Below are 115,343 nucleotides of genomic sequence, written 5' to 3'. Positions count from 1 at the left end.
CACCGCGGAAGCCGTCGAGGATGAGCAGCAGCAGAATCGGCACAACCCATGCGATCAATGGGGTCTGTACGCCGACGACCTGTGCGATCGCCTCGGCCTGGGCCCGCTTGTCGCCGTCACCGGCGGTCAGGTTGCCGGCGGTGGTGATCGGCACGGCCATGGCGCCGAAGGCGACCGGGGCGGTGTTCGCGACCAGCACCGCGAGCGCGGCGCGCAGCGGCGGCAGACCGAGCGCCACCAGCATCACACCGGTGATCGCGACGGGCGCGCCGAATCCGGCGAGCGCCTCGAGCAGGCCGCCGAAGCAGAAAGCGATCAGCACAGCCTGGATGCGCATGTCGCCTCGACCGACGCTCGAGAAGATGCGTCGCAGGTCGTCGCTGCGCCCGCTGAGCACGGTGACCTCGTAGAACCAGATCGCCGTGATGACGATCCACATGATCGGGAACAGGCCGAAGACCGCTCCCTGGGTCGCTGCGGCGAAGGTGAGCCCGACCGACATCTTCATACCGAAGATGGCGACGAGCATCGCCGTCAGCAGCGCCCCGAGACCGGAGCGCAGAGCGCTGATCTTGAACCCTCCCAACAGCACGAAGAACACCACGAGTGGGATGAGTGAGACGAGAGCAGTGAGCGGAAGGCTGCCGCCGATGAGGCTTGACTCCAGATTGGGAGTGAAGCCATCGCTAAGCAGGACCGCGGTGTCTGAGGGCGACATGGTCGTGATTCTCTCCTTCGAGAAGTCGGACGTTAGAGACGCAGATGCGTCGTTCGGGCAGATTATCTGGCGTGGTCAGACCACGTCAAGTCGTGAAATACGGTTAGTGTCTCAGGAACGGGTCAGGCCGCTGCCGTGTGGGCCTCGGTCAGCTGGTAGTAGCCCGTGATGTGGTCGGTCACCAGGCGCGTCGCCGCCTCGTGGTCGCCGCGACGAAACGCCTCGAGGATGCCGGTGTGCTCGGCGTGCAGCGTGCGTGCGGTGGTCGGCCAGTCTGGCAGCTGTCTTGCGCGGTCGAGTGTGTGGTCGGCGATTGCCGTGCGCATGCCGTCCATGAGCGTGGAGATGAGCGGATTGGCCGCAGCGTCTGCGAGCGCGGCGTGAAAGCTGGCGTCCAGCGCCAGATACTGCTCGACGGGAAGGTCGGGGTCGGCCATGCGATCGAGCAGACGCTGGGCGACCTCCCAGTCGGTGTAATCGGGGTCGGCGTGGCCTGCGACCCAAGACTCGAGCAGCAGACGGGTGTGTACGACGTCTTCGAATCGCACACTGCGTGAGCTGAGCTGCATTCCGAGCGCGAGTGCGAGAGCCTGCTGCGGCTCGGCGATCACGATGGTGCCGGAGTTCGGGCCTGAGCCCGTCGCAGAGGTGAGCGTGCCGAGTGCCTCGAGAATGCGCAGCCCTTCTCGAACCGTGCTGCGTGAGACCCCGAGCTGCTCGGCGAGCTGGCGTTCTCCGGGCAGACGATCGCCGACCGCGAGCGTACCCGCAGCAAGCTGGTCTCTGACCCAGGACATCACCGTCTCATGTGCTCTCATAGCGAGATGAGGATACCCTACATTGCCGCGTTTCCGCGAAAGTGGTGGCATGGACTCCAGCGGCGCCCGCTCGTCGAAAGTGTGGTCAGACCACAGTGTCGACGCCTGTTCCCGGGCACAGCCGCCAGCTGATTCTGTCAGTCGCAGCGAACGGAGGCACTCCATGCGAGTGGGAATTTTCGGAACGTGTCTGGTCGACACGCTCTATCCAGATGTGATCAGGGCGACGGCTCGTCTGATCACAAGACTCGGCCACGAGGCGGTGTTCCCGGAGGGACAGACCTGCTGCGGCCAGATGCACATCAACACGGGCTACCAGAAAGACTCTCTGCCGCTGGTGCAGAACTACGTCGACGTCTTCGGCGACTCGTCGATCGACGCCGTGGTGCTGCCGAGCGGCTCGTGCACAGGGTCGGTGCGACACCAGCATCCGATGATCGCCGGAAAGTTCGGCGACGAGGCGCTGAGCCGAGAGGTCTCGTCGGTCAATGACAAGACGTACGACCTCGCCGAGTTCATCGTCGACGTGCTCGGTCTCACCGACGTCGGAGCCTACTTTCCGCACACTGTGACCTACCATCCCACCTGCCACTCGCTGCGCATGATCCAGGTGGGCTCGCGCCCGTACCGACTGCTGCAGAACGTCGAGGGCCTTGAGCTGCGCGAGCTGCCCTTCGCAAAGGAGTGCTGCGGCTTCGGCGGCACCTTCGCCGTCAAGAACGCCGCGACCTCGACCGCGATGGTCGAAGACAAGGTCAAGCACATCGAAGAGACCGGCGCAGAGTACTGCGCCGCCGGGGACGCCTCGTGCCTGACGAACATCGGCGGAGCCATGTCGCGCCTGCAGCTGGGGACGAAGACGATCCACCTCGCGCAGATCCTGGCCTCGACGCATGCCGACGCCGATCGCTCGATCACGTTGCTCGGCGAGGAGGTGGCCGCATGACCACGTTCCTCGGCATGCCGGCGGTTCCGCCGGTCGCCCCGGCAGGGGTCGGCAACCTGCGCGGCACAGAGAAGTTCCAGCAGGCAGCGGTGCACGAGCTCGCCAATGAGCAGCTGCGCCGCAACCTGAACTTCGCCACGCACAAGATCCGCGACAAGCGTCAGCACGTCGTCGACGAGATGCCCGACTGGCAGCGTCTGCGTGAGGCCGGTTCGCGCATCAAGCGCGAGGTGCTCGCCAACCTGCCCGATCTGCTCGAGCAGCTGGAAGAGAAGGTGACCGAACACGGCGGCCAGGTGCACTGGGCTCGTGACGCCGCAGAGGCGAACGAGATCGTGCGCGGCATCGTCGCCGATCACGGCGCGAAGGAGGTGCTCAAGATCAAGTCGATGGCCACGCAGGAGATCGGCCTGAACGAGTATCTCGAAGAGCACGGCATCCATGCTCAAGAGACCGACCTGGCCGAACTCATCGTCCAGCTCGGGCACGACAAGCCCTCGCACATTCTGGTGCCGGCCATCCATCGCAACCGCAGCGAGGTGCGCGACATCTTTCTCAAAGAGATGCCGGGCGTCGACCCCGAGCTCGACGACAACCCCGCCCATCTGGCTGAGGCGAGCCGTCGCTTTCTGCGAGAGAAGTTCCTGACCTCGAAGATCGCGATCTCGGGTGCGAACTTCGGCATCGCCGAGACCGGAACGCTCTCGATCTTCGAGTCGGAGGGCAACGGGCGTATGAACCTGACCCTGCCCGACACACTGGTCACCGTCATGGGCATCGAGAAGCTGCTGCCTCGTTTCAACGACCTCGAGGTCTTCACCCAGCTGCTGCCGCGCTCGTCCACCGGCGAGCGCATGAATCCCTACACCTCACTGTGGACCGGCGTCACCCCCGGTGACGGCCCGCAGGAGTTCCACCTCGTGCTGCTCGACAACGGCCGCACCCACGCTCTCGCCGACGGCATGGGACGCGAGGCGCTCAAGTGCATTCGCTGCTCGGCATGCCTGAACGTCTGCCCTGTCTACGAACACGCCGGCGGACACGCCTATGGATCGACCTACCCGGGCCCGATCGGAGCCATTCTCTCGCCGCTGCTGACGGGCATGGAGGACTCACACGACCCCAACAGCTCGCTGCCCTACGCGTCGAGCCTGTGCGGGGCCTGCTACGAGGTCTGCCCGGTCAAGATCGACATCCCGTCGATCCTCGTCGAACTGCGCGACCAGAAGGTCAACACCGTCGGCTCCGGGCTCGAGAAGCCGATGCTGAAGACCGTGGCGTCGGCCATGAGCTCCGGCAAACGCTGGCATGCGGCGCAGAAGGCGGCCAGCATCGGCGGCCGCATCGTGGCTGGCCCTGACAAGAAGATCACGAAGCTGCCCGGGCTCTTGGGCGGCTGGACGGACGCCCGCGACTTTCCGGCGCCGGCGAAGCACTCGGCTCGCGAGTGGTTCAAGACCGCGGATGCCAAACGTGAGCTGGCGGCCGAGCAGGCGCGTTCCAGCGCCGTGCAGGCCGATCTGACGCAGCGCCCGGGCAACCAGGACGCCCAGCGAGACGCCGATTGGGAGCGCAGGCCCATGCCCGCAGGCTTTGGGAGCCCCGCGGCGCCGTCTGAGCAGTCCGAAGAACGAAGCAGCACGCAGGGGAGCACAAAGTGAGCACCGCACGCGAAGACATCCTGGATCGCATTAAAGACGCGCTGCGGATCGCGCCGCCGGTGGTCGAGCCCGTGGTGCGCGACTACGACGCCGAGATCGAGCTGCCCGACGCCGAACGCATCGATCTGCTGATCGATCGGCTCGAAGACTACAAGGCCGAGGTGCGGCGCGCCACGCCGAGCACCATCGGGGCAGAGGTCGCCTCGGCCCTCGCCTCTGTGCAGGCGAGCCGCGTCGGCATCCCGCCGGCACTGGATCGCAGCTGGCTGGGAGACTACGCGGGCGAGGTGCAGGTCGACGACGCGTCGATTCCTGCCGCATCACTCGACAGCCTCGATGCCATCGTCACCGGAGCGGCCGTGGCCTGCTCGATCAGCGGCACGATCTTTCTCGACGGCAGCGGCACCCAGGGCCGCCGCGCCCTGACGCTGGTGCCCGATGTGCACGTGTGTGTGGTGCAGGATGCAGAGATCGTCGTCGACATGCCGGCGGCGATTCGGCGGCTGGTGCCGGAACGGCCGATCACGATGATCGCCGGGCCCTCTGCGACCTCGGACATCGAGCTGCAGCGCGTCGAAGGCGTGCACGGCCCGCGCACCCTGATCGTGGTGATCGTCTCGGCCGAGTGACTCGCCCAGACTGAGCAAACCCAGACCCCGGTTGGCCGTGTGCCGACCGGGGTCTGCTACGCTTTCGACGAAGACACGGGGTGCTCCGAGATCTGGAGCTGAGATGAGACCCGCTGAACCTGATCTCGTTCACACGAGCGGAGGGATGTCACACGATGGAATCGACGCGCGTCGAATCCGACACCGCAGTCGTCGTCAGCGACGTGGCCTATACGCCTGAGGGCGCAGCGGCGCCGGTGCTCGAAGAACTGCGCCTGAGCATCCAGACCGGCGAGCACGTCGCCGTGATCGGTCGTTCCGGCTGCGGCAAGACCACCGCCCTGTCGGTGATCGCCGGGCTGCTCACACCAGACGCAGGCACGGTCCGGGTGCTCGATCACTCCGATCCGGCCGAACGAGTGCGCAGCTGCGCACTCATGCCTCAGGGCGACTCCCTGCTGCCGTGGCTCTCCCTGGTCGACAACGTCGCGATGCCGCTGCGCAATCGCGGCGTCTCCAGGTCAGCCGCACGCGAGCAGGTGCGTCCACTGGTCGAGCAGTGGGGGCTCGGCTCGGTCGCGCACCGCCGCCCGCATGAGCTGAGCGGCGGCATGCGACAGCGTGCTGCTCTGCTGCGCGCCCTCGCCGCCGACAAACCCGTCCTGCTCGCCGACGAGCCACTGGGAGCCCTCGATGCGATCACCCGTGCCGACGGTCAGACCTGGCTGCGCGAGCGGCTGCGCGATCGACAGACCACGCTCGTGCTGGTCACCCATGACGTTGATGAAGCCCTGCTGCTGGCTGATCGGGTGCTCGTGCTGGCCGGACGGCCTGCGCGCGTGACCGCTGAGAGTCGCGGCTGGTTCGGCGATCCTCGCTCGCGCACCGAGCTGCTCGCAGACGTCGATCTGGCCGCTGCGCGCACCGGTCTGCTGACCGCGCTGTCCGCAGAGGGGGCGATGCGGCGATGAACACGCGCAACGCACAGAGCCGCCTGCACCGGGTGCTGCCGCCGGCCACTGCGGTCGTGATCGTGCTGGCCGTGTGGTGGGGCGCCACCACGTGGCTCGGAGTGCCGAAATACCTCGTTCCGGCCCCGCAGGACGTCATCGTGGCGCTCGGCCGCTACTGGGGCACGCTGTGGTCGGCCACTCTCGTGACCGGCAGTGAGACTGTGCTCGGCCTGCTGGTCGGCGTTCTCGCCGCCGGCGTCATCTCGGTCACGGTCTTCGCGGTGAAGCCGCTGCGCAGCGCTCTCGAACCCCTGCTGATCGGCACGCAGACAGTGCCGGTCATGGTCTTCGCCCCGATTCTCACGATCGCGCTCGGCTACGGCATCGCGTCGAAGGTGGTGATCGTCGCGCTGCTCTGCTTCTTTCCGGTGACTGTCAGCCTGCTGTCGGGCCTGCAGAGCGTCGACCCGCGACTGATCGACACGATGCGCACGCTGTGGGCAAGCCCGAGCGCGCTTTTCTGGCGCGTGCGGATGCCATTCGCACTGCCGCAGGGCTTCGCCGGGCTGCGCATCTCGGTGACCTTCGCTCCCGTGGCCGCAGTCTTCGGCGAGTACGCCGGATCGAGCAATGGTCTGGGCTATCACCTGATCCAGGCGATTCCCAGACTGCGCACCGACTTCGTCTTCGCCGAGGTCGTGCTGCTCACCGCCATGACGGCCGCCCTGTACCTGCTGACGCTGCTCGCCGAACGCCTGGTGTGCGGCTGGCAGCGTGACAGCCTGCGCTGAGCCCCGACCTCGGGCGACGTCGGCGACCACGCCGATCGAACGGCGCACCGCCCCCCCCCGGCTGTCACACCCAGAATCCCGGTCCCGATGCCACCTCACGGCACCGATAACTTCCCGGCACAGACAACTTCCCAGAACCGATACCACTTCCACGAACCGATACCACAGAGAAGACGAAGGAGAGACAATGATCACCTCACAGACCGCGTCCCAGAGGCGGGCGCATGCACGCATCCGCCGATCGATGGGCATGGGGCTCGTCGCCGGAGCCGCCGCGTTCAGCCTGGCGCTGAGCGGATGCTCGAGCCAGCAGCAGGATTCGGCCGCCTCAGACGGCCTCGACCCGGTGAGCGTGCTGCTCGACTGGACGCCGAACCCCGACCACGTGTCGCTCTACACGGCGCAGCACACCGGCGCGTACGAGCAGGCCGGGGTCAAGGTGGACTTCACCACGCCGAGCGGCACCGCAGACGCCGCGAAGATGGTCAGCCTCGGTCAGACCGATCTGGCGATCTCGTACGAGCCCGACACCCTGATCGCCGAGGGGGAGGGGCTCGACGTCATCTCGGTGGGAGCGCTCGTTCCGACCAGCCTCAACTCGGTGATGACCTGGGAGGGATCGGGAATCAACGGGCCGCAGGATCTCGCCGGCAAGAAGGTCGGCACGTCAGGGCTCGCCTCGCAGGAGACGACGATGAACTACATCGCCAAGAAGCACGGCGTCGACCCGTCGACGATCACCTACGTGAACCTGTCACAGGGGCTCAACCAGCCGCTCATCGATCATCAGGTCGATGCGACCATCGGCGCATACCCGAACATCGAGGGCGTCGAGCTCGCCGAGCACGGCAGCTTTCCGTCGTGGTCGAACACCGAGCTCGGGCTGCCCGACTACGACGAGCTCGTCGTGATCGCCCAACGTTCGCGTCTGCAGAGCGACTCGGCCTACGCCGAGCGCGTGCGCAAGTTCCTGGCCGGCACGGCGAAGGGCCAGGAGGCGGCAGAGGCGAGCACCGACACTGCGGTCGAGGCTCTGACCGGACCGACCGACGGCGCCTACGAACCCGATGTGCTGCGCCGGATGGTCGAGCGCACGGTGCCGCTGCTGAAGAACGACGGAGGCTTCGGTCATCAGCCGGAAGACGACTGGGCCGCGTACGCCGCCTGGATGCACGAGAACGGTCTGCTCGAGAACGAGTACGACGGCCGTCAGGGACTGACCAACGAGTACCTGCCCGGCAGGTGATCGAGGCTCCGCAGTGAGAACGGGCTGCGGAGACACCGAACGGTGAAGTTCTGGCGTCTCCGCAGCCCTTCGTCTGCGCGGCGGCCTCAGCCGCGGGCTGCGTCGATGATCAGATGACGCCCTGTGCGATCATGGCATCGGCCACGAGCTGGAAGCCGTGGATGTTCGCGCCGCGCACGTAGTCGCCCGGGTGACCGTACTCTTCGGCGGTGCGACGCACCGAGCGGTGCAGCCGGGTCATGATCTGCTCGAGACGCTCCTCGGTGTATTCGAACGTCCACGAGTCGCGCGAGGCGTTCTGCTGCATCTCGAGTGCCGAGGTGGCGACGCCGCCGGCGTTGGCCGCCTTGCCCGGGCCGAAGAGCACACCGGTCTTCTGGAACGTGCGCACCGCGTCTGGAGTGCAGGGCATGTTCGCGCCCTCGGCGACAGCCCGGACGCCGTTGCGCACCAGGGTCTCGGCATTCTCGGCGTTCAGCTCGTTCTGGGTGGCGCAGGGCAGAGCCACGTCGATGCCGTCGACATCGGCGATGTCCCACACCGAACCGCTGTCTCGGTACTCGGCGCGGCCGCCGCGGCGTTCGACGTAGTCGCGCACGCGACCGCGCTCGACCTCTTTGATCTCGCGCAGCAGCTCGAAGTCGATGCCGTCGGGGTCGTGGACTGCTCCCTGGGAATCGGAGGCGCCGATGACCGTGCCGCCGAGCTGCTGCACCTTCTGAATGGCGTAGAGCGCGACGTTGCCTGATCCCGAGACGATGACTTTTGCGCCGTCGAAGCCCTGCTGGCGAGTCTCGAGCATCTCACGGGCGAAGATGACGGCACCGTAACCGGTCGCCTCGGTGCGGGCACGCGAACCGCCCCAGCCGATGCCCTTGCCGGTGATGACACCCGACTCGAACTTGTTGCGCAGACGTTTGTACTGCCCGAAGAGGTAGCCGATCTCACGGGCGCCGACACCGATGTCGCCGGCTGGCACGTCGACGTACTCGCCGATGTGGCGCTGCAGCTCGGTCATGAACGACTGGCAGAAGCGCATGACCTCACGGTCGCTCTTGCCCTTCGGATCGAAGTCGGAACCGCCTTTGCCGCCGCCGATGGGCAGACCGGTGAGCGCGTTCTTGAAGATCTGCTCGAAGCCGAGGAACTTCACCGTGCCGAGCAGCACGCTGGGATGAAAGCGCAGACCGCCCTTGTACGGGCCGAGGGCGCTGTTGAACTGCACACGGAATCCGCGATTGATGTGCACGTGATTGCGATCGTCCGTCCAGGGAACACGGAAGATGATCTGACGCTCGGGCTCGCACACGCGTTCGAGGATCGCCGACTCGGCGTATTCCGGGTGACGTTCGAGCACCGGCTCCAGCGACTCGAACACCTCGTGTACCGCCTGGTGGAACTCTCGTTCGCCAGGATTCCGAGTGAGCACGGTCTGGTACACCGAATCGATGAACTCAGCTGCTTTGGACATTCATGAACCTCTCTGCAGGGCTGCTCGGGGGCCCGTTCGAAGCGCCCACCGGGGGCACACACGGCGGCGTGCGCACCGCGCTCAGTCTACAAAAGACGATGCGGGCCAGACCATGGCGACGCCATCATCCGACCCGCATCCTGATGCGAACCCACTCTGTCGATCAGTAGATCGCGTCGATCTTCGCCTTGTCGCGAACCGCTCCCTTGTCAGCTGACGTCGCCAATGCGCCGTAGACCTTGAGGGCGGTCGAGATCTCACGCTTGCGATCTTTCGGGTGGTATCCGTTGCCCTCTTCGAGGGCGGCGCGGCGCTCGGCGAGCACCTCGTCAGAGACGTTCAGTTCGATCCTGCGATTCGGGATGTCGATGGTGATCGTGTCTCCGCTCTCGACGAGCGAGATCAGGCCGCCGGATGCCGCCTCGGGGGAGACATGGCCGATCGAAAGCCCCGAGGTGCCGCCGGAGAAGCGGCCGTCGGTGATCAGCGCGCACTTCTTGCCCAGGCCACGACCCTTCAGGAACGACGTCGGGTACAGCATCTCCTGCATGCCCGGGCCGCCCTTGGGCCCCTCATAGCGAACGACGACGACGTCGCCGGCCTTGACCTGCTTGTTCAGGATGACGTTCACTGCGTCTTCCTGCGACTCGACGACGACGGCCGGTCCGCTGAACGTCAGGATCGATTCGTCGACGCCGGCGGTCTTCACGACGCAGCCGTCCTCGGCAAGATTGCCGTAGAGCACGGCCAGGCCGCCGTCTTTCGAATAGGCGTGGGCGACGTCGTGGATGCAGCCGTCCTCGGCGTCGAGATCGAGCGTCTCCCAGCGTTCTGACTGCGAGAACGCCTTGGCGCTGCGTTTGCAGCCCGGAGCCGCGTGGAACAGCTCGAAGGCCTCGTCGGTCGCCTTGCCGCCGCGCAGATCCCAGTCGTCCAGGTACGAGCTGAGCGTCGGGTGGTGCACTGAGTGCACGTTCTCGTTCAGCAGGCCGCCACGGTGCAGCTCGCCGAGAATGGCGGGAATGCCGCCTGCGCGGTGCACGTCTTCGACGAGGTAGCTCCCGTTCGGCGCCACTTTGCACAGGCAGGGCACATGGTGCGAGAGGTCGTTGATGTCGTGCATCGTGTAGTCGACGCCTGCCTCCTGAGCCGCTGCGAGCAGGTGCAGAATCGTGTTGGTCGAGCCGCCCATGGCGATGTCCATGGCCATGGCGTTCTGGAACGCCTCACGTGTGGCGATCGAACGGGGCAGCACACTGTCGTCTTCGTCGTCGTAGAACCGGTGGCACAGCTCGACCACGAGCGAGCCTGCGTTCTCGAAGAGCGCGCGCCTGGCCGTGTGCGTGGCGAGAGTGGTTCCGTTTCCGGGCAGCGACAGACCGAGCGCCTCGGTCAGGCAGTTCATGGAGTTGGCCGTGAACATGCCCGAGCACGATCCGCACGTCGGGCAGGCGCTGGCCTCGAGTCGCAGCAGGTTCTCGTCTGACAGGTTGGGGTCGGCCGTGCCTGACATCACCGAGATGAGCTCGACGCGCTTCTTCACGGTGCCGTCGACGAGAACTGCCGTGCCGCCCTCCATCGGGCCGCCTGAGACGAAGACGGTCGGGATGTTCAGCCGAAGCGCGGCCAGCAGCATGCCGGGAGTGATCTTGTCGCAGTTCGAGATGCAGACCAGCGCGTCGGCCTGGTGGGCGTTGACCATGTACTCGACGGAGTCGGCGATCAGGTCGCGGCTGGGCAGCGAGTAGAGCATGCCCGAGTGGCCCATGGCGATGCCGTCGTCGACCGCGATGGTGTTGAACTCGCGGGGAATGCCGCCGGCGGCGCTGATCGCCTCTGAGACGACTCGCCCGACGGGAGCGAGGTGGGTGTGTCCGGGAACGAACTCGGTGAAGCTGTTCGCGACTGCGATGATCGGCTTGCCGAAATCTGATCCGTCGACGCCGGCGGCGCGCAGAAGGGCGCGAGCGCCGGCCATGTTTCTGCCGTGGGTGACGGTGCGTGAGCGTAGATTGGCCATCTGCCCACAATACCCGCCCTCTCGGCTCACGTCATGTGAGGTCGCCCTGTATTTGTCCCGGCCGGGTTTGGAGCTTTCCTGCTGCCCGACTCGACGACCACGCAGTGGGAGGGTTGGCTAGAGTTAAAACATGAGAACAGTGGGCTCCCGCATCATCGCAGGCATCGTCATCGTGGGCGTGGGGCTGGTGCTGCTCGCCCACGTGGTGATCCCGGACTTTCAGATGGGCAGCATATTTCGTCTGATCATCGGCATCGCCGTGATCGCCTTGGGCGTCTCGACGCTGGTGTCGTCCTGGTCGAATCTCTGGTGGGCGCTGGCGCTCGTCGTCGTCGGCACCGCACTGATCCTCGACAACTTCGGTCTGCTGCCGTTCAGCCCATGGGCACTGATCGCACCGGCCGCTGTGATCGCGCTGGGCCTCAGTGTGCTGACGAGACGTCGCCCGAAGGCGGCGGCGAGCACGTCTTCGGCAGACCATTCGGCTCCGAGCTCGCCAGCCGAGGCGTCTGCCGCAGAGGGGCGCCGATTCGGCGCACGTGAGGGCGACGCCGCCCTTGACCAGAACGTGACGGCGGTGCTGGGCAGCTCCGAGGTGCGCAGCACGGCACACGGCTTTCGCAGCGCGTCGATGACTGCCGTGCTCGGCTCGTCGACGCTTGATCTGACCCGTGCCGTGCTGGCACCGGAGGTTCGCATCGAGGTGCTCGCGTTGATGGGCGGCGTCGAGATTCGCATTCCGGACGGCGCCCGGGTGCGGGTCGAGGCGACGGCTCTGCTCGGAGGCGTCGAAGACCGGTCGGTCTTCACCGCGTCGGCTGCCGATCCGTCCGTCGCGTCTATGGCTCCGGTCGTGGTCATCGGCGGGCAGATCATGCTGGGCGGCCTCGAGGTTCGCAACTGATGCGCAGCACGCACGAGCCGGGCGCGCCTGGCCCGACTTCAGCAGGCGCGTCGACGGCCGGGCTGACGCTGCTGCGCCGTTGTGCGACGGTGCTCGGCATGCTCGTCGCCGTTCTGGTCTCGCTGCTGCTCGTGGTGGTGCTGAGCTTCGTCACCACGCCGATTCCCGGCGCGCTGCTGATCCGGTCGTCGTTCAACGCGGGAGGCGTGCAGGGCAACGAGGCGCTCGGTGCCTACGCACCGGCCGACGTGCGACGTGACGCCGATCTCGCCTACACCTCGAGCGGTCGCGCCGACGAACGGCTTGACGTGTACCGCCGTGCGGACGCGACCGAACCGGCAAGCACTATCATCTGGGTGCACGGCGGCGGCTGGGTCGGAGGCGACAAGTCGCAGGGCGAGAACTACTCGCGCATTCTTGCGGCGAGCGGAGCGACCGTCGTGCAGATCAACTACACGCTCTCGCCAGAGGCACGATTCCCGACTGCGGTGCAGCAGCTCGACGCAGCCACCAGCTACCTGCTCGATCGCGCCGACGATCTCGGCATCGCGGCCGACCGTCTTTTCTATGCGGGAGACTCTGCCGGATCGCAGGTCGTGGCGACCTATCTCGCCGCTCTCGAAAGCCCCGACGAGGCCTCGCTGCTCGGCCTGCAGCCGCAGGTTCAGCCGAAACAGGTTCGTGGGGCGGTGCTCTTCTGCGGGGCCTATGACGTCGGCGCCGTGCAGGCGACCGGTCCGTTCGCCTCATTTCTGAACACAGTGATGTGGGCCTACAGCGGCGTCCGCGACTGGCAGAGTGCCGAGATGCTTCGCCAGGGCTCTCCCATAGACGCAGTGACGGCAGACTTTCCGCCGACGTTCGTCAGCGCAGGCAACGGCGACCCCTTGGAGTCACAGTCGCGGGCATTCGCCGCGCATCTGCAGCAGCTCGGAGTGCCGGTGGTCACGCAGTTCTACGACACCGATCACGAACCGCCGCTGCCGCACGAGTATCAGGTGCTGTTCTCGCAGTACCCCGAGGCGATCGCTGCGACGCGCGCGGCCGTGGCCTTCGTCGGGGCACACGGGGGAGGGGACGTCGACGTCGACCGTGTGCCGGTGCTCGCTGCTGCGCGATGACGTCGGGTGCAAGTAACATGAGTTCGTCACTCCATAGTCGCCAATGACGTCGACTGGGATCACCCACACACGTCAGGAGCTCGATGTCCCCCTCTGATCACCACCAGCGACGTCAATTCGCCGTCGGCCGTCAGGCGCAGAACTCGCAGACATCGAACATGCTCGGCTACCTGATCTTCGCCAGCAGGTGGCTGCAGGCTCCGCTCTACATCGGTCTCATCGTGGCGCAGCTGATCTACGTGATCGTGTTCTGGGTCGATCTGTTCCACCTGCTCGCCGACGTCTTCACCGACTGGGGCAAGCTCGATGAGACCACCATCATGCTGACCGTGCTGGGACTCATCGACGTGGTCATGATCGCGAATCTGCTGATCATGGTCATCATCGGCGGATATGAGACGTTCGTCTCGAAGATCAACGTCGACGGCCACCAGGACGAGCCCGACTGGCTGTCGCATGTGAACGCGAACATCCTCAAGGTCAAGCTGGCCATCTCGATCATCAGCATCTCGTCGATCCATCTGCTGAAGACCTTCATCGAAGTCGGCGATCTCGGCGCAGAGCATGCGCACAACGTGACCGGCGAGAGCTACACGACCACCGGTGTGATGTGGCAGGTGTTCATCCATCTCACCTTCATTCTCTCGGCGGTCGCCCTCGCCTGGATCGAACGCATCCAGCGCCCCGAGCACCACGGCGAGACCGCATCCGGCGCACTCGCGCTGCCGGGGCATCCGTCTGCACCCGATGCCGTGCACCCGGTTGAGCAGGTGGCCTCGGCCGCGCCGTCAGAGCCGGCAGCGACGCACACCGGCAAGCCGCGTGACCACTGATGCACGAAAGTCGGTCAGCGGCTGACGAGCGACGGCACCCCGGAGCAGTGCGCGAGGCTCTGCCCGTCGCTGCCGGCCCCAGCCGGCTGTCGCGCGCAGGGCTGGCTCTCTCGGTGGCGCGCACCGTGCTGCTGGCCGTCGGCGTGGTCGCCTTGGGCAGAACGCTTGCGACGGCCTTCGGACCTGACGGCACGGCGGCCGCGGCACACCTGTTCCTGGTGACGGCCGTCGCGTTCGCCGGCGTCGTGATCGTGCAGTTTCTCGGCGAGGCCGCTCAGGACGCAGCCGAGCGGCAGCTGCAGACCCAAGTGCGCGAGAGCCTTCTCAGACGGCTGGGCGGCCCGGCCGACGCCGACGATCGGCTGCCCGCCGAGGGAGACTTCGCCGATCTCGCCACCGCTGACGCCGCGAAGTACGCGACCTACCGGGCCGAGTTCCACGGCAGCATTCTCGCCGCGCTGCTCTCGCCCGTGATCGTGCTCGTGGTCATCGCACTGGCCGTCGACCCGGTGCTGGCCGGATGCCTCGCGGCTCTGGTCGTGCTCGTCACTGCAGCGGTGGGCGCCTTTCAGCGTGTCACCCGAAAGTCGATGGGCGGTTGGCGGCGGCGCGAGGCCTCGCTGGCCGTGACGTTTCTGCAGGGGCTCCAGGGGCTGCGCACGCTGGCGCTGTTCGGCGCCGGCGACCGGTATCTGCAGCGTCTGGCTCGCAGCGCGGAGCAGCAGCGCACCGAGGTCATGCGGCTGCTGGCGGTCAACCAGCTGCTGATTCTCGTGCTCGACGGGCTGTTCTATGCGGGCGTGCTCGCCGGTTCGGCTCTGCTGGCCGTGTGGCGGCTGCGCAGTGGTGCCATCGACGTGACAGAGGCCGCGGTCGTCGTGCTGCTGGCGGTCGTGATGAGTGCGCCTCTCGACGTGGTCGGCAAGTTCTTCTATCTGCGTGCGCAGGGTCAGGGCGCCGAAGGCCGGCTGGCGCGCGTGATCGGCGTGGGCGGCGGTGACTCACGACACGAGACGGCACGACGCGCACCCACGGCTCCGTCAGACGGCAGCCTGCTGCGCATCGAGCAGGGCACACTCGTGACGCCAGACGGGCGCGAGCTTGCGCAGGGTCTGCAGGTCGACATCCGTCGCGGCGACCGACGGGCGATCATGGGCCCCAGCGGCGTCGGCAAGTCGACACTGCTCGGCGTGATCGCTGGTCGTCGCGAGCTCGGAGGCGGCACACTGGAACGACTTCCCGGGCTGCGCACCGTCGAGGTCGTGCAGAACCCGGTGATTCTCTCTGGCACAGTGCGTGAGAACCTCGCGCTCGGTGTGGGGGCAGAGGCCAACCAGAGTGCGACGGGCGACGATTCGTCGGATGCCGTGGACGATGCCGCCTGCTGGCGCGCGCTTGAGCTGGCCGGGCTGAGCACGACGATCGGCGAACGACTCGGAGGTCTGGATGCGGCCCTTGGGGAGCGCGGAACGGGGCTCTCCGGTGGCCAGCGCCAGCGGCTCGCGGTTGCGCGCGCTCTGATGCAGCCCGTGGACGTGCTGCTGCTCGACGAGCCGACCAGCGGCCTCGACCGCCAGACCGGCGAGCGTCTGGTCGACACGCTCGCCGACCTGCCCGAACACATGGCCGTCGTCTGCGTCACACATGATCCTGCGGCGTTCGCCCGCCGTATGACCACGTCTCGCCTCACGACGGACGGTCTGCACGATGAGAGGTCACGATGACGAGCACGACGCAGGCGAGCACGGCAGACACGCTGCGACAGCTGCTGCCGATGACGAAGGGGTTTCGGGGCAGTCTGGCCGGTTCGTTCGCATTGCGTCTGGTCTCGCAGGCCACGGGAATCGCAGCGGTCGTCGCCGGGGTGCTGCTGGTGGCGGCGAGTGCCCGCGGCCAGGTCTCGGTCTGGACCGTGGGGCTGGTGCTGATCGGCCTCGCTCTGGTGAAGGGCCTGACTCGATATGGCGAGCAGTATCTCGGGCATCGCGTCGCGTTCATTCTGCTGGCGCGCCTGCGCGTGCGCTTCTTCGCCAGCCTGCTGCCGCAGGCTCCGGCAGTCACGTCGCGCAGCGGCAGCGGCGACCTGCTCTCGCGCGCAGGCCGTGATATCGATCGGCTCGAGGTGTTCTTCGCGCACACCATCGTGCCGGCGGTGAGCGCGGTGATCGTCAGCGTCGGTGTGGTGTTCGCGCAGTGGCTTCTGACCGGGTGGCCGACGGCGGTCGTCGTTGCGGTCGGTCTGCTGCTCGCCTTCGGCTGCGCCGGGCTGGGACTGCGCGGCGAGGCGCAGACCGCGTCAGAGGGTGCCCGACTCGACGGCCAGAGTGCACAGTTCGCCGCCGAGACGATGCATGCGCTGCCCGATCTGCGCGGCCTGCACGCGATCGATCGTCGGCTCGGCCGCTGGCACCAGCTGAACCGCAGGCACGCTGACATCATGCGTGCGGAGCAGCGGCTCGGTCGCACCAGACGAGCGCTGGTCACTCTGGTCTGGCTGCTCACAGTGCTGGCCTCGGTGCTCGTCTCCACTGCCGACTCGCATGGCGGAGGGCTGCTGCAGGAGCCGCTGGGCGCGGCGCTTGCGGGGGCCGCACTCGCGTTCTCCGCGTTCGCCGCGCCGGAGTCAGTGGTCGGATTCGTCAATGAGTGGCGTGCTGTGCAGGCGGCAGCGCTTCGTGTGCAGGCGACGATCACGCGCGAACCCGAGGTGACGTTTGCCGCTGAGGAGACTCCCGAGTCATCGGCTGCAGCCGACGACTCGGGCGATCGGGGAGCGGCAGCGGTGATCGGCCCGCTGGTCTACCGTCACGACGCTGTCGGCGGCGCTCACGGGCCGCAGCTGCGCGTGCCGGAGCCGATCAGCGTCGAGGCGGGCTCGCACGTGCTCGTCGAGGGCTCGAGCGGCAGCGGCAAGTCGACGCTGGTGGATCTGCTCGCACGTGTGCACGATCCGGATTCCGGCTCGGTGCAGATCGCCGGTCGCGATCTTCGGGAGCTGAGCCGTGCCGAACTCGTGCGCACCGTGGCTGTGGTCGATCAGTCGACGTTTCTCTTCGACGCGAGCATCGCCGAGAATCTGCGCATCGCACGGCCTGACGCCAGCGACGACGACCTGCGTGAGGTGTGCGCGACCGTCGGCCTCGGGGCGTTCGTCGACAGTCAGCGCCAGGGCATCCGCACGCGGCTCGGTCGCGGTCGCGGGTGCGTCGGGCTCTCGGGAGGTCAGGCGCAGCGGCTGGGTCTGGCACGCGCCCTGCTGGCTGAGACGCCGATGCTGCTCGCCGACGAGGTCACCTCTCAGCTCGATGCGCGCACGGCCGATGACATTCGCCGCGTGGTGCTCGATCCTGCTTCGGGACGCACCGTGCTCTGGGTCTCGCACCGTGACGATGCGTGGAACGGACCGGTCGTCGCGGTCGGTGAGACCGGTGTCGTGCGGCTGGTCGCAGCCGATGATCGCTGACGACCGGAGCGGCTGCCCCTACTCGGTGACGAGGATGTTGCCGGCGGCAGGCAGACCGAGATCGAGCGGCTGGCCGTTCATCACCAGACGAATCGTGCCGGCAGCGGGGATGCGCTCTCGAACAGTGATGGTGCTGTCGAGGGTCAGACCGATGTCGGTGAGATAGCGCAGCAGCTCTGGGTTCTCGTCCGAGACACGGCGTACGTGCACGGTGTGCCCTTCCGGCACCTCGCTGAGCGGGTGGGCGTCGAGAGTCGGAATGCTGCCGTCGGCTCGCGGTATCGGATCGCCGTGCGGGTCGCGGGTGGGAAAGTTCAGACGGGAGTCGAGCCGCTCGATCATGCGCGGGCTCACCGCGTGCTCCAGAACCTCGGCCTCTTCGTGCACTTCGTCCCAGTCATAGCCGAGATACGACACCAAGAAGGTCTCGAGGATGCGATGGCTGCGCACGAGGTTCACCGCCGCCGATTCTCCGGCCGGGGTGAGCGTGATGTTGCCGTAGCGTTCGTGCACGACATAGCCCTGATCGGTCAGCCGACGCACTCCCTCTGAGACGGTCGAACGTGTGAGGCCCATGCGCTCTGCCAGCTGGCCGGTGGTGATGGGATCGCCCGACCACTCGGCGAACTGCCAGATCTCTTTCAGATAGTCCTGGTTCGTCTGCGAGAGGGCTGTGCGCGGGTCTGACATGGTTTCGATTGTACGTGCCGTTCATCTCGGTTCATGGGTGATCCCTCAGGTGGTTCACCTGGTGGGGCATAATTGACCCGTGACTGAGCAGCAGAGGCAAGACGACATTCCGAGACCGTGGCTCGACCTGTATCCCGATGACGTGCCGAGCGAAGTCGGCACCCTCGAACACCGGTCGATCGTCGATCTGGTCGATCAGACATGTGCCCGTTTCGGTGATCGCAAGGCGTTCACCAACATGGGGCAGACGCTCACGTTCCGTGAGGTCAAACAGCTCTCAGACGACTTCGCCGCCTATCTTCAGGTCTCTCTGGGGCTGCAGCCCGGTGACCACATCGTGCTGCAGATGCCGAACCTGCTGCAGTACCCGGTCGCACTCTTCGGCGCCATAAAAGCGGGCCTCGTCGTGGTCAACGCGAACCCCCTCTATACCGCTCCCGAGACCAAGGCGGTCATTCTGCAGTCGCGAGCGCGTGCCATCGTCGTGCTCGAGATGTTCGCAGACAAGATCGCCGAGATTCTGCCCGACACCACCCTGCAGAACGTGATCATCACCCGGCCGGCAGACCTCTGGCGCAGTCCGGCCAGACGTGTGCTGACGAACGTCGGCATGAGGCTCAAGGGCATGGTGCCGAAGTATCGCCTGCCCGGAGCCGTCGACTTTCGTGACGCCATCGCGCATGGGGCAGACCTGCGTCTGCAGCCCGTCTCGGTCGGACTCGACGACGTAGCACTGCTGCAGTTCACCGGCGGAACGACGGGCACGCCGAAGGGCGCCATGCTCACGCACCGCAACCTGCTGGCCGACTCCCAGGCCATGCGGCACTGGATGCGCGTGATCCTGGACGAGGGCGCCGAGAACGTTCTCGCAGCGCTGCCGCTCTACCACGTGTTCTGCATGACGGTGAACTGCCTGTGCTTCTTCGCCTATGGTCTGCACAACGTGCTCGTGACCAATCCTCGCGAGATCTCTCCGCTCGCCAAGACGATCGTGAGAGAGCGAACCTCGGTGATCATCCTGGTCTCGACGCTCGCTCAGGCGCTCCTCGAGAACCCGCGGTTCCTGAAAGCCGACTTCGACTTTCTCAAACTGACGGTGGCCGGCGGCATGGCGCTGCGCGAGTCGACGGCGAACGAGTGGCAGAACGTCACCCAACGACCCATGCTCGAGGGGTATGGGCTCACCGAGGCCTCACCCGTGGTGAGCGTGAACCCGACGTGGCTGCCGCCGATCATCGGCACCGTGGGCATTCCGCTGCCGTCGACCGAGATCAAAGTGCTCGACGACCACGGTCGTGTCGCGTCGTTCGAAGAGCCCGGAGACCTCTATGTGCGCGGCCCCCAGGTGATGAAGGGGTATTGGGAGCGCGAGGACGAGACAGCCGAGGTGCTCGACGCCGACGGATGGCTGGCCACGGGCGACGTGGCCGTGCTGCACGACAACGGCTACTTCTCGATCGTCGATCGTCGGAAGGACATGATCTCGGTGTCCGGGTTCAACGTCTACCCGAACGAAGTCGAGGCGGTGCTGAGCGATCACCCACGCATCAAGACCGCCGGAGTGATCGGCGTGCCTGACGAACACTCCGGAGAGGTGGTCAAAGCTTTCGTCGTGCCGGCTGACCCAGAACTGACCGAACAGGAGGTGCGGCAGTACGCCCGCCGCTATCTCACCGGATACAAGCGCCCGCGCTACATCGAATTCCGCGACGAGCTTCCGCTGTCCAACGTCGGCAAGGTCATTCGCCGCGAGCTGCGCGATTGAGCGCGCCAACGGGGGAGACGCTGGTCGTCATTCCCACATACAACGAACGAGAGTCGCTGCCTGGAGTGCTGGAGCGGCTGTTCAAGACGCTCCCCGAGGTTTCAGTCCTCGTGGTCGACGACGGATCCCCAGACGGCACGGGCCTGCTCGCCGACCGGCTGCGGGAGCGGCATCCGTCGCTGTCAGTGCTGCACCGTGACCAGAAGCACGGCCTCGGACCTGCCTATATCGCGGGCTTCGAGTGGGGCGAGGCCCACGGGTTTCGCTATCTGGTCGAGATGGACGCCGACGGATCGCACCTGCCTGAGCAGCTGCCGCATCTGCTCGCAGCAGCGGGTGAGAATCGGCTTGTGCTCGGATCTCGATGGGTGCGCGGCGGCACGATCGTGAACTGGCCGTGGTACCGCAGCTCGCTGTCGCATGCGGCCAGCATCTACTCCCGACTGATGCTCGGCCTCGGCCAGCGTGACGTGACCTCAGGATATCGGGTCATTCCCGTCACTGCGCTGCGAGCGCTTCGGCTCGACGAAGCGGCCAGTCATGGGTACTGCTTTCAGATCGACGTGCTGCGGCGCGCCGTGGCAGCGGGGCTCGATGTGACCGAGGTGCCGATCACCTTCGTCGAACGTGAGAACGGCCGCTCGAAGATGGATCTCTCGATCATCGTCGAAGCTGTGCTGCGGGTGACCGCTTGGGGCATGCAGCGGATGCTGCCGACACGCCGCTGAGAGTTGCAGATTCCGCTTGCGCTGGTGCATTCATGTGGATACTGTTGTAGATACAACCACTGATGTGCGGACGAACGCCCGACATCTCAATGAAGGAGCAGACATCATGACCCAATCCGCAATCGCAGGCTTCACCTCGGGCACGTGGCAGATCGACCCCACACACAGCAGCATCGGCTTCAGCGTGCGTCATCTCGTCACGAAGTTCCGCGGCAGCTTCACCGACTTCTCCGCAACTCTCACCACGGGCGACGACGTGCTCGATTCGACCGTGAGCGCCGATATCAAGGCCGCGAGCATTTCGACCGGCAACCCCGACCGCGACGTGCACATGCACGCGCCTGACTTCTTCGACGTCGAGAACCACCCCGAGCTCACGTTCCGTTCGACTGCGGTGCGGTACGACGGCGATGACCTGGTGGTCACCGGAGACCTCACGCTGCGCGGAGTCACGAAGAGCGTCGACTTCCAGGTCGAGGTCGGGGGCATCACGACGAGCCCGTACGGCCAGACCGTTCTGGGCATCGAAGCCGACACGACGATCAAGCGCGAGGAGTTCGGACTGGAGTGGAACAGCGCCCTTGAGACCGGCGGCGTGCTGCTGGGCAGCGATGTGAAGATTCACATCGAGGCCGAGTTCGTGCTCGACCAGCAGTGATCGTCTGCCGCCGGCCGCGCTGAGCCGGTGACAGACCACGACGGCCACGGGAGATCCTGAGATCGATCCCCGTGGCCGTCGCCGTGTCTGCAGTCTGAGGCTGACGCGGCAGCGTGGTGCGCGGCTTCACGAAGAGTTCACGGAATGGCCGTTCGAACCCCGGGCGAGCTGTGGGGCACGTTCTGTGGGTGCGATAGTCTGGAGGGGCACCGACGCACAACGAACAGATGGAGATCTCATGCCCGACGGACTGCTCATCACTGGTGTGGGGGAGACCTCTGGAAAGTCGCTGGTCACCATCGGGCTGCTGCGCCAGGCTGCTGCTCGGTACGCTCGTATCGGCTTTCTGCGGCCGATCACGTCTGCTGACAAACCGACCGAGTCGCGCATCGTCCAGCTGGCCGAACAGCTGCTTCCCGAAGGCGCTCTGACCGCTGTCTCGGTCATGACCGCGGCGCATGCCGAAGAGCTGGTGGCCGACGATCGCACAGACGAGCTCATCGCCGAATGCCTCGGTGCCTTCGAGAGGCTCGCCGCCGAAGTCGACTTCGTCATCATCGAGGGCACCAACGCCATCACCGTGCCCGTGCACGGTGAGCCAGACGTGAACGTCGCTCTCGCGCGGCACCTCGACGTGCCGCTGCTTGCGGTCGTCGACGGCTTCGGCCGCAGCGCCGCTCGTGTCGCCGCCGCGGTCTCGCTCACACGGCAGCGACTTCGCCAGGCGCGTTCCACCCTGATGTGCATCGTGGTCAACCGCGTCTCACCTGAGGTCATCGACGAGGCCCGCACGCTGATTCCCTCGGGGTCGCTCGGGCGTCCCGTCTACCTGCTGCCCTATGTCGAGAGCCTCTCGTGGCCGAGCGTCGAAGAGACGGCAGAAGCCATCGAGGCGCTGCGCATCGGCACCAATGGCGACGCCGATCATCTGGTGCGTCGCATCACCGTGGCGGCTATGGAGGCCGAGCACGCGCTCTCCGTCATCGGTTCGGGAGCGCTCGTTGTCGTGCCCGGTGACCGCGTCGAGCTCATCGAAGCGGTGCTCCAGGCCGCCCTCGCCCCAGAGGCCGTGATCATCAGCGGCGACTTCGACATCTCAGAGCGCCTGCAGCGCGTCGTCGCCGCGGGCAGCATCCCCGTCTACTGCAAACGCGCCGACACCTTCGCCGTCGCACAGGCCGCCAGCCGGGTTCGCGGCGAGATCGGTGCAGGCAACCCGACCCGCACTCGGCAGGCGCTGAAGACTTGGGACGAGCACGCCGACGGCGCCGAGATCCTCTCGCGTTTCGAGTTGTCACTGCGCGACGTGACCACCCCCGAGCGCTTCGCCTACGAGCTCGCCCGTCGAGCCCGTGCGGCTCACGCTCGAATCGTGCTTCCCGAGGGAGGCGACCCTCGCATCCTCACGGCAGCTGCAGAGATCGCGAAGCAGGGTCTCGTCGATCTCGTGCTCTTGGGCGACCCCGACGAGGTGGCGAAGCTGGCGCGTCTGCACGGGGTGAGTCTCGATGGCATCGAGATCATCGACATCGATCAGTCTCCGCTGCTCGACGAATTCGCACAGACCTACCAGCAGCTGCGCGCCCACAAAGGCGTGACGCTCGAACAGGCGGCACAGCAAGTCCGCGACCCCAGCTTCTTCGGCACTCTGCTGGTGCACTCGGGGCGGGCCGACGGAATGGTCTCGGGCGCGATGCACACGACCGCCGACACGATCCGTCCCGCCTTCCAGATCATCAAGACCCGGCCCGGCGTCCGCGAGGTCTCGTCAGTGTTCCTCATGTGCCTGCCCGATCGGGTGCTAGTCTATGGCGACTGCGCCGTGATTCCGAACCCGACGCCCCAAGAGCTCGCCGGCATCGCCGTGGCCAGCGCCCAGACGGCGGCCGCCTTCGGCATCGAACCTCGGGTGGCGATGCTGTCGTACTCGACCGGAACCTCAGGACACGGCTCATCGGTCGACGCTGTGCGCGAGGCCACCGAGCTGGCTCGCGCGGCCGCACCCGAACTGCCGATTGAAGGGCCGATCCAGTACGACGCCGCCAGCAACCTGAAGATCGCGGCTGGCAAACTGCCCGACTCGCCGGTCGCCGGGCGCGCGACGGTCTACGTGTTCCCCGATCTGAACACGGGCAACAACACGTACAAAGCGGTGCAGCAGTCGAGCGGCGCGATCGCCATCGGGCCGGTGCTGCAGGGGCTGCGCAGGCCCGTCAACGATCTGTCCCGCGGCTGCACCGTCGATGACGTGGTCAACACCATTCTGGTGACGGCCGTACAGGCGGGGGCCACGAAAGCCGCCGAGACGCAGAAAGAGGACAACGCATGAGCATGCTGCTGGTGAACGCGGGTTCGTCGAGCCTGAAGCTGAGCGTCGCCGATCAGGACGAAGTCGTCTACAACCGCACGGTTGCGACGCCGCCGGCCGAGATCACCGACGAAGCGTGGGCCGAGCTGATCGCCGACTTCTCTTCGGTGAGCGGCGATATCGAGGTTGTCGTGCATCGCGTGGTGCACGGAGGTCGTCTCTTCGGTGAGGCCGCGATCGTCGACGACAAGGTGATGGCCGGCATCGAAGAGCTCACCGATCTGGCGCCGCTGCACCAGCCGCCGTCGGTGGCGACTCTTGAACGGCTGCGTGCGCTGCTGCCGGAGGCGACGCAGATCGCCTGTTTCGACACTGCGTTCCACGCCAGAATGCCCGCCGAGGCCTATACCTACGCGATTCCTCGTGAGTGGCGCGAGGGTCTCGGCGTGCGCCGGTTCGGCTTCCACGGTCTTGCACACGAGTACAACGTGCGCGAAGCTGCACGCATTCTCGATCAGGATCTCTCCGAGCTGCACATCGTCAGCGCGCACTTGGGCTCGGGTGCCTCCCTGACGGCGGTGCGCGACGGGCACAGCGTCGACACCACCATGGGCTTCACTCCGCTGGAGGGTCTGGTCATGTCGACCCGTTCCGGCACGATCGACCCAGCGGTGTCGGCATGGCTCGTGGCGAACACCGGCCTGAGCGTTCGCGAGGTCATCTCGCGGCTTGAACGCCAGTCTGGTCTGCTCGGCCTCGCCGGTGACACGCACATGGGCAACATCGTGAACCGTGCGCATGCCGCCGAGCCTTCGGCACAGCTCGCGCTGGCCGTCTGGGCGCATCGTGCGGCAGGCATGATCGGGCAGATGACGATCGCTGCTGGTGGGCTCGACGCGCTCGTGTTCAGCGGCGGCATCGGCGAGAACTCGCCGGCTGCACGCGCACTCGTGCTCGAACGTCTGCGCCCGCTCGGCGTTCGCTTCGACGAGCGGCTCAACCGCCGCAACGAGATGAACAGCCAGATTCAGACCGAAGGCTCGTCGGCCGCGATCATCCTGGTCAAGACTCGCGAGGACGTGACGATGATCCGGCAGGCCGAGGCCCTCCTGTGGCAGCGCGATCACTGATCGCCTGCTGCGCGTAGCGCAGATAGGCCTCGGTGTTTCGCTCGCGATGAGCTCGGATGAAGGCCTCGACCTCGTCGGGAGAGGTCTTCTTCTCGAGCATCTGCAGCAGGTGTTCGTGCTCTTCGACCAACCCGTCGACACGCCCGGGCAGCAGGCCGAAGACGGCGCCTTTGACGGCGGCGGCCTTCGCCCAGCCCTCGTTGAGCGTCTGCATGAGGTATCGGTTGGGGCAGTCGCGGTAGAGCACGCGGTGAAAGAGCGTGCTGAACCGGTTGGCCTCGGCGAAGCGTGACGCCTTGAGCGCCTCGATCAGATGGCGGTTGTAGAAGCGGGCCTCGTCGATGGTCTGCTGCCGGATGTGCGGAACGGTCTGTGCGACGGCAGCGCCTTCGAGCACCGAGAGCGTCGACATCATGTGCCGGTATTCCTGCGGCCGGAAGTCGGTCACCTGCGCACCGACGTTGTGAGCGAATGTGACCAGGCCCTCTGACTCGAGCAGCCGGATCGCCTCGCGAACCGGAACCGGAGACATCTTGAGCTCACGAGCCAGCTGTGAGATGACGAGACGCTGGCCTGACTGCAGTCTGCCTGCGGCGATCGATCGCTTGATGGCGTCGCGCGCCTGCAACGCCTTGCTGTTCGTCTGCTGCTCGGTCATCGTGTTCTCCCTCAGGATCCCGCGTCAGTCGCAGTCCTCGATGACTGCCGTGATCATAATAGGACAGTCCCGAGGAAATGCCCGTCGGCAGGCCGCAGACCCACGGAATCACCGGCCCCGACCAGAGCGGCCCACGTCGGCCTGACAGGCGCACGTCGTCGGCTGCGGGTACAATCTCTGCCGTGCACCCCCCAATCGACTTCGGCAACGCGTCTGCCCGCGATCTGCCCCCGGCCTACCCGCGCCGTGCGGCACGAGGCACCGCGAGTCGGCTGCGCGCCTGGCAGGCTGAGGCTCTTGAGCGGTACTTCGCCGAACAGCCCAGAGACTTTCTCGCCGCAGCGACCCCTGGAGCGGGCAAGACCACTTTCGCACTGCAGCTGGCTGCAGGACTGCTCGATCAGGGGACCGTCGATCGTGTGCTGGTCGTCGCGCCCACCGAGCATCTGAAGCGACAATGGGCCGAGGCCGCAGAGCGAGCGCTCATTCGCCTCGACCCGAACTTCCGCAACGCCGATCGCGTCTTCGGCTCGCACTACGTGGGCGTGACGGCAACCTATGCACAGGTCGCCGCCAACGTCGAGGTGCACAAGGCGCTCGCCGAGGCGAAGCGCACCCTGGTGATTCTCGACGAGGTTCATCACGGCGGTGACGCACTGAGCTGGGGCGACGCCATTCGCGAGGCCTACGCGCACGCCACACGGCGTGTCTGTCTGACTGGTACGCCGTTCCGCTCTGACGAAGCGCAGATACCCTTCGTCACCTACGAGCCGCAGCCCGACGGCTCGAAGATCTCACGCGCCGACTACACCTACGGCTACGGCCGTGCCCTGCACGACGGCGTGGTGCGCCCGGTGATCTTCCTGACCTACGCCGGCAACATGCGCTGGCGCTCCCGCAGCGGTGACGAGATGAGCGCCGATCTGGGCGCACCGGCGACCAAAGACATCATCGCCCAGGCCTGGCGCACGGCGCTCGACCCGCGCAGCGACTGGATCGGCTCGGTGCTGCGTGCGGCGGATGCTCGGCTCACGCAGGTGCGTCGGGGAGTGCCCGACGCCGGCGGGCTCGTGATCGCGACCGACCAGACGCAGGCTCGGGCCTACGCCGGCATCCTCAAACAGATCACGGGGGAGTCGGCGACCATCGTGCTGAGCGACGAAGACGGCGCCAGCGATCGCATCGAAGAGTTCTCGGCAGGACAGCAGCGCTGGATGGTCGCCGTGCGCATGGTGTCGGAAGGCGTGGACGTGCCTCGGCTGGCGGTCGGCGTCTACGCGACGAGTGCGAGTACGCCGCTCTTCTTCGCCCAGGTCGTCGGGCGATTCGTGCGAGCTCGCAAACGAGGCGAGACGGCCACCATCTTTCTGCCCAGCGTGCCCGGTCTGGTGGGGCTGGCACACGAGCTCGAGGTCGAGCGCGACCATGTTTTGGGGGGTCCGAAAGACCGGGACGACGACGGTCTCGAAGACTCGCTGCTCGAACAGGCGAACCAACGCGAGGCCGCATCCGACGATCTGCTCGACGGCGTCGACTTCGAGCCGCTCGAGGCCCAGGCCGCCTTCGACCGAGTGCTCTTCGAAGGTGACGAGTTCGGGTCGGGCGCCGAAGCCGACAGCTTGGAGGAACAGGACTTCCTCGGTTTCCCCGGCCTGCTCGAACCCGACCAGGTGCGCTCGCTGCTGCGGTCTCACCAAGACGAGATCACGAAACGCAAACAGCGCAGGGCGGCGGCGACGCCCGAGACCGAGGCCGCGTCGAACGAGCCGCTCTTCAAACAGCTGAAGGCCAAGCGAGCCGAACTGCACCAGGCGGTCTCGGTCTGGGCGCAGATCAGCGGCGAGTCGCACAGCAGCATTCACTCCAGGCTGCGGCGCATCAGCGGTGGCCCTGCGGTGCCGCAGGCAGATCTCGGGCAGCTGCAGAAGAGGCTGCAGACCGTTCGCGGCTGGATGCACCGCGGACGTCGCTGACGCGCAGCGCCGCTCTTCGCCATCCTGGCGCCGAACGTCGTGTCAGCACGGCGCAGAAGCACTCGATTCGAGCTGTGACAACGTCGATTCGTCTCGATTCGACACAGGTTAGGGTCGTCTACTTTGCACTTGTATACAAGCCGGAGTAACGTCTCCAACAGGTGTCGCCGACAGGTGTCGGAGACCGAAATTTCACTGGAGTGAAGAGGAACGCACATGACCGATACATTGGCCGTGCTGCAGAGCGACCCCACGGCACTGGCGCTGGCGCGCTGGCAGTTCGGGCTGACGACTCTGTACCACTACCTGTTCGTGCCGCTGACGATCGGGCTGATGCTCATCGTCGCGATTATTCAGACCGCTTGGGTGCGCACCGGCAAGGTGAAGTACCTGCAGCTGACGAAGCTCTTCGGCAAGATCTTCCTGATCAACTTCGCCATGGGCGTGGTGACGGGCATCGTCCAGGAGTTCCAGTTCGGGCTGAACTGGTCGGAGTACTCGCGCTTCGTCGGAGACATCTTCGGCGCCCCGCTGGCCATGGAGGGGCTCTTCGCCTTCTTCTTGGAGGCCACGTTCATCGGCGTCTGGATCTTCGGCTGGAACAAGGTGTCGAAGGGCGTGCACCTCGCTTCGGCGTGGCTGACGTCGATCGCGACCATCCTCTCGGCCTACTTCATCATCGCCGCCAACTCGTTCATGCAGAACCCGGTCGGCTACGAACTGAATCCGAACCGAGGGCGCGCAGAGCTGACCGACATCGGCCAGGTGCTCACGAACCCGGTTGCGGTTTCGGCGTTTCCGCACGCGATCACGGGCGCAGTCGTGTTCGCCGGCGCAGTGATCGTAGCCGTGAGCGCCTATCACCTGCGGCGCAATCAGCATGTCGAGACGATGCGCACCGGCCTCAAGATCGGTGCCTGGTCGGTGCTCGCGGGCTTCGCGGGCGTCTTCCTGAGCGGCGACCAGCTCGGCCTGGCCATGGTGCACACCCAGCCCATGAAGATGGCGGCTGCCGAAGCGATGTTCGAGACGAGCACTGGCGCAGACGCCTCATTCTCCGTCTTCACCCTCGGCACGCCCGACGGCCACAGCGAGCTCTTCTCTCTGCGCATTCCCTATCTGCTGTCGTTCCTCTCGACGCACACGTTCAACGGCACTGTCGAGGGGCTGACCGATCTGCAGGCGAAGTACACCCAGCAGTTCTGCACGGATGCGCTGAACCCTGCACTGACGTGCCCGACTGATGGGTCGTTCATGCCGGTGCTCTGGATCACCTACTGGAGCTTCCGCTGGATGATCGGTCTGGGAGCGTTCAGCGCGCTGATCGCTCTGGTCGCGCTGTGGATCACCCGCAAGAAGAGCCGCATCACGGTGCCCGACTGGTTCTGGCGTGTCGCCATCTGGGCCGCTCCGGTGCCTCTGCTCGCCAACCTCGTCGGCTGGGTCTTCACCGAGATGGGTCGACAGCCCTGGATCGTGTTCGGCCTGATGACCACCGAACGTGCGGTCTCGCCGAACGTGCCGGCGTGGTCGGTCGGCCTGTCGCTGGCCTTGTTCACCTTGGTCTACGGGGCACTGGCAGTCGTTGAGTTCAAACTCATCAAGAAGGCGGCTCAGGCCGGTCCGCCAGAGTTCGACGCAGACCACAGCGGAGATGAGACCGCAGAGGTCGATCCCCACAAACTGGCGATCACGTACTAGTAATGGAGATTTGATCAAATGACTCTCGAAATTCTCTGGTTCTTCATCGTCGGGGTGCTGTTCGTCGGCTACTTCGTGCTCGACGGCTTCGACTTCGGCGTGGGCATGTCGCTGCCCTTCCTCGGCAAGAACGACACCGAGCGCCGGCAGATCATCAACACGATCGGCCCGGTCTGGGATCTCAACGAGACCTGGGTGATCGTGGCTGGCGCCTGCCTGTTCGCCGCCTTCCCCGAGTGGTACTCCACTCTCTTCAGCGGTGCCTACCTGGCACTGGTGCTGATTCTGATCGCGTTGATCTTCCGAGGCGTCTCGTTCGAGTACCGCCACCAGGGCCACCACGAGAACTGGAGCAAGTGGTTCGACTGGTTCATCGTGATCGGCTCTGCCGTTCCCGCCCTGCTGTGGGGTGTGGCGGTGGCCAACATCGTCAACGGTCTGCCGATTCTGAAGGTCGAGCACTCGTTCGTCTATCAGGGCACACTGCTGACGCTGCTCAACCCGTACGCACTGCTGGGCGGTCTGACCACGCTGCTGCTGTTCTTCACGCACGGAGTGCAGTTCGTCGGCCTGAAGACCGACGGCAAGGTCAAGGCACGCGCCCATCGGCTGGGCCGCTCACTCGGCCTGATCACCATCGTCATCGCGGCGCTCTTCCTGCTGTGGACCAACATCGCGCACTTCTCGCCGCTGGTGCTCGTGCTCTCGCTGCTCGCCGCTGTGACGCTGATCATCAGCTACTGGTGCAACTGGATCGAGCGTGACGGCCTCGGCTTCACCTTCACCGCTCTGACCGTCGTCTTCGCGGTGCTGGCGCTGTGGATGGTGCTGTTCACGAGCTACCCCGAGCACATGGTGATGCCGAGCACCTACGGTCTCGAGAACAGCCTGACGCTCACGAACGCCTCGAGCTCGACGAACACACTGTCGTTCATGACCTGGGTGGCGGCATTCGCTCTGCCGGTCGTGCTGCTTTACCAGGGCTGGACCTACTGGGTGTTCCGCAAGCGCGTTCGCCGCGTCGACATCGAGCAGGCGGCCGTGGCGCACTGACACCCCAGCTGCCGGAACGAACCGCTCCAATCGTCTGCACGACTACACTGTTGTGGCAGGCGAGGGGAGCGGTTCTTCCGTCTGCAGGACGCAGCCACCTGGGGCGTGGGGCTGCGCAGAGATCTTCGAACACGAGGTGAACCATCAAACCCATCGACCCCCGGCTGCTGCGCCGGGCAACGGCCGCCCGAGGCTACCTGCTCGTCAGCGGGCTCATCGGTCTGCTGCAGATCGCCTGCATTCTGGTCTTCTCATGGGCGGTGGCACAATGCGTGGCCGGTGCGCTCATGCAGCATCTGACCTGGAACGAGAGTCTGCACCTGGTCGCACTCGCCGCGGCCGCCCAGGCGATTCGTGCCCTGCTGGCATACGCGTGGAACGTCTCCTCAGAGTTCGCCGCGGCAAAGGTCAAAGCCCAGCTGCGTGAGCAGATGGCTGAACGGTTCGCGGCACTGGGCCCCGCCTGGCTCGCCAGCCGCTCCGCTCCGCAGCTCACGACCGTCTATGGGCGTGGTCTGGATGCGCTCGACGGCTACTTCTCGAAGTTCCTTCCGCAGCTGGTGCTCACGGTCATCTCCGTGCCGGTCTTCCTGTTCGTGCTCTGGCGTGAAGACCTGCCGTCTGCGATCACAGTGGGCGTCACCCTCCCGCTGATCCCGATCTTCATGATCCTGATCGGCTGGTACACCCAGCGGGTGCAGAACTCCGAATGGGAGGCCTCACGAACACTCTCCGGTCACTTCGTCGACGTCGTCACCGGTCTCTCCACGCTCAAAGTCTTCGGGCGGCAGTGGCACCAGCGTGACGTGATCTCGACCGTGACCGACCACTACCGCCAGCGCACCATGCGCGTGCTGGGCATCTCGTTCATGTCGGGCTTCGTGCTGGAGCTCGCGTCGACCCTGGCGGTCGCACTCGTCGCCGTGTCGATCGGCACACGTCTCATCGGCGGCGAGATCGATCTCTACACCGGTCTCTTCGTCCTGCTGATCGCACCAGAGGCCTTTTCTCCGCTTCGCCTCGTGGGCTCGCATTACCACGCGGCCACCGAGGGCATCTCGGCCGCCGACGACGCGCTGAGCGTGCTCGACGAGCCAGATTCTCGGCCTGGGGCGCACCCGGCCACCCCGATCCGCAGCGCCAGGCGCGACGCGACCACGGCATCCGCAGAGTCACCGTCGAGCCGCAGACCCGCAGACCTGCGACTCGAAGACATCTGCGTCTCGCGAGGCGACGTCGAGCTGCAGCCGGTCACGCTGCGCGCCGAGGCAGGCCGGCTCACCGTGGTCAGCGGTCCGTCGGGAGCCGGTAAGAGCAGCATCTTCGCGGCGCTGCTCGGCTTCGCGCCGGCGACGGGTCAGGTGATCTGGCAGGGCGAACGCATCGACCTCGAACGAGACGCGCCGCTGCGGCCCTTCATCGCCTGGAGCGGACAGCGCACTGATCTCTTTCCGGGAACGATCGCGAGCAACATCGCCCTCGGGCTCAACTCGGGCGACCACGTCGATGCCGATCTGCTGCGGCGCTGCCTGAGGCTGGCCGGCGCGGGTCGGCTCGATCTCGACCAGGTGATCGACCCTGTCGGCGGAGGCATCTCGGGCGGGCAGGCCCAACGCGTCTGCATCGCGCGCGCCTACTACCGCGCCTTCTCGCACGACTGCCGCATCGTCCTGCTCGACGAGCCCACGAGCGCCGTCGACGAGCAGACCGAACGCGAGATGATCGCCGGTATGCGCACCATGGCGCAAGACGGGCGCGTGGTCGTCGTCATCAGTCATCGTCCGCGTGTCATCGCTGCGGCGGATGCTCGGGTGTCGATCGCCGCGCAGCCGACGGGCCGCGCAGGCGGTGCGGTGGCGAGCGCATCCTCGGCGTCGCGTGACGAAAGAGACGGAGTGGTCGCATGAATCGTGGCAGGACTCTGCTGCCGGCACCCGGCGTCGACGAGCGGCTTGCCAGACTCGCCACCCCAGACCCGAAGCGTTTCTGGGCAGGTGTACTGTTCGGCGTGCTGAGCGCCGCGGCCGCCATCGGGCTGACCTGGGCCAGCGCCTACCTCATCTCGGCGAGTGCGCTGCGCCCGCCCATCCTCACGCTGATGGCGATCATCGTGAGTGTTCGGGTCTTCGCGCTGGGACGCGCATCGTTCCGTTACATCGAACGTCTGCTCAGCCACGACGCCGCGTTCCGCATGCTCGGGCGACTGCGTGTCGGTGTGTTCGAGCGACTCATACCGGGTGCGCCTGCGAACCTCTCGCATCTAGGCCGGGGCGATCTGATGAGCCGCTTCGTGTCGGACATCGACGATCTGCAGGATCTTCCCCTGCGCGTCTGGCAGCCGCTGCTCACTTCGCTGCTGGTGAGTGCCGTCACGACCGCGCTGCTCGCACTGATCTCTCCGATGGCGGGTCTCGTGCTCGCGCTGAGCCTGATCGGCGCCGCGGTGTTGGGCGGCGTGCTGCCTGAGCGGGCGACCTCGGCTCGCACCCGAGACGCGGCGCCGGTGCGTGCCGCGCAGAACGAGCACATGCTGCGCATGCTCGAGTCGATGGACGTGCTGACGGCCTACGACGCGCTCCCGCAGGCTCAACGCGAGGCTCAGAGTCTGGCGCGGCGGCAGTCGGTGATCGACCGCTCGCGTGCCGCCACACAGGGGCTCGTCGATCTGTGCCTGACCGGATTCACCGGCATCGCTGTGATCGGCGCGATCTGGGCAGGCGGCACCGATCTGCAGGCCGGAGCCTTTCCCGGCAGCTGGCTGGCGGTGCTGGTGCTGGTGCCGATGACGATCTTCGACGTCTTCTCCCAGGTTCCGACCGCCATGACGGCGATCGAGAAGGTGCGTGTCGCCTCGCACCGCATCGGTGCGGTCATCGACGACGGCAGACGGCTCAACGGCGGGGCCGACGATGCCGGTTCCGGCGCGGGTGCAGACGGGGATGCCGGAGCCGAGCCCGCACCGCAGGCAGACGAGCGAGCATCCGCATTCGCGTCACTGCAGCTGCGAGACGTCAGCATCGGCTGGCCGGGAGCCCCGATCATCGCCCAGGGCATCGACCTCGACCTGAGGCCTGGCCGCCGTGTGCTCATCACCGGTGCGAGCGGTGCAGGCAAGAGCACGCTCGCTGCCACACTGGTGCGCTTTCTCGACCATCGCTCCGGAGGGTATGCGATCGATGCGCAAGACGTGCGCGACCTCGGCGGCGACCGCGTCCGTCGCGTCGTCGGTCTCTGCGAGCAGCGACCGCACCTGTTCGCGTCGACGGTGCGCGCCAACCTGCTGCTGGCGCAGCCCGAAGCCGAAGACGACCTGTTGCTCGCGGTTCTGCGCCGTGTGGGACTCAATGATCTGATCGAGTCACGCGAGGGTCTCGACACGGTGGTCGGAGAGAACGGACAGCTGCTGTCGGGCGGGCAGGTGCAGCGCCTCGCATTGGCACGGGCTCTGCTCGCAGAGTTCCCGGTGATCGTCTTCGACGAGCCCACGGCCAACGTCGACCCGGAGCTCGCAGACGAGCTGCTCGTCGATCTGCTCGCCATCGCTGGAACGCACGGCAGCACGAGAGACGGTCAGGCTCCCGCGGTCGTGCTGATGAGTCACGATCGGGTTCCCTCGGCGCTGGTCGACGAACATCTGCATCTGGCCGACGGGCGGCTCACGCGGGTCGACGCGGTCGAACAGGCGTGATCGAGTAACCTTGAGGCGGTCTGCCTCGTTTCCGACAGACCAGCGCGATCCATGAGAACAGGTGAAGAAGAGTTGAGCGACGAGACGGCAGAACAGCCAGAGTACGACTTTCGCAGACTGCAGCAGAAGTGGCAGCCCATCTGGGCCGAGCAGCGGCTGTTCGACGCCGAACGGGCGGTGACCGAGCACCCCGATCGACCGCGCAAGTACGTGCTCGACATGTTCCCCTACCCGTCGGGCGATCTGCACATGGGCCATGCCGAGGCGTTCTGCTACGGCGACATCGCGGCGCGCTACTGGCGTCACCGCGGCTACAGCGTGCTGCATCCGATCGGCTGGGACTCGTTCGGCCTGCCCGCCGAAGACGCTGCGATCAAACGCGGCATCAATCCGCGCACCTGGACCTACGACAACATTGCGCAGCAGAAGCGCAGCTTCGAGACCTACGCGCCGAGCTTCGACTGGTCGCGTGAGCTGCACACCTCCGACCCGGAGTACTACCGCTGGAACCAGTGGCTCTTTCTGCAGATGTACGAGCGCGGGCTGGCGTATCGCAAAGACTCCTGGGTCAACTGGGACCCGGTCGACCAGACCGTGCTGGCCAACGAGCAGGTGCTCGCCGACGGCACCAGCGAACGCAGCGGCACCATGGTCGAGAAGAAGAAGCTCACGCAGTGGTATCTGAAGATCACTGACTACGCCGATCGGCTTCTCGACGACCTTGATCGACTCGAGGGTCACTGGCCGGCCAAGGTGCTGCAGATGCAGCGCAACTGGATCGGACGCTCGTACGGTGCAGACATCGACTTCCGCATCGAGGGCCGCGAACAGCCGGTCACCGTGTTCAGCACACGGCCAGACACGCTCTATGGGGCCACCTTCATGGTGGTCGCGCCGGAGAGCGATCTCGCAGCGGAGCTCGTCTCGGCCGCCAGCCCCGAAGCACGAATGCGTTTTCAGGACTACCTCGAGCGCACCCAGCACGCCACGGAGATCGAACGGCAGGCATCTGACAGGCCGAAGACCGGCGTGTTCCTGGAACGCTATGCGGTGAACCCGGTCAACGGCGAACGTCTGCCCGTCTGGGCTGCCGACTACGTGTTGGCCGACTACGGTCATGGCGCCGTGATGGCCGTGCCCGCGCATGATCAGCGTGACCTCGACTTCGCTCGCGCGTACGATCTGCCGGTGCGGGTGGTGGTGAGCAGCGACGATGATGACCCCGCCGAGAGCGGTGTGGCCGTCACCGGCGACGGAGTGCTGACCAACTCGGGCCCGCTCGACGGCCTGCACAAGGACGAGGCGATCGCACAGGTCATCGAGAAGCTCGAAGCCGACGGCACCGGTCACGGCACGAAGACCTACCGGCTGCGCGACTGGCTGATCTCTCGCCAGCGCTACTGGGGCACGCCGATTCCCGTGCTGCACGCCGAAGACGGTTCGCTGGTGCCCGTGCCCGAGTCTCAGCTGCCCATCGAGCTGCCCGACACCGAGGGTCTCGACCTCAAGCCCAAGGGCACGTCGCCACTGGGCGCCGCCACCGACTGGGTGCACACGACGCTGCCCGGCACCGACGAGCCTGCGCTGCGCGACCCGGACACGATGGACACCTTCGTCGACAGCTCGTGGTACTACCTGCGCTTTCTCAGCGCGAACGATGCGACGCAGCCTTTCGACCCCGAACAGGCCCGCCAGTGGGCGCCGATCGACATCTATGTGGGCGGCGTCGAGCATGCGATCCTGCATCTGCTCTACTCACGGTTCATCACCAAGGTGCTGCACGACATGGGCTGGGTCGACTTCGACGAGCCCTTCACCTCGCTGATCAACCAGGGCATGGTGCTGCTCGACGGCTCGAAGATGTCGAAGTCGAAGGGCAACCTCGTCGAGTTCGCCTCCGAGCTGCGTGACCACGGCGCCGACGCGCTCCGTGTGACGCTCGCCTTCGCCGGGCCGGTCGAAGACGACATCGACTGGGCAGACGTCTCAGTGCAGGGCTCGGCGAAGTTCCTCGCTCGTGCCTGGCGCGTCGCTCGTGACGTGAGCAGCGCATCCGCCGCAGACGCCGCGGCTCTCAGCGACGGCGACCTGACTCTGCGGCAGGCCACGCACCATCTGCTGGCAGATGCGCCCGACCTGATCGAGGCGACGAAGTACAACGTGGTCGTGGCGCGTCTGATGGAGCTGGTGAACCTCGCCCGCAAGACGATCGATCGACCGCAGGGGCGTGGAGCCGCCGATCCCGCTGTGCGCGAGGCCGCTGAGGTGCTCGCACGTGTGCTCGACCTGTTCGCGCCCTATCTGGCCGCCGAGATGTGGCAGATGCTCGGGCATGAGGATGCCGTGGCTTTGTCGGTCTGGCCTGTGGCCGATCCGTCTCTGCTGGTTCGCCAGGAGGTCACGGCGGTCGTGCAGGTCAACGGCAAGGTGCGCGCCCGTCTTCAGGTCTCGCCCGAGATCGCTGAGAGCGAGCTGCAGGAGCTCGCGCTGGCGAACGAGCACGTGCAGGAGCTGGTGGGCGACCGCAGCATCCGCCGTGTGATCGTGCGCGCGCCGAAGCTGGTCAACATCGTGGTCGGCTGAGTCCCCGCCGTCTGACGGCGACGTGCCCCGGTCGGGCGGCGGAGTGATCTCACCCGCTGCCCACCGGGGCACGCCTGTGTGCACAGGCGGTGTCGGTCGTCCAACCTGTGCACAGCGGTGCCCAAGGCGGTGCGGGCAGATGGGCGATCGACCACAGTCGAGGCATGCCAGCTCCAGAGCATCCCACGACGTCGACCCGTTTTCTGCACGCTCGAGCCCTGATTCTGCTCGCCGTGCTCGCCTTGGTCGTCTGCGTGCTGCTCTCGGCCTGTCAGGGCTCGAGGCATTCGGTCGTCGAAGCCGGTCAGGACACAGCGTCTGACGGGGGAGACCTCAACGCTGCCTCGGGTGCGCCAGGCGAAGCGAATCGCACGCCGGGCGGTGACGACGGCGTGCACGTGCATGTCACCGGCGCAGTGCGTGCCCCGGGTCTGCATCGGCTCGATCCAGGGCTGCGCATCGCCGATGCCATCGAGAAGGCCGGCGGGTTCGCCGACGATGCCGACGTCGAGACGCTGAATCTCGCCCGTGTGCTGGTCGACGGCGAGCAGCTCGTCATCCCGCGTCGCGGCGAAGAGGCTCCTGCCGCATCGGCACCGAGCGGGTCCGCATCCGGATCGGCCGGCGCAGCATCCGGTGCGACCGCCGGCGGTGCTGGCAGCCAGATCAATCTGAACTCCGCGACGGCCGATCAGCTGCAGACGCTGCCTGGCGTTGGGCCCAGCACCGCGCAGAAGATCATCGACTCGCGGGCAGCCGAAGGCCCGTTCAGGTCGGTTGACGACCTGACCCGAGTGTCGGGCATCGGTGAGAAGACGCTGGAGAAGCTGCGCTCACGGGTGACCGTATGAGGGGCAGGAGGCGTTCGCTGCTGGCCTCACCGCAGCTGATCGAATGGCGGCAGCTGAGCGAGGTGCGGGGTGAACGCCCCAGATGGCGCGCTGGGACGGCGCTGCTGGCAGTGCTCGGCGGGTGGATGCTCGCGTTGAGCCAGGGAGCCGGGGAGCCAGCCGCGCGCAGCGAGCTGCGGCGCAGTCTCGAACTCTTCGATCCAGACTGGGCAGAGCAGATGCGGGCTGCGTTCGGCCGCATTCTCGCAGACCTTGGCGGGCTGCTGCCGCTGAGCCCCGAGGTCACCGGCCTGATCGGAGGCGTCTCAGTCGGCGTGGTCGACGGGCTGCCCGACACGACGGACGCGAACATGCTCGCCACCGGCCTCGCCCACATCACTGCGGTCAGCGGGTCGAATGTGGCGGTGCTCGTCGGCATGGTGCAGGGGCTGCTCGGGCTCATGCACACACCGAGACTCTGGCGCGGCGTGGGCGAGCTGGCCGGCATCTGGGGGTTCGTGCTGCTGGTGGGCGGGGAGGTCACCGTGCTGCGAGCGGCGGCCATGCTCACACTGGTCACGCTGCTGCGCCCGTGGAGCGGCGGCCGCGGCGTGGTCGGCATCTGCGTCGCCGTTGTGATCCTGCTGCTCTGGGAGCCGCAGCTTGCCGGCAGCGTCGCGTTCGGGCTGTCGGTGACGGCGACAGCTGGCCTGATGCTGTTCAGCGGACCGGTCGCCCGCTGGCTGTGTCGATGGATGCCCGAGGCGATCGCGAATCTGCTGGCGCCCAGTACGGCCGCACTGATGGCGTGTCAGCCGCTGCTCCTGCTGATCGACGGGCAGCCCGCGTCCGGTCACCAGCTGGCTGCGAATCTGCTGGCTCTGCCCGCAGTGCCTGCGGTGACGGTGCTCGGCGTGCTCAGCTGCCTCACAGCAGCGTGGGCACCGTGGCTCGCCGTCGTCTTCGCGATGCTTGCGGCTCCCGGCGGGTGGTGGATCGGTCAGGTCGCGGCGCACTTCAGCTCGCACCCGTTCGGCGCGATTCCATGGCCGTCCTGGCCAGCAGGCGGAATGGCGAGCGGGCTGCTGCTCGCGCTCTTGACCGTCGGCACCCTGATCGGATCCGGGCATGGGCCGACGTCAACTGCGTCTTCATCGACCGGCTCACGCCGATTGAGCATTCGCTCCTCAGTAGAACGACGAGACGACGAAGCGCACCGACCACGACGGCGCCGATCGCGACGGCATCGGCCGCGCCTGAACTGGCGGCGGCGCGTGCGGCTGGTCAGCTTTGGCGGCGCGCTGTTGGTGGCGACTGCGGCTGTGGCGGTCACCGGCATCGGCCACGTGCTGTCGGCCAGTCGGCTGCCGGTGGGCACGCCGATACTGCAGTGCGATGTGGGGCAGGGCGACGGCCTGCTCGTGCAGGGCTCCGGCGCAACCGTGCTGATCGACACAGGCGAGTCTGCGCAGAGGATCACCGACTGCCTGCGCGGGGCGCAGGTCACCGCAACCGACGTCGTCGTGCTGACACACTCGGACGTCGACCATGCCGGAGCCACCGAAGCGGTCGCGAAAGTGGCTCAGGTCGACACTGTTCTGATCCCCGACGTCGTCGACGCGAAGCTGGATCGTGCGGCCGGGCGGCTGCAGGCTCGTCGGGTCGTGCGTGCCGGCCTCGGCGACGCCGGGAGCATACAGGCGGTCTCCGGTCTCGACGATGCACGCAGCTCGACACAGCAGACACCGGCTGGGGCCGGCATCGCGTGGCGTGCCCTGCACCCCAAGAAGGCGGCGCCAGGTGCGGCAGGGGGCCGACCCGTGCATGACCCGAACGCCAGCAGTCTCGCGATGCTGATCGATCTGCCAGATCTGCGCCTGCTGACGCTCGCCGACCTCGACGCAGACGGGCAGCGATCAGTCGCTCGCGAGCTGTCTGCGCTCGGTGTGCGAAGAATCGACGTGGTGAAAGTCGCCCATCACGGTTCCGCCGATCACTGGCCGGGCCTCTACCTCGAGCTGCGGCCCACCCTTGGCCTGATCTCCTGCGGTCGGGGCAACTCCTATGGGCATCCGACGCCCAAGCTCCTGGCCACGCTGCAGCGCAGCGGCACTGCTGTTCGCCGCACCGATCAGCACGGCCGCGTGGCAGTGAGCGCCGAGCCTCCCGAGGTCTCGGAAGGCACGCGTGAGGCACCCCGTGCGCACGAATCGGCCAGAGGAGGTCAGCGGCTCGCGGTATGGTGTGAGCACGGCTGCTGAGCCGACACGACGTCGACCCGGCACACAGACAGAATCAGAGGGAAGACGAGGAGTCGCGTGGCGGCGAAGGGCAAGATCCAGCGTGCACGATGGAGCCAGGTGCGTCTCGCACCGATCGTTCTGCTGAGCGGCCCAGAAGACCTCTTGGCCGATCGCGCCCGACAGCTGCTGCGTGCCGCAGCGCAGCAGCAGGCGAGCGATCAGCAGCAGGAGGTCGAGTTCTCTGATCTTGACGCACGAGAGTACGCCTCCGGCTCACTGCTGAGCGTCGCGTCGCCTTCGCTGTTCGCTCAGCCGCGTTTCATCTGGGTCGATCACCTTGAGCAGATGACCGATGCCTTTCTGAGCGATGCGATCGACTACATCGGTCAGGCCGATCCCGATGTGACCGTGGTGCTGAGACATCGCAAAGGGGTCCGCGGCAAGAAGCTGCTGACGGCGATCCGCGATGTGGCCTCTGCGCTCGAGGTGGAGTGCGCAGAGCTCAAACGCGACGATGACAAGCAGACCTTCGTGCGAGAAGAGCTGCAGTTGGCGGGTCGGCGCATCGACCCCGATGCGGCTCGGGCGCTCGTCGACGCGTTCAGCGCAGACACCACAGAGCTGGCGGCCGCCTGCAGACAGCTCGTCGCAGACGTGACCGAGAACATCACTCGGGCTGACATCGACCGCTACTTCGGCGGGCGGGTCGAGACGACGGGGTTCGCCATCGCAGACGCCGCACTGGCGGGGCAGACCGCGAAGGCCCTGGTCTTGGTTCGACACGCCGGGCAGCAGGGCATGAACGCGGTGCCGATCGTCGCGGCGATCGCGACGAAGGTGCGCCTGATGGCCGCCGTCTGCGAGGTGCACGCCTCTCCGCAGCAGCTGGCCTCGAGGGTCGGGGGCGCACCCTGGCAGATTCGGCGTGCTCAGCAGGATGCGGCACGGTGGAATCCCGTGGAGCTGGGTCGTGCCGTGCGAGCGGTGGCCGACACAGACGCCCAGATCAAGGGGCAGTCCGTCGACGGCGGCTATGCTCTGGAGCGGCTCGTGCGCAGACTTGCGACACGACGCATCGGCAGTTGAGCGCCTGCCCCGGCGTTTGGTAGTGTAGATGCTTGGCCTGCACACCCTCGGTGTGATGTGTCCGTGTCGAACCCGACCGGGCTTACCAGAAGACTGACAGAAAGACGACAGTGGCGAACATTAAGTCCCAGAAGAAGCGCATCCTCACCAACGCCAAGCGCACTGAGCGCAATCGCGCGCTGAAGAGCGAACTGCGCACCCTCTCGCGTAAGACCCGTGAGGCCGTCGCAGCAGGCGACAAAGAGAAGGCTCAGGCCGAACTGCTCATCGTCTCGAAGAAGCTCGACAAGGCGGTCACGAAGGGCGTTCTGCACAAGAACACCGCTGCGAACCGCAAGTCGAAGCTGACCAAGCAGGTCAACTCTCTCTGAGTCTGAGACCCAGGAGTTCGTGAAGGCCCGCCCCTGAGCGGGCCTTCTGCATAGCAGGCCGCAGAGAAAGAGGAGCGCATGCCCAGAGTCACCGACCAGCAGGCACGTCAGATCGTGCCCGCAGCCACCGACTCGAAGCGCATCCGCAACTTCTGCATCATCGCGCACATCGACCACGGCAAGTCGACCCTGGCCGATCGAATGCTACAGATCACCGGCATCGTCTCTGACCGTGACATGCGGGCGCAGTATCTCGATCGCATGGACATCGAGCGCGAGCGCGGCATCACGATCAAGAGCCAGGCCGTGCGCATGCCGTGGGGTGTCGGCGATCAGGGGTACGCCCTGAACATGATTGACACGCCCGGTCACGTCGACTTCACCTACGAGGTGTCGCGTTCTCTGGCGGCCTGCGAAGGCGCGATTCTGCTGGTCGACGCGGCGCAGGGCATCGAGGCCCAGACTCTGGCCAATCTCTATCTGGCTCTTGAGAACGATCTGACGATCATCCCGGTGCTGAACAAGATCGACCTGCCCAGCGCCGACCCGGAGCGCTTCGCCGCCGAACTCGCCGGGCTGATCGGCGGCGACCCCGCCGACGTGCTGCGGGTCTCGGGCAAGACCGGCGAAGGAGTCGAAGCGCTGCTCGACGAAGTCGTGCGCCGCATTCCAGCACCGCAAGGCGACCCCGACGCGCCCGCTCGTGCGATGATCTTCGACTCTGTGTACGACGCATATCGTGGCGTGGTCACCTATGTCAGGGTCGTCGACGGCCGGCTGAAGCCTCGTGAACGCGTGCAGATGCTCAGCACCAAGGCGACGCATGAGATTCTCGAGATCGGCGTCAGCTCGCCAGAGCCGAGACCGAGCGACGGTTTGGCCGCGGGCGAGGTCGGCTATCTGATCACCGGGGTGAAAGACGTTCGACAGTCGAAGGTCGGCGACACGATCACCACACATGCCCGGCCCGCGACCGAAGCGCTGCCCGGCTATGACGAAGCCAAGCCGATGGTGTTCTCGGGGCTCTATCCGCTTGACGGCAGCGACTACCCAGATCTGCGCGAGGCGCTTGACAAGCTCAAACTCGAAGACGCCGCGCTGATCTACGAGCCAGAGACCTCGGTGGCACTCGGCTTCGGCTTCCGCTGCGGGTTTCTGGGCCTGCTTCATCTCGAGATCATCTCGGAGCGTCTGCGCCGCGAGTTCAACCTCGATCTGATCGCCACCGCACCCAGCGTGATCTACGACGTCACCGCCGAAGACGGCACCCAGGTGCACGTCACCAATCCCTCCGAGTTTCCAGACGGCAAAATCGTCGATGTGCAGGAACCGATCGTGCGCGCCACGATCCTGGCGCCGAAAGACTATGTCGGCGCAATCATGGAGCTCTGTCAGTCCCGTCGCGGCACCATGCAGGGCATGGACTATCTCAGCGAGCAGCGCGTCGAACTGCACTACACGCTGCCGCTCGGCGAGATCGTCTTCGACTTCTTCGACCAGCTGAAGAGCCGCACACAGGGCTACGCCTCGCTTGACTATGAGCAGACCGGCACCCAGAGCGCCGACCTGGTGAAGGTCGACATCCTGCTGCAGGGAGAGAAAGTCGATGCGTTCAGCGCGATCGTACATCGCGATGCGGCCTACGCCTATGGTGTGAAGATGACACAGCGGCTGCGCGAGCTGATTCCTCGCCAGCAGTTCGAGGTGCCGATCCAGGCGGCCATCGGCGCCCGCATCATCGCTCGTGAGAACATTCGTGCCCTGCGCAAAGACGTGCTGGCCAAGTGCTACGGCGGTGACATCTCGCGCAAGCGCAAACTGCTCGAGAAGCAGAAAGAGGGCAAGAAGCGCATGAAGTCGATCGGTCGCGTCGAGGTTCCGCAAGAGGCCTTCATCGCCGCGATCTCGAGCGACGGCGGCGGCCAAAAGGGCGAGAAGCGCAAGTGACGTTCAGCGTCTACGTGCACATTCCGTTCTGCCGGGTGCGCTGCGGATACTGCGACTTCAACACCTACACCGGCACCCAGCTGCGCGGCTTCGGCCAGAGCGAGTATGCGCAGGTGGCGGCCGACGAGGTCGGCTACGCCGCCGGTGTGCTGCGCGACGGCGATCATGCTCCCGACCAGGTCGACACGGTCTTCTTCGGCGGCGGCACCCCGACCATGCTGCCGGTCTCCGATCTCACCATGATCCTGCACCGCATCCGCGATGAGTGGGGCCTGGCGCCCCACTGCGAGATCACCACCGAGGCGAACCCCGAGACGGTCGACGCCGCCGCCCTGCAAGAACTCGCCGCGGCCGGGTTCACCCGCGTGTCGTTCGGCATGCAGTCAGCCGTGCCGCACGTGCTGCGCACTCTCGACCGGGTGCATCGCCCCGAACGCATTCCACTGGTGGTGCAGTGGGCGCGAGCAGCAGGGCTGCAGGTGTCGCTCGACCTGATCTACGGCACCCCGGGGGAGTCGATGGCCGACTGGCAGACCAGCGTCGACGAGGCTCTGGCCCAGCATCCCGATCATCTCTCGGCCTACGCGCTGATCGTCGAGCCGGGCACGAAGCTCGCCCGCCAGATCAGGCACGGCGAGGTAGCCGAACCCGACGACGACCTCACCGCAGACAAGTACGAGTGGCTCGATGCCCGCATGCGTCGCGAGGGGTTCGAGTGGTACGAGCTCAGCAACTGGGCGCGCGTCGTCGATGACGACGTCGACCGACGCTGTCGACACAACCTGCGCTACTGGCACAATGACGACTGGTGGGGCATCGGCCCCGGTGCGCACAGCCACGTCGGCGACCAACGCTGGTGGAACGTGAAGCATCCCGCGCCCTATGCCGCCCGAGTGCGCGCCGGCGAGAGCCCGGAGGCGGGCCGCGAGACTCTGGACGCCACCGCTCGCTACGAAGAGCGCATCATGCTGGGCAGTCGGCTGCGCGAGGGCATCGGCGTGGCCGAGATCGCCGCTGAGCGTCGCGACGAGCTGCCCCTGCTGGCCGGCGACGGCCTGCTCGATGCGGATGCGCTGGCAGGTGGGCGAGCAGCGCTCACGCTGCGTGGTCGCCTGCTCGCCGACCGCGTGGTGGCAGATCTGATCGCATAGGTCTGGCTCGCGCCGTGAAGCGACAGGCGCGCTATGATTAGCACTCGAGACATGAGAGTGCCAGCAGCGGAGTCAACCCGGAGGTGATTGCCATGGCGACCGAACGAGGTCTCGCGGTGCTTCAGGCGATCGTGAACGACTATGTGGCCACCCGAGAGCCGGTCGGCTCGGCGGGTCTGGTCTCTCGACACCAGTTTCACGTGTCTGCGGCCACCATTCGCAATGACATGTCGGCTCTGGAAGACGAGGAGCTCATCTCAGCGCCTCATACCTCGGCCGGCCGCGTGCCGACTGAGAAAGGCTATCGGGTCTTCGTCGACAACCTGACACGGCTGCGCGGCATCACAGCGCCACAACGCAGAGCGATCGAGCGGTTTCTGACTCCCGGCGAAGCCGATCTCGATGTGATGATCGAGAAGACGGTGCGTCTGCTCGCTCAGCTCACCAACCAGCTGGCCGTCGTGCGATACCCGACGTTCTCGAGCACGCGTGTGCGCAAAGTCGACATCGTCGACGTCGAGGGCGGCCGTCTGCTCGTGGTGCTGATCACCAGTCGTGGCACGGTCGCACAGCATCACGTGACGCTGCCGGCCGGTGCGTCGGCGCAGTCGGTGCGGCCATCGGTCGTGCGCCTGCGCGCGCTGATCAACGACCAGATGCGCGGCGTCGACCTCGAGCAGTTCGGCGACCGCGCCGAGCAGGTGCGCGAGTATGCGGCACCCGATGATCGTCCGCTCGCCGAACTGCTGTTGGGCGCGCTCGAACTGGGGGTCGAGGGCTCTCGGTCAGAGCGTCTGGTGGTTGCCGGCACCGGCAACCTGATGCGCACTGAGGCCGACTTCGATCACACCCTGGTGCCGGTGCTCGAGGCCATCGAAGAACAGGTGGCTCTGCTGCGGCTGCTCGGAGAGATGGGCGCCGAGGGGCGTGACATCGCCGTGCGCATCGGTCGCGAGAACGAGCACGAAGGGCTCGAAGAGGCTGCCGTGATCTCGAGCGGGTATGGCTCCGAACAGCGCGGCGAGTACGGCAGGCTGGCTGTGCTGGGCCCGACGCGCATGGACTACCGCGCGAACATGGCGGCCGTCCAGGCTGTCGCCAGCTATCTGTCGAAGATGCTGCGATGACCGCGAACCGCACGAATCCCGCCCCTGAGGCGAACGACGACCATCACAATTGGAGACGAACAGAATGACCGATCACTACGAAACACTGGGCGTGTCTCGTGAGGCGAACCAGGATGAGATCAAGAAGGCCTACCGCCGCCTGGCACGCAAGCTGCACCCCGATGTGAATCCCGACCCGCAGGCTGCAGAACAGTTCAAACAGGTGACGCTGGCCTATGAGATTCTCTCGGACGAGACCAAGCGCGCGCAGTACGACCGCGGCGACACGGGTGACGGGCAGTTCGGCTTCGGCGACATCTTCGACGCGTTCTTCGGCGGCGGGGGAGGCGGTCGCGGACACCGCGGCCCCAAGCCACGCCAGCAGCGCGGGGATGACGCCTTGGTGCGCATCAACGTCTCGCTTCGTGACGTCGTGTTCGGCGCCTCAGAAGACGTCGAGGTCGACTCGGCGAAGGTCTGTGAGACCTGCACCGGCTCGGGCGCAGCGCCCGGCTCGTCGCCGGTGACCTGCGACTACTGCCACGGCGAGGGCTACGTTCAGCAGCAGGTGCGGTCTCTGCTCGGCAACGTGCTCACAGAGGCCGTCTGCCCGATGTGCAAGGGCTACGGAACGATCATTCCGCAGCCGTGCCCCGACTGCGCCGGCCAGGGCCGCCTGCGCTCACGAGAGACCATCACGGTGCCGATTCCGGCAGGCATCGACAACGGCGTACGTCTGCACCTCGCCGGTCGCGGTGAGGTCGGCCCCGGCGGCGGACCCCGCGGCGACCTCTACTTCGAGGTGCACGTCGAGAACGACGAGACCTTCACCCGCGACGGCGACGACCTGCTGGCCTCACTCGAGGTCTCGATGACGGATGCGATTCTCGGCGCCAGCGCGAAGATCGAGAGCTTCGACGGCCCTCTCGACATCGAGGTCAAGCCCGGCGCACAGAGCGCCGACGTGATCACGATCGCCGACCACGGCGTCACGCACCTGCACCGCAACTCGCGTGGCGCGCTGCGAATCTCGCTGCGGGTGTCGACTCCCACCAAACTGAGCGGCGATCAGCGGCGTCTGGTCGAACAGCTGGCGAAGCTGCGCAACGACGAGGCACCGCACCTGACCAGCGCAGCGAAGTCGGGCTTCCAGCGCTTCCGCAAGCGGTTCATGGGTCGCGGCTGATGCCGCTGTTCCTGCCCGAGCAGCTGCTGCGTCTGGAGCTCGCCTCCGACAGTGACGAGCAGACCGTCAGCCGCACACTCGCCCAGCTGCCCGGTCAGGCGTTTCACGATGCGGCCACCGCATCCGCATGGCAGGCGCAGCCCGGTGACCTCGTAGCCTTCGCCGGAGCCGAGGCGCACCACGCGACCTCAGTGCGTCGGCTGAAGCGAGATGAGACCCTGAGCGTCGCCGACGGCACCGGGCTCGAACTCGTCGGAGCCGTCGCCGCCACCACCAAGTCAATGCTCGCACTGCGCGTCGAACAGCGAATCGCCCATGAGCTGCCGACGCCCTCGCTGACCCTGGTTCAGGCTCTCGCGAAGGGCGGTCGTGACGAGCTCGCGATTCAGAGTGCGACCGAGGCCGGTGTGGATGCGGTGGTGCCATGGCAGGCGAAGCGCAGTGTGTCGGTGTGGCAGGGGCGCAAACTGACGACGGGGCAGGAGCGTTGGGCGTCAGTTGTGCGAGAGGCAGCGAAGCAGTCGCTGCGTGCGCGCGTGCCAGAGGTCGGCGAACCGGTGACGACGCCGCAGCTTGCGGCGGCGTTGGACGGTGCACAAGCTGATGTCGCAGGAGGTCGGCTTGCCCTGCTGCTCGACCCAGAGGCGAAGGAACGACTGACCGCGGTGTCGCTGGATCGGGCCGTCGAAGCAGCGCACGGCGAGGTCATGGTGATCATCGGCCCCGAAGGCGGAACGGACCCCGCCGAACGCGACCGGCTGATGAATGCCGGGGTGATCCCAGTGCGTCTGGGCGAGAGCGTGCTGCGCACGTCGAGCGCCGGTCTTGCGGCGATCTCGGTGCTGAGCGCCCGGCTCGGCCGGTGGTGACCGGCGGGCGACTAAGATGAGCAGCATGAGCGCCGAGACACCCAGCATCTTCAGCAAGATCATCGATCGAGAGATTCCCGCCGACATCGTCGCCGAGACGGACGACCTGATCGCGATCCGCGACATCAACCCACAGGCCGAGCTGCACCTGTTGGTGATTCCCAAGAGCGCCGACTTCCGCGATGTCGTCGAGCTTGCCGAAGAACCCGAGCTGCTCGCCAAAGTGGTGAAGATGGCCGGCGATCTCGCCCGCCAGTACGCCGACGGCGAGTTCCGACTCGTGTTCAACACCGGCGCTGCCGCAGGGCAGTCGGTGTTCCATGTGCACGCCCACGTGCTCGCCGGCCCGACACTCGACGAGGGAAAACTTGCCTGACGCTGCATCAGAATCCACCCGCGGCACCGTACGAGTGCCGCTGAGCACCTCGGCGGTGCGCGTACTCGGCGCCGGCGACCTGCACCTGCGTCGCATGGAAGAGCAGTGGCCCGGCCTGCGGTTTCAGGTCGACCGCGACGGCATCGAGATCAGCGGATCGGGCGAACAGCGCGATGCCGCCGCACGACTCATCGAAGGTCTGGACGCCGAGGCGCATCATCGGCAGATCACCGGAGCCGTCGTCGACGCCGTGCTGAGACAGCAGGCGTCGACTGCGCTGGGCTCTGTCATCGTCGGCGAAGGCACGCGAAGCGTTCGCCCCAAGACAGCCGGCCAGCAGCGCTACGTCGAGGCGATCGATGAGAACGTCATCGTCTTCGGCCTGGGCCCCGCCGGCACAGGCAAGACCTACTTGGCGATGGCCAAGGCCGTGCAGGCACTGCAGCGCAATGAGGTGAGCCGGATCGTGCTGACCCGGCCGGCGGTCGAAGCCGGCGAGCGACTGGGGTTTCTGCCCGGCGGGCTGCAAGAGAAGATCGACCCATATCTGCGCCCGCTCTACGACGCTCTGGGCGAGATGATGAGCCCCGAGTCGGTGCAGAAGCTGCTCGAGCTCGGCGTCATCGAGGTCGCACCGCTGGCCTACATGCGCGGCCGCACACTCAACAGTTCGTTCATCATTCTCGACGAGGCCCAGAACACCACGCCCGAGCAGATGAAGATGTTCCTCACACGGCTCGGCTTCGGCTCGCGAATGGTGGTGACCGGTGACTCCAGCCAGGTCGACCTTCCGGTGCGACGCAGCGGTCTGATCGACGCAGAGCGTGTGCTCGGCGACGTCGCCGACATCGAGATGGTGCATCTGAGCAGCGACGACGTCGTGCGTCACGGCCTGGTCAGCGCGATCATCGAGGCCTATGACGATCGTGCGGCGGCCGCCGAAAGCCGCGGGGCACCCAGCGCGGGCGAGCCAGCCGATGCGAGGGAGCATCCGCATCGCCACACCACACAGCCAACCGCGCCCGGCGAGAACGACGGGCGACGAACCACGCCGCGAGCGTCAGAAGGAGCACAGCAATGAGCGTCGAGATTCTCAACGAATCGGGCGTCACGATCGACGAGGGCCGCTTTCAGCGACTCATCACCTATGCGCTCGACGAGCTGCACGTGCACCGTGATGCGGAGCTCTCGCTGATCTTCGTCGAGGTGCCGGCGATGGAACAGCTGCACATCCGCTGGATGCACGAGCCCGGACCGACCGACGTGCTGAGCTTTCCGATGGACGAGCTGCGGCCGGGAACCTCCGATCGCCCCACAGACCCCGGGGTGCTCGGCGACATCGTGGTGTGCCCCGACGTCGCGGCCGAGCAGGCGGTGCGCGCCGGACATCCCGCTGAGCAGGAGATGCTGCTGCTGGTCACGCACGGCCTGCTGCATCTGCTCGGCTTCGACCACGCCGAGCCCGACGAAGAGAAAGAGATGTTCGCTCTGCAGAACGAGATTCTGATCACCTTTCTGCACAACGAGCGCATCGCGGGACGATGACTCTGTCGCTGATCCTGATCGCCGTGGTGCTGATCGGCGCCGGGGGAGTGTTCGCCGCCGTCGAGGCCGCGATCGTGACACTGCCGGTCGCTGAGATCCGCGAGATCGCCGAAGACCACCCGAAGCAGCGCAATCGTCTGCTGGCCATCGCCGCCCAGCCGCGCGAACATGCCAACACGGCGGCCTTCGAGCGTGTGCTCAGCGAGATGGGCGCTGCGGTGGTCGTGACGATCGCCCTGGTCAACGCCCTGCCGAACATGGTGCTGGCGCTCATTGTCGCGATCGTCGCCATGACGCTGGCGTCGTTCGTGCTGGTGGGCGCGTCGCCGCGCACCTTCGGCATCAACCGGCCAGAGAAGGTGCTGGTTCGCACGGCTCGTCTGATCTCGATCTCGCGTATCGTCATCGGGCCGATCGCGGTGTCGCTCTCGTCATACGGCCGCCGAACGAATCGCGTCGCCGAGGCCGATCAGGACGACGACACGCAGCTCATGCATCTGGTCGACAAGGCCGTCGAGCGCGACGTGCTCGAACAGGGGGAGCGCGAGCTGATCCATCAAGTGGTGGAGTTCGGAGACACGCTCACCCGGTCGATCATGATTCCACGCATCGACATGCGCACGCTGGATACGACGACCACGCTCGACGACGCGATGGACGTCTTTCTCGAGAGCGGCTATTCGAGGCTTCCTCTGCAGGACGAAGAGACCGAAGACGTCGTCGGGGTCGTCTACCTGCGCGACGTTGCGCGCGCGCTCTTCGAGCAGGATGCCGCACGCGAGGGTCAGCGCACCGTCGAGTTCCTGGCACGTCGGCCGAACCTCGTGCCCGAGTCGAAGCCGATCGACGATCTGCTGGCTCTGATGCAGCGCACACGTCGGCACATGTGGATCGTCATCGACGAGTACGGCTCGGTGGCGGGGCTGGTCACGCTGGAAGACGTCATCGAAGAGCTGGTCGGCGAGATCAGCGACGAGCACGACCGCAACGCCTCCGAAGTCATCCGTCTGGCGCCGCACCGCTACCGTCTCAGCGCGCGACTGGCCTTGGACGAGCTCGGCGACCTCTTCGACGAAGAGCTTGAAGACGACGAGGTCGATACGGTCGGCGGTCTGCTCATCAAGGCGCTGGGGCACCTTCCAGCCCTCAACGAGCGCGTCGTGGTGGGTGACCTGTCGCTGACAGCCGCCAGAATCGACCCGCGAAGCCACCGCCTGCTCACCGTCATCGCCGAGCCCGCAGCAGGCGCCACGGCCAGCACGAATCGTCCGCAGACGACCGAGACCACACTCGAGCGCGCCCAGAGTCAGCGCGGCGCCTCCGACACCGAGAGAGACCGATCATGACCGATTCCGCCGAATCACCCGCTCAGCCTGACTCCGAGGTCAGTGCGCCGACCGCATCAGCAGCAGACCGTCATCCTGACTTCCATGCCGGCTTCGTGGCCTTCGTCGGCCGCCCCAACGCGGGCAAGAGCACCCTGATGAACGCGCTCGTCGGCGAGAAGGTCGCCATCACCAGCGCCAAGCCGCAGACGACACGACGGGCGATCCGCGGCATCCTCACTGCCGATGCCGGACAGATCGTCGTCGTCGACACACCTGGTCTGCACCGCCCGCGCACGCTGCTGGGGCAGCGGCTGAACGACATCGTCGAGGCCGAGCTCGACGGCGTCGACGTGGTGTGCGTGTGTCTGCCGGCCGACGAGGCGATCGGCCCGGGCGACCGGCGGATCATCGAGCAGGTCGGGCGACATCCTCGTGCCAAACGAGTCGCGCTGCTGACCAAGACCGACCGGGTGCGGCCCGATGACGTGGCCGCCCGGCTGGTCGAGATCGATGCGCTGGCCGAGTGGGCGACGCTGATTCCGGTCTCGGCAGTGACCGACGACCAAGTGGATGTCGTGCGTGACGAGCTGATCCGTCTGCTGCCCGCCTCGCAGCAGCTCTATGACGCCGAAACCCACACCGAGGACTCAATCGAGGTGCGCGCCGCAGAGCTCATTCGCGAGGCGATGCTCGAAGACGTGCGCGACGAGCTGCCGCATTCGCTGGCGGTGGTCATCGATGACGTCGAGGCGCCAGAGGCCGAGGGCGGAGTCACCAAGATCTACGCCAGCGTCTTCGTCGAACGTGACTCGCAGAAGGGCATCATCATCGGCAGAGGCGGGCAGCGGCTGAAAGCGTTCGGCACCGCGGCGCGCAAGCAGATCGAGCAGCTGATCGGCGGCCGGGTGCATCTCGATCTGCGGGTGAAGGTCGCCAAAGAGTGGCAGACCTCGCCGAAGCTCCTCGATCGTCTCGGATTCTGAGCCCTTAGGGGTTCTGCTATGCTGTTGCGCATGCGTTCGGTGCAGCTTCTTCTTAGCCGCCGCGGCGAGTCTTAGATTCTAAGACCTTCCTCGCCGCGGAGTTTCGTCGTGGTCTTGACACGCAAGTCTCGAGGAAGAGAAGCACAATGGAAAACCGCCAGCAGCCCAGCGGCATGCACACCGACAAGTACGTTCCCTATCACCAGCAGTTCTCCGTCGAACTGCCTGATCGCACTTGGCCCGATCATCACTTCACGAAGGCCCCGCGCTGGTGCGCAGTCGACCTGCGCGACGGCAACCAGGCTCTGATCGATCCTATGGATCCCCACCGCAAGCGCGTGCTCTTCGATCTGCTGGTCGAGCTCGGGTTCAAAGAGATCGAGGTCGGCTTCCCCTCCGCCAGCCAGACCGACTTCGACTTCGTGCGGTCTCTGATCGAAGACGGAGCGATTCCCGACGATGTGACCATCCAGGTGCTGACGCAGGCACGTGAGCACTTGGTGCACCGCACCTACGAGGCGCTGCAGGGCGCCAAGCGCGCCGTCGTCCACTTCTACAATTCGACCTCCGTGCTGCAGCGCGATGTCGTCTTTCACAAAGACCGCGCCGGAATCATCGACATCGCCGTCTCAGCAGCGCAGCTGTGCAAGCGACTCGAAGGGGACATCCCCGACACCGAGATCACGTACGAGTACTCGCCAGAGTCGTACACCGGCACCGAGCTCGACTTCGCCGCCGAGATCAGCAACCGCGTCATCGAGATCATCGACCCCACTCCTGAGCACCCGATGATCCTGAACCTGCCCTCAACCGTCGAGATGACCTCGCCGAACGTCTACGCCGACTCGATCGAGTGGATGGGACGCCATATCGACCGCCGTGACTCGGTGCTCATCTCGCTGCACCCGCACAACGACCGCGGCACCGGTGTCGCTGCAGCCGAGCTGGGCTTTCTCGCCGGCGCCGATCGCATCGAAGGCTGCCTGTTCGGCAACGGCGAGCGCACCGGCAACGTCGACCTGGTCACCCTGGCGCTGAACCTGTTCACGCAGGGGGTCGATCCCGAGCTCGACTTCAGTGACATCCCGCGCGTTCGACGCATCGTCGAGTTCTGCAACCAGCTCGATGTGCACGAGCGCACGCCCTATGGCGGCGATCTCGTGTTCACGGCGTTCAGCGGCTCGCATCAGGATGCGATCAAGAAGGGCATGGAACGCATGCAGGCCGACGCCGATCACGTCGGCAAAGACTTCAACGAGATTCCGTGGGCGGTGCCCTATCTGCCGATCGATCCGAAAGACATCGGCCGAGACTACGAGGCGATCATCCGCGTCAACTCGCAGTCGGGCAAGGGCGGCGTCGCCTATCTGCTGAAGGCCGATCACAACCTCGATCTGCCGAAGCGCCTGCAGATGGAGTTCTCGTCGGTCATCCAGCACAAGACCGACTCCGAGGGCGGCGAGGTGAGCAGCCCGCAGATCTGGTCGATCTTCTCGGACGAGTACCTGCCGGCCGACGATCAGGGCAACAAGTGGGGCCACTACGAGCTGCTCGGTCTGAGCACCACCTCTGAGATGACCGGTCAGGTGCACATCGAGGCGAACATCCGCCGCGGCGACGAGCGCAGGCAGGTGGGCTCTACCGGCAACGGCCCGATCGACGCGTTCGTCAACAGCCTGCGCGACGCGGGAGTCGACGTACAGGTCGAAGACTACGTCGAACACGCGCTGAGCTCGGGCCGTGACGCCGTGGCAGCCGCCTACGTCGACGCCAGCGTCAACGGGGTGCGTCTGTGGGGCGTCGGCATCGACGCAGACAGCTCGACGGCGGCTCTCAAGGCCGTGGTCTCGGCGGTGAACCGCGCGATCCGAGCTGAGACGGCAGACGCCGAGCGCGAGCCGGCCACCGCATCCGCAGGAGCCTGACCCCGCGTGCCCCTGTATCGTGATGAGGCGGTCGTGCTGCACACCCATGACTTGGGCGAGGCCGACCGCATCATCACGATGCTGGCACGCCACCACGGGCGGCTGCGAGCGGTCGCCAAAGGCGTGCGCCGCACCTCGTCGAAGTTCGGCGCACGCCTCGAGCCTTTCAGCGTCGTCGACCTGCAGTGCTTCGAGGGGCGCACTCTCGACACCGTCACCCAGGCCGTGACCTTGGCGAACTTCGGTGCGGCCGTCGCCGGCGACTACACGAAGTACACTGCAGGCACCGTGATGCTCGAAGCCGCCGAACGGCTCAGCGCCGAGACGGCGAATCCGGCGCTCTACCGACTGACCGTCTCGGCACTGCGGTCACTGGCCCGCGGCGAACACGATCCCGTCTCGACCGCAGACGCCTTTCTGCTGCGTGCGCTGTCGCTCTCTGGGTGGGCGCCGTCGTTCGCCGACTGCGCACGCTGCGGCGCACGGGGGCCCCACCGACTCTTCTCGGCCGTCGCCGGCGGCATGGTCTGCGACACCTGCGCTCCGAGCGGCTCACTCGCCGTCGAACCGCGCACCCTGGAGGTGCTCGCGGGGCTGCTCTCGGGCGTTTGGGAACTGGTCGACGGCGACAGCGACGACGACGCACTCGCGCGATCACGGGCACACGAGGTCACCTCGAAGTACACCCAGTACCACCTGGAGCGTCGTGTGCGTTCCCTGCGTCACCTCGACGGTCAGGGCACGTAGAATCAGAGCGCTATGACATCCTCAGCTGATTCGAAGCCCGCCATGCTGCCGCTGGACTACGCCGGCGGGCAGCCGCCGAAGATTCCCGCGAAGTTTCTGCCGGCGCATGTCGCGATCGTCATGGACGGCAACGGGCGGTGGGCGAACCAGCGTGGTCTCACCCGCACCGAGGGGCACCGGGCCGGCGAAGAGGCGCTGCTCGACGTCGTCGCCGGGGCGATCCAGATGGGGGTGAGACATCTCACTGTGTATGCCTTCTCGACCGAGAACTGGAAGCGCTCGCCCGACGAGGTGCGCTTTCTGATGGGCTTCAACCGCGAGGTGCTGCACCGGCGGCGCGATCAGCTGCACGCCTGGGGTGTGCGCGTGCGCTGGGCTGGCCGGCGCCCGAAGCTCTGGCGCTCGGTCATCAAAGACCTCGAGATCGCCGAAGAGCTGACCCGAGACAACACCGTGATGGATCTCACGATGTGTGTGAACTACGGCGGGCGGGCCGAATTGGTGGATGCCATGCGCGCGATGGCCGAAGAGGTGGCCGCCGGTCGGCTGCGTCCGCGCGGCATCACCGAACGCACCATCGAGCATCACCTGTCGACCTGGCCGGTGCCCGACGTCGATCTCTTTCTGCGACCCTCGGGCGAGCAGCGCACCTCGAACTTTCTGCTCTGGCAGTCGGCCTATGCCGAGTTCGTCTTTCAGGACGTACTCTGGCCCGACTTTCGGCGGGCGAATCTGTGGGATGCCGTGGTCGAGTACGCGCATCGCGATCGTCGGTTCGGGGGCGCGGTCGATCATCCCGCCGAGGCGGCGGGGGAGCGAACGGTCGAGGCTCGCCCGGATTCTGCGCCGGGCGTCTAGACTGGAGAACGGGTGCCTGCGTGCGCCCAAGCCCTTTCGACCGCGGTCGTGTGACGTGCCAGCCATGTCTCGATCTCGGCGACAGCCAATGAATCAGGAGTGCGTGTGTCCAAGTCATCCCGTCTCGATGCGGTCATCTCACTCGCGAAGCGTCGCGGGTTCGTCTTTCCCTCCGGAGACATCTACGGAGGCACGCGTTCCGCATGGGACTACGGCCCTCTCGGCGTCGAGCTCAAAGAGAACATCAAGCGTCACTGGTGGGACGACTTCGTGCGCGGCCGCTCCGACATGGTCGGTCTCGACTCGTCGATCATTCTGCCGACCAAGGTGTGGCAGGCGTCAGGGCACGTCGAGACCTTCACCGACCCTCTGGTCGAGTCGCTGCACACGCACAAGCGCTATCGTGCCGACCATTTGATCGAGGCGTACACCGCGAAGCACGGTCACCCTCCTGTCAACGGCCTCGCCGACGTGAACGATCCTGAGACGGGTCAGCCAGGCGCATGGACCGAGCCGCAGCAGTTCTCCGGGCTGATGAAGACATACCTCGGCGCCGTCGACAACGAGCAGGGTCTGCACTATCTGCGTCCCGAGACGGCTCAGGGCATCTTCGTGAACTTCGCCCACGTCGTCACCGCCGCGCGCAAGAAGCCGCCGTTCGGCATCGGCCAGATCGGCAAGGCGTTCCGAAACGAGATCACGCCCGGCAACTTCATCTTCCGCACTCGCGAGTTCGAACAGATGGAGATCGAGTACTTCGTCAAGCCGGAAGACGCCGACGAGGCGTTCAAAGCGTGGGTCGAAGACGCCTGGAACTGGTTCGTCGACCTCGGCATCGACCCGGCCAACCTGCGCCGGTTCGACGTGCCAGAAGACGACCGCGCACACTACTCGACCGGGACGATCGACGTCGAGTACAAGTTCGGCTTCGAGGGCGGCGAATGGGGCGAGCTCATGGGCATCGCGAACCGCACAGACTTCGATCTGAAGAACCACACCGAGGCTTCGGGCAACGACCTCAGCTACTTCGACCAGGCCACCGGCGAACGCTACATCCCGTACGTCATCGAACCGTCGTTCGGACTGACCCGCTCGCTCATGGCGTTCCTGGTCGACAGCTACGACGAAGAAGAGGTGCCGAACGCCAAAGGCGGCACCGACAAGCGCACCGTGCTGCATCTCGACCCGCGTCTCGCGCCCGTCAAGGTGGCCGTGCTGCCGCTCTCGCGCAACGAGAAGCTCTCGCCCGAGGCACGGGGGCTGGCCGAGCGCCTGCGCAAGCACTGGAACGTGCAGTTCGACGACTCCGGCGCGATCGGCCGTCGCTACCGTCGTCAAGACGAGATCGGCACGCCCTTCGCCGTGACCGTCGACTTCGATACCCTCGACGACCATGCCGTGACCGTGCGCGAACGCGACTCGATGACGCAGGAGCGAGTGTCGCTCGACCAGATCGAAGGGTACCTGGCGCAGCGGCTGATCGGCGCGTGACCGTGCCCCGCTCTCAGCGCGAGCAGCCGCAGCCACTCGGCTGGCAGCACCAGCCATTGGGCTGGCACTGGGAGTGGGTGCGGCCCGAGCCTCTGCAGTTTCACCGTCTGCAGCTGAGTCTGCCCAACTACCGCTGGTGGCGGCCTCTGCTGACGCTGCTGCTCGCGGTGGTGTACTACCTCGTGCTCTCGGTGCTGCTGTTCGTCGTCTACGGCATCGCGATGTTCGCGAACAGCCGCAGCGGCCTCGCCGGTCTCGAGGGGCTCGACACCTCTCGCGTCACCGATCCGATGACGCTGTCGCTGCTGCTCGTCTCGGTGATTCTGATGGCGCCGGCCGTGCTGCTGGCGTGCCTGTCGACCGGTCTGCGACCGTGGCGGCATATGCTCTCGGTCACCTCGCGCATCCGCTGGCGGTGGATGCTCTGGTGCGTCATGCCTGCCGTCGTCACGTTCGTGGGCACGCAGCTGCTGGTCTCTGTGCTCACGATCATCGCGTCGCTCACGACGGGCGGCATCTCAGACCATGAGGCGAGCGAGCTGTCGAGCACCCAAGGATGGGTCGGGTGGCCGACCTACGTCGTGCTGCTCGGCATGATCATCGTGCTCGTGCCGCTGCAGGCGGCCACCGAGGAGATCGTCTTCCGAGGGCTTATTCTGCAGACCGTCGGCGGCTGGGTGCGTCGGCCGTGGCTGGCGGCCATTCCCAGTGTGCTGCTGTTCACGGCAGGCCACGGCTATGGTTTCTGGGGGCAGCTGAGCATCGTCGTGTTCGCCGTCACCACGGTCTGGCTCACGATTCGCACTGGCGGGCTCGAGGCCTCGATCGCGCTGCACGTGGTCAACAACGTGCTGCTGTTCGTGGTGCAGGCCACCGGCATCACAGGTGACGACACGCTTGAGGGCTCTGCTGACACGCCGATCGTGCTGTTCCAAGAAGTGATTCTCTGCGGCTCGTTTCTCTGCTGGGTGCTTATCGCGGCACGGCGTCGTCGCATTGACAACACGTTCCATCCTGCGCCGCACCCGGTGCCCGTGTGGCACGGAGTGCAGCCGATGTTCGCAGTACAGCCGGGATTCGCAGCGCAGCCGACCGATGACACCGTCTCTATCCGAACCCTTCAGCCGTCGACCGACGGCGATGACGAACAGCATCCCCCGATGCAGAGAACACAGAAATAGCGCATGACAGAACATCTCACCGCTTCGGCCGATGCCCGACCTGCGACGCAGACGCGCGCAGAACGGCGGAACGACGCCGCATCCTCACCAGCAGACGTGCCTTCGGCCACTCGGGGCCTGCAGATCGGCCGCCTGCACGTCGACACCCCGGTCGAGCTCGCACCGATGGCCGGCATCACGAACCGAGCGTTTCGGCATCTTGCCCGCGACTATGGCGGCGGCATCTACGTCTGCGAAATGATCACGACGCGTGCCCTCGTCGAGCGCAACGCCGAGACGATGCGCCTGATCACGTTCGACGACGATGAGTCGCCGCGATCGGTGCAGCTCTACGGCGTCGATCCGAAGACCGTGGGCGAGGCGGTGCGCATGATCGTGGCCGAAGACCTCGCCGATCACATCGATCTCAACTTCGGCTGCCCAGTGCCAAAGGTGACCCGCAAAGGCGGGGGAGCGGCTCTGCCCTGGAAGCACGACCTTTTCGCCTCGATCGTGCAGACCGCGGTGCGCAGTGCGGGCGATCTGCCGGTGACGGTCAAGATGCGCAAAGGCATCGACAACGATCACATGACTTTCGAGTGGGCCGCGAAGGCAGCCCGTGACGCCGGTGTCGCAGCGGTGGCGCTGCACGGGCGCACGGCGGCCGAGCACTACTCTGGGCATGCCGACTGGTCGGCGATCGCCCGGCTGCGCGAGATGCTTCCCGACGTGACGGTTCTGGGCAACGGCGATATTTGGTCGGCCGAGGATGCGATCCGCATGGTGCGTGAGACCGGCGTCGACGGCGTGGTCGTCGGTCGCGGCTGCCTGGGACGACCTTGGCTGTTCCAAGACCTGGAGCGGGCGTTCGCCGCGTATGCGGCCGACCCGACGAGGCCGAGCTACGAGTATCAGCCTGCGCAGCCGAATCTGCGAGAGGTCGGGCAGGCCCTGCTGCGGCATGCGCGTCTACTGGGCGATTTCTTCGACGACGAGATGCACGCCTGCCGCGACATCCGCAAGCACGTCGCCTGGTACTTCAAGGGGTATCCGGTCGGCGGCGAGCTGCGCCAGCGCATGGCGCTGGTCGAGACGTTCGGCGAGCTCGAAGACCTGGTGGGGCAGCTCGACGCAAGCGTGCGCTATCCGGGCAAAGACGCCGAGGGGCCGCGTGGTCGCGCCGGTCGCCCGAAGCGTCCGCACCTGCCCGAGCACTGGCTTGAGTCGAACCTGCTCGACGCCGAGCAGTCGTCCTGCCTGCTCGAGGCCGAACTCGACGTGAGCGGCGGCTGATCGCATGAGCGAATGTGAGAGCGGGGCGCGCGACAGTCGTGCGGCTGCCACGGTGGCGGTCACATCTTCGGGGCGCTTGAAGCGGGCAAAGTACTCCAGGGCCGACCGGGAGCGCTGGTACCCAGAGACGCACACGAACCGCCGCGGCGACTTCGAACGCGACCGCGGTCGAATGATCCATTCCTCGGCTCTGCGCCGGCTGTCGGCCAAAACCGGTGTGTTCTCACCGACCGCGGGCCTCGACTTCGTGCGCAACCGACTGACGCACTCGCTCGAGGTCGCCCAGGTGGGTCGCGAACTCGGCAAGTCGCTCGGGCTGAACCCCAATCTGGTCGACAGCGCCTGCCTCGCCCACGACTTCGGCCATCCGCCGTTCGGACACAACGGTGAGATGGCCCTGGCCGAGTGGTCAGTGCGCTTCGGCGGCTTCGAGGGCAACGCGCAGACGCTGCGGCTGCTCACCCGCCTTGAGACCAAGCGCATGGTCGACGGAGTCAGCTACGGGCTCAACCTGACGCGTGCCACGCTTGACGCCACCGCGAAGTATCCCTGGGGCGTCGAAGAGGGTGTGCGCCGCGCCGACGAGACCGGGGGCCCGCTGAAGTACGGCGTCTACGCCGACGATCTGCCGGTCTTCGAATGGCTGCGAGCCGGGGCGCCCGCAGGGCGGCGGTGCATCGAGGCGCAGGTCATGGATCTCAGCGACGACATCGCCTACTCGGTGCATGACTTCGAAGACGGCATCGTCGAGCGGTATGTCGACCCCGAGATCATCAACGACCCGCAGCATCTCGACGAAGTGCTGCGCGGCGCGATGATCTGGACGGGCACACGGCACTCGCCAGACGAGCTGGCCGCTGCGCTGCATCGTCTGCAGCGGCTGCCGCTTTGGCTCTGGAACTGGAGTGAGAGCCGCGAGCATCTCGCCCAGCTCAAAGATCTCACCAGCGAGCTGATCGGCCGATTCTGCCGATCAGTCACTGAGGCCACCCGTGACGCACATCCAGTCGGCAGCCTGATCCGGTACCGCGCCGACGTCGAGCTGCCGGCCGCGACCTCAGCCGAGATCACACTGCTGAAAGGCATCGTGGGCATGTTCATCATGGCCTCTGACAGCCTGCAGCCGTATTACGAGCGGCAGCGCTCGATGCTGGCGGCGCTGCTCGACGCGCTGTGGTCGACCGGGGACGCACATCTCGAGCCCGCCTTCCGCGAGCTGTGGCGAGCGGCACCAGATGACGACGGGCGTCGGCGTGTCGTCGTCGATCAGGTGGCGATGCTGACCGATCTTTCGGCCGAGCACTGGTACGCACGTTTCGTCGAGGGATAGCCGCGCCTCGTCGACGCACCAGCGAGAAAGGTCGCGTCGAGCCACACGGGAGCGGACCAGCGCCGAGGATCTAGACTGGTGGGCATGGCCGGACGGATTGCACGACGCGACATCGACGAGATTCGCTCGCGCATCGACATCTCTGAGGTCATCGGCCAGTATGTGACGCTGAAGTCGGCCGGCATCGGCTCTCTGAAAGGTCTCTGCCCGTTTCACGACGAGCGTTCGCCCTCATTCCACGTGCGCCCCCAGCTCGGCTACTATCACTGCTTCGGATGCGGCGAAGGCGGCGACGTCTTCACGTTTCTGCAGAAGATGGATCACGTCACCTTCACTGAGGCGGTCGAGCAGCTCGCCGATCGGCTGGCCTACGAGCTGCACTACGAAGACGGCGGCCCCGATCTGCAGGCTCGCGGCCGTCGTGCCCGCATTCTCGAGGCCAACGAGGCTGCGCGCAGCTGGTTCGCCCAACAGCTGAACAGCCCCGAGGCGAAGGTCGCCCGCGCCGAGCTGCTGCGCCGTGACTTCGACTCCCACGCAGCCCACGAGTTTCACATGGGCTATGCGCCCAAAGGTTGGAACGGCCTGCGCGACCACCTGCAGCAGCGCGGATTCACCAATGACGAGCTGATCGCCGCCGGGCTCGTCTCACAGGGCCAGCGCGGCATCTACGATCGGTTTCGCGGTCGACTGATGTGGCCGATCATCGACCTCACCGGCCGCACGATCGGGTTCGGTGCCCGCAGACTCTATGACGACGACCAAGGACCGAAATACCTCAACACGCCCGAGACCGACGTCTATCACAAGGCAAAGGTGCTCTACGGTCTCGACCTCGCCAAACGCGCCATCGCGAAGAAGCGTCAGGTGGTCGTGGTCGAGGGATACACCGACGTGATGGCCTGCCATCTGGCCGGCGTCGACACCGCCGTCGCCACCTGCGGAACCGCCTTCGGCCCCGGGCACATCGAGGTCATCCGACGGGTGCTCGCCGACGATGCCTCCAAGCCGGCCGAGGTGATCTTCACCTTCGACCCCGATGAGGCGGGGCAGAAGGCCGCTCTGCGCGCGTTCGCCGAAGAGCAGCGCTTCGTCGCGCAGACCTACGTGGCCATCGCACCCGACGGCCTTGACCCCTCAGATCTGCGCATGAGCCGGGGCGATCAGGCTGTGCGAAGCATGATCACGGCGAAGACCCCGCTTTTCGAGTTCGCCATGCGCCAGGTGATCAAGCGCTTCGATCTGAACACTGTCGAAGGGCAGGTGCAGGCGCTGCAGCAGGCCGCTCCGATCGTCGCCAGTCTGCGCAACCGGGCGCTGCAGCCCGGCTATGCCCGCGTGCTCGCCGGATTGGTCGGGGCAGACCCCGACGAGGCCCTGCGCGCGGTGCGAGCAGCCGAACGCGATCGGTCGCGGCGTTCGACGGCTTCGCCTGACGTGCCTGAGGCGCCTGCGGTGAGCGCGCAGCAGGTGGGGTCGGGCTTCGTCAGAGCCGGTGATGCCGAGCAGCGGTCGGATGCCGTGGTCGCGCCCGCCCCCGCTGTGCCGGTGCACCGAGCCGATCTGCCGATGGGCTCGCAGCATGCCAGACGCGAGGTGCAGCTCGCCGAGGCTCTTCTGCAGGTGCCCGAGCTGTGCCCGCCCGATCTGCGCAGCCGAGTCGAACAGCTGCCGGTCAACGAACCCCGCCTGCGTCAGCTGCTCGAAGTGCTGTTCTCGGTGCCGAACTACGCCGAGCAGAAGAACCGCGTCGAGACGGTCGGCGAGCGCGTCGCGCCCGAGCTGCAGTCGTTGGTCGGCGAACTGGCGATGATCCAGCTGCCGGTGAGCACCGGTGCCGAGGCGGCCGCCTATGCACGCGAGGTGCTGACCCGGTACCTGCTTGACCGACTCGACCAGCGCATCCGCGAGATGCTCGGTAGACTCTCGCGAGGAGCGGCCGTCGCTCCGCCAGACCAGGTGCGCAACGTGCAGCGCATGCTCGTCGACCTCGAGCAGGAGCGCAGAGACCTGCAGGAGTCGATCGCCTGACTCTGCGACCCATGCGATTCAGTCATCACACAAAGGAGTTCCCATGACGATCACCGTTCTTCCCGAGGCTCAGGCCCCGTTCGTCAAGGCCGTCGCCGCAGGCGGCGTCGAGGCGCAGCCGCTCAGCGCCGAGACCGAGGGTGTGGTCTGGCTCGATCCGAAGGGCGCCTCGCAGCTCGCTGAGGTGCTCGACGCCAACCCGCAGGTACGCTGGGTGCAGCTGCCCTTCGCCGGCGTCGACGCGTTCACCGACGTCTTCACGAGACACAGCTCGATCACGTTCACCTCTGCCAAGGGAGCCTACGACGAGCCGGTCGCCGAGCACGCTCTGGCTCTCACTCTCGCTGCGCTGCGTGACTTCGGCCCCTACTCACGGCGCACCAGCTGGAGCGATCAGGCCGGCCGCTCTCTCTACGACCTGCGGGTGGCGGTCGTCGGTGCCGGCGGCATCGGTCGTGAGATTGTGCGTCTGCTGCAGCCGTTCCGCGCGAAGATCACGGTCGTGCGACGTCGTCAGCAGCCTGTCGAAGGAGCTGAGCGCGTCGTCGACGACCAGACGTTCCGCAGTCTGGTGGCAGAGTTCGATGTGATCATCCTCGCTGCGGCACTGACGGCCGGGACCAAGCACCTGCTCGGTGCCGAAGAGTTCAAGGCGCTGCCGAACGACGCGGTCGTCGTGAACATCGCACGCGGCCCGCAGATCGACACCGATGCGCTGGCCGAGGCCATCGCCCGGGGCGAGATCGCGGGCGCAGGCGTCGACGTGACCGACCCCGAGCCTCTGCCCGACGGTCATCCGCTGTGGACGGCGGGCAACGTGATCATCACACCGCACACGGCGAACACCTGGGCGATGGCGCAGAAGCCGCTGTCAGCTCGAATCAGCCACAACGTGCGCGCATTCCTCGGTGAGAGCGACGGCGGCAGCGCCGTCGAGTTCGCCGGTGTGGTCGACAAACAGGCCGGCTACTGAACCACGACGAGAAGAGATCAGCAAGACAATGACGAAGCGTCGATTCCCAGACCCCAAAGAGTTCAGCCAGTTTCTGCGGCTGAAGCCGTTCGAGCCCAACGGCAAGAAGCGCCGACTCGACAAGGCTGCCGACCTCTGGGACATCCGGCTCATCGCGAAACGTCGCACTCCCAAGGTGGCCTTCGACTACACCGACGGTGCGGCCGAGAGCGAGATCAGCCTGCGGCGGGCACGACAGGCCTACCGCGACATCGTCTTTCACCCCTCGGTGCTGCGTGACATCGCAGAGATCGACACCAGCACCGAGGTGCTCGGCGCCAGTGCCGCCATGCCGCTCGGCATCTGCCCGACCGGCTTCGTGCGCATGATGAATCATGAGGGCGAAGTCGCTGCTGGGCAGGCGGCACGCGACGCAGGCATTCCGTTCAGCCTCTCGTGCATGGGCACCACCTCGATCGACACACTCGCCCAGAGCACGCCAGGCGGTCGCAACTGGTTCCAGCTCTACCTCTGGAAAGAGCGCGACCGGTCGCTGAAGCTGATCGAGCAGGCGCAGCAGGCAGGCGTCGATACGCTGATCGTGACGGTCGACACCGCTGTGGCCGGCGCCCGCCTTCGCGATGTGCGCAATGGCATGACCATTCCGCCGAGGCTCACTGGCAAGACGTTCATGAACGGTGCCGTTCGCCCATGGTGGTGGTTCAATTTCTTGACGACCGAGCCGCTCAGATTCGCGGCGCTGGATTCGTGGCAGGGCACGGTCGGCGAGCTGGCCAACCAGATGTTCGACCCGACCGTCTCGTTCGACGACGTCGACTGGCTTCGCGAGCAGTGGAAGGGCAACCTGATCGTCAAAGGCATTCAGAATGTGGATGACGCCAAGCGGGTGCGCGACCACGGCGCCGACGGCGTCTGGCTGTCGAACCACGGCGGGCGACAGCTCGACCGAGCGCCGGTGCCGCTGCACCTGCTGCCAGAGGTGCGTGCGCAGCTGGGCGACGACTACACCATTCTCATCGACACCGGCATCATGAACGGTGCCGACATCGTCGCCGCCGTGGCCAATGGTGCCGACATGGCGATGATTGGGCGCGCCTACCTCTATGGGCTGATGGCTGCGGGCAAAGAAGGCGTCGCCAAGGTGCTTGAACTGCTGCGAGGCGAGTACACGCGCACCCTGCAGCTGCTCGGCGTCAACAGCACGGCTGATCTGACCCCGGATCATGTCGAGCTGCTGCAGCGGCTGACCCCGTTGGCACGGCCTCATGCCGCAGCAGGGCAGCTGTCGACCGCCCGCTCAGGCCGGAAGACACGACACAGCTGAGGCAGCAGCCGTCATGCAGACGTATATGCTGAGGTCTTCTCGGGCAGGGTGCCATATGATGCTGCCATGAGCACACTGAGACTTGAAGAACTGAACGCGAAATACATCATCGCTGCCAACGCGCTCTCGCTGAAGCCAGGCCAGGCGCAGTACATCGCTCCCGTCTCGTACTCAGCTGCGGTCTCGGTGGTGAACCCCGACACCGCGTGGCAGCGCGTTGTGGTCGATGACGAGACCGACGAGGTCGTCGGCTTCATCCACGGCAGCTTCGACCCGCACGCTGATCGCGACGAGTTCAGCGCGGCTCTCTGGCGCATCCACGTAGACGCCCGGGGGCAGGGCAGGGGCATCGGGCGGTTCGCCGTCGAGGCCTTGGCCGACGAGGCTCGGACACGCGGCTTTGGGGCGCTCTATGTGATCTACGAACCCGGGGAAGACGGCCCCGGACCGTTCTTCGAGCACGTCGGCTTCATGACCATCGGCGAGACCCCCTATGGCGAGTCCGTGGGGCGCATGTCACTGTGACACCCTGCTCAGTCTGAACAATCGCATGCGGGTGCCACGTCAGACGATGATTATGCGATACACTGTGCAACGGGGGAACCAATGGGGGGACCGTTCGTCTCGGGTCTTCGGGCCCGAGACGAACCGTATCGGACGTCTCATCTAGGAGCCCCTTGACTGATCCCCGTCTCACGTCAGCACGCGAGGGTTCCCGTCGGCCTCTTGACGAAGGCGTTTCTCAGGCGATCATCGATTCCGTCGTCGACCTCACGCTCGCCCACGGGCTGCGTGAGGTGACGATCTCATCGGTCGTGACCGCGGCGAAGACCACGAGACCTGCGTTCTACCGTCGCTTCAAGAGCCTCGACGAGATGCTGCTGTTCGTCGTCAACTCACGCACCACTTCGTTCGACGCATCAGACCGCGGAAGTCTCGAAGAAGATCTGTACGCCGTCCAGCTCGTCTCCGTGGAACGGCTGAACGACCGATTTCTTCGTGCGGTGCTGCCGTATCTGGCGTATCGCGGCATGTCAGACGGTTCTTCTTTGCGCCTGTTGAACAGGGATTTCATCGGTCCCTTTCGTGGCGCGGTCAGGTCTGCGCTCGAACGTGCAGTCGATCGTGGAGAGATCAGCCAGATGCCGGATCTGAGCGAGGTCTGCAATGTGCTCTCTGGAATGCTCGTGCCCGACGCACTCTGCTCGGAAGGCTCACGAGACCTCACAGAGCGAGACGCCCGCCGTTCGGCACAGGTCGCCGCGTTGGCTGCGAGGCTCGGGCCGTCAGACGGCTGAGTGCCAGCCTGGGCCTGAGACGGTCGCTCAGCGATGGTCTCGGCGGATGCTCTTCGTCATATAACGACCGGTGCGAGTGCCGTCGTGCGAGATCGGAACCGGCAGCAGCTGATCAGTGCCGGGCGCCAGGATGGGCAGAGTCACGTTCTGAGTGTCGTGCCCGGTGAACCCGAGCGCGGCGAAGAACCCCTCGGATGCCTCTTGACAGACCTCTTCGGCGAATGCGTAGACCCCCGCGATGCTGGGATGCAGAGACGAAATCGCCAGGGCAGCCTCGATCAGAGCCCGGCCGACGCCGGTTCCACGCTGCTCGGGAATGACGGCGAGCTGGGGGAGCAGCGCCCACTGCGAGACGAACGAACGCGCGATACGTGGGTCCAGCCCATTTGCGATGATCATGTAGACCTCGGTGTCTGCCCGGAGCACACAGGCGCCCAAGAGGGTTCCGTCATCGTCGCGTGCGGCGAGCACCGTCTCATCGACTCCTCCGAGGGATCGAACCAGTGCGGCCGTCTGCGCATCGGGTTCGTCAGGAAACAGCGGCATCGTCGTCTGGAGCTCTGCCTGGAGCAGAGCGCGGCAGGCGGCACGATCGTCAGCGCTGCGTGCGCGTTTCACCGAGAAGGACATGACCAGCAGTCTACTGAGCGATTCGGCAGCTCGCCGGCAGGGAACCGATCGGCGCTGAGGCAAGAGGCATGATGGAGAGCATGAGAGAGACGCCGATCTACTATTACTCGTCAGCCAGTGGCCTGGTGCGACGCTTCGCCGGGCATCTGAACAGAGACGTGCGCGACCTCTCAGATCACGACGTGCGCAACAGCGTCACCGACGGCCCCTGGGTGCTGCTGACGCCCTCGTACAAAGCTGGCAACGGGGCCAATGACACCCTGCCGAAGGCTGTGCTGAGGTTTCTGGCCTCGCCGCAGAACCGACGACACATGGTGGGTGTCATCGGATCGGGAAACCGTAACTTCGGCGAACACTACCAGGCAGCCGCACGACAGATCGCACAGCGCTCGGGCCGGCCGATGCTCTTCGAGTTCGAACTCTCGGGCACACAGGAAGACGTGGCACGGTGCCGGGAGATTCTCGCCGAGCTGGACGAGAGGCTGGATGAGAGACATCGACTGGTGTGAGCCTGAACCGGCAGGAAACCTGAATCGGAATGGAATGAAAAAAGCCCCCGCCAGGATGATTCGACCGGCTGGGGCTTTAGCTCCCCCGGTTGGACTCGAACCAACAACCCTTCGGTTAACAGCCGAATGCTCTGCCAATTGAGCTACAGGGGAATACCGCGTTGCAACTTCTCCATAATAGCAACTGGCCGACGTGGCGCAAAACCAAGGCGGTTCTGCCCGCCCCTGCGCGCAAGCTCGGGCGTGTCGTCAGACGCAGAACGCCCCCACCGATCAGGGCAGGGGCGTTCTCGGTCTGGCTGCCGAGAGAATCAGTCGTTCGAGAACCAGGTCGACACCTGCAGGGCGGTGAAGAACCCGGCGGTCATCATGAGCAGACCCAGCAGGTGCTCCCAGAGCCCGGCGTCGCCCTTCATCGGTGCGTTGCCGAGAACGAAGCCTCCGCCGATGAACAGGCCCAGCGATACGATGACGAGAATCAGCGAAGTGAATGTCAGGCCGTGGCTCGCGGCCTGAACCTTGCGGCCCTGTTCGTTCTTGGCGCTTGGCGCGTTCATAGTCTTGCTCCTCGATGCGTTGCGTGGTCGGCGCGTGGCGCGGAGTGCGACACGTCGTCGTCAGCAACCATCATCTCACGCAATACGCGCAGCGCCCATTCACACTCTGTCATCTTGGCCACCGTGAAATTGATCCGCCGTAGCATGGGCAAGTCAACGCGGTGTATCCAAGTGGACGAAGGAGGCGGTCTCATAGCCCGCCGCACGCCAGCCGTCGCAGGTTCGAATCCTGCCATCGCGTCTCTACCGAGTGTCGTGCTCTATGCGACTGGGTCGCGATTTGAGGAGATATCTTACCAACGGTTTGCATCTGAGCCGATGATCTACGTACTATTTCGTGTCTGCTGATCTCGCCTTCCCCCCTGTGAGGTCAGCAGACTTTTTTATGCCTCGACGTCGTCGACGCCCGGCGTCCACGACAGCCCCGGTCGGCCCCACTTCTGTTTGCGAATGATCTTGCGCGCGGCATATGCGTGAGGATCCTCTAAACGGTCGACGTAGAGAATGCCGTCGAGATGGTCGTACTCATGCTGAAAGATGCGAGCCAGCCACCCTTCAGCGTGTACCTCGTAGGGCTCTCCGTTCTCATCTTGGGCCTTCAGAATCGCCCGAGTCGCGCGTCGCGTCGGAAATCTCAGCCCAGGCACCGAGAGGCACCCCTCTGCGTCATCGTCGTCATCCAGCTCGTCAAGGGGGAGCGGAGTGATCCAGAGCTCCGGGTTGACCGCGACGCCTTTGTGCTCGATGCCCTCGTCATCGGTCCACCCGTAGACGAAGAGGCGCGCGTCCAGGCCGATCTGCGGTGCAGCGAGCCCCACGCCCGGTGCTTCGTACATGGTCTCGAACATGTCGTCGACCAACGTGTGCAGGTGGGCGTCGAAGGCGGTCACGGGCTGGGCGACGTGGTGCAGCACGGGTTCGCCCGTCACCACGATGGGAAGAATGGTCATGCCTCCATTATCCGTCGCCGTTGCAGGATCGGCCGACGCACCGTGCCTCAGAGCTGTCGCCTCGGCATCGACCGATACGATAGAGACACCGATCGAACAGGACGTGAATCCGTGGGCAACGCCATCGCCATCCTGATCGCAGCGCTCGGCGCCGTGATCATGTCCATCGGCACCCAAATGCAGAGCTCCGGCGTCGCCAAGACCGACAAAAGCATTGACGAGCAGGCGGGCACGGGCGGCTTCAGTCTCCGCGAGCTGCTGAATCTCTTTCGTTCGAAGCGCTGGGTGATCGGCACACTGCTGCTCGGGCTCTCTGTGGTCGTCCAGGTCACGGCGCTGAGCATGGCGCCGATCATGGTCGTTCAGCCGATCGGCATCATCGCGCTCGTGCTGACCACGTATCTCAACGCGCATCTGGCCAATCTGCACATCGGTCGCTCCGTGCTGACCGGCGTCGCCATGTGCATGGTCGGCATCGGTCTCTTCGTGATCATGGCCGCGACCATCGCGGTCGATCACCCCGTCACCGATCGTCGGCTCATCGAGGTGCTCCTGCTGCTCGCCTGCGTACTGGTCGTCTTCGCCATCGGCTTCGCGCTGTTCGGTCGCAGAATGCGTGCCGTCGTCTACATCATCGGCGCGGGCGTGCTCTTCGCCTTCGTCTCGACGCTGGCCAAGCTGCTGGTCGCGCGCGTGCGAGACGGCAACTTCGAATGGCTCACGCTCGTCACGGCCCTCGCCCTGGCCGTCACCGCGGCACTCGGGTCGTGGTTCGTGCAGAACGCCCATGCCTCGGGGCCGCCTGATCTGGTCATGGCCGGGCTCACCGTGATCGACCCGTTGGTGGCCGTGCTGATCGGCATGATCGTGCTCGAAGAGGCGACGAAGGCTCCCTTGTGGATGCTGGCCGCTTTCGTGATCACCGGTGCGATCGGGGTCGGCGGCGTGTTCGTCATCGCGCGCCATCATCCCCAGGTGCGCGGCCTCAAACGAGCTGAGGATCGCCTCAAGATCAGTCCTCCGCCGCACTCCTGAGACGGGAGTATCATCGTCGCTGTGCAAGGCAAATGGGTTCGCAGAACGATCGGGGCCGCCGCCATCGCGGCGACCGTCGCCGGTGCTCTCTTCCTGTCGACCTCGCCTGACGCAGCCGCCCGGCTCGCACCGGGTGCGGTGTCGACCGATGGCGCAAATGGTGACCACGCAGCGAGCCGCAGTGACGCCTCGAACGGCACAACGGCATCCACATCAGGGGCGCAGTCTGCGCCACCCCGGCTCGGCGCCGTCGGCGACCATGACGACCCGACTCAGCGTGCTGGCGCCGACATGCTGGTGATCGGTGACTCGTACACCTCTGGCGAGATGCTCGACGACCCGACCGAGCGATTCACCTCTCTCGTCGCCGAGCGCATGGGCTGGACAGAGAACAACGTGGCCTTGGGCGGCACCGGATACGTGACCGCCTGGGGAACTCCCGACGACCCGCGACCGGACTATCAAGACGTGCTCGACAGCCTGCCCGACCCCGCTGCCGATGTGGTCATGGTCACCGGTGGCGGCAACGACATCGGGGCGTGGGATGACTTCGGTGACCAGTACGACGCCGTGCTCAGCTTCTTCACCGATCTGCGCGACCGTTACCCGCAGGCCACGATCTATGTGGTCTCGCCGTTCTGGAACGCAGCCGACGAGCCGGACTCGCTGCCGCAGATTCGTGACGACGTGCGACGGGCCTCCGGTGAGATCCACGCGACCTATCTCGATGTCGGGCAGATCATGCAGGGGCATCCGGAGTGGATTCTCGCCGACGGCGACCACCCGAACGAGATCGGCAACGAGGTGATCGCCGACCGCCTGATCGAGCTGATCGACGCTGCGAGAGTCGGCCGTCACGACGCCGGCGATTCGACGTCTCAGGCGCTCAGAGACTGATCGCTGCGGTGAGCGAGCCGGGCGGCACCTCGGTGAAGCCGGCATCTTCGATGCGCACCGCCAGCGGACCGGTCGGAATGCCGGGCACCACGTTCACCGCGCAGCCGGCAGCGATCCAGGCCGCCGCCTCGACCGGGCACTCGTCGCCGAATATCTGCACCGCGTGCCCGAGCTGGGCGATGGTCTTACCGGTCGACATGTGCAGCGCGTCGTTGACGTGCACCGTGATCGCGTCGGGGTGAGGCGGGCGGCCCGTGGCATCCGCCTGCAGGCCGGCGACCTGCGCACTGCGCAGCACCGGCGGGTACTCGGACGGACGCAGGGGAGCGAACACCGCGACCGTTGCACTGCCCACGGTCACGGTGACGTGCGGCAGAGCGAGGGCGTCGATCTGCCGCCAGGCCCGGTTGCGGGCGCGTTTGACGATTTTGCGGATGCGATCGTCGGTCCAGGCACGTACGCGTGCGATGCACTCAGGGCGGGCATCGTGCAGCATCGCGGTGATCGCGCGAGCGACCGCGTCATAGAGATCTTCGGCACCGGCCTGCAGGCGGCCCTCGGGCGTCTTCGCGCCATTGACGACGATGACGAGCGCGAGCGGGTCGACCTCGTCATGGGGATGCGGCAGGCCCGGTACGTGCGACGTGGTCGCAGTGTTCGATGCGGGCGCGGTCGGTGCGCATGCACACCGGGGTGCGGTCAGGGGAGTCTCTGCAGTGCTCATCAACCACATGGTAGGCGTGCCCAGCCTGCTCATGTCGGAGGCACCGGATACAATCGAACATACATTCGAACGATCGGAGGTGTGGTGATGGCAGGTTTTCCCTCTCCCGCGCAAGACTATTGCGACGGCACGCTCGATCTGAACGAGCATCTGATCGACGATCCGCTGACGACGTTCGTCGTCAAAGTCGTCGGTGACTCGATGGTCAGAGCAGGTATCTTCGACGGCGACGAGGTCATCGTCGATCGTTCGCGCACCCCGTCAGACGGCAGCGTCGTCATCGCCGTGGTCGACGGGGAGCTCACGATCAGACGGTTTCGGCTGACGCCTTCCGGTGCCGAGCTGCATGCAGAGCATCCCGGGCATTCAGTGATCCGCATGCGCGAAGGCCAGGAGCTCTCCGTCTGGGGAGTCGCAACACGATGCCTGCATCGACTGTGAACGGGCTGGCGGGCAGCCGATCGACGACAGGCGGCGAACGTTTCGCCCTCGTCGACGTGAATTCGTGCTTCGCGGCATGTGAGCGCATCTTTCACCCCGAGCTCGAAGGAAGACCCGTTGTCGTGCTTTCGAACAACGACGGCTGCGTGGTCGCGCGCAGCGCAGAGGCGAAGGCGATGGGCATTCCGATGGGCGAGCCCTGGTTCCGCATGCAAGTCTGGGCAGACAAGAACGGCGTGGTGGCACGTTCGTCGAACTATGAGCTCTATGGCGAGATATCCGGGCGCATCATGTCGATGCTCAGGCGGTTCAGTGACTGTGTCGAGGTCTATTCCATCGATGAGGCGTTCGTGCGCCTGCGCGGCACCACAGAGCAGATGACGGCCACCGCTCGCGAGATGCGCCATCGCATCCGCCATGACATCGGGGTGCCGGTGTCGGTCGGCATCGCGCCCACCCGTACCCTCGCAAAGCTGGCGAGTCACGGCGCCAAGCAGAACGCGGCGCTGAACGGAGTCACCAGCATCGACTGGTATTCGGCTGATCAGCTCGATCGCATTCTTCGGGCGACGCCGGCCAGCGACATTTGGGGCGTAGGCCGGCGCACGAGCAAACGACTCGCCGTCTTGGGAATCGAGACCGCAGCTGCGCTGCGCGATGCCGACGTCGAGCAGATGCGCCGTCGGTTCAGCGTGCGCATGGCCCACACCATGCTCGAGCTGCGCGGTCAGCCGTGCATCGACTACGACGTGCAGCCCGGCGTGCGGCAGCAGGTGATGTACTCGAGGTCGTTCTCGACACCGGTCACGACCGTCGACGACATGCACGAAGTGCTGACGGTCTATGCGCAGTATGTGACCCGGCGGCTGCGCGCACAGAACTCTGTCGCCGGGGCGGTGCACGCGTTCGCTTCGACGGCGTGGGCGAGCCCTCCAATGCACACGGCGAGCGGCGCGATCGAGGTGATGCCTCGAACGGACGACCCAGTCACCGTCGCAAAGCGAGCGTGCGCGCTGATCCTGCCGCGCATGCTCGAAGACCGCCGCTATGTGCGCGCCGGCATCACGCTGAGCGATCTGCGACAGCCGGGGGAGCAGCAGGAGTTCGACCTCTTCGACGAGCAGCCTGAGACGATGCACCATCTGGGATCGATGCTCGATCAGGTGAACGACCGACTGGGCGGCCACGCCGTCGGGCTCGGCGCAGCAGGGCTGAAGGCCGGGCCGGCGTGGCAGATGAAGCGTGAAATGCTCTCGCAGCGAGCGACGACCAGATGGGACGAGCTCGCGACCGTCGTCGCAAAGTGATCTCGAAGGCGCATTCTGCGAAACGCTGGCCATCGGACTGCAGCCCAGAGCACCGCACCCGGTAACATTGACTGCTGGCTGCGGCGCATCAGCGCGCAATCGCGGTCGGGGGCGTTAGCTCAGCTGGTTAGAGCACGGGACTCATAATCCCTTGGTCGTGGGTTCAAGTCCCACACGCCCCACTTCTTGCCCGGTATCATGCGGATCTTTCCTCGTCACAGAGGAGCGCAGATGCGCTCAGGCAACAAAAATCTGCCCTCAACGTGCCTTGCCCGCCGAAGTATCCCGATTTGCCCCGTTGGATTCCGGCGTCTTCTGCGGTCCGCATAGGGGCATGAGACAGAACGGCACCGACATCCAGCGACTCCTGGCCATCAACGAACTCGCAGAACTCCTCAACATCTCAGTAAAGATCATCAGGCATCTGCACACACGTGGGGCTGACTCCCAAGCGGTGGAGAGGCGGATTGCTGAGATGGCGGCCAGAAGGTGTAGCAGCCCACCTCGTGTTCGCGGGTCGACTATCCGCGCACTGTGGCTCAGCTGCGCGCTTGTGGTCGCAGTCGGAACGTCTCGCGCACGCTTGCGTACAGGGGCGAGTTCCCCTGTACTGCCTCGACGGTGCGGCCCAGAATGCCGGTGTCGTCGAGGGTTTGGAGCTCTCCGACCTCGGTCTCGAGTGCTGCGGCGAGGTTCGTGACCGTGTCCTCCACGATGCGCTCGGATTCGTCACGTGGCACACCGAGCGTCCGTCCGGCTTCGACCAGCGCCTCCGGAAAGATCTGACGAAGATCATAAGTGCCGCCGAGTCTCAGGCTTGACAGAATCTTCCTGTCGTCGTCTGCGTGGATGTACGGCGCATACGAAACCACGTCGTACATCGGTGCCAGCCTCACCGTGTCTCCGTCGAGCATTAGGGAGTAGTTCTTGGCGTGTGCGTCGGTGTTGAACAGGAATGTATTAGCGACGACTCCGCGCAGAAAGTCACGCGACGCCTGTAAGGAGTCGTCAGCTGTCAGCTGGGCTCTGAACAGCTGGGCGATGTCCCCGAGCCCGGGACCTCCGTCGCTCTGGTATTTGTGGACTGGGTCGATGCCGATCGCCTGGCAAAGGTCCTCCTGGTGCCGGCGGTGGACAGTTCCGTCACTGCCCTGGTATCTGTCGTAGCGTCGAGACACGATCGCACGCACCGACTGGTCGGGTGCCTCCCAGATGTCGGTGTCGGCGGCGGGTATGCCGGCTCGGGCGAGTGCTCTCAGACATAGCAGTTCGACTAGGTCGGATTTCGGGAATGCAGCACCATCGCGTGGCAGTGGTTTGAGGATGTAGGTTGTGGGCTGGGTGCGATCGGGTACAGCCCAGTCGCTGGACTCTGTCTTGACGAGGGCGAGTTTGGGCTGGGCACCTGCGATGCTCATTCGCTGTGTTTCGGGTGCAGGGGTGCCGCTGCGGTAGGTGTCGATCACTTCGTGGAGCGCCTGGGCGAGTTCGCTGTCGCTGATCGGGCTCGGTGGTGTGCTGGTACTGAGGCTGTCCTCGACGGTCTCACCGGGTTGCACGATCTGGAGCGCCCCGGCGACATCGTGTCCGACATGCTCCAACAGTGCAAACGGTGAGTTGGCTGACACCCGGTAGCGTGTCGCCATGGCTGACAGCGCCTGCGCGTTGTCCGGCAGCAGCCCCTGGAGGAATGATCGCACGACCTTGTTCTTATGGCGTGTCTTCGACACAGGCATAGACAGCGACAATGGTGTTGCATTCTCCCGCTGTGTGTATTCGGCGTCGTACTCGAATGTCAGGTTGCCAGCCCCGGACATGTGTAGGTTCCCGATCTTCACGCCGTCCATGTGCACGTCGAGTCGGCGGTCAGTCATCGTTCACCTCTAGGTGGGCATCAAGTGCGTCGAGCACGGCCATGACCAGCCGTACGTTGGCCGCCGGTTTGCCCAGCTCGAGCTGGGCAAGCCAGCTGCGCGACACGTGAGCCTTAGCGGCGAGCTGATGTTGAGTGAGGCCGCGTTGCTCGCGAAGTGTCGCAACTCTGCCACCCAGCATGCCCATTGTCTTCAATGGCCGTCCCATCACACTCTCCTGTGTACACGTTCGTAAACAATACCCATTGTACACGCTCGTGAACAATATGAGATGTGTATGTTCGTGTACAGCCTCAGTTCTGGAGCCTCTCTATCAGGCCGAGTGAGGCGATCATTCCGCGGACAGGAACGTGCGCCAGATCACAGCCACATCAGTGTTCATGAATATGTTCGACCACCTGCTCAGACGGCGTACGAGCGGGTCGAGGAGGCTCGCGCGGCGATTGTCCCACCCATTTGCCGCAGAGAAAGCGAGAGCCGCTGGTCAAATCATCGCCTTCACACGCCGGCGACGGTGTTGAGGCAATCAGCCAAGAACTCGAAGCCCAAGGTCTGCCGTCAATTGCAGATTTCGGACGGATCCAAGTAAGAGGCACCCTCAGCTGGTGGAGACTTCACCGCAAGCGGAAGAACATCCTTGCAAAAGTCGGCTGACAATCATCGAATCTGACGCAGACCGTCGGCTCAGAACTGCACCATTTTCTCAAACAGCGCCTTGGGCGACAGTGACTTTCCTCGTCTGACTGCGATCAGAACGGCAACCACGAAAACCACGACGTAGAGCATCAGAGTAGTTGCCCAGTAGCCGTCTCTCGAGACGACAAAGAGCGTCAGAAGTATCGCCCAGACGAGTGGATACAGCAAATACCATGAGATCGACCTCGGTGAGGTTCGTCGGTCTTCTTCCATATCTTCATTGCCGGCAGCTGAGGGGTCTGATCGGGATCTTCGCCCTCGGGCCACCAGACCGACCGCAGGGATTGCCACGATACCGACGACGCCTGTGACCCAGCCCGATGCTGGAGCGCCCAATACGATCAGCAGAATTCCCGTTCCGATGAGCAGCCCGCCAGCCAAGCACACAAACGCGAGAGTCCGACTTGTAGCGATCGGCGAGCCGTTCATCGGGCCGCCCCGTCGAGCCACGTCTCCACGACCGCCCTCGCGGCCGCAGCCAATGCAGGCCCGACTGCCACGGCATCCGCTCGAATCGACCGCGGATCGAGCCCCTCGGCAGCGAGCTCATGTGCGTGCCCGATCAGCCAGCGCTCTATCTGCGCGGCATCGGCTTCGAGATGAAACTGCAGAGCGAGCACGTTTCGGCCCACGCTGAAAGCCTGATTCGAGCACGCATGCGAGACAGCCAGATGCTCGGCCCCTGCCGGAATGGCGAACTCGTCGCCGTGCCAGTGCAGCACGGGGATGCCGTCCAGCGGCCGCAGCGCAGAGTCGCGACCCAGCGCCGTGAGTTCGATCGGCGCGTATCCGATCTCTTTGCGCGGCATTGGCGTCACCGACGCACCAAGAGCGTGAGCGATCAGCTGAGCCCCGAGACAGATGCCGATCAGGGGCTTTCCCGCACGCAGCCGGGCAGATATCGCAGCCTGCTCATCACCGAGAAACGGGTAGGCATCGGTGTCGGCGACTCCTATCGGCCCGCCCAGCACGACGACCAAATCCGGTGCCAGCAGGTCGTGAGACGTGATCTCGTCGATGCCCGCATCAACGTATTCGACGTTCCAACCACGTTCACGGAGAACCGGCTCGATGACTCCCAGGTTCTCAAAGGCCACATGTCGAATGGCCACCGCACGTCGCATCATGCCTGCGAGCATAGAACGGTCAGATTACGATCGCGAATCCCTGGCCGGCATCTGCTCGTCAAGCCAGTCGAACATGCGCTGCGCGGTCAGAGTGCGGGCAAGAGGCTGACAGTGCTGATCGGCGCCCTCGTCGGCGGTGAAGTCGATCAGCGTCGAGACGGCAGGCGCGAGCTCTGCGAGCCGTGCCGACTGCCCCGGCCAGAACTGCTCGCCCTCCGGGCTCGTGATGAGCAGGGGAGTGCGAATCTGCCCGGCGACCTCGGTGAGATCGTACGTCTGAACGGCCCGGATTGTCTCGGCATAGCCAGAGGTGCCGTAGGGCCTGGCCCGAAAACGCCAGGTGCGCGCGGTATCAGCCGAGAACCTCATGCCGATCGTCATCTCCTGGTCAAACTTCTCGTCGCGACCGGCTTCGAGCAGCCTCACCATATGGGCCGGCAGGTGTTTGAGCCATGATGCGGCCACAGAGACCACCCCGGGATCGACGATCGCCGCGGCGAACCGATGCTCGAAGGCCAACGCGCGAGGCACCCAATAGCCCGCCTGGCTGATGCCGTACACACCGATGCGCTCTGGTTGCACGCCCTGACGCGCCGCGAGCATCTCGTAGACGGGTGTGAGCACATGCTCCCAGTCAGGTCGAAACGTGGTTGCGGCGTCGAACAGCATCGACTGCTGCCCGGGCCCGTCGAACATGAGCACGCGATAGCCGCGTCTGAGAGCTGCTGCGGTGCATGACGCCCAGACGGATGCATGCGAACCGTCGCTGCCGTTCACGGCGACCAGCGTGGCGCCGTTCGAGATGCTCGGGTCCGGCTCGAAGAGCCAGCCGGGCAGCGTGGTGCTCTCGTAGGGAATCTGCAGGTGCGCGACCTGATGCCCACAGCGCGCAATGAACGACTCCCACGCCTGCAGCTGCTTCGCGAAGGTCGGGGCCAGCTGCGAGGTGTCGGCCAGTGCGCTGATCGCGTTCACGGAAACGCCGAAATAGGTTGAAGCACGCAGCCACGCCTCGGCCGCGCTCACAGAGTGCCCGTTCTGATCAGCGTGCCGTGCGATCTGCGAGGCGCGGTCGCCCAAACCATGCCAGGCGAGGAACCATGCCTCATGGTCGGAGGCCTTGACTCCGGTCACAGCCGCCAGTACCTCGCCCACGTCTGCCGCGCGTTCGACGCTTGCGCCGATCACACAGCGAATCTCGTAGTCGCGGTCGGAGGCTCTGCTGAAGGCAGGGGATTTCATCGATGTCGTGTGCATGGTCGCCGTCCCAACGCGTCAGGCGTGCACGTCGATGTGCACGGCTCGGTACCCCAAAGCTGATCTGCTGTTAGCATACGGGCATCCCATGTCAGAGAGGCAACCGATGACAGCAGATGGTTCACTCACGTCGGTACAGCGCATTCGAGACATGTTCGCCGAAGTCGTAGTCGCGAAGAACGCCGAACTCATCGGGCACTACTACGCCGCCGATTTCGAGCTCTTCTCCAACGGCATGGTGCAGAGCTATGAGTCATTCGTCACAGAGCACCGCAAGGTGTACGCGACCGACGTGCAGTATCAGATCGAATACGACGAGTCGGCATGGTGTGACGCGGCAGACCGTGTCGCCGGGCGCCTCTGGATCACTACGTCCCGTCCTGATGAGCCTGCCACTCGTATCGAGGTGGTGTTCATCGCAGCGATGCGGGCGGGGCTCATCACCCGGCTCTGGGAGACGACCTGGCCGAACTGGTCAGATCTCACAGAGTTCGCGAACTATCGCACTGATGACTGATGACGCAACGACTGCCCGGGTTCAGGCGCGTTTGGGCGGACGACCCCGCCGCGGGCGCTCCTGGTCGATCGGGAACGCCGTCGGCGTGCGTGCCGCCTGCTGAATGACCTGGCGCAGCCAGTTCGTCTCGGCGTTGAGCATGCTGTGATACCCAAGCCAGACCATGCTGGTGATCGGTTCTGGCAGACCTTCAAGCGGGGCGGTCGAGCGCTGCAGACAGGCCTCGAGATGCCGTTCGGCGACGGCTTTGCCGTCGACCGAGGGCAGAGAGAGCGCAAGTGACACTTTCCGAATGGTGTCGAGCGCCGACGCCCCGTCGTCCACCGACTCAAGCCATCGATCGAAGACCTCACGCCCGGCGTCGGTGGGTTCGTAAAGCACCCGGCCGTTCTGGGGTGCGCCGAACTGCTGCACGAGTTTGTCGCGGCCGAGCCGTTCCAGAGTCGAGTAGATCTGGCCGGCATTGACGTCCATGAGACCTGCCGTGCGGCGCAGCAGTTCGCTGCGCAGCTGCGTGCCATAGCAGGGCGACTCAGCAAGGATGCCGAGGATGCCGAAGCGTACGACCATGTCTCCTCCTCATCCAGCAGTCAATGATACCGGGTGAGTGCGGCGTTCCTGCTCAGGCGCAGGGTGTCAGTACACAGACCGGTGACGGCGCAGGGCCGCCCGGTGCTTCTCGCACGCGCGATCAGACGCTGCGCACACCGACGACGGCGTTGTGCCCGCCGAACCCGAATGAGTTCGAGATCGCGAAGAGCTGGCCCTCGTCAGGCAGCTGATGGGGTGCTCCGGTCGGTGCGAAGAACGGCGTCTCGGGATCCTGCTGGTCGAGGTTGATCAGCGGGGGAGTAACCCGATCCTGCACCGCCTTGACGGTGAAGACCGTCTCGAGCGCACCGGTGCCGCCGAGCAGGTGCCCTGTGTTGCCCTTGGTCGCGGCGACCGGGATGCTGTCGAGCGCATCGCCCAGCACAGCGTGCAGCGCTTTGTACTCGGCGGGGTCGCCGACCGGCGTCGAGGTCGCGTGCAGGTTGATGTGGCTGACGCTCTCAGGAGTCTCGCCCGAGTTCTCCAGAGTCGCCCGCACGGCACGAGCGGCGCCGAGGCCCTCGGGGTCGGGTGAAGTGATGTGGTACGAGTCAGCTGTGACTGCGCCGCCGGTGATCTCGGCATAGATGTGCGCGCCGCGAGCCAGGGCGTGCTCTTCGCTCTCGAGCACGAGCACCGCGGCGCCCTCGCCCATGACGAAGCCGTTGCGGTTCACGTCGAGCGGGCGTGACGCGTGCTGCGGGTCGTCATTGCTCTTGCTCAGCGCGCGCATCGACGCGAACGCGGCGAGCGGCAGCGGGTGGATGGTCGACTCGGTGCCGCCGGCGATGACCACATCGGCGTAGCCCTGCTGAAGATGGTCGTAGGCGTTGACGATCGACTCGACCGACGATGCGCATGCGGAGAGCACGGTGCGAGCGAAGGCCTGCGCCTGGAACTCCAGTGAGATGGCCGCGGCTGAGGCGTTCGCCATCAGCATCGGCACGGTCAGCGGCATGACGCGGCGAGGGCCGCGCTCCCGCAGCGCGTCATAGGAGTCGAAGAGCGTCCACACGCCGCCGATGCCGGTGGCGAAGTCGACGCCCAAACGGGTCGGATCGACCTCGGGCGCGCCGGCATCCTGCCAGGCCTCGCGCGCCGCGACGATCGCAAGCTGCGTCGACGGGTCGTTGCGTTTGACCTCGACAGGGGTGAGCACCTCTGCGGGGCGCACTTTGGCCTGACCGGCGAAGCGCACCGGCAGATCATACTTCTCGACCCAGGGCTGGTCGATCGTCGAGACTCCGGATTCACCGTTGAGCAGCGCCTGCCAGGTCGAGGCGACGTCTCCGCCGAGCGGATTGGTCGTGCCCATGCCTGTGACGACGATCTTCTTCTTCATGGTCTCTCCGTGTCTCAGATGTCTCTTGGGGGAACGGCGCCGATCGTGTCGGCGCCAATATCTCTGACGGGCGTTTGTGACGCTGCCGTCGGGCGGCGGGCGCGGCGACGCGTCCAGATGTGGATGCGCGTCGCCGGCGCCGCGAGTGGGGGGCCGTGCACCTTTGGTGACGGCCGGCGTCAGCCGAGCCTACTTGCTGGCGTTGACGATGAAGGTGACGGCGTCGCCGACGGTCTTCAGGTTCTCGATCTCTTCGTCGGGAATCTTCACGCCGAACTTGTCCTCGGCGTTCACGACGATGGTGGTCAGCGAGATCGAGTCGATGTCGAGGTCGTCGGTGAACGACTTGCCCATCTCGACGTTCTCGGCGGGAACACCGGTCTCCTCGTTGATCAGCTCGGCCAGGCCCTTGAGAACCTCATCCTGAGTGTGTGCCATTTTCTTCTCCTTCTGTGTGTGACGAAAGCCCGGTCGGGCTGCCGCGATGCGAATGTCGCCGTTTGAGACTAGGGGAGCGCCACGACCTGTGCGCCGTAGACGAGCCCAGCGCCGAAGCCGATCTCGAGCGCAAGGTCGCCGGTCTTGACCTCGCCGGCATCGATCAGCGCACGAGTCGCGATCGGAATCGAGGCCGCGGAGGTGTTGCCGCTGTGTGCGATGTCGCGCGCGATCACCACGTTCTCGGGCAGCTTCAGCTGTTTGGCGAACTCATCGATGATACGCATGTTCGCCTGGTGGGGAATGAAGACGTCGATGTCATCAGGGGTGAGACCTGCCGCCTCAATGGCCTGCCGGGCGATCTTCGCCATGTCCCAGACCGCCCAGCGGAACACCGTTCGCCCCTCTTGGCGCAGCGTCGGCCAGCGGTTGATCTGTTCGCCGTCATGCTCGCCGAAGCCGGTGGCCTCGCCGTACGCGACGCCGTCGCGGTACTCGAGCAGCGAGTTCGTCATGTGGATGGTCTTCCAATGCGAACCGTCCGAGCCCCAGACCGTCGGCGAGATGCCTGGAGTCTCGCTGGGGCCGACCACTGCAGCGCCTGCGCCGTCGCCGAGCAGGAACGAGATGGAACGGTCGGTCGGATCGATGACGTCGCTGAGCTTCTCTGCGCCGACGACGAGCACGTTGTGCGCGAGGCCGCTGCGCACCAGCGCGTCAGCCTGGCCGATGCCGTAGCAGTAGCCGGCGCACGCGGCCGAGATGTCGTAGGCGGCGGCCGGCGTCGAGCCGATCTGATCGGCGAGCCAGGCTGCCAGCGACGGGGTCTGATACGGGTGTGTCACCGTGGCGACGATGACGGCGTCAATCTCGGTCGGGTCGATGCCTGCGTGCTCGATGGCCTGCTTCGAAGCAGCAAGCGTGAGATCGCTCAGGGTGACCTGGGCCGAGGCGCGGCGACGGTCGATGATGCCGGTGCGCTGGCGGATCCACTCGTCCGACGACTCGATGGCCTCGACGAGATCGTCGTTCGTGACGACCTGGTCGCCTCGAGCTGCTCCGATGCCGCGGATGCGAGCGTACTTGGCTCCTTCAGCGGTGCGCATGACTGTGCTCAATGCCGTGTTCCTCACTTCGTGTTCTGCGGTTGCGATGATCAGTCGTCGAGGTGGTCGGCGATCAGGTCGGCTGCTGGTGCCAGATCGTCGGGGGTCACGATCGCCTTGCTCGGCAGCCCACGCAGTTCGCGTTTGGCCAGTCCGACGAGGGTGCCGCCGGGGAGCAGCTCGACCATGGCGGTGACGCCGTGCTCGACGAACGAGGCCTGGTCGGCGTCCCAGTGCACGGGCGAGGCGACCTGACTGATGAGCAGATCGAGGTAGCGCTGACCGTCAGGCACGACCGTGCCATCGGCGTTGGTCCACAGTGGCCCGGTGGGGTCGCTGGTGCCGAAGGTGTCGCGCAGGCCGAGCAGGTGCTCGCGGGCCGGCTGCATGTAGGTGGTGTGGAAGGCGCCCGCCACCGAGAGCGGAATCACTCGGGCACGAGCCGGGGGCTCCTCGACCAGCTTGGCCACAGCGTCCACCGCACCGGCGGCGACCAGCTGGGCTGCGCTGTTGAAGTTCGCGGCGGTCAGGCCGAGCGCGTCGAGACGGGCGAGCACCTCGGTGCGGTCGCCGCCGATCACGGCTGCCATGGTGGTCGGCGTCGCCGCCGCGGCCTGTGCCATCGCCTGGCTGCGTTCGCGCACGAAGCGAGCGGCGGTCTCAGCCGTGAACACACCAGCCAGAGCTGCGGCGGTGATCTCGCCGACGGAGTGCCCCGCGTAGCCGAACGGTGCCGAGTCGACACCGCGAGCGGAAAGCTCGGCTGTGAGTGCCTGAGCACTGATCAGACCGGCTGCCACGATGAGCGGCTGTGCGATCGCGGTGTCACGAATCGTGTCGGCGTCAGAGACGGTGCCGGCCTCGACCAGATCGATGCCGGTGGCCGTCGAGAGCTGCTCGGCCAGTTCGCGGAGTTCGGGACGTTCAAGCCACGGCGTCAGAAAGCCGGGCTTCTGTGAGCCCTGTCCAGGGCAGGCGAGAAGAATCATCGTCTCCATCCTTGTCGACACAGGCCCCAGTATTGTGTGGAGAATCCGCACGAAATCACTTGGATCCCTTTAGCAGGAACCGATAAACGGCCGCAATCACTCATGCGTGTCGTTGATGGCACCGAGAATCAGCGCCGTCTGCAGAATGAGCGCGTCGCGTGGCTCGGTCGGATCCCAACCGACCACCTCTGCGATGCGACGCAGCCGATAGCGCACCGTGTTGGGGTGCACATAGAGAGCCCGAGCCGTGCCCTCGAGCGAACGACCGCTCTCGAGATAGGCGCGCAGCGTGCCGAGCAGGTCGGTGGTCTGCTGCACCAGAGGCAGATATGCGCGCTGAATCAGCGTGACGCGTGCCAAGGGGTCGCCGGCAAGCGCACGCTCGGGCAGCACGTCGTCGGCGAGCGTGGGCCGCGGTGCCGACTGCCAGCCGGCGACCGCAGTGAAGCCGGCCTGGGCTGCCTGGGCCGAGGTGCTCGCCTCGAGCACCGTGGGAACAGGCGGGCCGATGACGATCGGGCCGTCGCTGAAGTGCGACATCAGACCGCTGACGACCCGCTGCACTGAGAAGGCCGCCGAACGTTCCACACCCTCTTCGTGCTCTGATTCAGCGAGCACCAGAACGAGCCGATCTGCCTGCACGCCCACAAGCAGCTCTGCGCCGAGCTGACGGGCCTGACGGCGCAGCTGGTCGAGATCGGGAACGCCATGCACCGAGGCGATCACGGCGTTGACCTCTCCGACGGCCTGCCAGCCGAGTGCGGCCACGCGACTGGGCAGCTCATCGGCCGACTCACCGTTCAGCACCGAGTCGACCACCAGTGCCTCCAGGCGGTCGTCCCACTGCCCACGCGCCTCGGCCGCCTTCGCATACACATCTGCGGCGGCGAAGGCCACATCGCGCGAGTAAGTGAGAAAGGCGAGTCGCAGCTCGGGGTCGTCCGAGGTGAACTGCTCCTGCACGACCGAGATCACGACCTGCACCAGTTGCAGCGTCTGCTGCAGCGAGACCGACCGAATCAGCTCTCTCGGGGCGTTGCCGAAGATGTCGGCCGCGACCCACGCATCCGTATGAGGATGCGATGCCTCGGCGGCCGACGTCGGCTCGCTCTCGGCGGTGCCGGAGTCGCTCGGGAGGCCGCGACTGGCGAACCAGTTAATGAACGACTGGATGCCAGACTGGGCGACCAGACCGATCGCCGAGCGCCGGGCGGGCGGCAGCGCAGCGTACCAGGGCAGGGTTTCGTCGAGACGCTGCAGCGTGGCCGTCGCCATCTCGCCGCTCACTGAGCGCAGTCGGGTCAGCGTCTGTGAACGATCGCTGGCCCGACTGCCACCGCCCGCGGCGGTGTGATCACTCATGCGCTGATTCAGCCTCGATCTCGGGTGACGGGATGTTCAGCAGGTCGTAGCGAGTGATGGCCTCGGTCGCGGCCTGTCGGCTGACGACGCCCTGTTCGGCGAGCTGCTGCAGCATGCGCACCACGATCGACTCAGCGTCGATCTTGAAGTAGCGGCGGGCTGCGGCGCGGGTGTCGCTGAAGCCGAAGTCGTCGGCGCCCAGCGTGGCGAAGGGCTGGTCGACGAACTGGCGGATCTGATCGGGCACGGCCTTCGTGAAGTCGGTGACCGCGACGATCGGGCCCTTCGCTCCACGCAGCCTCTCGCTGACGAAGGCGGTCTTCGGCGTCTCTTCGGGGTGCAGGAAGTTATGCTCCTCGGCGGCGACGCCGTCGCGACGCAGCTCGTTCCAGCTGGTCACCGACCAGACGTCGACGTTCACGTTCCAGTCATCGGCCAGGATCTGCTGCGCCTGCAGCGCCCACGGCACGGCGACGCCCGAGGCGAGAATCTGCCCCTGCGCCTCGCCGCGAGGAGCAAGCGCCACACGGTGGATGCCTTTGACGATGCCCTCGACGTCGACGTCTTCCGGTTCGGCAGGCTGCTGAATCGGCTCGTTGTAGACGGTCAGGTAGTAGATCACGTCGGGGTTCGGATGTGTGCCGCCGTACATGCGGTCGAGGCCGCTCTCGACGATGTGCGCGATCTCGTATGAGTATGCGGGATCGTACGTGATGACTGCGGGGTTGGTCGACGCCAGAATCGGGGAGTGACCGTCAGCATGCTGCAGGCCCTCGCCGGTCAGAGTCGTACGACCAGCTGTCGCCCCCAGCAGGAATCCGCGGGCTCGTGCGTCGGTCGCCGCCCAGAGCACGTCGCCGGTGCGCTGGAAGCCGAACATCGAGTAGAAGAGGTAGACCGGCACCATGATCTCGCCCTGCGTCGAGTACGACGTGCCGAGCGCCGTGAACGCAGAGGCCGCGCCGTCCTCGTTGATCCCGACGTGGTAGATCAGACCCTGCGGGCTCTCTTTGTACGCCAGCAGCAGCTCGCGGTCGACCGAGGTGTAGTGCTGGCCGTGCGGGTTGTAGATCTTCTTCGAGGGGAAGAACGAGTCGAGGCCGAAGGTGCGTGCCTCGTCGGGCACGATCGGCACGAATCGCTTCTCCCAGCCCTTCTGTGCCAGCAGATCTTTGAGCAGACGCACGAAGGCCATTGTGGTGGCGACCTTCTGCTTGCCCGAGCCCTTCTTGACCGAGCCGTAGGCCTTCTTGGGCGGCAGGTCGATGTGGGTCGGGTGGTTCTGGCGATCGGGGATGTAGCCGCCGAGCTCTGCACGACGCTCGCGCATGTACCGAATCTCGGGAGCGTCGTTGCCGGGGTGGTAGTACGGGGGCGCCCAGTGATCTTCGGCCTCGATCTGTGCATCGCTGATCGGAATGCGCATGTGATCGCGGAAGGTCTTCAGGTCGTCGACCGTCAGCTTCTTCATCTGGTGCGTGGCGTTGCGGCCTTCGAACGAGGGGCCGAGGCCGTAGCCCTTGATGGTGTGAGCAAGGATCACTGTGGGCGACCCGGTGTGCTCCATGGCTGACTTGTAGGCCGCATACACCTTGCGGTAGTCGTGACCGCCGCGCTGCAGCGCCCAGACCTGATCGTCGGAGTAGTCCTTGACGAGTTCGAGGGTGCGCGGGTCGCGCCCGAAGAAGTTCTCGCGCACATATGCGCCGTCTTCGGTCTTGTACGTCTGGAAGTCGCCGTCTGGGGTGTCGTTCATGAGCTTGACGAGTGCGCCATCGGTGTCACGCGCAAGCAGTTCGTCCCACTCACGGCTCCAGACGACCTTGATGACGTTCCAGCCCGCACCGCGGAAGAACGACTCGAGCTCCTGGATGATCTTCGTGTTGCCGCGCACCGGCCCGTCGAGTCGCTGCAGGTTGCAGTTGATCACGAAGGTCAGGTTGTCGAGCTGGTCGTTCGCTGCGACCTGCAGCAGACCGCGTGACTGGGGCTCGTCCATCTCACCATCGCCCAGGAACGCCCAGACGTGCTGCTGCGAGGTGTCTTTGATGCCGTGGTTGTGCAGGTATCGATTGGCCTGCGCCTGGTAAATCGCGTTCATCGGGCCGATGCCCATTGAGACGGTCGGGAACTGCCAGTAGTTGTCCATGTGCCGCGGGTGCGGATACGAGGGAAGTCCGCCCGGCACTGAATGCTCCTGACGGAAGCCATCGAGCTCTTCGCTGCTGAGACGCCCCTCGAGGAACGAACGAGCGTAGATGCCAGGAGAGGCGTGACCCTGCATGAAGATCTGGTCACCACCGCCTGGATGATTCGGCCCGCGGAAGAAGTGGTTGAAACCGACCTCGTAGAGCGCTGCCGACGACGCATACGTCGAGATGTGCCCACCGACTTCGATGCCCGGGCGCTGTGCGCGATGCACCAGCACGGCGGCGTTCCAGCGGATCCAGCGACGGTACTTGCGTTCGAGCTCTTCATCACCGGGGAAGGCCGGCTCGTTCTCGGTCGCGATCGTATTGATGTAGTCGGTCGTGGGGATCATCGGCACGTTCAGCTGCAGATCTTTGGACCGCTTGATGAGACTCATCATGATCTCACGCGCGCGACCGCGACCGTGGGCCGATACGAGCTCGTCGAGCGACTGCTGCCATTCGCGTGTCTCGTCCACATCACTGTCGACGTAGTCGGGCTCGTACGGATCCTGGCTGTTTACCGCCATCAGTTCCTCACCTTCGTTTGGTTGTTGACCACAGATCAGTGTAAGGGAAGCGACAAGCATCCCAGTGGCTTCGCCGAGCAACCGAATACGATCTGATCGCTTCGAGGATGCACGGCTCGCGCCGGCGGGAACGCCACAGCAGGTGCCGGAACGCGTCGAACAGCGCGTCACCACTCCACTGTGGAAAGACCCTCTCAGTGTACGGGGTGAACGTGGCCTCCCTGACACGGTGCCCGACGCCGTATGAATTCACCTGCTCGCTACCTCCCGGTTGCCGAAGCAGCACCCACGCGACGTAACTTGCTTCGTGTCGCGAGCCCACCTGAATCTCACCTGGACCCGCGCTCAGACACACTCCCTATGAAAGGTCCAATCTGAGCATGCGTTCCTCAACTCGACGCCAACATCCGAAGACCGCCGCAGGCGGCGTCACCCGTGCACTGCTCACCTTCGGCGCAGCCAGCGCTCTCGTGGTCGGCGGCCTGCCGCTGATCGCCTCGGCCGCCGCTGCACACCCGAGCGATGACACGAAGCCCGACCTCGTCGAGAACCTGGCCGGGTTCAGCGAACTCTGGAAGTCATCCGGCGTCAACGATCTGCACGGCGAGGTGCTCAACGCCGATGCGCTCAAGCACAACGACGAGATGACCAGCTGGATCAACCAGAATGCTTCTGCCGATCAGCAGTTCCGCGCCCTGCAGAACGCCCAATACGACAACGACGGCAAGAGCTACGACCAGTCGGTGTCAATCGCCGACGGCCTGGGCAAGAGGCTCGGCGCCATCTATGTGCAGGGCCGGCAGCACGGCGAGCTGCCGCTGACAAGCGCGCTGATCAACAGCGAGAACGGCACGACCGGTGCGTACGTCGGAACCGGAGCCGCGAAGACGCACTTCAGCTACCCGCGCCCGTTCCTGTCCGTCGACCCCGCAGCTCAATCCGTGGCCGGAGACGACGCTGAGTGCAGCCCGGCGCTGGTCAACGGGTCGTCGCTCACCGGCATCCGCACCAAAGGCATCGGCCCAATCGACGAGAACGGCAACCTCAAGATCACGCGCGTGCCGGTCACCACTGACACGACGCATCAGTTCTCAGACAACGATGTGGTGCTGAACCCCGGGTACGGCCAGAAGGGCATCTGCACCGGCGGGGCGTTCCCCAGCGGTCACACCACCACCGCATACCAGGCCGGGCTCACGCTGGCGACCCTGCTGCCGGAGCTCGCACCCGAGATGCTCGCTCGCACCTCTGAAGCCGGCAACAACCGCATCGTGCTCGGCGTGCACTACCCGCTCGACATCATGGGCGGCCGCATGAACGGCGAGGCCGCGCTGGCCTCGCGCTGGGCCGACGACGACTTTCGCACCAAGGTGCTCGAGCCCGCTCGTGCCGAACTCGTCGCCTACCTCGAGAAAGGCTGCGGCGCCGCGCTCGACACCTGTATCAAGAACGACACCGCATACAGCAACACGCCGTATGCAGGAAAGCAGATTCCCGGCGGCACCGCTCAGCAGGTCACCGATCGCACCTCGGCCGTGGCCGTCTACAAAGAGCGCATGACCTATGGCTTTGCCAAGGTCGGCAAGAGCGGCCAGGCCGCATCGGTGCCGGCGAAGGCCGAGTCGCTGCTGCGCACGACTTTTCCCGACCTCACCGACGACCAGCGTCGTGCCGTGCTGGCTCAGACCGAGATCGAATCAGGCTATCCGCTTGACACGACCGCGACCACGAAAGACGGCGACGCCGACGCATCATGGCAGCGTCTGAACCTCGCGGCGGCCATGTCAGCCAAGGTGCAGGTGAATCTCGACCAGACCGTCAGTGTGCTGAGCACGGGCACCACGGCTGAGGTCGTCAAAGAGGCACCGGTCGTGACACCTCCCGATGACAACGGGAACACCGGCGACACCGGCGACGAGAACACCGCTCCTGCCAACGACTCGAAGGATCAGCAGCCTGCCGAGCAGGAGCAGAACACCGCGACGAACCAGGCCGCAGGTGAGTCAGGCAAGCTCGCTCGCACCGGCGAGGAGTTCGCTCCGCTCTGGATCGGCGCCGCTCTGCTCGCTTTGGGAGCCACCACCCTGGTACTGCGTCGTCGCGTCAGCGGACACCAACGCTGACCCAATCAGTTCAGCGACGCGGTGCGCCTTCCGGAGCAGACGCTCTGGCAAGGCGCACCGTTCGTGTGACCTCAGAGAATCCGTTCTCCAACAGCTGCTCTGCAGTGAGACCGTCATGGTTCACACGCCGGTGGTGTCGTGCGAAGAGGTACCCAATGGTGTGGGCAGCCAGCAGGACGCCCAGAGTTCCGAGCGTGAGTGCTTCCACAGCGAGACGTGAGACGCCCCACTGCTCGCCGAAGTCGTACGGCAGCCCCAACATTTGTTCGAGCACCCCGGGAGCCAACGCCACGAACGAGCCGATGATGATCCAGAAGAGCGTGATGACGGTTGCCACCACAGCACCCCAGCGTCCGCCGGGTACGACGTAGGGGCGTTCGACGTCTGGGAAACGACGACGCAGCCTCAACACCGATGGCAGGATGAGCAGGTAGCTCAGCAGCAGTGTGGTGGTCGCGACTGAGAGCACGACGGAGAACGCAGAGCTCGACGAGCTGGTCGCCACCCACGTCGCCACCAGGGTGAAAGCCGTCGAGATGACGCCTGAGAGTATGTTGACCCTCAACGGTGTGCCCAGCGCCGTGTTGAAACGCCCGAAATACTGCGGAAAGGCACCATCTGCACCAGAGACGGCCTGCACACGGTCTGAGGCGATCATCCACGCGCTGCCCTGCGTGAGCACGATGTACAGCAGTGCGACAGCCGAGAGCCAGAGCAGCACCGGCTGAGCTGGGCCGTACACGGTGAATGCCTCGCCCAGTGCGTCGAGAATGCCCGAATCGCCGCTGAGCGTATCAGCCGGCAGCACAGCCAGAAGGGCCAGAATCGGCAGCAGATGGCACACGGCCGAGGTCAGCCCAGCCGCACCGATGGCCCTCGGCACATCGCGTTTCGGGTTGCGCATCTCTTCGGCCGCGCCGTTGGCGGCCTCGAAACCCAGCAGAGCGAACAACAGCACCGGGGCGATGGTCAAGAAACCGCCGGCTGTCGGTCGCAGAAGTGACGCATCCATCGGCTGCACACCGCGCTGCAGCGCATAGAGCGCAGCAGTGAGAACCAGCACAGCCAGCAGACCGACCTTCACGATGGCCCCGATGTTGATCAGGATCTTGCCGAATCGAATGCTGATGATCGCGATGCCGATCGCCAGCCAGACGAACGAGAGTTTGAACAGGATGTCGGAGAGGCTGCCGGCGGGCAGCGGCGCGATGTGTGCGTTCCACGTGGCAGCCGCGATGAATGCGAGCGAGCCGCCGAGCCAGATCGGGTTGGTGACCCAGTAGAGCAGCGAGGCGAGCCCGCCGGCATAGCGCCCGAAGGCCAGGCGCACCCAGACATAGGGGCCGCCCTCCTGACGGAATGTGCTGCCAGCCTCGCTGATGAGGAGGCCATAGGGAAACAGGAATGTGACCGCGAGAATGACCACCCATGTGAGTGATTCAAGCCCACCACCTGTGGCGATCTCGGCAATGGTGTCGATGCCGAGGGTTGCGGCGATCGTGAGCAGCACCATGTCGAGGCGCCCCAGGTGACGACGCAGCCCGTGTGACGGGCCGGTACCGAGCTTCGAATCGACAGTCGTGCGCCGGTCGGTATCGAGTTGAGGCGACGAAGTCACGCAGGGCCTTTCGACAGGAGAGTGGGGATTGCCCTGCGACGACGCCGAGCCGCTACATTGTATCGCCGGGCGCGGACGACCTCCGGGGTTCCGCTTTGCTCAGCAATGTCAGATGATTGCTGCCATGGCCAGATACAGCACGATGAGAAAACCCACTCGGCAGCAGCTGCTGCGTCTCGAAGTCGTTCGCACCGAGCAGATCTCGTCACACTGGATGCGTGTGACGCTCGGCGGCGGGCAGAGCGCGCTCTTCGAGCCGATGGGATTCGACCAATGGTTCCGTCTGTTCATACCGGCCGCTGCGACCGACGATGCGCGTGAGGCGCTCGACCGAGTGCCGGCCAACGCCAACAAGACCATGGGGTACTTCAAGTTCCTCGCGACGATTCCGCAGAGTGTTCGCCCCATCATGCGCAATTACTCGGTGCGGGCGTTTCGCCCCGCCGATTCGACGGCCGGCCGCACCGCCGAGATCGACGTCGACTTCGTTCTGCACGGCTCAGCCGAAGACGGCACCGCAGGCCCCGCCAGCACGTGGGCGCAGAACTGCCAGCCCGGCGACCCCGTCGCACTGATCGACGAGGGCATCGTCTTCAACCCCGAGCAGGGCACCGACCGTGTGCTGCTCGTCAGTGACGAGACCGGGCTGCCAGCGGTCTCAAGCATCTGCGAGTCGCTGCCGGCCGATGCAGTCGGCACCGTCATCGCCGAAGTTCCCGCAGCAGGTGATGCTCTCGACTTCGCGCACCCGGCCGGCGTCGACGTGCGCTGGGTCGTGCGTGAGACATCCGACGACCCACACGTCAAACCGGGCACGCTGGCACTCGCCGCTCTGCGCGAGATCGAGGTGCCAGCGCCGCCCGTGCACACGTTCATCGTGGGGGAGCAGGCGCTGCCCACCTCGGCACGCCGCCACCTCGTCGAAGCGGGAGTTCCCAAAGAGCACATCAGCTTCGTCGGTTACTGGCGCATGCCTGCGAAGCAGAAGTGATGAAACGCGTCTCGACGACATACCTGCTCATCTGTGCGGCGATCGGCGTGGCAGGGGCGTTGATCCTGCTTCCGGCCAACTGGGTCTCGACAGTGCTGTTCGCCGCAGCCCCGGTAGCCGGTATGGCGCTGGCCGGCATCTGGCTGCTGCCTGCGGTCATCGCGCTGCGCCTGGTGCGACGGCCCGGTGCCGGAGTGCTCACGGGACTTGTCTCGGGCATCGCGCTCATCCCCGCCTCTGGCTACGGGTTCGCCAGTGTCGCGACCAACGTCTGGTGGGCCTTCTTCGCCGAGATCGGCTTTCTCATCTTGGCCTACCGACGTTGGCACACCTGGCAGCACTATCTCGGCACGGCTCTCGTCGGCGTGCTGTATCCGGTACTCGCGGCCGAGGTCTATCAGCTGTGGGCCCTGCCGCTGAGTCTGCAGATCGCGTTCTTCGCGCTCTGTCTGGCGAGCTGCGTGGCCGGCACCTGGCTCGGCATCAGCGTCGCGGACCGGCTGGCCCGAGCCGGTGTCGCACGAGCGGTGCGGCGCTAGGCTTGGGCGCGTGACTGACGACTGCGCCCCTGAGACACCCGAAGCCCCGCACCTCGCGTCGCTGCCGGATTTCGACCTGCTGAATCAGCACGGGGAGTCGGTGCGGCGGTCTGATCTGCTCGGTGCGCCTGCGTTCGTGGTGTTCTATCCGCATGCGTTCACGCCGGTGTGTGCGGGAGAGCTCGATCAGCTCGCCGATGCGGCGCCGGCCTTGGGCATCCGCATTCTGGCCGTCAGCACCGACCCGCAGCCGACCCTCGCGGCGTGGCATGTGCAGCAGCCGCGGCCGTTCGATCTCGTGGCCGACTACTGGCCGCATGGGGGCTTCGCGCAGGCGTGCGATGCCTTCGACGACGTGACGGGCGCGGCTCGGCGTGTGTCACTGGCGGTGGATGCTACAGGCGCTGTTCGTGCGCGCATCAAGACCGCCTCGGGGCAGGCGCGGCCGCTCGGCTGGTATGAGGAGTGGGCGCGGCTGGTGTGAGGCAGACCACGCGCCTCCGCGCCATCCGCTGCCACCTGCGCGGATCGCTCGGCACCTGCGCAGATCGCTCGAGATTCGCCGATTTGGAGCGATCCGCGACCTCATGGAGCGATCGGCGACGGTGTCTTGAGCGAGTCCGAACCTGATGCACTTCGACTTCGGCTACAGTTGGGTGTCGCGGGCCTATAGCTCAGTTGGTTAGAGCACCTCGTTTACACCGAGGGGGTCGGGGGTTCGAGTCCCTCTGGGCCCACACCTTCAGCGGCGCAAACAGCACCAGAGTCAGCCTGAGATCCAGCGTCGAAACGATAGGACTGGAATGCCTGTTCCCGCGAACAAAGCCGAGCTCCTTGCCGCGATCGACAAGACGTTCGCTCAGCTTGAGCGAGATCTCGATCGGGTTCCGCTCGCCTCAGTGCGAGAACCAGTACTCGACGGACACGTCAAGAACACGCGCATGAGCCCGGCCGATCTGGTCGCCTATCTCATTGGGTGGAATCAGCAGGTGCTCACATGGCACCGGCGCAGAGCCGCGGGTCTTCCCGACGAATTCCCAGCGCCTGGCATCAAGTGGAACGAGCTGGGACCGCTGGCGCAGCGCTACTACGCAGCTCACGCAGATGACTCATGGGAACAGCTGCGCACGCAACTGCGCGACGCGAAAAGTGCCATTATCGAGCTGATCGACGGCTACTCTGACGCTGATCTCTACGGTCGACCATGGTATGGCAAGTGGACCATGGGGCGAATGATCTCATTCAACACGTCATCACCGTATGCCAACGCGCGCGGCCGCATCCGAGGCTGGCTCCGCACGCTCTGAGCTTTCCGGCCATCGGCGCGCACGATCTGGCCCCTCAGCCATTGGCCTCGTCGCCCCACCCGCTGACGACCACCTTGCCCATCACATGGCCGGTCTCGACGATCTCGTGCGCCTGGCGCAGCGTGGATGCTGAAATCGGAGAGAGCCTGACCGCTGCTGTCGTCGTGATCAGGCCGCGATCGACCAGATCGGCGACCTGCTCGAGGATGCGATGCTGCTGAATCATGTCTGGCGTGCAGTGCATGGCACGGGTGAATATGAACTCCCAATGCCAGGCGATGCTCCTGCTCTTGAGCGGGGAAACGTCACGAGGGCCATCGTCGACTGCCACAACGTGGCCGAAGGGTCGCACGATCTGCGCATAGGTATCGATCTGGCCGTGTGAATGCGCAGTGAACAGCCAGTCGGCGCCCTCGGGCACAATTTCGGTGACCTGCTCGATCAGGTTCTGATGATGGTTCACGACATGCTCGGCACCGAGTTCGCGCACCCACTTCGCACGCTCGGCGTCTGAAGCCGTCGCGATCACTTCGACATGGGGCAGCAGCGCCTCGGCCAGCTGCACCATGATCGAGCCGACACCGCCTGTCGCACCCACGATCAGCAGCGACCCCTGTGAATCCGCGGTCAGTCCGAAGTGGTCGAAGAGCGTCTCCCATGCGGTGAGGGCAGTGAGCGGGAGGGCTGCGGCGTCTTCGGCGGTGATGCTCTTCGGTGCGTGCCCGACGATGCGCTCGTCGACCAGCTGCAGACGCTGATTGCTGCCGGGTCGATCGATGCTTCCGGCGTAGAAGACGTGGTCTCCCGGAGTGAAGAGTGTCACCTCCGGTCCCACCGCACGAACCGTGCCGACGGCGTCGAATCCGAGCACTCTGAAGCCCTCGGCAGGTGCGCCCGCACGCAGCTTCACATCGACCGGGTTCACCGACACGGCATCCACCGCGACCAGCAGGTCATGCGGGCCAGGCTCGGGCACGCCGACCTCACGTTCGATCAGCGACTCCGGAGCGGTGGCGGGCAGGTTCGTTTCGTAGCCGATGGCTGTTGTCGTGGTCATGAACCCATTGTGCCGAGGACATACTGGTTACCGTCAAGGGCAGCCGGTACCTTTTGGATACCATAGACTCATGACCACCCTCGAACCCCAGTGCGAACGCAACGACGTCTATGCGGCGATGTGCCCCTGCCGAGACATGTTCGATCTGCTCGCGAACAAGTGGAGCGCGTTGGCGATCGGCGCACTCGAAGACGGCGCGCTGCGCAACGGCGAGCTCAGACGTCGTCTCGAGGGCATCAGCCCGAAGGTGCTCTCGCAGACGCTCAAGCGGCTCGAAGCGCACGGCCTCGTCACGCGCACGGTCTATGCCGAGGTTCCCGCGCGCGTCGAGTATGCGCTGACCGAGCTCGGGCAGAGCGCGTCGGCGCCGTTGAGACACCTGCGCGACTGGGTCGAGGGCAACGCCTGATCGGCCCGGTCGTCGCCGGGCTCGTCGCAGCCCTTTCGTCCGGCCAGCCTTGTCGGCGGAGATGAGCAGAATTCAGATCTCGCTGCGTCCCGAGGCACCAAAAGGCAGCCACGAACAGACCCTTGACCGCGTCTGAGCACGAAACTACGATGAGCGCCGGTAGTTGCGGTGCCCGGAATTGCAGGGTGCCCGCATACGCCAGAAAGAGGCCTATTATGAGCGGCAACTCGCCGACGGACGTCTTGGATCGGTACTTCTCTTTGTCGAACACCGCTGGCCAGCACCCGCAGGACTTCGAGGAGCTCGTCGGCCTTTTCGCACCCGATGCGACCCTCGTCTCAGGGCGCGGGGAGTCGGCAACCGGGGCCGAGGCGATCCGCAGTTTCTTTCACACGTTCTTCGCTCGCAACACCGAGCTTCACCACGTCTGGAACTCGCGGTCGACGGATGCGACGAGAGTGGTCGTCGAGTGGGCTGTCGCTGGACGTCACGCCGACGGCCAAGTGTTCGCCATCACCGGCACGGATACCGCGACCGTCGACGCGAACGGCAGGATCACCTCGTTGCAGGTGGCTGCCAAGTAGCCGCCGTGGCGGCTGCGGTGTCCGCACAGTGGGGAAGTCGCCCTGTCGGTAGATCTCCTGTGCGGTCACGGCTCCCTGCGAAGAGGCGCAGGAAGCGCGACTGTCAGCGGCTCAGCGCTTCGTCGCCGGCTGCTGCACGCAGGATCTCGGCAGCCTGACGTTCGCTGCAGTCACGTACACGGTACGCGTGCTCTCCAGCCGCGGTGCTCAGAATCACCGTCGCAACTCCGGCACGTCGCTGCAGCCAGGACTGATCGACGGCGACGCCGCAGACACCTCGCAGCTGCAGCAGGTGCACCTTGCGCAGCACGAACCCCTGGCGCACACAGATCGTCGGTCTCACGACGGTTCCCACAGATGCTCCGCGATCGTCAACGCCGATCAGCCGGTGTCCGAGCTGGCGGTAGTCTCCGAACGCAACGCCGACGTGCAGCACCGCGAGAGTAGCAGGCGCCCAGAGCAGACTTGCCGACCACCCCAGACCGAAGACGAACGCTGCACAGACCGCCGCGAGAACGAGGTCCCAGAGCCAGAGCCGGATCAGCCGCCGCCGCAGCGCAACGAGGGGGTGCTGATTCAGCCATCCTCTGCGAAACAGCTGGGCATCGGTCGGCATGCTGCCACCCGGCAGCTCCGCGACGAGGTCGCCGTCGCATCCGCCGTCGCAGTCACCCAGCAGAATCTCGGCGAGGGTGTGCGCCTCGGTACGACCGACCGTCGGCAGCAGCCGCGCGTCGTTCGAGGCTGGCCCGCCGCCTGTGCCGCTCGACGTGCCGAGCCCGCCGAGACCGGTCGTGATGGGCACAAGCTGTACGCCCCGCACCAGCCGCATCACGATCGAATCGCTCATTGTGATGCCGCGGATACGTCGCGCGTCGACGGCCGAGGTCTTCGTCGTCAGCAGACCGCGACGCGAGACGAACCGGTGACCGCTGCGCACCAGGGTGAAGCCCCACCAGTTCACGAAGAAGAGTGTGATCGCGCCAAGACTCATCAGCACGAGCACGGCGACCACGAGCGGCGCCGCGAGCGCGAGCCCGACGAACGCACGTTGCGCAGACGTGTACAGGCCCTCGATCTGCTCACCGCTCAGCAGGTTGAAGTTCTCGACGAGCTGCCAGAAGGCACCGAACAGAATCAGCGGGATCGTCAGCGTGCGCACCGTGAAGATCTCGTAGAACGCCCAGCGCCCGCGCAGCGCGACGATCGGGGTCTCGATGTCGTCGCGCGCCGTGTTCGAGTCACCGCGCTCGTCGACGCTCCGCTGCAGTGTCGAAGGATGCCCCGGCTCTGAGAGAGACGTCTCCGGCCTGCCGGTGGCATCCGGCCACCCGCCGGCGGGCACGATCTGCGCATCCTGCGGAGCACGCTGGCGCAGCAGCAGGCCTCGGAGCCTCTCAGCATGATGCTGGTCGACGGCGTCGAGTTTGATCCGCTGATCGGCCTTGGCCTCACCCGTCGCGATGTTCACCACCGAGACCCGCAGCAGCCGGTGCAGCAGCCGCGACTCGATCTCGACCGTGCGGATGCGCTCGAGCGGCACCCGATGTCGCGTTCGCGAGAGCAGCCCCGACGTGACCTCGAATTCACGCTCGGTGAAGCGATACCGGAACGTCGCATACCGAACGAGATAGCTCACCGGCTGCAGCAGCAGGCCGACCATCAGCGCCACGAATGCGAAGGGAAAGCCATCACCTGCGTTCTTCAGTACGATCGCCGCGATCGCGACCGGTACGCCGCGCAGCACCAGATTGACGACCCCGACCAGAGCCGTGCGGGGGTTCAGCCGATGCCACTCCGGTTCGGCGCGTCCTGTCGTCGGATGCTCGCTCTCGCCGCTCATGTCGCGTCGCCGAGCGTCGACTGGGTCGCTTCAGTCAGCGACTGCACCAGGCTGTCGGCATCCTGCTCATCGAGCCCGACGATGGTCACGTCGGCACTCGCACTGGCCGTCGTCACTTTGACCGATGCCAGACGGAACATGCGCTGCACCGGTCCGCGTTTGGCCTCGACCGTCTGAATCCGGGAGAACGGAGCGACCTGCCAGTGCTGTGTGACCCAGCCGGATCGGGCATAGACCGCTTGGTCGGTCAGATCCCAGCGGTGCACCCGATAGCGGATGCTCGGTGCGAGAAAGATCTCGACGAGGGCTGAGACGATCGTGACGGCGGCCAGGATCAGCGACCAGATGCGCACGGGCTCCCAGAGCAGCGCCGCCACGACGAGCACAGCGAGGATGACGATGTTCGTGATGAGTGCGTTGAGCCGCCACATGGACTTGGCTCGCGGGCACACCGGATGACTCAGCGCGCGAGGGTGCAGCCCGAGCACCGGCGACGCCGAGTCAGAGACGATCAACCGGGCAGCTGCGTCGCCAGGCCCCGAAGAGCGCCGGTCGCCTCCGTCTGACGGGGGATCGGACCGGGGCGCTTCGGGGGAGGTCATGCGACAACAGTCTCAGCTGAGCCGGCCTTCTGGCAAATCACCCTCATTGCACGGTGATCTGACGCACCTCGTTCCAGCCGGTCTGCTGCAGGGCGATGCCCACCGCGAGCGCTGTCGTGCCTGCGGGCAGGTCGGGGGTCTTCCAGGTGTGTTCGGACCATTCCTCGCCCAGCGGGGTGAAGCGGCCAGCGCTGAAGTACGTCCATCTGCCGGTCTCGTCCCGGACGAATGCCACCGGCTGACTCTGCGCCCCACCACCTCGCGCAGTGTAGGTGATCTCTCTGCTCTGCCCGCCTTCGGCTGCGAGCGAGCATTCGCCGAGGTCCATGATGGGCAGCCACTTCGCCTCGCCGGGCCCGTTCGCCGTCAGCTCGAGGCGCAGCGCCTCCTGTCCTTCGTGGCCTGTCTTCGAGGTGATGGTGAAGTTCGCGGTGTTGTCGCCGTAGGCGAAACCGTTCCAGCAGATGGGCGATCCCTGGGCATTCTGATGTGTGAAATCACTGACTCTGTGCCCGGGGTCGGAGCTCCGTCTCGGAGTGAACGCCGCATGTTCCGCGTTCGGATCGCCTGCCGAGCCGGTTGAGAGGTAGGCGCTCGGCACCGGAGCCGTTGGGTCGCCGTTGATCACTTCGCCAACCGTCCTGATTGCGACGCGCCCTGCGACGACCTGTTCGACGAGCCAGTCGGCCAGCCGTTCCAGCTCCTGCTCAGTGACCATGATCTCCGGGCAGGTGGTCGCCTCTCGCTCGCAGATGCCGTGAAACGTGAGCTGTGTCCAACCGGCCCCCACGCCGGCAGCGGTTTCGACATCCTTCTGATAGGCCTCGATGCCTGATCGTCTATCGAACATGTTGGGTGCGAGCGTCACCATCGGGTTCTCAGGCCGCAGTGACTCGACGATCTTGGCCTCCGGCGAAATCGTCTCTCCGGCCAGGCGCATCGACTCGCCCGAACCGACCGCACCGCCGAGGCCTCGCCCCGAGGCATAGCCGCAGTCGCGCACTGCGCGCTGAACCTCATCGTTGTGCGCCGCATACGGGTAGGCGAAGCTCTGCGCGGGCAGCCCCCACTGACGCAGATTCTCGCGATCCTGGCAGATCTGACGGCGTGCCTCGTTCTGCGTCACTGTCGGCAGATTGAGGTGGTGCACGGTGTGCCCGCCGATCTCGTTGCCGAGATCGGCGAGACCGTGCAGCTGGTCGCGGGTGAGAAAGCCGGGGGCACCGGTCTGCCCGGTCGTGACGTAGTACGTCGCGACCAGACCGCGCTTGGCCAGGATGTTCGCAGCCAGCACCTGATCCTGTGTGCCATCGTCGAAGGTCAGGCTCACGATCGCAGGAGCAGCGTTCGTCAGCCGCTGCACTCCTGCCTCCTGAGGTGTGAGCAGAGGGACGTCGGTCGCGTGCGGGCTCAGACCGTCTTCGGCGATCGCCGCGACCGCATCGCTCGATGCGCTGACGCCGTCGGTGGGAGGCATCGCCACGACGCCCACCCCCAAAGCCACGCTGCCGAAGAGCGTGGCGGCTGCCGTCACCGCCAATCGACGGCGCGGCCCGGCTCGCACCCCTGCGCGGTTCACGACGCCGAGCCCTCGGCGGCCAGCGTGCGGTGCGTCACTTCGGCGGTCGCCCCGGCCCCTTCGGGCGTGCTGCCCAGACCGCCGGCCCGGTCGGTCTGATCACGCAGCATCGCCTGCGCGACCAGCTCGATGATGCGACGCACCGAAGTCTTCGGAACGAAGCCGACCAGTTCGTTGGCAGCTGTGTTGTCGGGCACCCGGCGCCGCATGTCTTCATAGCCCTCGCCGTAGGCCTGATCGTAGGGGATGTGCTCGATGATGCTGCGGCTGCCGGTCACGTCGATGATCTGTTCGGCGAGCGCCTTGATCGAGATCTCCTGCGCACCGCCGAGATTGAAGGCTCTGCCTGCTGAGTCAGGATGCTCCTCGACCGCCACGAGCGCAGGCACCACGTCGCCGACGTATGAGAAGCACCGTGTCTGCTCGCCGTCGCCGTAGACGGTGAGCGGCTCGTCGTTGAGAGCCTGACGAACAAGTCTGGGCACGACCATTCCATAGCGGCCGGTCTGTCGCGGCCCAACTGTGTTGAACAGCCGCACAATCGACACCTGCAGGTCGTGCTTGCGCCAGTACGCGTGTGCGAAGGCCTCGTCGATGCCCTTCGCTGCGGCATACGTCCAGCGGCTCAACAGAGGAGACCCCAGAATGCGATCCGAGTTCTCATGCAGCCTGTCTGCGGTGTTCTTGCCGTAGATCTCGCTGGTCGAGGCCAGCAGCACACGGGTCTCGTGCCGGTTTGCCGACGCGAGCACGTTCTCTGTGCCGTGCAGGTTGGTGCGCAGGCTGCCCAGGGGGTCGTCCAGAATTACGTGCACGCCGACGGCGGCCGCCAGATGAAAGACACGGTCGGCCTGTGCGACGAGACTCTCCACGAGCTCGGTGTCGCGTACGTCGCCTTCGACGAAGCCGAGCCTGGGGTCGCGGCTGAGCTGACGGAGGTTGGCGAGTCGTCCCGTACTGAGGTTGTCCAGCACGGTGACGTCGTCTCCCTGACTGATCAGGTACTCGGCCAAGTGACTGCCGATGAAGCCGGCGCCGCCGGTGATGAGAGTGTGCATGTGTGTTCCTTCGTCTTCGTGCGGCGGCGTCGGTGCCGCTGATGGTGAATCGTGGCCATCGGGGGATGCCGGGTCAGGCTGCGTGAGGGCGGCCCGCGTTCAGAGCACGCTGCGGTGCGCGATGTCGGTCGCACCGTAGGTCGTATCGAGCACCAGGGTCTTCGGCGTGATCCACGAGAGGTCGATGTCGCGATGCAGCGTGTGCAGCACGACGATGTCTGGCTCGTTGGCACCGGGGTTCGGCACAGAGGTGAGGGTGTGGCCATCGGGTAGCGTCACTGATGGGAAGAGCGGATCGTAGTAGCGCGAGAGCGCGCCCGCACTCCAGAACCGCTGCAGAATCTCGATGGCGGGCGATTCCCGAGCATCCGCGACATTCGGCTTGTAGGCGACTCCGACGACCAACACACGCGCTCCGCTCAGCGGAATGCCGTTCTCGGCGAGCAGGTCTTTCGCCCGATCGACGACGCGACCCGGGCGGTGGCTGATCTCGTGCATCGCCTGGGTGATCATCGGAGCGGCGACGCGCTGACGCCGCAGCTGCCAGAGCAGGTAGTGCGGGTCGCAGGGGATGCAGTGCCCACCGACCCCGGGGCCGGGCGTGAACTTCATGAAGCCGTAGGGCTTGGTGGCCGCCGCATCGATCACCGCGCTGACGTCGAGGTCGAGCTCGCGGCAGATGTCGGCGAACTCGTTGGCCAGCGCGATGTTCACCGCGCGAAAGGTGTTCTCGAGCAGCTTCGTCATCTCGGCATGGCCTGGCGACGACACGACGTGCGTCTGCTCGACCGCCGAGCCGAGCAGGTCGACCGCGCGTGCTGCGCAGGCGGGGCTGACGCCGCCGATGACGCGAGGAACGGCCTCGTGGCCGAACTGCACGTTGCCTGGGTCGATGCGCTCCGGGCTGAACACCACGTGGACGTCTTCGCCCGGATTCATGCCTCGGTCTCGCAGCGGCTGGACGACCAGTTCCTCGGTGCACCCGACATAGGTCGTCGAGGTCAGCACGATGAGCTGCCCCGTGACCGCATTGGTCACGGCTGTCATGCACGCGCTGTGCAGAATGCCGAGCTGGGGGCTCAGATCATCGCTGACCGGGGTCGGCACGCAGATGATCACCGCAGCCGCACGCCGCAGCGCCGACAGGTCGGTGGTCAGCAGCAGCCCGTCGCTGTCGCGGTGTGATTCCAGCAGCACTCGATCGCTCGGAATCAGATCGACGTCGCCACGTCGAATCGCCGCAACGCGCTGCTCCGATACATCGATGCCTGCGATGCGATGACCGGCCGCGCGGTAGGCGAGAGCCGTCGGCAGACCGACGTAGCCGAGACCCAGAATCGCGACGTCGTAGTCGAAATCGGTGAAGGTCGTTGCTGTGGTCGCGCCTGAGCGGTCTTCGGTGACGGTTCCGAGCGTGCTGAGTGCCAGCCGCGCACGCTGTTCGCTGAGCTGTTGTCTGGTCGATGTGAGTTCCACGGTGGTCCACTCTCCGGTTGGGGGCGCTCCGCCGGAGATATGATCCCCGCCCTTCACGCACCATTGCGTCACTGTTGCTCTCTGAGCGTGCCTTTCGGCGTTGCAGCCGGACAACCGATGCGGCAGCCTTCTTCGGTCGCTGTGCGGAGACGTCTGCCGGCGCCTGCGGAAGGCCTGTACCGTGCCTGCGGATCGGGCCGCGGGATCTGCGGATGCAGTGCGCGCATGCGCCTCTGCCGGATGCGGGACCGCATGACCGCTGCGGCGACAGTGCGGAGACGAAGGACCCATCGGCGAGCCGATGTCCGTAGCGTGAGAGGCATCGCGCCGAAGACGACGGAGTCTGTGCCGAGGGCACAGTGCGCAGGAGGGGAGTCGATCATGGCTTGGGGTCTGATCGTGTTCATGCTGGCGATCGTGGGAGTCACCACGATGATTTGGGGAGTCATCGGTGTCATTCGCTGGCTGACGGAGCACGGCGAACGACGACGACAGCGTCTGGGGTCGACCCTTCTTCGGTGGTCGAACAGCGACATCGCCGTTCTGATGGCCGCACATAACGAGGAGTCGGTGCTCGAGGCGTCACTGCGACGCGCTCTGACCCAGTTCTCACCCGAACAGATCCATGTGGTCTCAGACGGATCGACCGACCGAACTGCAGACATCGCGCGTCGACTCGGTGTGCAGGTGCTCGAGCTGAACCCGAATCGTGGCAAAGCCGGTGCTCTGAGCGCAGGCATCGCGCACTTTCACCTCACCGACCGGTATGAGTTCGTCCTGCTGCTCGACGCCGACACGCATTTGGCCGACGACTACGCGATCACTGCCCTTCGCCTCGCCGAGGACAACGACGTGGCCGCAGTAGCCGGACGAGCGCGCACCCTGCATCCAGAAGCCGCCGGATCGCTGTTGGGACGTCTGCTGGTCTGGTACCGCGAACGGGTTTACACCGTCGTGCAGTATCTGCATAAGTACGGCCAGGCTGCTCCGTGGATCAACGCGGTCTACATCGTGCCGGGATTCGCCAGTCTCTATCGCTCACGGGCTCTTCGTCAGATCGACATCGATGCGCCCGGGCTGGTGATCGAGGACTACAACATGACCTTCGAGGTGCACGCTCGCAGTCTCGGCCGCGTGGCCTTCCACCCGCATGCCGCAATCGCCTACACACAGGATCCTGACACGCTGGTCGACTACACGAGACAGCTCAGTCGGTGGACTCTCGGATTTTGGCAGACGCTGCTGCGGCATCGGCCGCGGCCCAGTCTGTTCTGGGCGACTGTGCTGGTGCACGCACTCGAGCTGGTGCTCAGTTCGCTGATCATGCTGCTCTGGCTGCCCATGTTCGTCGTCTCGGTCACGTGCGCCGCAGCGGTCTGGCTCGGTCTCGACGGAAACGGCTGGGGTGCCTCGGTCGTCGACCAGTTTCCGCCGCTGCTGCTGCTTGCCGGGCTCTGGCTTCCCGACCTGCTGGTCACGCTGGTGAGCAGTGTGCTCGGCCGCCGCTGGGGCATGCTGCTGTTCGCTCCGTTCTATCCGTTCATGCGCATCTACGACGCGAGCCGCTGTCTGCGATCGCTGCTTCGCGCGCTCAGTCGCAGGCGGTCCAGCGGCAGCTGGATCAGCCCGGATCGTCGGCCCGAGGTCGCCGGCCCTTCAGTCACACCGAGGAGCCGTCGTGACCCGACGGCTGTTCGCTCAGAAGTGTGAGCAGCTCGCGGCGCGAACGCACGCCCAGCGTGCGGTAGATCGCCGTGAGTCGAAGCTCGACGCTGCGCACCGACAGAAAGAGGCGTTGAGCGATGTCCTTCGTGCGCAGCCCGGCTCGCACGTACTCCACGATCCGGCGTTGTTCGTCATCCAGCCTCGAGAGCCCGACAGAGGACGTCTCGCGCTGTCTGATCAGGAACCCCTCGGTCTCGGGCTCTGCCTCACGGATCAGCCGAGCGCTGGCGAGCACGTCCCGTGCCACCGTTTTCTCGTCGGTGACGACCCCTGCCTGTTCGAACGCGGTGACCGCGTATTCGATCGCCTGATGTCCGGCGTTCGCGTCGCCGATCATGAAGAGCCAGCGCGCGTAGCCCACAGCTGTCGTCGCACACTCCAGCTGCCCGGCGGCCTTGTGCCGTGGGGCCAAGGCGATCTGCCACTGCTCTCCCGCAGTGGGGGCGACCGGGCAGATGCCGCTGACGTCGACGCCGAGCGCTTCGAGATCTGCGGCGGCATGGTCAATCGTCAGCGACGTCCATCGCTGCGGTGAGCGCGCTTCTGCGATGACGAGCTCCGACAGGGCATCCTGCGCGGCCGCGGTTCTGCCACATTGAAGAGCCGCTTCGATCACGTCGCCGTGCAGGCGCATCACGCTCGGCAGCGCGATCTCAACCGTCGATGCGCGTGCGCTCTGCAGCAGCCGCAGGGCCTTGCGAGGATCGTGAGCGAGCAGCAGCTTGCCCAACAGCGCCTGAATCCGCGCGAGCTGCACCGAGCTGCCGGGCGCTGGGGCCGGGTCGATCGTCTCGTTGAGCAGACGTCTGGCATGAGCCGAGTCTCCCAGCGACAATGCCACCCACGCTGCGGCCCATGTGTGCTGCAGGCTGCGCAGTCGAGAGGTCGCATGTCTCTCGAGCCGTTGGAACGTCGATCGCATGGCCGAGAGGCAGCCTGCCGCGACTTCGATCTCGACCAGCAGGTAGAGCGTCGATTCGACGTGCAGACGCAGGCCGTCTGCGGTCTCGAGAGCCAGAGCGCAGGTCTCCCGCGCCTGCTGCCAGCGTTCCGCCAGGCGATGCCCCTGAGCCTGCAGCAGCAGCTCCAGGACGCTGAGCGTACGTCGTCGGCTGAGGCGTGGCCGCGCACGGTCGGCAGCAGTCTGTGTGGTCGTCTGCTTCCCGACCTGGTTCGTCTGGCGTGCAGACGTCGTCGAAGAGACGGATGCGGCAGACAAAGTCCTCCCAGTCGTCTGGCGCAACGACGCCGGTGCTTCGGGGGATGCTGCGGGCACTCCTGACGTCGTTGCCGGCTCGCCCGCTGCCGCAGCGTCTTGCAGCGTCAGCTGCGCAATGAGCGACCGAGCGCGCTGCAGAATACGTGCTGCGACGGTGTCGGTCTGGGGGAGCTGATCGGCAAGCTGCACCAGCTGCCGCGCGTCGCGTACGTGACAGAGCAGAAGTGACCGTGCAGTGAGCTCGGCGAGCATGTTCAGTGTCGCAGCTGGCGCGAGTTCGCCGTAGAGATGCACAGTCGCATAGACGTTCGAGAGATCGATGCGTCCGTCTTCCAACAGTTCGAGCTTGAGATCGAGATGGGCTCTCGTGACCGAAGTCTGCGGATCGGCCAGCGTCGTCGGGACCATGCGCAGATATCGGCGCGCGAGCGCGGCGAAGCCTCGTGCGCCCAAGAGCCGCAGTGCCTTCAGCCAGTCGTCCACGAGCGAATCGTCAGTGTGCACGAGATCGGCCACATGCTCCATGACCTCGAGCACTTGGACGACCTGCACCTCGGCTGCAGGCCCGTCGACCACCGCTGCCAGAGCTCCGGGAAGGCTGGCGATCAGGCGATGTGACACAGAAATGGAGTCAGCGGCCTCTTCCGAGCTGCGCAGCAGGAACCAGAGATGCAGCAACTCCGGACCGTCAGCCGTCGCCGCTGCCAGATGCTGCAGCATTTCCTGACGCTCATCCGCGGTCAGACCCCAGTACGTCTCGGCGCGCAGCCGCTGACTCACGAGCGACACGACGTCGCCGGCGATCGAGACCACCCGCTTCGAGATGAGCTCCTGAACCGCAGGCCATCCTCCTGGCTGCAGAGCGCTGATCAGTGCGACCGGCAGATAGCGCGAGCAGCTCAGCAGGCGAACGACGTCGCAAGGCGCAATGCCGGTCTCGGAGACAGGGGAGGAAAGCGCGCTGTCTGAGGAAACATCACAGGGCGGCTGCCGTTCGGGGCTCTCAGCGAAGAAGCGCTCGATCCTCGCCAGCGACCTGGTGCCCTGCAGCTGTGCACTGTCGACCTGTTCGAAGAGTCGAAGCATGGAGTCGGCATCGCCGTCGCTGAGATGCCCGACGATCTGCACGACGGCCGGATCCGCTCGAACCCCGTGTCTGCGCGCCAGGAGCAGCTGCTCCCGCGATGTCAGCGGTTCCAGTCGCAGCCGATGCACTCCTGCCAACGCAGGCGGAACATCCCCATTCGTCGAGACTGCCAGCAGACGAACCGAGCCGTCGCAGGCGCGAGCCGCCTCGGCCATCAGATCGAGCACATCGGCATTCAGCGATCTGAGATCGTCGACGGCCAGAATGGTGGTACGCCCGTCGGCCGCCCGCCGCAGCGCATCGGCCATGCTCCGGCCGAGCTCGGCAGCGGTCAGGCCGCTCACAGGCGTATCGGCCGCGATTCGAGCAGCGACGCTTGCCGCAGACTCCGCAGCACCGATCGAACGAACGTGCACGAGACGCTGATCGTCGGGCAGAGCATCGAGTACCAGCGAGAGAATCAGCTGCCCTCGTGCAGTGTCTCCGTCTGCGTCGAGCACCACACCATGCGCGCCGACGGCGTTCGTCCCCGATGCAGACCGCGGAATCGACGTCGCCTGCAGTGATGCCAGCACGGAATCGACGTCGCATGGTGTGAAGAGTGTGTTCGGCGTTCTCACGCAGCCCCCAGTCGCTGTCAGGACGTACAGCGCGAGCCTGCGGCTCTGCAGGTATTGCGGTACGTCTGGATACAGCCCCTTGATGACTATCTTGCGCGATGACCGCAGGTATGTCCATTCGCGCATCCGACGGTGGCACCACGTCACGTGTGCGACAGGTGAGCTCGCCGTTGCTCGTGCGGGCTCCGGTGCGCACAGACACCGTCGGCGAGGCACGTCAGCGGCGCAGCCGAACCTGCTCTCCGAGCAGGCTCGTGAGCACCTGTCGCTCGCCTCCGGTGAGACGACGAGGGTGACCCGTCTCTGGGTTCATGAACACCAGCCCGTTCAGCCCGACGGCTGCGATGGGGGATTCTGCCTGCTGCCTGATCTGATAGCTCAGCTCGCAGTCGGCTGCGCCGATGTGGCTTACCCACATATCGATGCGCACCGGTTCGAGCTCAAGGCGCAGCGGCAGCCGATACTCGATGCGCTGACCGGTCAGAAAGATGGGGCTGCGGCCGAGATTCTCGCCGTCGAGACGAGGCAGCGTCTCGTCGTCGCACTCCGCCTGGGCGAAGAACAGCACACGCGCCTGCTCGACCAGAGCGAGCACGGCGACGTTGTTGATGTGCCCATAGGCATCGGCATCGCTCCAGCGCAGCGGCACACTCAGGTGCAGGCGACGACTCATGACTGATCGAGACTCACCTCGGTCGGGTGCAGCACTCGTTCAAGGAACTGGCGTGTGCGGGGGTGCTGTGGCGCGGTGATGACCTGCTCGGCAGGTCCGTGCTCGACGATCACGCCGTCGTCCATGAACGCGACGACGTCGGCGACGTCACGCGCGAAGGCCATCTCGTGGGTTACGACGAGCATGGTCATGCCGGCACCTGCGAGCTCCCGCATGACGGCGAGCACGTCGCCGACAAGCTCGGGGTCGAGTGCACTGGTCGGCTCGTCGAAGAGCATCAGCTTCGGGTTCATGCTCAGTGCGCGGGCGATTGCCACGCGCTGCTGCTGCCCTCCGGAGAGCTGAGCGGGCAGAGCGTCGCCTCGATCGGCCAGGCCGACCTTCGCGAGGTTCTCGAGAGCGATACGCTCCGCCTCGGCCTTCGACCGCCCGAGTACCTTCACCTGAGAGATCATGCAGTTCCTCAGCACCGTGAGGTGAGGAAACAGATTGAACTGCTGAAACACCAGACCGATTCCCTGGCGCACCCGATCGATGTCGACGTCAGGATCGGTGATCGTGTCTCCGTCCACCTCGATCACACCCTCGTCGGGTGTCTCGAGCATGTTGACGCAGCGCAGCACGGTCGACTTGCCCGAGCCCGAGGGGCCGATCAGGCAGACGACCTGACCCGGCTCGACCGTCAGATCGATGCCTTTGAGCACCTGGTTGTCACCGAACGACTTCGTGATGCCGTGAATGCTGATCGCGCTCATTTCGCCGCCTTCGTCTTGAAGCTCTTTCTCGTCGTCTGCAGCTCGAATCGGCGGGCCAGCCAGCTGAGCGGCAGCGTGATGATGAGATAGCAGGCGCCGGCGATGACCAGCGGAGTCAGGCCAGCGTCCGGGGCCGTCAGCGCTTGTCGGCCGAACTTGCTGAGTTCGTACTGTCCCAGAGAGAGGCCAAGCAGGTAGACGAGCGAGGTGTCTTTCGTGAGCAGGATCAGCTCATTGGTCAGCGGGGGCAGCACCATGCGGAACGCCTGCGGAAACACGATCGAGATCATCGCACGCGACTGTGACATGCCCAGCGACCTGGCGGCCTCGAGCTGGCCCGGAGGAACGGCCTGCAGGCCGGCGCGGAACGTCTCGGCGATGTACGCCGCCGAGACCATGCCCAGCGAGAGCATGACGGTCACATAGATGTTCAGATTGATCGAGAATGCACTCGGAATGCCGTAGCCGAAGGCGATGAAGACCAGCAGGGCCGGCAGACCGCGGAACAGCTCGATGTAGACCGACGCGAACCAGCGATACGGCGCGACCGATGACATCCTCATGAGGGCGAGCACCGCACCACCCAGCACGCCGAACCAGAACGAGATGAGCGTATAGATCAGCGTGTTCAGCAGCGCGACGCTGATGACTTGGGGAAACTGCGCCGCAGCCACCGCGGGGTTGAAGAACGTGCTGAGGAACTTCGGCCAGTCAGTGACGACCGCCAGCACGACGACGACCACCACCAGCACAGCGTACTGAATGCCGCGCGAGATCCGCGCTCGTTTTGCGGGAGACATACCTTGCCTGTCGCTCTCTTTCAGCGTCTGATCACGCTGATATCGTTACGTGGCCGAGATGGGTGTGCGACACATCATCGTGTCGCACACCCATCGGGCACAGATCAGGCAGTCGCCTTCACACCGTACTTGTCGAAGATCGACTGCAGCGTTCCGTCGCCCTGAATGCGCTTGAGCGTCTTGTTCACCGAGTCGAGCAGCTCGCTGTTGCCCTTGCGCACGGCGATGCCATACGACTCACCGGTCGGAATGGTGGCGACCATCTGCAGGTTGTCGAAGTTCTTCAAGTGCTCGCTGGCCGGCGCCACCTGATCGATGAGCACGTCGAGCGACCCGTTGCTGACCTGTGTCGCCGCCAGCGTGGCGTCTTCGAACCCCTGCGGCTGCAGACCCTTGCCGGTCACATACTCCTGACCCGTTGTGGCATCCTGCACGGCAATGGTGTGCGTGCCGTCGAGCGCCTGATCTGCCGAGGTCACCGAGCTTCCCTTCGGCACGACGACGGCAAGGTCGTCGTGGAAGTAGGGCTCAGAGAAGTCCATCTTGGTCTTGCGCTCGTCGTTGATCGTGATGGCGCTGATCGCGATGTCGCACTTCTTGTTGTCGAGATCCTGCCCGGACTGCAGACCTTCGAAGGCGGTGTTCACCTGTTTGAGGTCGACGCCGAGGTCTTTCGCGATCTCCGACGAGATGTCGGCGTCGATGCCGACGATCTTGTCGCCCTCCGGGCGCTCGAAAGGCGGGTACTGCGCCTCGGAGCAGGCAGTGAGCGACGCGCTGTCGATGAGTTTGGAGTCGCCTGCGGTGCTGGTGCATCCGCTCAGGGCGAGACCGCCGACTGCGGCCAGTGCGACTGCGGCGACGAACTTCGAACGTGTTCTCATGGGCTTGTGCCTCATCTCTTCGGCTGCGCACACCTTCGTGCGCGCAGAGTGACGGGCAGAGTCGTGCACGAGTATGCGCAGACTCCGCAAAACTGACTCCTTATCGTAACCAACAGGATGTTTCGATCACGTATCATCCGCGGAGTGCCACGGGTTCAGTGCTGAGAAACGATGCCTTCGACCGCCGCCCAGAGGTCGCTGTAGGCCTTTGCAGCGGGGGAGTGCGGCGCGAACGTCGCGACAGGTGCACGGCGCAGTCCCATCTGTTCCACCACCGACGTCGATGGCACCACCACCGGCACGATGCGCGGGTCGAGACCGGGGAGCTCTTCGACGGCGGTGGCCTGTGCCTTGCGCCGACGATCGGCCATCGAGAAGAATCCGATGACCGGAGTCCGTGCATCCTGCGTCTGCACCAAGTCGGCGACCTGATCGAACGCACGCAACGACAGCGCCGCGGGAACCAGGGGAACAACGATCGCATCCGCCGCATCGATCACGTTACGGGCGACCAGCGAGGCCCCTGGCGGAGAGTCGAGAATGACGGTGTCGTAGCTCTCGCTCAGGCGTTTGAGCACTCGATGCACCCTGCTGGTCGACTTCTTCGCGTCTTCCAGATGCAGGTCGAGGTCGCGATACGATTCGTCTGCGGGCAGCACGTCCAACTGTGGATAGTCGGTCTGCCGGATGCTCTTGGCGACGTCTCCGTCTCCGCGGATGAGCCGGTCGACGCCGCCTTTGACCTTCGGTTTGACCGAGAGCAGATACGTCGTGGCGCCCTGGGGGTCGAGATCCCAGAGCAGCACGCGTCCCTGCTGGCTGGCGAGCCATGCGAGGTTGACCGCAGTGGTCGTCTTGCCCACGCCGCCTTTGGTGCTGTACACCGCAATCGTCTTCATGCGGCACATCTTAGTGTCGTGAAGTGAACGAGAACCTCTGTCAGGCGGCGCGCGCGGTGATCTTCGAGATGTCAATCGACTGCGTCTGCGGCGCGGCATGCGTCGCCATGGATGCGTGGGTCGCCTTCTCGGTCACATCGAACGATTCGCGGTAATGCCCCAACAGCAGCTGTGTCTGCGAAGTGAGCGCCGACAGCGAGTTGAAGACGATGCCGGTCACCGGCATCAGCACCCACTGCAGAATCATCCCGAACGAACGCATGCGGCCGTACCGAGCAGGCCGCTTCGGCAGCATATTGAAGCCCAGCCACATCATCAGCAGAATGCCCAGCAGGGCGACCTGCTGCACGGTTCCGACGATGAACGGGAGCTTGAGCACCAAGGTGTCCATGAATTCGGCACGCATGCTCATGACGAAGGGAATCCACGCGCCGAACGCGATCAGGGGAGCGATGCAGGCGAGGCTGACATGACTGTCGAGCAGCTGAACGAACCGAACCATGTCTTTGAGCAGCGGAGTGCCGGCGGTGCGCCCGAAGACGCGCACGCCAACATAGGGAACGTCAGAGGCACCGTACGACCAGCGCTTCAGCTGCTTGAACTGCGCCTTGATGGTGCGGCCATACGTCTCGGTCAGCACGGCGTCCTGATAGATCGGCACGTGAATGCTGATGACCTTGTAGTCGCCGTTGAAGTGGAAGTAGCTGCGCCAGTACTGGTGGCCGTCCTCGACGATCGTGCGCGTACTCCAAAAGTCCATCTCGACGAGAGCGTCGAGGGGCTGTGAGTGCGAGGCGAAGTTGCGCAGAGAGAGCGGACGCATCGAGCTGATCAGGTTCCAGAACGTGTTGCCGTTGGCGATGACGCGACTCGGCGCAGGAGCATCCCAGATGTTGCCCAAGAACAGCGAGATCGGCTGGAACGACATCCGTTTGCGCTCGGGATGCACGATGTACTCGTAGCTTACGTAGTCGAAGTACGAGGGGAACGGCACGTTGTCGCAGTCCAGAGTGGTCACGACGACGTCGGAGTACTCGAGCCCGCTCTCATCGACGATCTGCTGCAGGCGGCGACCCGCGAACGTGATGTTCGCGCCTTTGCCCGCCATTTCACCAGGCAGCAGCTCGGCGGGGTGGCGCACCAGTTCGAAGTGACCGAATCGATCGCCGAATTCGCGCTGCACGCGCTTCGCGGTGAGCTCCATGCCTTGGCCGCCTCGCTCTTCGTACGCGAAGAGCACGATGAGACGGTCGTTGTCATACGTGGTGTCTGCCAGCGCCTGGAACGTGGGTGCGATGACCTCATAAGGCTCGTTGTAGGCCGCCACGATGACGGCGTTGCGCAGCTGCGAGGGCTTGGGGAAGAGCCCGGGATTGGCAGCCGCCGCAGCGAGGTTGCGCTGGTGACGACGCAGCTGGAAGGCACCGCGCGGCTCGTCGATGACTGCAGCCTCGGGCCGCTCGAGCAGTGCGAGGCGCTGCGCCCAGTCCACGTCTTCGGCCGATTCCATGCGGGCGTTGCCGATCATCATCTCGGTACCCGAACGCACGGCTTTGAACAGCATCATGAGCACGATGACGAGCAGACCGCACGCTGCGACGACGGGGCTGAAGAACGAGATGACCACCAAACCGAGCAGGGTGCCATAGCTCAACAGTGCAGGAAGCATCTCGAGAAAGCGGTACCCGCGGGTCCGCTCTCCGGCTGGAAGCTCGTTGTCCATGACGTGTCATCCTCTCGACGCGCCTCTGAAATGAGGCACTAACCATACTGGTGTGACTCTTGACGCCGCTCAACGTGGTTTGGTAACGAAACCGCATCGATCGTGTCCGCGGCTCTGACCGCGTTGTCGAACTGCACGTCAGCGGCTCCGAACGACAGGCAGGATTCCCCGGTCAAATCGGCGCTGCAGAGACTAGAATCACCCCTATGCCACGCCTCAACACCAGAATCCTGCTCAGCTGCGCGGCCATCGGCGTCGTCACCGGGCTGCTCTTCATGGTGACAGGGGGGCTCCACATCATCGTCATCACGATTGCCCCTTGGGCATACGGCGCTCTCATCGGGATGTACTTTCTGCCCGGGGCGATCGCGCAGGGCACATACCGGCTACCGCTGGTCGGGCTCATCACGATCGTGCTGGCCGGCCTCCTCACCGCGATCTCGCCCATTCAGTCTCTGGGATGGGCGGTCTTTGCCTACCTCGTCATGATCGGCGTGCTGCAGGAGCTGCCCTGGGCGGTGACCGGGTACAGACGACGCACCCGCACCGGAGCCGTCATCGGCTCGCTTGTCTCCGGAGCTCTGCTGGGACTGCTCTTCGCACTGGTGTTCCAGGGCAAGACCGGGTCAGTCTGGCTCGATGTCGCCCAGGCTTCCCTGACAGTCGTCTCGGTGCTGCTGTTCACCCTGTTGGGATGGGTGATCGCGAAGGCGCTGCACCGCGCCGGCGTCGGTCGGGCCTGAGACCGGCGGAGTACAGGCGTGTGCCGTCTCGCGAGTCTTCGACGCCACACCCGACTCTGCGCACCAGAGCCCTGTCATACTGTTGGGGTGCGGCCGAATCCGGCTGCGGGAAAGGATCACTCTGTGAAGAAGCTGTTCGCCACCGCCGCTGCGGTCGCTCTCATGATCGGGCTCGCGGGCTGCTCCGTCCAGAACGACAGCGTGGCACATGCCGTCACGGTCAGCGGCGACTTCGGCTCAGTGCCTGAGGTCACGTTCGACACTCCGCTGAAGGCCGACGACGTGCAGAAGAACGTCGTGATCACCGGTGACGGAGACAAGATCTCCAAAGACGACTTCGTGTCTGTGCGCTTTGCGCTCTACAACGGCTCTGACGGCAAGCAGTACACGAACGATTCCAGCTGGCAGCAGACCATGTCGCTCGACTTCTCACAGTATGATCCCGCACTCGGTGCTGCGCTCGATGGCGTGCCGCTGAAATCGCGCGTTGTGATCACGGCGAATGCGGCGAAGCTCTTCGGCAGCGATGCGCTCAACGGCAGCAGCATGGATCCGGCTCAGCCGCTGGTCGCCGTGTTCGATCTGGTCGAGAAGACCGTCACCGATGACCAGCCGACTCGTGACGACTTCGGTGACGCCGACTTCCCCGCGGTGACCTTCGACGACAAGGGCGTTCCCACCGTTGCCGCCGCACAGGGCGACCCGCCGTCAGAGACGAAGATCAAGGTGCTGACGCAGGGGTCAGGCGCAACGGTCTCAGCGAATGATGCGGTGACGGTGCATTACGAAGGCGTGAAGTGGCGCGACGGCCAGCACTTCGACGGCAACTTCGGCTCAGACCCGGCGCAGTTCAACGTGAGCGGTGTGGTCAAAGGCTTTCAGAAGGCACTCGTCGGGCAGCAGGTCGGATCAACCGTTCTGGCCGTTGTGCCTCCTGCGGAGGCATACGGAAATGCCGCAGGCAACGCTCTGCAGCATGAGACGCTGATCTTCGTCGTCAAGATCGAGTCGACGGCTCCCGCCACCGCACAGTGACTCGCACACAGAGGTCCTCCCAGCCGATCGCCGCGGGAGCAGCGGCGCTGCCAATGACGACGAACCCCTCGCGTCGCGGCATCGACGTCCGTCTCATCGCGGCTCTGTGCGTCATGCTCTGCACGACGCTGATCGTCTCAGGCTGCTCGAGCGCCGTCTCCGAAGGCTCGGCGTCCCAGTCGGTGCAGGTCGCCGCAGACTTCGGCTCGGAGCCCGAGGTGCACTTCGACGCTCCGCTGACCGTCGACGGCCTGCAGCGCTCCGTGGTCAGCGCCGGTGACGGGCCCAAGATCACTGATGACACCACCATCTCGGTGAAGGCGAAGATCACCGACGCCGGTGACGGCACAGCGATCAGCGCCGCCGGCTCCTGGCCCCGTGCGTTCACGACGACCGTCAGAGATGCCGAGCCCGGGGTGGCGGAGTCAGTCGTCGGGCTGCACAGCGGCAGTCGCATCGTGGTGACGGGAAAGGCCCGCAGCTTCTATGGCGACGAGCGTCTCGCCGCCACAGGCCTCGATGCCGACCGCGGGCTTGTCGCCGTGCTCGATGTCGACGCTCCGCCGACCGAAGATCGCCCGACGCAGCAGAGTCTCGCCGACGACGACTTTCCTCAGGCGACGTTTCAGTCCGGCCGCCCCGTGGAGGTGTCCCCAGGCAGCGGCCGTCCGCCCCAGACGACGCAGGTCAAGGTGCTCACGCCCGGCACCGGGGCACCGGTCGCCGACAACGACCAGCTGGTCTTTCGCGCGTACACCACCACTTGGGGCCTCGGAGACGTCGTCGGTGACGACTTCGCCTCCGGTGCCTCCTCACGTGCGGTCTCGGCTCTGCCGAAGGGGCTCCATGAGGCGCTGACAGACCAGCCGGTCGGCACGACCCTGATGGCGGTCGTGCCTCCCACTGAGGGCATCCCTGATCAGCTGCCCGAGGCGCTCAGGCATGAGACGCTGGTCTTCGTCGTCACGATCGACGGCACCTCCCTCG

General features: G+C 65.6%; 101 protein-coding genes, 3 tRNA genes, 1 pseudogene and 1 riboswitch (2 of these 106 only partly in view). Of the genes and pseudogenes, 68 read left to right on the top strand and 37 right to left on the bottom strand.

What is annotated here, in order from left to right:
- Together F8O09_RS02295 and F8O09_RS02290 are read right to left on the bottom strand one after the other, a co-directional pair.
- Window positions 1–718, bottom strand: the beginning of a protein-coding gene (locus tag F8O09_RS02295) for an L-lactate permease (protein ID WP_158031196.1). It extends 989 nt beyond the left edge of the window; 718 of the gene's 1,707 nt are visible here — the first part of the coding sequence; the start codon lies at window positions 716–718; the stop codon falls past the left edge of the window.
- Between the two features lie 122 nt (window positions 719–840).
- Window positions 841–1,515: a FadR/GntR family transcriptional regulator gene (locus F8O09_RS02290; protein WP_225732814.1), complete on the bottom strand. Its 675-nt coding sequence runs from the start codon at window positions 1,513–1,515 to the stop codon at window positions 841–843.
- A 184-nt stretch (window positions 1,516–1,699) separates the two neighbouring features.
- Here F8O09_RS02290 and F8O09_RS02285 point away from each other — a divergent pair, with 184 nt between their 5' ends.
- From F8O09_RS02285 to F8O09_RS02260, 6 genes are all read left to right on the top strand, one after another.
- Window positions 1,700–2,482 carry a (Fe-S)-binding protein gene (locus tag F8O09_RS02285; protein ID WP_158031198.1) on the top strand — a complete coding sequence of 261 codons (783 nt, stop codon included), beginning with the start codon at window positions 1,700–1,702 and terminating at the stop codon, window positions 2,480–2,482.
- The gene (locus F8O09_RS02280; protein ID WP_158053793.1) at window positions 2,479–4,143 is read left to right on the top strand and encodes a LutB/LldF family L-lactate oxidation iron-sulfur protein; all 1,665 of its coding nucleotides are present in this window, start codon (window positions 2,479–2,481) and stop codon (window positions 4,141–4,143) included. The genes F8O09_RS02285 and F8O09_RS02280 overlap by 4 nt, the downstream gene beginning before the upstream one ends.
- A complete protein-coding gene (locus F8O09_RS02275; RefSeq protein WP_158037708.1) occupies window positions 4,140–4,772 on the top strand; it encodes a LutC/YkgG family protein in 633 nt (210 codons plus the stop codon). The genes F8O09_RS02280 and F8O09_RS02275 overlap by 4 nt, the downstream gene beginning before the upstream one ends.
- A gap of 66 nt (window positions 4,773–4,838) precedes the next feature.
- Window positions 4,839–4,935, top strand: a riboswitch (TPP riboswitch).
- Window positions 4,928–5,722: an ABC transporter ATP-binding protein gene (locus F8O09_RS02270; RefSeq protein WP_158031201.1), complete on the top strand. Its 795-nt coding sequence runs from the start codon at window positions 4,928–4,930 to the stop codon at window positions 5,720–5,722. (Overlaps the previous riboswitch by 8 nt.)
- Window positions 5,719–6,495 (top strand): ABC transporter permease, encoded by a 777-nt coding sequence (locus tag F8O09_RS02265; RefSeq protein ID WP_158031202.1) that lies wholly within the window; start codon window positions 5,719–5,721, stop codon window positions 6,493–6,495. Before F8O09_RS02270 ends, F8O09_RS02265 begins: the two co-directional genes overlap by 4 nt.
- Before the next feature lie 187 nt (window positions 6,496–6,682).
- The gene (locus F8O09_RS02260) at window positions 6,683–7,741 is read left to right on the top strand and encodes an ABC transporter substrate-binding protein (protein WP_158053792.1); all 1,059 of its coding nucleotides are present in this window, start codon (window positions 6,683–6,685) and stop codon (window positions 7,739–7,741) included.
- 109 nt (window positions 7,742–7,850) lie between these two features.
- On the opposite strand, the gene gdhA is transcribed toward F8O09_RS02260, so the two are convergent.
- Window positions 7,851–9,212, bottom strand: coding sequence for an NADP-specific glutamate dehydrogenase (gene gdhA, locus F8O09_RS02255; protein ID WP_158031204.1), 1,362 nt, complete (start codon window positions 9,210–9,212; stop codon window positions 7,851–7,853).
- A gap of 163 nt (window positions 9,213–9,375) precedes the next feature.
- On the bottom strand, window positions 9,376–11,232 hold the full coding sequence (ilvD, locus tag F8O09_RS02250) for a dihydroxy-acid dehydratase (protein ID WP_158053791.1): 1,857 nt from the start codon (window positions 11,230–11,232) through the stop codon (window positions 9,376–9,378).
- A 130-nt stretch (window positions 11,233–11,362) separates the two neighbouring features.
- On the opposite strand from ilvD, the gene F8O09_RS02245 reads away from it, so the two are divergent.
- From F8O09_RS02245 to F8O09_RS02225, 5 genes are all read left to right on the top strand, one after another.
- Window positions 11,363–12,136: a LiaF transmembrane domain-containing protein gene (locus F8O09_RS02245; protein WP_158053790.1), complete on the top strand. Its 774-nt coding sequence runs from the start codon at window positions 11,363–11,365 to the stop codon at window positions 12,134–12,136.
- Window positions 12,136–13,257 carry an alpha/beta hydrolase gene (locus tag F8O09_RS02240; protein WP_158053789.1) on the top strand — a complete coding sequence of 374 codons (1,122 nt, stop codon included), beginning with the start codon at window positions 12,136–12,138 and terminating at the stop codon, window positions 13,255–13,257. Before F8O09_RS02245 ends, F8O09_RS02240 begins: the two co-directional genes overlap by 1 nt.
- A gap of 83 nt (window positions 13,258–13,340) precedes the next feature.
- Window positions 13,341–14,090: a TIGR00645 family protein gene (locus F8O09_RS02235; RefSeq protein ID WP_158053788.1), complete on the top strand. Its 750-nt coding sequence runs from the start codon at window positions 13,341–13,343 to the stop codon at window positions 14,088–14,090.
- Entirely contained in the window at window positions 14,090–15,814 is a 1,725-nt protein-coding gene (locus F8O09_RS02230; RefSeq protein ID WP_158053787.1) for an ATP-binding cassette domain-containing protein, read from the top strand. Before F8O09_RS02235 ends, F8O09_RS02230 begins: the two co-directional genes overlap by 1 nt.
- On the top strand, window positions 15,811–17,553 hold the full coding sequence (locus F8O09_RS02225) for an amino acid ABC transporter ATP-binding/permease protein (protein WP_158053786.1): 1,743 nt from the start codon (window positions 15,811–15,813) through the stop codon (window positions 17,551–17,553). The genes F8O09_RS02230 and F8O09_RS02225 overlap by 4 nt, the downstream gene beginning before the upstream one ends.
- 18 nt (window positions 17,554–17,571) lie before the next feature.
- Here the strand turns inward: F8O09_RS02225 and F8O09_RS02220 are convergent, their stop codons facing one another.
- Complete coding sequence (locus tag F8O09_RS02220) at window positions 17,572–18,243, bottom strand: metal-dependent transcriptional regulator (protein WP_158031211.1); 672 nt, start codon at window positions 18,241–18,243, stop codon at window positions 17,572–17,574.
- Window positions 18,244–18,322: 79 nt separating this feature from the next.
- On the opposite strand from F8O09_RS02220, the gene F8O09_RS02215 reads away from it, so the two are divergent.
- The 5 genes from F8O09_RS02215 to F8O09_RS02195 all read left to right on the top strand — a co-directional run bounded on the left by F8O09_RS02215 (window position 18,323) and on the right by F8O09_RS02195 (window position 24,832).
- Entirely contained in the window at window positions 18,323–20,008 is a 1,686-nt protein-coding gene (locus tag F8O09_RS02215; RefSeq protein WP_225732813.1) for an AMP-binding protein, read from the top strand.
- Complete coding sequence (locus F8O09_RS02210) at window positions 20,005–20,736, top strand: polyprenol monophosphomannose synthase (RefSeq protein WP_158037719.1); 732 nt, start codon at window positions 20,005–20,007, stop codon at window positions 20,734–20,736. Before F8O09_RS02215 ends, F8O09_RS02210 begins: the two co-directional genes overlap by 4 nt.
- 106 nt (window positions 20,737–20,842) lie before the next feature.
- Window positions 20,843–21,394, top strand: coding sequence for a YceI family protein (locus tag F8O09_RS02205; protein ID WP_192497518.1), 552 nt, complete (start codon window positions 20,843–20,845; stop codon window positions 21,392–21,394).
- Window positions 21,395–21,632: 238 nt separating this feature from the next.
- A complete protein-coding gene (gene pta / locus F8O09_RS02200; RefSeq protein WP_158053785.1) occupies window positions 21,633–23,723 on the top strand; it encodes a phosphate acetyltransferase in 2,091 nt (696 codons plus the stop codon).
- Window positions 23,720–24,832: an acetate/propionate family kinase gene (locus F8O09_RS02195; protein WP_158031214.1), complete on the top strand. Its 1,113-nt coding sequence runs from the start codon at window positions 23,720–23,722 to the stop codon at window positions 24,830–24,832. The genes pta and F8O09_RS02195 overlap by 4 nt, the downstream gene beginning before the upstream one ends.
- Here F8O09_RS02195 and F8O09_RS02190 read toward each other — a convergent pair.
- On the bottom strand, window positions 24,765–25,490 hold the full coding sequence (locus F8O09_RS02190) for a GntR family transcriptional regulator (protein WP_158037721.1): 726 nt from the start codon (window positions 25,488–25,490) through the stop codon (window positions 24,765–24,767). The genes F8O09_RS02195 and F8O09_RS02190 overlap by 68 nt on opposite strands.
- A gap of 77 nt (window positions 25,491–25,567) precedes the next feature.
- On the opposite strand from F8O09_RS02190, the gene F8O09_RS02185 reads away from it, so the two are divergent.
- The 32 genes from F8O09_RS02185 to F8O09_RS02030 all read left to right on the top strand — a co-directional run bounded on the left by F8O09_RS02185 (window position 25,568) and on the right by F8O09_RS02030 (window position 65,939).
- Entirely contained in the window at window positions 25,568–27,463 is a 1,896-nt protein-coding gene (locus F8O09_RS02185; protein ID WP_158053784.1) for a DEAD/DEAH box helicase, read from the top strand.
- Window positions 27,464–27,679: 216 nt separating this feature from the next.
- On the top strand, window positions 27,680–29,164 hold the full coding sequence (locus F8O09_RS02180; protein ID WP_192496664.1) for a cytochrome ubiquinol oxidase subunit I: 1,485 nt from the start codon (window positions 27,680–27,682) through the stop codon (window positions 29,162–29,164).
- A gap of 18 nt (window positions 29,165–29,182) precedes the next feature.
- Window positions 29,183–30,217 carry a cytochrome d ubiquinol oxidase subunit II gene (gene cydB, locus F8O09_RS02175; RefSeq protein ID WP_158053783.1) on the top strand — a complete coding sequence of 345 codons (1,035 nt, stop codon included), beginning with the start codon at window positions 29,183–29,185 and terminating at the stop codon, window positions 30,215–30,217.
- A 143-nt stretch (window positions 30,218–30,360) separates the two neighbouring features.
- Window positions 30,361–32,124, top strand: a complete 1,764-nt coding sequence (gene cydD, locus F8O09_RS02170; RefSeq protein WP_158053782.1) for a thiol reductant ABC exporter subunit CydD — start codon at window positions 30,361–30,363, stop codon at window positions 32,122–32,124.
- Window positions 32,121–33,905: a thiol reductant ABC exporter subunit CydC gene (gene cydC, locus F8O09_RS02165; protein WP_158053781.1), complete on the top strand. Its 1,785-nt coding sequence runs from the start codon at window positions 32,121–32,123 to the stop codon at window positions 33,903–33,905. Before cydD ends, cydC begins: the two co-directional genes overlap by 4 nt.
- Window positions 33,906–33,956: 51 nt before the next feature.
- Window positions 33,957–36,488, top strand: coding sequence for a leucine--tRNA ligase (gene leuS, locus F8O09_RS02160; protein WP_158053780.1), 2,532 nt, complete (start codon window positions 33,957–33,959; stop codon window positions 36,486–36,488).
- Between the two features lie 164 nt (window positions 36,489–36,652).
- The gene (locus tag F8O09_RS02155) at window positions 36,653–37,339 is read left to right on the top strand and encodes a helix-hairpin-helix domain-containing protein (protein WP_158031221.1); all 687 of its coding nucleotides are present in this window, start codon (window positions 36,653–36,655) and stop codon (window positions 37,337–37,339) included.
- Window positions 37,336–39,579, top strand: a complete 2,244-nt coding sequence (locus F8O09_RS02150; RefSeq protein WP_158053779.1) for a ComEC/Rec2 family competence protein — start codon at window positions 37,336–37,338, stop codon at window positions 39,577–39,579. The genes F8O09_RS02155 and F8O09_RS02150 overlap by 4 nt, the downstream gene beginning before the upstream one ends.
- 57 nt (window positions 39,580–39,636) lie before the next feature.
- Complete coding sequence (gene holA / locus F8O09_RS02145) at window positions 39,637–40,647, top strand: DNA polymerase III subunit delta (protein ID WP_225732811.1); 1,011 nt, start codon at window positions 39,637–39,639, stop codon at window positions 40,645–40,647.
- Window positions 40,648–40,757: 110 nt separating this feature from the next.
- Entirely contained in the window at window positions 40,758–41,018 is a 261-nt protein-coding gene (gene rpsT / locus F8O09_RS02140; protein ID WP_158031224.1) for a 30S ribosomal protein S20, read from the top strand.
- Between the two features lie 78 nt (window positions 41,019–41,096).
- The gene (lepA, locus tag F8O09_RS02135) at window positions 41,097–42,965 is read left to right on the top strand and encodes a translation elongation factor 4 (RefSeq protein ID WP_158053777.1); all 1,869 of its coding nucleotides are present in this window, start codon (window positions 41,097–41,099) and stop codon (window positions 42,963–42,965) included.
- Entirely contained in the window at window positions 42,962–44,116 is a 1,155-nt protein-coding gene (gene hemW, locus F8O09_RS02130; RefSeq protein WP_158053776.1) for a radical SAM family heme chaperone HemW, read from the top strand. Before lepA ends, hemW begins: the two co-directional genes overlap by 4 nt.
- Before the next feature lie 92 nt (window positions 44,117–44,208).
- On the top strand, window positions 44,209–45,243 hold the full coding sequence (gene hrcA / locus F8O09_RS02125; RefSeq protein WP_158053775.1) for a heat-inducible transcriptional repressor HrcA: 1,035 nt from the start codon (window positions 44,209–44,211) through the stop codon (window positions 45,241–45,243).
- Window positions 45,244–45,307: 64 nt separating this feature from the next.
- Window positions 45,308–46,408, top strand: a complete 1,101-nt coding sequence (dnaJ, locus tag F8O09_RS02120) for a molecular chaperone DnaJ (RefSeq protein ID WP_158031228.1) — start codon at window positions 45,308–45,310, stop codon at window positions 46,406–46,408.
- Window positions 46,408–47,277 carry a 16S rRNA (uracil(1498)-N(3))-methyltransferase gene (locus tag F8O09_RS02115; RefSeq protein ID WP_158053774.1) on the top strand — a complete coding sequence of 290 codons (870 nt, stop codon included), beginning with the start codon at window positions 46,408–46,410 and terminating at the stop codon, window positions 47,275–47,277. Before dnaJ ends, F8O09_RS02115 begins: the two co-directional genes overlap by 1 nt.
- 25 nt (window positions 47,278–47,302) lie before the next feature.
- A complete protein-coding gene (locus tag F8O09_RS02110) occupies window positions 47,303–47,653 on the top strand; it encodes an HIT domain-containing protein (RefSeq protein ID WP_158037734.1) in 351 nt (116 codons plus the stop codon).
- Window positions 47,598–48,734: a PhoH family protein gene (locus tag F8O09_RS02105; RefSeq protein WP_158053773.1), complete on the top strand. Its 1,137-nt coding sequence runs from the start codon at window positions 47,598–47,600 to the stop codon at window positions 48,732–48,734. Before F8O09_RS02110 ends, F8O09_RS02105 begins: the two co-directional genes overlap by 56 nt.
- Complete coding sequence (gene ybeY / locus F8O09_RS02100; RefSeq protein ID WP_158037736.1) at window positions 48,731–49,198, top strand: rRNA maturation RNase YbeY; 468 nt, start codon at window positions 48,731–48,733, stop codon at window positions 49,196–49,198. The genes F8O09_RS02105 and ybeY overlap by 4 nt, the downstream gene beginning before the upstream one ends.
- The gene (locus F8O09_RS02095) at window positions 49,195–50,544 is read left to right on the top strand and encodes a hemolysin family protein (RefSeq protein ID WP_158031233.1); all 1,350 of its coding nucleotides are present in this window, start codon (window positions 49,195–49,197) and stop codon (window positions 50,542–50,544) included. Before ybeY ends, F8O09_RS02095 begins: the two co-directional genes overlap by 4 nt.
- The gene (gene era / locus F8O09_RS02090) at window positions 50,541–51,509 is read left to right on the top strand and encodes a GTPase Era (protein WP_158053772.1); all 969 of its coding nucleotides are present in this window, start codon (window positions 50,541–50,543) and stop codon (window positions 51,507–51,509) included. The genes F8O09_RS02095 and era overlap by 4 nt, the downstream gene beginning before the upstream one ends.
- A 146-nt stretch (window positions 51,510–51,655) precedes the next feature.
- On the top strand, window positions 51,656–53,434 hold the full coding sequence (gene leuA / locus F8O09_RS02085; RefSeq protein ID WP_158053771.1) for a 2-isopropylmalate synthase: 1,779 nt from the start codon (window positions 51,656–51,658) through the stop codon (window positions 53,432–53,434).
- A 6-nt stretch (window positions 53,435–53,440) separates the two neighbouring features.
- Window positions 53,441–54,181, top strand: a complete 741-nt coding sequence (recO, locus tag F8O09_RS02080) for a DNA repair protein RecO (protein ID WP_158053770.1) — start codon at window positions 53,441–53,443, stop codon at window positions 54,179–54,181.
- A 12-nt stretch (window positions 54,182–54,193) separates the two neighbouring features.
- On the top strand, window positions 54,194–55,039 hold the full coding sequence (locus F8O09_RS02075; RefSeq protein ID WP_158053769.1) for an isoprenyl transferase: 846 nt from the start codon (window positions 54,194–54,196) through the stop codon (window positions 55,037–55,039).
- Between the two features lie 105 nt (window positions 55,040–55,144).
- Window positions 55,145–56,530: a glycine--tRNA ligase gene (locus tag F8O09_RS02070; protein WP_158053768.1), complete on the top strand. Its 1,386-nt coding sequence runs from the start codon at window positions 55,145–55,147 to the stop codon at window positions 56,528–56,530.
- Window positions 56,527–57,711 (top strand): CPBP family intramembrane glutamic endopeptidase, encoded by a 1,185-nt coding sequence (locus F8O09_RS02065; RefSeq protein WP_158053767.1) that lies wholly within the window; start codon window positions 56,527–56,529, stop codon window positions 57,709–57,711. Before F8O09_RS02070 ends, F8O09_RS02065 begins: the two co-directional genes overlap by 4 nt.
- Before the next feature lie 3 nt (window positions 57,712–57,714).
- Window positions 57,715–58,983, top strand: coding sequence for a tRNA dihydrouridine synthase DusB (gene dusB / locus F8O09_RS02060; RefSeq protein ID WP_158053766.1), 1,269 nt, complete (start codon window positions 57,715–57,717; stop codon window positions 58,981–58,983).
- 4 nt (window positions 58,984–58,987) lie between these two features.
- Entirely contained in the window at window positions 58,988–60,313 is a 1,326-nt protein-coding gene (locus F8O09_RS02055) for a deoxyguanosinetriphosphate triphosphohydrolase (protein WP_158053765.1), read from the top strand.
- Between the two features lie 84 nt (window positions 60,314–60,397).
- Window positions 60,398–62,344, top strand: coding sequence for a DNA primase (gene dnaG / locus F8O09_RS02050; protein ID WP_158053764.1), 1,947 nt, complete (start codon window positions 60,398–60,400; stop codon window positions 62,342–62,344).
- Between the two features lie 43 nt (window positions 62,345–62,387).
- Entirely contained in the window at window positions 62,388–63,317 is a 930-nt protein-coding gene (locus tag F8O09_RS02045; protein ID WP_158053763.1) for an NAD(P)-dependent oxidoreductase, read from the top strand.
- Window positions 63,318–63,345: 28 nt separating this feature from the next.
- Window positions 63,346–64,641 (top strand): alpha-hydroxy acid oxidase, encoded by a 1,296-nt coding sequence (locus F8O09_RS02040; RefSeq protein WP_158053762.1) that lies wholly within the window; start codon window positions 63,346–63,348, stop codon window positions 64,639–64,641.
- 66 nt (window positions 64,642–64,707) lie between these two features.
- Window positions 64,708–65,166: a GNAT family N-acetyltransferase gene (locus F8O09_RS02035; protein ID WP_158031245.1), complete on the top strand. Its 459-nt coding sequence runs from the start codon at window positions 64,708–64,710 to the stop codon at window positions 65,164–65,166.
- A 152-nt stretch (window positions 65,167–65,318) separates the two neighbouring features.
- The gene (locus tag F8O09_RS02030) at window positions 65,319–65,939 is read left to right on the top strand and encodes a TetR/AcrR family transcriptional regulator (RefSeq protein WP_158053761.1); all 621 of its coding nucleotides are present in this window, start codon (window positions 65,319–65,321) and stop codon (window positions 65,937–65,939) included.
- Window positions 65,940–65,966: 27 nt separating this feature from the next.
- Here F8O09_RS02030 and F8O09_RS02025 read toward each other — a convergent pair whose 3' ends face one another.
- Window positions 65,967–66,569 (bottom strand): GNAT family N-acetyltransferase, encoded by a 603-nt coding sequence (locus F8O09_RS02025; RefSeq protein WP_158053760.1) that lies wholly within the window; start codon window positions 66,567–66,569, stop codon window positions 65,967–65,969.
- Window positions 66,570–66,649: 80 nt separating this feature from the next.
- On the opposite strand from F8O09_RS02025, the gene nrdI reads away from it, so the two are divergent.
- The gene (gene nrdI, locus F8O09_RS02020; RefSeq protein WP_158031248.1) at window positions 66,650–67,078 is read left to right on the top strand and encodes a class Ib ribonucleoside-diphosphate reductase assembly flavoprotein NrdI; all 429 of its coding nucleotides are present in this window, start codon (window positions 66,650–66,652) and stop codon (window positions 67,076–67,078) included.
- An 80-nt stretch (window positions 67,079–67,158) separates the two neighbouring features.
- On the opposite strand, the gene F8O09_RS02015 is transcribed toward nrdI, so the two are convergent.
- Window positions 67,159–67,231, bottom strand: a tRNA-Asn gene (locus F8O09_RS02015).
- A gap of 158 nt (window positions 67,232–67,389) precedes the next feature.
- A complete protein-coding gene (locus F8O09_RS02010) occupies window positions 67,390–67,635 on the bottom strand; it encodes a hypothetical protein (protein ID WP_158031249.1) in 246 nt (81 codons plus the stop codon).
- 157 nt (window positions 67,636–67,792) lie between these two features.
- Between F8O09_RS02010 and F8O09_RS02005 the strand changes: the two are divergent.
- A pseudogene (locus F8O09_RS02005) lies at window positions 67,793–67,876 on the top strand.
- A gap of 142 nt (window positions 67,877–68,018) precedes the next feature.
- Here the strand turns inward: F8O09_RS02005 and def are convergent.
- A complete protein-coding gene (gene def / locus F8O09_RS02000; protein ID WP_158053759.1) occupies window positions 68,019–68,585 on the bottom strand; it encodes a peptide deformylase in 567 nt (188 codons plus the stop codon).
- A 111-nt stretch (window positions 68,586–68,696) separates the two neighbouring features.
- Between def and F8O09_RS01995 the strand changes: the two genes are divergently transcribed.
- Window positions 68,697–69,620 carry a DMT family transporter gene (locus F8O09_RS01995; protein ID WP_158031251.1) on the top strand — a complete coding sequence of 308 codons (924 nt, stop codon included), beginning with the start codon at window positions 68,697–68,699 and terminating at the stop codon, window positions 69,618–69,620.
- A gap of 21 nt (window positions 69,621–69,641) precedes the next feature.
- On the top strand, window positions 69,642–70,517 hold the full coding sequence (locus F8O09_RS01990) for an SGNH/GDSL hydrolase family protein (RefSeq protein WP_158053758.1): 876 nt from the start codon (window positions 69,642–69,644) through the stop codon (window positions 70,515–70,517).
- Here F8O09_RS01990 and F8O09_RS01985 read toward each other — a convergent pair.
- On the bottom strand, window positions 70,507–71,241 hold the full coding sequence (locus F8O09_RS01985; RefSeq protein ID WP_158053757.1) for a hypothetical protein: 735 nt from the start codon (window positions 71,239–71,241) through the stop codon (window positions 70,507–70,509). The genes F8O09_RS01990 and F8O09_RS01985 overlap by 11 nt on opposite strands.
- Before the next feature lie 87 nt (window positions 71,242–71,328).
- Here F8O09_RS01985 and F8O09_RS01980 point away from each other — a divergent pair, with 87 nt between their 5' ends.
- The 3 genes from F8O09_RS01980 to F8O09_RS01970 all read left to right on the top strand — a co-directional run bounded on the left by F8O09_RS01980 (window position 71,329) and on the right by F8O09_RS01970 (window position 73,171).
- Window positions 71,329–71,682 carry a LexA family protein gene (locus F8O09_RS01980; RefSeq protein ID WP_158053756.1) on the top strand — a complete coding sequence of 118 codons (354 nt, stop codon included), beginning with the start codon at window positions 71,329–71,331 and terminating at the stop codon, window positions 71,680–71,682.
- Window positions 71,664–72,989 carry a Y-family DNA polymerase gene (locus F8O09_RS01975; protein WP_158053755.1) on the top strand — a complete coding sequence of 442 codons (1,326 nt, stop codon included), beginning with the start codon at window positions 71,664–71,666 and terminating at the stop codon, window positions 72,987–72,989. Before F8O09_RS01980 ends, F8O09_RS01975 begins: the two co-directional genes overlap by 19 nt.
- A gap of 108 nt (window positions 72,990–73,097) precedes the next feature.
- A tRNA-Ile gene (locus F8O09_RS01970) sits at window positions 73,098–73,171 on the top strand.
- Window positions 73,172–73,528: 357 nt separating this feature from the next.
- Here F8O09_RS01970 and F8O09_RS01965 read toward each other — a convergent pair.
- From F8O09_RS01965 to F8O09_RS01945, 5 genes are all read right to left on the bottom strand, one after another.
- Window positions 73,529–74,863 (bottom strand): HipA domain-containing protein, encoded by a 1,335-nt coding sequence (locus F8O09_RS01965; protein ID WP_158053754.1) that lies wholly within the window; start codon window positions 74,861–74,863, stop codon window positions 73,529–73,531.
- Window positions 74,856–75,044, bottom strand: a complete 189-nt coding sequence (locus tag F8O09_RS01960; RefSeq protein WP_225732809.1) for a helix-turn-helix domain-containing protein — start codon at window positions 75,042–75,044, stop codon at window positions 74,856–74,858. The genes F8O09_RS01965 and F8O09_RS01960 overlap by 8 nt, the downstream gene beginning before the upstream one ends.
- 503 nt (window positions 75,045–75,547) lie before the next feature.
- A complete protein-coding gene (locus F8O09_RS01955; protein WP_158053752.1) occupies window positions 75,548–75,988 on the bottom strand; it encodes a hypothetical protein in 441 nt (146 codons plus the stop codon).
- Entirely contained in the window at window positions 75,985–76,686 is a 702-nt protein-coding gene (locus F8O09_RS01950; protein WP_158053751.1) for a glutamine amidotransferase, read from the bottom strand. Before F8O09_RS01950 ends, F8O09_RS01955 begins: the two co-directional genes overlap by 4 nt.
- A 24-nt stretch (window positions 76,687–76,710) precedes the next feature.
- A complete protein-coding gene (locus F8O09_RS01945) occupies window positions 76,711–77,928 on the bottom strand; it encodes an alpha/beta hydrolase family protein (RefSeq protein WP_158053750.1) in 1,218 nt (405 codons plus the stop codon).
- Between the two features lie 121 nt (window positions 77,929–78,049).
- Between F8O09_RS01945 and F8O09_RS01940 the strand changes: the two genes are divergently transcribed.
- Window positions 78,050–78,460, top strand: coding sequence for a nuclear transport factor 2 family protein (locus F8O09_RS01940; protein WP_158053749.1), 411 nt, complete (start codon window positions 78,050–78,052; stop codon window positions 78,458–78,460).
- A gap of 21 nt (window positions 78,461–78,481) precedes the next feature.
- Here F8O09_RS01940 and F8O09_RS01935 read toward each other — a convergent pair whose 3' ends face one another.
- The 7 genes from F8O09_RS01935 to aceE all read right to left on the bottom strand — a co-directional run bounded on the left by F8O09_RS01935 (window position 78,482) and on the right by aceE (window position 87,007).
- Complete coding sequence (locus F8O09_RS01935) at window positions 78,482–79,030, bottom strand: PadR family transcriptional regulator (RefSeq protein ID WP_158031406.1); 549 nt, start codon at window positions 79,028–79,030, stop codon at window positions 78,482–78,484.
- A gap of 121 nt (window positions 79,031–79,151) precedes the next feature.
- Window positions 79,152–80,393: a beta-ketoacyl-[acyl-carrier-protein] synthase family protein gene (locus F8O09_RS01930; protein WP_158042968.1), complete on the bottom strand. Its 1,242-nt coding sequence runs from the start codon at window positions 80,391–80,393 to the stop codon at window positions 79,152–79,154.
- A 189-nt stretch (window positions 80,394–80,582) separates the two neighbouring features.
- On the bottom strand, window positions 80,583–80,831 hold the full coding sequence (locus F8O09_RS01925) for an acyl carrier protein (protein WP_158031408.1): 249 nt from the start codon (window positions 80,829–80,831) through the stop codon (window positions 80,583–80,585).
- Between the two features lie 68 nt (window positions 80,832–80,899).
- Complete coding sequence (locus F8O09_RS01920; RefSeq protein WP_158054417.1) at window positions 80,900–81,937, bottom strand: beta-ketoacyl-ACP synthase III; 1,038 nt, start codon at window positions 81,935–81,937, stop codon at window positions 80,900–80,902.
- Window positions 81,938–81,987: 50 nt separating this feature from the next.
- Entirely contained in the window at window positions 81,988–82,926 is a 939-nt protein-coding gene (locus F8O09_RS01915; RefSeq protein WP_158053748.1) for an ACP S-malonyltransferase, read from the bottom strand.
- A gap of 96 nt (window positions 82,927–83,022) precedes the next feature.
- Window positions 83,023–84,288, bottom strand: coding sequence for a PucR family transcriptional regulator (locus F8O09_RS01910; RefSeq protein WP_158053747.1), 1,266 nt, complete (start codon window positions 84,286–84,288; stop codon window positions 83,023–83,025).
- On the bottom strand, window positions 84,281–87,007 hold the full coding sequence (aceE, locus tag F8O09_RS01905) for a pyruvate dehydrogenase (acetyl-transferring), homodimeric type (protein ID WP_158031411.1): 2,727 nt from the start codon (window positions 87,005–87,007) through the stop codon (window positions 84,281–84,283). The genes F8O09_RS01910 and aceE overlap by 8 nt, the downstream gene beginning before the upstream one ends.
- 380 nt (window positions 87,008–87,387) lie before the next feature.
- Here aceE and F8O09_RS01900 point away from each other — a divergent pair, with 380 nt between their 5' ends.
- A complete protein-coding gene (locus F8O09_RS01900) occupies window positions 87,388–89,130 on the top strand; it encodes a phosphatase PAP2 family protein (RefSeq protein ID WP_158053746.1) in 1,743 nt (580 codons plus the stop codon).
- A gap of 10 nt (window positions 89,131–89,140) precedes the next feature.
- Here the strand turns inward: F8O09_RS01900 and F8O09_RS01895 are convergent, their stop codons facing one another.
- Window positions 89,141–90,748, bottom strand: a complete 1,608-nt coding sequence (locus F8O09_RS01895; protein ID WP_225732808.1) for an APC family permease — start codon at window positions 90,746–90,748, stop codon at window positions 89,141–89,143.
- 142 nt (window positions 90,749–90,890) lie between these two features.
- On the opposite strand from F8O09_RS01895, the gene F8O09_RS01890 reads away from it, so the two are divergent.
- The 5 genes from F8O09_RS01890 to F8O09_RS01870 all read left to right on the top strand — a co-directional run bounded on the left by F8O09_RS01890 (window position 90,891) and on the right by F8O09_RS01870 (window position 93,585).
- On the top strand, window positions 90,891–91,739 hold the full coding sequence (locus tag F8O09_RS01890) for a siderophore-interacting protein (protein ID WP_225732807.1): 849 nt from the start codon (window positions 90,891–90,893) through the stop codon (window positions 91,737–91,739).
- A complete protein-coding gene (locus F8O09_RS01885; RefSeq protein WP_158053744.1) occupies window positions 91,739–92,278 on the top strand; it encodes an ECF transporter S component in 540 nt (179 codons plus the stop codon). The genes F8O09_RS01890 and F8O09_RS01885 overlap by 1 nt, the downstream gene beginning before the upstream one ends.
- A gap of 10 nt (window positions 92,279–92,288) precedes the next feature.
- Window positions 92,289–92,762, top strand: a complete 474-nt coding sequence (locus F8O09_RS01880) for a redoxin domain-containing protein (RefSeq protein WP_225732806.1) — start codon at window positions 92,289–92,291, stop codon at window positions 92,760–92,762.
- Between the two features lie 179 nt (window positions 92,763–92,941).
- Window positions 92,942–93,015: transfer RNA gene (locus F8O09_RS01875), tRNA-Val, on the top strand.
- A gap of 66 nt (window positions 93,016–93,081) precedes the next feature.
- Window positions 93,082–93,585 (top strand): ClbS/DfsB family four-helix bundle protein, encoded by a 504-nt coding sequence (locus F8O09_RS01870; RefSeq protein ID WP_158053743.1) that lies wholly within the window; start codon window positions 93,082–93,084, stop codon window positions 93,583–93,585.
- 34 nt (window positions 93,586–93,619) lie between these two features.
- On the opposite strand, the gene F8O09_RS01865 is transcribed toward F8O09_RS01870, so the two are convergent.
- Window positions 93,620–94,642 (bottom strand): zinc-binding alcohol dehydrogenase family protein, encoded by a 1,023-nt coding sequence (locus tag F8O09_RS01865; protein ID WP_158053742.1) that lies wholly within the window; start codon window positions 94,640–94,642, stop codon window positions 93,620–93,622.
- A gap of 70 nt (window positions 94,643–94,712) precedes the next feature.
- On the opposite strand from F8O09_RS01865, the gene F8O09_RS01860 reads away from it, so the two are divergent.
- Together F8O09_RS01860 and F8O09_RS01855 are read left to right on the top strand one after the other, a co-directional pair.
- Complete coding sequence (locus F8O09_RS01860; RefSeq protein WP_158053741.1) at window positions 94,713–95,051, top strand: winged helix-turn-helix transcriptional regulator; 339 nt, start codon at window positions 94,713–94,715, stop codon at window positions 95,049–95,051.
- A gap of 215 nt (window positions 95,052–95,266) precedes the next feature.
- A complete protein-coding gene (locus tag F8O09_RS01855; protein ID WP_192497517.1) occupies window positions 95,267–95,635 on the top strand; it encodes a nuclear transport factor 2 family protein in 369 nt (122 codons plus the stop codon).
- A 103-nt stretch (window positions 95,636–95,738) separates the two neighbouring features.
- On the opposite strand, the gene F8O09_RS01850 is transcribed toward F8O09_RS01855, so the two are convergent.
- The 5 genes from F8O09_RS01850 to F8O09_RS01830 all read right to left on the bottom strand — a co-directional run bounded on the left by F8O09_RS01850 (window position 95,739) and on the right by F8O09_RS01830 (window position 102,193).
- Window positions 95,739–97,478, bottom strand: coding sequence for a PH domain-containing protein (locus tag F8O09_RS01850; protein ID WP_158053739.1), 1,740 nt, complete (start codon window positions 97,476–97,478; stop codon window positions 95,739–95,741).
- On the bottom strand, window positions 97,475–98,080 hold the full coding sequence (locus F8O09_RS01845; RefSeq protein ID WP_158053738.1) for a PH domain-containing protein: 606 nt from the start codon (window positions 98,078–98,080) through the stop codon (window positions 97,475–97,477). Before F8O09_RS01845 ends, F8O09_RS01850 begins: the two co-directional genes overlap by 4 nt.
- 43 nt (window positions 98,081–98,123) lie before the next feature.
- Window positions 98,124–99,659, bottom strand: coding sequence for a polysaccharide deacetylase family protein (locus F8O09_RS01840; RefSeq protein WP_158053737.1), 1,536 nt, complete (start codon window positions 99,657–99,659; stop codon window positions 98,124–98,126).
- Window positions 99,656–100,717 (bottom strand): GDP-mannose 4,6-dehydratase, encoded by a 1,062-nt coding sequence (locus tag F8O09_RS01835; RefSeq protein WP_158053736.1) that lies wholly within the window; start codon window positions 100,715–100,717, stop codon window positions 99,656–99,658. Before F8O09_RS01835 ends, F8O09_RS01840 begins: the two co-directional genes overlap by 4 nt.
- Window positions 100,718–100,816: 99 nt before the next feature.
- Window positions 100,817–102,193: a nucleotide sugar dehydrogenase gene (locus F8O09_RS01830; protein ID WP_225732805.1), complete on the bottom strand. Its 1,377-nt coding sequence runs from the start codon at window positions 102,191–102,193 to the stop codon at window positions 100,817–100,819.
- Window positions 102,194–102,574: 381 nt separating this feature from the next.
- Here F8O09_RS01830 and F8O09_RS01825 point away from each other — a divergent pair, with 381 nt between their 5' ends.
- Window positions 102,575–103,903, top strand: coding sequence for a glycosyltransferase family 2 protein (locus F8O09_RS01825; RefSeq protein ID WP_158053734.1), 1,329 nt, complete (start codon window positions 102,575–102,577; stop codon window positions 103,901–103,903).
- Here the strand turns inward: F8O09_RS01825 and F8O09_RS01820 are convergent.
- The 7 genes from F8O09_RS01820 to F8O09_RS01790 all read right to left on the bottom strand — a co-directional run bounded on the left by F8O09_RS01820 (window position 103,854) and on the right by F8O09_RS01790 (window position 112,578).
- Window positions 103,854–106,799 (bottom strand): helix-turn-helix transcriptional regulator, encoded by a 2,946-nt coding sequence (locus F8O09_RS01820; RefSeq protein ID WP_192497516.1) that lies wholly within the window; start codon window positions 106,797–106,799, stop codon window positions 103,854–103,856. The two genes, F8O09_RS01825 and F8O09_RS01820, sit on opposite strands and share 50 nt — an antisense overlap.
- Window positions 106,800–107,061: 262 nt before the next feature.
- The gene (locus F8O09_RS01815; protein WP_158053732.1) at window positions 107,062–107,517 is read right to left on the bottom strand and encodes an acyl-CoA thioesterase; all 456 of its coding nucleotides are present in this window, start codon (window positions 107,515–107,517) and stop codon (window positions 107,062–107,064) included.
- The gene (locus F8O09_RS01810) at window positions 107,514–108,272 is read right to left on the bottom strand and encodes an amino acid ABC transporter ATP-binding protein (RefSeq protein ID WP_158031430.1); all 759 of its coding nucleotides are present in this window, start codon (window positions 108,270–108,272) and stop codon (window positions 107,514–107,516) included. Before F8O09_RS01810 ends, F8O09_RS01815 begins: the two co-directional genes overlap by 4 nt.
- Window positions 108,269–109,072: an amino acid ABC transporter permease gene (locus F8O09_RS01805; protein ID WP_158031431.1), complete on the bottom strand. Its 804-nt coding sequence runs from the start codon at window positions 109,070–109,072 to the stop codon at window positions 108,269–108,271. The genes F8O09_RS01810 and F8O09_RS01805 overlap by 4 nt, the downstream gene beginning before the upstream one ends.
- 104 nt (window positions 109,073–109,176) lie before the next feature.
- Window positions 109,177–109,956 (bottom strand): ABC transporter substrate-binding protein, encoded by a 780-nt coding sequence (locus F8O09_RS01800; RefSeq protein WP_192497515.1) that lies wholly within the window; start codon window positions 109,954–109,956, stop codon window positions 109,177–109,179.
- Between the two features lie 155 nt (window positions 109,957–110,111).
- Complete coding sequence (locus F8O09_RS01795) at window positions 110,112–110,855, bottom strand: ParA family protein (protein WP_158053730.1); 744 nt, start codon at window positions 110,853–110,855, stop codon at window positions 110,112–110,114.
- 40 nt (window positions 110,856–110,895) lie between these two features.
- Window positions 110,896–112,578: a glycosyltransferase gene (locus F8O09_RS01790; RefSeq protein WP_192496695.1), complete on the bottom strand. Its 1,683-nt coding sequence runs from the start codon at window positions 112,576–112,578 to the stop codon at window positions 110,896–110,898.
- Between the two features lie 206 nt (window positions 112,579–112,784).
- Here F8O09_RS01790 and F8O09_RS01785 point away from each other — a divergent pair, with 206 nt between their 5' ends.
- The 3 genes from F8O09_RS01785 to F8O09_RS01775 form a co-directional block, all read left to right on the top strand.
- Window positions 112,785–113,321: an ECF transporter S component gene (locus tag F8O09_RS01785; protein WP_158053729.1), complete on the top strand. Its 537-nt coding sequence runs from the start codon at window positions 112,785–112,787 to the stop codon at window positions 113,319–113,321.
- A gap of 123 nt (window positions 113,322–113,444) precedes the next feature.
- Window positions 113,445–114,356 (top strand): FKBP-type peptidyl-prolyl cis-trans isomerase, encoded by a 912-nt coding sequence (locus F8O09_RS01780; protein ID WP_158053728.1) that lies wholly within the window; start codon window positions 113,445–113,447, stop codon window positions 114,354–114,356.
- 53 nt (window positions 114,357–114,409) lie between these two features.
- A protein-coding gene (locus F8O09_RS01775) for a hypothetical protein (RefSeq protein WP_158053727.1) crosses the window boundary here: on the top strand, window positions 114,410–115,343 show its 5' portion. It continues 11 nt past the right edge of the window; the window shows 934 of its 945 coding nt (coding positions 1–934); its start codon is at window positions 114,410–114,412; its stop codon lies off the right edge, out of view.

It is taken from the genome of Pseudoclavibacter sp. CFCC 11306 (genome assembly GCF_008831235.1).
In the GTDB taxonomy this organism is placed as follows: Bacteria; Actinomycetota; Actinomycetes; order Actinomycetales; family Microbacteriaceae; genus Pseudoclavibacter_A.
The sequence above is the reverse complement of the archived record's forward strand: the minus strand, read 5'-3'. Positions and strand labels throughout refer to the sequence as shown.

Coding starts and splice junctions, on each gene's coding strand:
- F8O09_RS01955 (WP_158053752.1), bottom strand. CDS start 75,988: ATGAACGGCTCGCCGATCGCTACAAGTCGGACTCTCGCGTTTGTGTGC.
- F8O09_RS01845 (WP_158053738.1), bottom strand. CDS start 98,080: ATGACCTCCCCCGAAGCGCCCCGGTCCGATCCCCCGTCAGACGGAGGC.
- F8O09_RS01815 (WP_158053732.1), bottom strand. CDS start 107,517: ATGAGTCGTCGCCTGCACCTGAGTGTGCCGCTGCGCTGGAGCGATGCC.
- F8O09_RS01810 (WP_158031430.1), bottom strand. CDS start 108,272: ATGAGCGCGATCAGCATTCACGGCATCACGAAGTCGTTCGGTGACAAC.
- F8O09_RS01795 (WP_158053730.1), bottom strand. CDS start 110,855: ATGAAGACGATTGCGGTGTACAGCACCAAAGGCGGCGTGGGCAAGACG.
- F8O09_RS02225 (WP_158053786.1), top strand. CDS start 15,811: ATGACGAGCACGACGCAGGCGAGCACGGCAGACACGCTGCGACAGCTG.
- dnaG (WP_158053764.1), top strand. CDS start 60,398: ATGGCCGGACGGATTGCACGACGCGACATCGACGAGATTCGCTCGCGC.
- F8O09_RS02155 (WP_158031221.1), top strand. CDS start 36,653: ATGCCAGCTCCAGAGCATCCCACGACGTCGACCCGTTTTCTGCACGCT.
- F8O09_RS02040 (WP_158053762.1), top strand. CDS start 63,346: ATGACGAAGCGTCGATTCCCAGACCCCAAAGAGTTCAGCCAGTTTCTG.
- F8O09_RS02150 (WP_158053779.1), top strand. CDS start 37,336: ATGAGGGGCAGGAGGCGTTCGCTGCTGGCCTCACCGCAGCTGATCGAA.
- F8O09_RS02105 (WP_158053773.1), top strand. CDS start 47,598: ATGTGCACGCCCACGTGCTCGCCGGCCCGACACTCGACGAGGGAAAAC.
- def (WP_158053759.1), bottom strand. CDS start 68,585: ATGACCATTCTTCCCATCGTGGTGACGGGCGAACCCGTGCTGCACCAC.
- cydC (WP_158053781.1), top strand. CDS start 32,121: ATGAATCGTGGCAGGACTCTGCTGCCGGCACCCGGCGTCGACGAGCGG.
- F8O09_RS01870 (WP_158053743.1), top strand. CDS start 93,082: ATGCCTGTTCCCGCGAACAAAGCCGAGCTCCTTGCCGCGATCGACAAG.
- F8O09_RS02195 (WP_158031214.1), top strand. CDS start 23,720: ATGAGCATGCTGCTGGTGAACGCGGGTTCGTCGAGCCTGAAGCTGAGC.
- F8O09_RS01985 (WP_158053757.1), bottom strand. CDS start 71,241: ATGAGCACTGCAGAGACTCCCCTGACCGCACCCCGGTGTGCATGCGCA.
- F8O09_RS02290 (WP_225732814.1), bottom strand. CDS start 1,515: ATGTCCTGGGTCAGAGACCAGCTTGCTGCGGGTACGCTCGCGGTCGGC.
- F8O09_RS02035 (WP_158031245.1), top strand. CDS start 64,708: ATGAGCACACTGAGACTTGAAGAACTGAACGCGAAATACATCATCGCT.
- F8O09_RS02280 (WP_158053793.1), top strand. CDS start 2,479: ATGACCACGTTCCTCGGCATGCCGGCGGTTCCGCCGGTCGCCCCGGCA.
- lepA (WP_158053777.1), top strand. CDS start 41,097: ATGCCCAGAGTCACCGACCAGCAGGCACGTCAGATCGTGCCCGCAGCC.
- F8O09_RS01835 (WP_158053736.1), bottom strand. CDS start 100,717: ATGCACACTCTCATCACCGGCGGCGCCGGCTTCATCGGCAGTCACTTG.
- F8O09_RS01785 (WP_158053729.1), top strand. CDS start 112,785: ATGCCACGCCTCAACACCAGAATCCTGCTCAGCTGCGCGGCCATCGGC.
- F8O09_RS01930 (WP_158042968.1), bottom strand. CDS start 80,393: ATGAAGAAGAAGATCGTCGTCACAGGCATGGGCACGACCAATCCGCTC.
- F8O09_RS01805 (WP_158031431.1), bottom strand. CDS start 109,072: ATGTCTCCCGCAAAACGAGCGCGGATCTCGCGCGGCATTCAGTACGCT.
- F8O09_RS01945 (WP_158053750.1), bottom strand. CDS start 77,928: ATGAAATCCCCTGCCTTCAGCAGAGCCTCCGACCGCGACTACGAGATT.
- F8O09_RS01855 (WP_192497517.1), top strand. CDS start 95,267: ATGAGCGGCAACTCGCCGACGGACGTCTTGGATCGGTACTTCTCTTTG.
- F8O09_RS02095 (WP_158031233.1), top strand. CDS start 49,195: ATGACTCTGTCGCTGATCCTGATCGCCGTGGTGCTGATCGGCGCCGGG.
- F8O09_RS01825 (WP_158053734.1), top strand. CDS start 102,575: ATGGCTTGGGGTCTGATCGTGTTCATGCTGGCGATCGTGGGAGTCACC.
- F8O09_RS01920 (WP_158054417.1), bottom strand. CDS start 81,937: ATGCGCACCGCTGAAGGAGCCAAGTACGCTCGCATCCGCGGCATCGGA.
- aceE (WP_158031411.1), bottom strand. CDS start 87,007: ATGGCGGTAAACAGCCAGGATCCGTACGAGCCCGACTACGTCGACAGT.
- F8O09_RS01860 (WP_158053741.1), top strand. CDS start 94,713: ATGACCACCCTCGAACCCCAGTGCGAACGCAACGACGTCTATGCGGCG.
- F8O09_RS01865 (WP_158053742.1), bottom strand. CDS start 94,642: ATGACCACGACAACAGCCATCGGCTACGAAACGAACCTGCCCGCCACC.
- F8O09_RS02115 (WP_158053774.1), top strand. CDS start 46,408: ATGCCGCTGTTCCTGCCCGAGCAGCTGCTGCGTCTGGAGCTCGCCTCC.
- cydB (WP_158053783.1), top strand. CDS start 29,183: ATGACTCTCGAAATTCTCTGGTTCTTCATCGTCGGGGTGCTGTTCGTC.
- F8O09_RS02180 (WP_192496664.1), top strand. CDS start 27,680: ATGACCGATACATTGGCCGTGCTGCAGAGCGACCCCACGGCACTGGCG.
- F8O09_RS01910 (WP_158053747.1), bottom strand. CDS start 84,288: ATGAGTGATCACACCGCCGCGGGCGGTGGCAGTCGGGCCAGCGATCGT.
- F8O09_RS02190 (WP_158037721.1), bottom strand. CDS start 25,490: ATGACCGAGCAGCAGACGAACAGCAAGGCGTTGCAGGCGCGCGACGCC.
- F8O09_RS01975 (WP_158053755.1), top strand. CDS start 71,664: ATGCCTGCATCGACTGTGAACGGGCTGGCGGGCAGCCGATCGACGACA.
- F8O09_RS01925 (WP_158031408.1), bottom strand. CDS start 80,831: ATGGCACACACTCAGGATGAGGTTCTCAAGGGCCTGGCCGAGCTGATC.
- F8O09_RS01950 (WP_158053751.1), bottom strand. CDS start 76,686: ATGATGCGACGTGCGGTGGCCATTCGACATGTGGCCTTTGAGAACCTG.
- ilvD (WP_158053791.1), bottom strand. CDS start 11,232: ATGGCCAATCTACGCTCACGCACCGTCACCCACGGCAGAAACATGGCC.
- pta (WP_158053785.1), top strand. CDS start 21,633: ATGCCCGACGGACTGCTCATCACTGGTGTGGGGGAGACCTCTGGAAAG.
- F8O09_RS02285 (WP_158031198.1), top strand. CDS start 1,700: ATGCGAGTGGGAATTTTCGGAACGTGTCTGGTCGACACGCTCTATCCA.
- dusB (WP_158053766.1), top strand. CDS start 57,715: ATGACAGAACATCTCACCGCTTCGGCCGATGCCCGACCTGCGACGCAG.
- F8O09_RS02010 (WP_158031249.1), bottom strand. CDS start 67,635: ATGAACGCGCCAAGCGCCAAGAACGAACAGGGCCGCAAGGTTCAGGCC.
- F8O09_RS01935 (WP_158031406.1), bottom strand. CDS start 79,030: ATGGTCGTACGCTTCGGCATCCTCGGCATCCTTGCTGAGTCGCCCTGC.
- F8O09_RS02055 (WP_158053765.1), top strand. CDS start 58,988: ATGAGCGAATGTGAGAGCGGGGCGCGCGACAGTCGTGCGGCTGCCACG.
- F8O09_RS02260 (WP_158053792.1), top strand. CDS start 6,683: ATGATCACCTCACAGACCGCGTCCCAGAGGCGGGCGCATGCACGCATC.
- hrcA (WP_158053775.1), top strand. CDS start 44,209: ATGGCGACCGAACGAGGTCTCGCGGTGCTTCAGGCGATCGTGAACGAC.
- F8O09_RS02270 (WP_158031201.1), top strand. CDS start 4,928: ATGGAATCGACGCGCGTCGAATCCGACACCGCAGTCGTCGTCAGCGAC.
- gdhA (WP_158031204.1), bottom strand. CDS start 9,212: ATGTCCAAAGCAGCTGAGTTCATCGATTCGGTGTACCAGACCGTGCTC.
- F8O09_RS01980 (WP_158053756.1), top strand. CDS start 71,329: ATGGCAGGTTTTCCCTCTCCCGCGCAAGACTATTGCGACGGCACGCTC.
- F8O09_RS02110 (WP_158037734.1), top strand. CDS start 47,303: ATGAGCGCCGAGACACCCAGCATCTTCAGCAAGATCATCGATCGAGAG.
- F8O09_RS02025 (WP_158053760.1), bottom strand. CDS start 66,569: ATGTCCTTCTCGGTGAAACGCGCACGCAGCGCTGACGATCGTGCCGCC.
- nrdI (WP_158031248.1), top strand. CDS start 66,650: ATGAGAGAGACGCCGATCTACTATTACTCGTCAGCCAGTGGCCTGGTG.
- F8O09_RS01800 (WP_192497515.1), bottom strand. CDS start 109,956: ATGAGAACACGTTCGAAGTTCGTCGCCGCAGTCGCACTGGCCGCAGTC.
- F8O09_RS01885 (WP_158053744.1), top strand. CDS start 91,739: ATGAAACGCGTCTCGACGACATACCTGCTCATCTGTGCGGCGATCGGC.
- F8O09_RS01890 (WP_225732807.1), top strand. CDS start 90,891: ATGAGAAAACCCACTCGGCAGCAGCTGCTGCGTCTCGAAGTCGTTCGC.
- F8O09_RS01790 (WP_192496695.1), bottom strand. CDS start 112,578: ATGGACAACGAGCTTCCAGCCGGAGAGCGGACCCGCGGGTACCGCTTT.
- F8O09_RS02240 (WP_158053789.1), top strand. CDS start 12,136: ATGCGCAGCACGCACGAGCCGGGCGCGCCTGGCCCGACTTCAGCAGGC.
- ybeY (WP_158037736.1), top strand. CDS start 48,731: ATGAGCGTCGAGATTCTCAACGAATCGGGCGTCACGATCGACGAGGGC.
- era (WP_158053772.1), top strand. CDS start 50,541: ATGACCGATTCCGCCGAATCACCCGCTCAGCCTGACTCCGAGGTCAGT.
- F8O09_RS01960 (WP_225732809.1), bottom strand. CDS start 75,044: ATGCTGGGTGGCAGAGTTGCGACACTTCGCGAGCAACGCGGCCTCACT.
- leuA (WP_158053771.1), top strand. CDS start 51,656: ATGGAAAACCGCCAGCAGCCCAGCGGCATGCACACCGACAAGTACGTT.
- F8O09_RS01915 (WP_158053748.1), bottom strand. CDS start 82,926: ATGATTCTTCTCGCCTGCCCTGGACAGGGCTCACAGAAGCCCGGCTTT.
- dnaJ (WP_158031228.1), top strand. CDS start 45,308: ATGACCGATCACTACGAAACACTGGGCGTGTCTCGTGAGGCGAACCAG.
- F8O09_RS02265 (WP_158031202.1), top strand. CDS start 5,719: ATGAACACGCGCAACGCACAGAGCCGCCTGCACCGGGTGCTGCCGCCG.
- F8O09_RS01940 (WP_158053749.1), top strand. CDS start 78,050: ATGACAGCAGATGGTTCACTCACGTCGGTACAGCGCATTCGAGACATG.
- F8O09_RS02045 (WP_158053763.1), top strand. CDS start 62,388: ATGACGATCACCGTTCTTCCCGAGGCTCAGGCCCCGTTCGTCAAGGCC.
- F8O09_RS02245 (WP_158053790.1), top strand. CDS start 11,363: ATGAGAACAGTGGGCTCCCGCATCATCGCAGGCATCGTCATCGTGGGC.
- F8O09_RS02205 (WP_192497518.1), top strand. CDS start 20,843: ATGACCCAATCCGCAATCGCAGGCTTCACCTCGGGCACGTGGCAGATC.
- F8O09_RS01965 (WP_158053754.1), bottom strand. CDS start 74,863: ATGACTGACCGCCGACTCGACGTGCACATGGACGGCGTGAAGATCGGG.
- F8O09_RS02075 (WP_158053769.1), top strand. CDS start 54,194: ATGACATCCTCAGCTGATTCGAAGCCCGCCATGCTGCCGCTGGACTAC.
- F8O09_RS02220 (WP_158031211.1), bottom strand. CDS start 18,243: ATGTCAGACCCGCGCACAGCCCTCTCGCAGACGAACCAGGACTATCTG.
- leuS (WP_158053780.1), top strand. CDS start 33,957: ATGAGAACAGGTGAAGAAGAGTTGAGCGACGAGACGGCAGAACAGCCA.
- F8O09_RS02185 (WP_158053784.1), top strand. CDS start 25,568: ATGCCCGTCGGCAGGCCGCAGACCCACGGAATCACCGGCCCCGACCAG.
- F8O09_RS01850 (WP_158053739.1), bottom strand. CDS start 97,478: ATGAGCGGCGAGAGCGAGCATCCGACGACAGGACGCGCCGAACCGGAG.
- F8O09_RS02230 (WP_158053787.1), top strand. CDS start 14,090: ATGCACGAAAGTCGGTCAGCGGCTGACGAGCGACGGCACCCCGGAGCA.
- F8O09_RS02235 (WP_158053788.1), top strand. CDS start 13,341: ATGTCCCCCTCTGATCACCACCAGCGACGTCAATTCGCCGTCGGCCGT.
- F8O09_RS01900 (WP_158053746.1), top strand. CDS start 87,388: ATGCGTTCCTCAACTCGACGCCAACATCCGAAGACCGCCGCAGGCGGC.